64 protein-coding genes, 1 tRNA gene and 11 pseudogenes are annotated in these 84,271 nt (G+C 67.6%); 33 read left to right on the forward strand and 43 right to left on the reverse strand.

What is annotated here, in order from left to right; translation table 11 throughout:
- Window positions 1-55: 55 nt before the first annotated feature.
- The 11 genes from IF61_RS37625 to IF61_RS0126130 form a co-directional block, all read right to left on the reverse strand.
- A complete protein-coding gene (locus tag IF61_RS37625) occupies window positions 56-397 on the reverse strand; it encodes an FAD-dependent oxidoreductase (RefSeq protein ID WP_030368975.1) in 342 nt (113 codons plus the stop codon).
- 81 nt (window positions 398-478) lie between these two features.
- The gene (locus IF61_RS36385; RefSeq protein ID WP_169748848.1) at window positions 479-643 is read right to left on the reverse strand and encodes a hypothetical protein; all 165 of its coding nucleotides are present in this window, start codon (window positions 641-643) and stop codon (window positions 479-481) included.
- 13 nt (window positions 644-656) lie between these two features.
- Window positions 657-1,025 (reverse strand): hypothetical protein, encoded by a 369-nt coding sequence (locus IF61_RS37630; protein WP_157848674.1) that lies wholly within the window; start codon window positions 1,023-1,025, stop codon window positions 657-659.
- Between the two features lie 179 nt (window positions 1,026-1,204).
- Complete coding sequence (locus IF61_RS0126095) at window positions 1,205-1,600, reverse strand: VOC family protein (RefSeq protein WP_030368976.1); 396 nt, start codon at window positions 1,598-1,600, stop codon at window positions 1,205-1,207.
- Window positions 1,601-1,669: 69 nt separating this feature from the next.
- Window positions 1,670-2,785 carry an Ldh family oxidoreductase gene (locus tag IF61_RS0126100; RefSeq protein WP_052393045.1) on the reverse strand — a complete coding sequence of 372 codons (1,116 nt, stop codon included), beginning with the start codon at window positions 2,783-2,785 and terminating at the stop codon, window positions 1,670-1,672.
- 223 nt (window positions 2,786-3,008) lie between these two features.
- The gene (locus IF61_RS0126105) at window positions 3,009-4,379 is read right to left on the reverse strand and encodes an ATP-grasp domain-containing protein (RefSeq protein ID WP_052393046.1); all 1,371 of its coding nucleotides are present in this window, start codon (window positions 4,377-4,379) and stop codon (window positions 3,009-3,011) included.
- A 27-nt stretch (window positions 4,380-4,406) separates the two neighbouring features.
- Window positions 4,407-5,765, reverse strand: coding sequence for an aminotransferase class III-fold pyridoxal phosphate-dependent enzyme (locus tag IF61_RS0126110; protein WP_052393047.1), 1,359 nt, complete (start codon window positions 5,763-5,765; stop codon window positions 4,407-4,409).
- 1 nt (window position 5,766) lies between these two features.
- Window positions 5,767-6,198: a cupin domain-containing protein gene (locus tag IF61_RS0126115; protein ID WP_030368980.1), complete on the reverse strand. Its 432-nt coding sequence runs from the start codon at window positions 6,196-6,198 to the stop codon at window positions 5,767-5,769.
- Between the two features lie 66 nt (window positions 6,199-6,264).
- The gene (locus tag IF61_RS0126120) at window positions 6,265-6,720 is read right to left on the reverse strand and encodes a discoidin/SUN/FTP domain-containing protein (protein ID WP_052393048.1); all 456 of its coding nucleotides are present in this window, start codon (window positions 6,718-6,720) and stop codon (window positions 6,265-6,267) included.
- Window positions 6,721-6,734: 14 nt separating this feature from the next.
- On the reverse strand, window positions 6,735-7,442 hold the full coding sequence (locus IF61_RS0126125; RefSeq protein ID WP_030368982.1) for an HAD family hydrolase: 708 nt from the start codon (window positions 7,440-7,442) through the stop codon (window positions 6,735-6,737).
- A gap of 51 nt (window positions 7,443-7,493) precedes the next feature.
- The gene (locus IF61_RS0126130; protein ID WP_169748849.1) at window positions 7,494-8,804 is read right to left on the reverse strand and encodes a 3-keto-5-aminohexanoate cleavage protein; all 1,311 of its coding nucleotides are present in this window, start codon (window positions 8,802-8,804) and stop codon (window positions 7,494-7,496) included.
- A gap of 641 nt (window positions 8,805-9,445) precedes the next feature.
- On the opposite strand from IF61_RS0126130, the gene IF61_RS0126135 reads away from it, so the two are divergent.
- The 3 genes from IF61_RS0126135 (at window position 9,446) to IF61_RS0126150 (ending at window position 13,560) form a co-directional block, all read left to right on the forward strand.
- Complete coding sequence (locus IF61_RS0126135) at window positions 9,446-9,871, forward strand: helix-turn-helix domain-containing protein (RefSeq protein WP_030368984.1); 426 nt, start codon at window positions 9,446-9,448, stop codon at window positions 9,869-9,871.
- 1,347 nt (window positions 9,872-11,218) lie between these two features.
- Complete coding sequence (locus tag IF61_RS36025; RefSeq protein ID WP_342668024.1) at window positions 11,219-12,337, forward strand: MAB_1171c family putative transporter; 1,119 nt, start codon at window positions 11,219-11,221, stop codon at window positions 12,335-12,337.
- Between the two features lie 20 nt (window positions 12,338-12,357).
- The gene (locus IF61_RS0126150; protein ID WP_078660500.1) at window positions 12,358-13,560 is read left to right on the forward strand and encodes a serine hydrolase domain-containing protein; all 1,203 of its coding nucleotides are present in this window, start codon (window positions 12,358-12,360) and stop codon (window positions 13,558-13,560) included.
- On the opposite strand, the gene recD2 is transcribed toward IF61_RS0126150, so the two are convergent.
- The 4 genes from recD2 to IF61_RS0126170 form a co-directional block, all read right to left on the reverse strand.
- Entirely contained in the window at window positions 13,505-15,820 is a 2,316-nt protein-coding gene (recD2, locus tag IF61_RS0126155; protein WP_052393050.1) for an SF1B family DNA helicase RecD2, read from the reverse strand. The genes IF61_RS0126150 and recD2 overlap by 56 nt on opposite strands.
- Window positions 15,817-16,476 carry an SLOG family protein gene (locus IF61_RS37505; protein ID WP_157848676.1) on the reverse strand — a complete coding sequence of 220 codons (660 nt, stop codon included), beginning with the start codon at window positions 16,474-16,476 and terminating at the stop codon, window positions 15,817-15,819. Before IF61_RS37505 ends, recD2 begins: the two co-directional genes overlap by 4 nt.
- A gap of 2 nt (window positions 16,477-16,478) precedes the next feature.
- Window positions 16,479-17,342: a DUF6083 domain-containing protein gene (locus tag IF61_RS0126165; RefSeq protein ID WP_030368989.1), complete on the reverse strand. Its 864-nt coding sequence runs from the start codon at window positions 17,340-17,342 to the stop codon at window positions 16,479-16,481.
- A gap of 177 nt (window positions 17,343-17,519) precedes the next feature.
- Window positions 17,520-17,783 carry a helix-turn-helix transcriptional regulator gene (locus tag IF61_RS0126170; protein WP_030368990.1) on the reverse strand — a complete coding sequence of 88 codons (264 nt, stop codon included), beginning with the start codon at window positions 17,781-17,783 and terminating at the stop codon, window positions 17,520-17,522.
- A 182-nt stretch (window positions 17,784-17,965) separates the two neighbouring features.
- Here IF61_RS0126170 and IF61_RS0126175 point away from each other — a divergent pair, with 182 nt between their 5' ends.
- Window positions 17,966-18,505, forward strand: coding sequence for a hypothetical protein (locus IF61_RS0126175; RefSeq protein ID WP_052393051.1), 540 nt, complete (start codon window positions 17,966-17,968; stop codon window positions 18,503-18,505).
- Between the two features lie 145 nt (window positions 18,506-18,650).
- On the opposite strand, the gene IF61_RS36635 is transcribed toward IF61_RS0126175, so the two are convergent.
- Window positions 18,651-19,520: a MarR family transcriptional regulator gene (locus tag IF61_RS36635; protein WP_211264940.1), complete on the reverse strand. Its 870-nt coding sequence runs from the start codon at window positions 19,518-19,520 to the stop codon at window positions 18,651-18,653.
- Between the two features lie 70 nt (window positions 19,521-19,590).
- Here IF61_RS36635 and IF61_RS37200 point away from each other — a divergent pair.
- Window positions 19,591-19,808: pseudogene (locus IF61_RS37200) on the forward strand (sensor histidine kinase); the annotation flags it as partial.
- 119 nt (window positions 19,809-19,927) lie between these two features.
- On the opposite strand, the gene IF61_RS37205 reads toward IF61_RS37200, so the two are convergent.
- Genes IF61_RS37205 through IF61_RS0126200 form a run of 3 tightly spaced genes read right to left on the reverse strand, consistent with a single transcriptional unit; the run spans window position 19,928 to window position 24,730 of the window.
- The gene (locus tag IF61_RS37205) at window positions 19,928-22,729 is read right to left on the reverse strand and encodes an AAA family ATPase (protein WP_245684621.1); all 2,802 of its coding nucleotides are present in this window, start codon (window positions 22,727-22,729) and stop codon (window positions 19,928-19,930) included.
- Window positions 22,726-23,865, reverse strand: a complete 1,140-nt coding sequence (locus IF61_RS0126195; protein WP_030368994.1) for a hypothetical protein — start codon at window positions 23,863-23,865, stop codon at window positions 22,726-22,728. The genes IF61_RS37205 and IF61_RS0126195 overlap by 4 nt, the downstream gene beginning before the upstream one ends.
- Window positions 23,866-23,911: 46 nt before the next feature.
- Window positions 23,912-24,730, reverse strand: coding sequence for a hypothetical protein (locus tag IF61_RS0126200; protein ID WP_030368995.1), 819 nt, complete (start codon window positions 24,728-24,730; stop codon window positions 23,912-23,914).
- 136 nt (window positions 24,731-24,866) lie between these two features.
- On the opposite strand from IF61_RS0126200, the gene IF61_RS0126205 reads away from it, so the two are divergent.
- The 7 genes from IF61_RS0126205 to IF61_RS0126235 all read left to right on the forward strand — a co-directional run bounded on the left by IF61_RS0126205 (window position 24,867) and on the right by IF61_RS0126235 (window position 37,408).
- A complete protein-coding gene (locus tag IF61_RS0126205; protein ID WP_052393052.1) occupies window positions 24,867-26,120 on the forward strand; it encodes a metallophosphoesterase family protein in 1,254 nt (417 codons plus the stop codon).
- Window positions 26,117-29,317 (forward strand): AAA family ATPase, encoded by a 3,201-nt coding sequence (locus IF61_RS32715; protein WP_043190786.1) that lies wholly within the window; start codon window positions 26,117-26,119, stop codon window positions 29,315-29,317. The genes IF61_RS0126205 and IF61_RS32715 overlap by 4 nt, the downstream gene beginning before the upstream one ends.
- A 436-nt stretch (window positions 29,318-29,753) precedes the next feature.
- Complete coding sequence (locus tag IF61_RS32720; protein WP_052393053.1) at window positions 29,754-31,262, forward strand: Mu transposase C-terminal domain-containing protein; 1,509 nt, start codon at window positions 29,754-29,756, stop codon at window positions 31,260-31,262.
- Entirely contained in the window at window positions 31,259-32,032 is a 774-nt protein-coding gene (locus tag IF61_RS0126220; RefSeq protein WP_030368998.1) for an AAA family ATPase, read from the forward strand. Before IF61_RS32720 ends, IF61_RS0126220 begins: the two co-directional genes overlap by 4 nt.
- A gap of 129 nt (window positions 32,033-32,161) precedes the next feature.
- Complete coding sequence (locus IF61_RS33575; RefSeq protein WP_030368999.1) at window positions 32,162-33,181, forward strand: hypothetical protein; 1,020 nt, start codon at window positions 32,162-32,164, stop codon at window positions 33,179-33,181.
- 553 nt (window positions 33,182-33,734) lie between these two features.
- The gene (locus IF61_RS0126230; RefSeq protein ID WP_245684622.1) at window positions 33,735-36,200 is read left to right on the forward strand and encodes a preprotein translocase subunit SecA; all 2,466 of its coding nucleotides are present in this window, start codon (window positions 33,735-33,737) and stop codon (window positions 36,198-36,200) included.
- Window positions 36,201-37,048: 848 nt separating this feature from the next.
- On the forward strand, window positions 37,049-37,408 hold the full coding sequence (locus tag IF61_RS0126235) for a helicase associated domain-containing protein (RefSeq protein ID WP_052393054.1): 360 nt from the start codon (window positions 37,049-37,051) through the stop codon (window positions 37,406-37,408).
- A gap of 686 nt (window positions 37,409-38,094) precedes the next feature.
- On the opposite strand, the pseudogene IF61_RS37210 reads toward IF61_RS0126235, so the two are convergent.
- Window positions 38,095-38,307 (reverse strand): annotated as a pseudogene (locus IF61_RS37210) (hypothetical protein); the annotation flags it as partial.
- Window positions 38,308-39,649: 1,342 nt separating this feature from the next.
- On the opposite strand from IF61_RS37210, the gene IF61_RS33580 reads away from it, so the two are divergent.
- Both IF61_RS33580 and IF61_RS0126250 read left to right on the forward strand, forming a co-directional pair.
- A complete protein-coding gene (locus tag IF61_RS33580; RefSeq protein WP_245684623.1) occupies window positions 39,650-40,201 on the forward strand; it encodes a helicase associated domain-containing protein in 552 nt (183 codons plus the stop codon).
- A gap of 269 nt (window positions 40,202-40,470) precedes the next feature.
- Window positions 40,471-40,956, forward strand: coding sequence for an SUKH-3 domain-containing protein (locus IF61_RS0126250; RefSeq protein WP_078660503.1), 486 nt, complete (start codon window positions 40,471-40,473; stop codon window positions 40,954-40,956).
- On the opposite strand, the gene IF61_RS32730 is transcribed toward IF61_RS0126250, so the two are convergent.
- A complete protein-coding gene (locus IF61_RS32730; protein WP_043190790.1) occupies window positions 40,947-42,548 on the reverse strand; it encodes an ISL3 family transposase in 1,602 nt (533 codons plus the stop codon). The two genes, IF61_RS0126250 and IF61_RS32730, sit on opposite strands and share 10 nt — an antisense overlap.
- Before the next feature lie 319 nt (window positions 42,549-42,867).
- Here IF61_RS32730 and IF61_RS33585 point away from each other — a divergent pair, with 319 nt between their 5' ends.
- Window positions 42,868-43,854 carry a hypothetical protein gene (locus IF61_RS33585; protein ID WP_157848677.1) on the forward strand — a complete coding sequence of 329 codons (987 nt, stop codon included), beginning with the start codon at window positions 42,868-42,870 and terminating at the stop codon, window positions 43,852-43,854.
- Between the two features lie 83 nt (window positions 43,855-43,937).
- On the opposite strand, the gene IF61_RS37215 is transcribed toward IF61_RS33585, so the two are convergent.
- The 3 genes and pseudogenes from IF61_RS37215 to IF61_RS37775 all read right to left on the reverse strand — a co-directional run.
- Window positions 43,938-44,342, reverse strand: a complete 405-nt coding sequence (locus IF61_RS37215) for a ubiquitination-like system serine protease family protein (protein ID WP_245684624.1) — start codon at window positions 44,340-44,342, stop codon at window positions 43,938-43,940.
- Window positions 44,339-44,758, reverse strand: coding sequence for a hypothetical protein (locus tag IF61_RS37220; protein ID WP_052393057.1), 420 nt, complete (start codon window positions 44,756-44,758; stop codon window positions 44,339-44,341). The genes IF61_RS37215 and IF61_RS37220 overlap by 4 nt, the downstream gene beginning before the upstream one ends.
- Before the next feature lie 55 nt (window positions 44,759-44,813).
- Window positions 44,814-45,251, reverse strand: a pseudogene (locus IF61_RS37775) (DUF6791 domain-containing protein); the annotation flags it as partial.
- A 21-nt stretch (window positions 45,252-45,272) separates the two neighbouring features.
- On the opposite strand from IF61_RS37775, the pseudogene IF61_RS34605 reads away from it, so the two are divergent.
- Window positions 45,273-45,464, forward strand: a pseudogene (locus IF61_RS34605) (LysR family transcriptional regulator); the annotation flags it as partial.
- Between the two features lie 292 nt (window positions 45,465-45,756).
- Here IF61_RS34605 and IF61_RS37225 read toward each other — a convergent pair.
- A pseudogene (locus IF61_RS37225) lies at window positions 45,757-45,980 on the reverse strand (class I SAM-dependent methyltransferase); the annotation flags it as partial.
- Between the two features lie 5 nt (window positions 45,981-45,985).
- Here IF61_RS37225 and IF61_RS36640 point away from each other — a divergent pair.
- Together IF61_RS36640 and IF61_RS34620 are read left to right on the forward strand one after the other, a co-directional pair.
- Window positions 45,986-46,129: pseudogene (locus tag IF61_RS36640) on the forward strand (ATP-binding protein); the annotation flags it as partial.
- Window positions 46,130-46,214: 85 nt separating this feature from the next.
- On the forward strand, window positions 46,215-46,838 hold the full coding sequence (locus IF61_RS34620; protein WP_078660504.1) for a histidine phosphatase family protein: 624 nt from the start codon (window positions 46,215-46,217) through the stop codon (window positions 46,836-46,838).
- A 59-nt stretch (window positions 46,839-46,897) separates the two neighbouring features.
- Here the strand turns inward: IF61_RS34620 and IF61_RS33600 are convergent, their stop codons facing one another.
- The 3 genes from IF61_RS33600 to IF61_RS0126305 form a co-directional block, all read right to left on the reverse strand.
- Window positions 46,898-47,704 carry a transposase gene (locus tag IF61_RS33600; protein WP_052393058.1) on the reverse strand — a complete coding sequence of 269 codons (807 nt, stop codon included), beginning with the start codon at window positions 47,702-47,704 and terminating at the stop codon, window positions 46,898-46,900.
- Entirely contained in the window at window positions 47,668-48,159 is a 492-nt protein-coding gene (locus IF61_RS0126300; protein ID WP_030369010.1) for a winged helix-turn-helix domain-containing protein, read from the reverse strand. The genes IF61_RS33600 and IF61_RS0126300 overlap by 37 nt, the downstream gene beginning before the upstream one ends.
- Window positions 48,160-48,282: 123 nt before the next feature.
- Window positions 48,283-48,672 (reverse strand): GerW family sporulation protein, encoded by a 390-nt coding sequence (locus IF61_RS0126305; protein ID WP_052393059.1) that lies wholly within the window; start codon window positions 48,670-48,672, stop codon window positions 48,283-48,285.
- A gap of 276 nt (window positions 48,673-48,948) precedes the next feature.
- Here IF61_RS0126305 and IF61_RS0126310 point away from each other — a divergent pair, with 276 nt between their 5' ends.
- Together IF61_RS0126310 and IF61_RS0126315 are read left to right on the forward strand one after the other, a co-directional pair.
- Window positions 48,949-49,461, forward strand: coding sequence for a hypothetical protein (locus IF61_RS0126310; RefSeq protein ID WP_157848679.1), 513 nt, complete (start codon window positions 48,949-48,951; stop codon window positions 49,459-49,461).
- Window positions 49,462-49,915: 454 nt separating this feature from the next.
- On the forward strand, window positions 49,916-50,671 hold the full coding sequence (locus tag IF61_RS0126315; protein WP_157848680.1) for a hypothetical protein: 756 nt from the start codon (window positions 49,916-49,918) through the stop codon (window positions 50,669-50,671).
- 393 nt (window positions 50,672-51,064) lie between these two features.
- Here the strand turns inward: IF61_RS0126315 and IF61_RS0126325 are convergent, their stop codons facing one another.
- Together IF61_RS0126325 and IF61_RS0126330 are read right to left on the reverse strand one after the other, a co-directional pair.
- Window positions 51,065-51,883 carry an ankyrin repeat domain-containing protein gene (locus tag IF61_RS0126325; protein ID WP_245684625.1) on the reverse strand — a complete coding sequence of 273 codons (819 nt, stop codon included), beginning with the start codon at window positions 51,881-51,883 and terminating at the stop codon, window positions 51,065-51,067.
- A 68-nt stretch (window positions 51,884-51,951) separates the two neighbouring features.
- Window positions 51,952-52,251, reverse strand: a complete 300-nt coding sequence (locus IF61_RS0126330) for a hypothetical protein (protein WP_030369015.1) — start codon at window positions 52,249-52,251, stop codon at window positions 51,952-51,954.
- A gap of 842 nt (window positions 52,252-53,093) precedes the next feature.
- Between IF61_RS0126330 and IF61_RS0126335 the strand changes: the two genes are divergently transcribed.
- On the forward strand, window positions 53,094-53,687 hold the full coding sequence (locus IF61_RS0126335) for an NAD(P)H-dependent oxidoreductase (protein ID WP_078660514.1): 594 nt from the start codon (window positions 53,094-53,096) through the stop codon (window positions 53,685-53,687).
- A 410-nt stretch (window positions 53,688-54,097) separates the two neighbouring features.
- On the opposite strand, the pseudogene IF61_RS37230 reads toward IF61_RS0126335, so the two are convergent.
- Window positions 54,098-54,562, reverse strand: a pseudogene (locus IF61_RS37230) (recombinase family protein); the annotation flags it as partial.
- Between the two features lie 138 nt (window positions 54,563-54,700).
- On the opposite strand from IF61_RS37230, the pseudogene IF61_RS37235 reads away from it, so the two are divergent.
- Window positions 54,701-55,072 (forward strand): annotated as a pseudogene (locus tag IF61_RS37235) (NF041680 family putative transposase); the annotation flags it as partial.
- Window positions 55,073-55,276: 204 nt separating this feature from the next.
- On the opposite strand, the gene IF61_RS0126345 reads toward IF61_RS37235, so the two are convergent.
- Entirely contained in the window at window positions 55,277-56,479 is a 1,203-nt protein-coding gene (locus IF61_RS0126345) for an IS110 family RNA-guided transposase (protein WP_030369017.1), read from the reverse strand.
- A gap of 821 nt (window positions 56,480-57,300) precedes the next feature.
- Here IF61_RS0126345 and IF61_RS36035 point away from each other — a divergent pair.
- Window positions 57,301-57,465, forward strand: a complete 165-nt coding sequence (locus tag IF61_RS36035; protein ID WP_157848682.1) for a hypothetical protein — start codon at window positions 57,301-57,303, stop codon at window positions 57,463-57,465.
- Between the two features lie 343 nt (window positions 57,466-57,808).
- A complete protein-coding gene (locus IF61_RS0126365; protein WP_030369019.1) occupies window positions 57,809-58,753 on the forward strand; it encodes an alpha/beta hydrolase in 945 nt (314 codons plus the stop codon).
- A gap of 168 nt (window positions 58,754-58,921) precedes the next feature.
- Here the strand turns inward: IF61_RS0126365 and IF61_RS32760 are convergent, their stop codons facing one another.
- The 3 genes from IF61_RS32760 to IF61_RS0126380 form a co-directional block, all read right to left on the reverse strand.
- Window positions 58,922-59,179 (reverse strand): hypothetical protein, encoded by a 258-nt coding sequence (locus IF61_RS32760; RefSeq protein WP_245684626.1) that lies wholly within the window; start codon window positions 59,177-59,179, stop codon window positions 58,922-58,924.
- A gap of 47 nt (window positions 59,180-59,226) precedes the next feature.
- Entirely contained in the window at window positions 59,227-59,535 is a 309-nt protein-coding gene (locus tag IF61_RS0126375; protein WP_030369020.1) for a hypothetical protein, read from the reverse strand.
- Between the two features lie 493 nt (window positions 59,536-60,028).
- Window positions 60,029-60,658, reverse strand: coding sequence for a hypothetical protein (locus IF61_RS0126380; protein WP_043190798.1), 630 nt, complete (start codon window positions 60,656-60,658; stop codon window positions 60,029-60,031).
- Window positions 60,659-62,011: 1,353 nt separating this feature from the next.
- Here IF61_RS0126380 and IF61_RS37780 point away from each other — a divergent pair.
- From IF61_RS37780 to IF61_RS36040, 3 genes and pseudogenes are all read left to right on the forward strand, one after another.
- A pseudogene (locus IF61_RS37780) lies at window positions 62,012-62,332 on the forward strand (delta-60 repeat domain-containing protein); the annotation flags it as partial.
- A gap of 172 nt (window positions 62,333-62,504) precedes the next feature.
- Complete coding sequence (locus tag IF61_RS37245) at window positions 62,505-62,969, forward strand: MarR family winged helix-turn-helix transcriptional regulator (protein WP_245684628.1); 465 nt, start codon at window positions 62,505-62,507, stop codon at window positions 62,967-62,969.
- Between the two features lie 903 nt (window positions 62,970-63,872).
- Window positions 63,873-64,952 carry a hypothetical protein gene (locus IF61_RS36040; protein WP_052393063.1) on the forward strand — a complete coding sequence of 360 codons (1,080 nt, stop codon included), beginning with the start codon at window positions 63,873-63,875 and terminating at the stop codon, window positions 64,950-64,952.
- Window positions 64,953-65,009: 57 nt separating this feature from the next.
- Here IF61_RS36040 and IF61_RS0126405 read toward each other — a convergent pair whose 3' ends face one another.
- A complete protein-coding gene (locus IF61_RS0126405; RefSeq protein WP_030369025.1) occupies window positions 65,010-65,891 on the reverse strand; it encodes an IS5 family transposase in 882 nt (293 codons plus the stop codon).
- Between the two features lie 93 nt (window positions 65,892-65,984).
- Window positions 65,985-66,677 carry a hypothetical protein gene (locus IF61_RS0126410; protein ID WP_030369026.1) on the reverse strand — a complete coding sequence of 231 codons (693 nt, stop codon included), beginning with the start codon at window positions 66,675-66,677 and terminating at the stop codon, window positions 65,985-65,987.
- A gap of 143 nt (window positions 66,678-66,820) precedes the next feature.
- On the opposite strand from IF61_RS0126410, the gene IF61_RS0126415 reads away from it, so the two are divergent.
- A complete protein-coding gene (locus tag IF61_RS0126415) occupies window positions 66,821-67,741 on the forward strand; it encodes an NsdA family TPR-like regulatory protein (RefSeq protein WP_052393064.1) in 921 nt (306 codons plus the stop codon).
- A 627-nt stretch (window positions 67,742-68,368) separates the two neighbouring features.
- Here IF61_RS0126415 and IF61_RS34660 read toward each other — a convergent pair.
- The 4 genes and pseudogenes from IF61_RS34660 to IF61_RS0126440 all read right to left on the reverse strand — a co-directional run.
- Window positions 68,369-68,782, reverse strand: a complete 414-nt coding sequence (locus tag IF61_RS34660; protein ID WP_078660508.1) for a transposase family protein — start codon at window positions 68,780-68,782, stop codon at window positions 68,369-68,371.
- Window positions 68,783-68,978: 196 nt separating this feature from the next.
- Window positions 68,979-69,434, reverse strand: a complete 456-nt coding sequence (locus IF61_RS0126430; protein ID WP_030369030.1) for a hypothetical protein — start codon at window positions 69,432-69,434, stop codon at window positions 68,979-68,981.
- A gap of 23 nt (window positions 69,435-69,457) precedes the next feature.
- Window positions 69,458-71,302, reverse strand: a complete 1,845-nt coding sequence (locus tag IF61_RS0126435; protein WP_157848683.1) for a midas domain-containing protein — start codon at window positions 71,300-71,302, stop codon at window positions 69,458-69,460.
- A 714-nt stretch (window positions 71,303-72,016) separates the two neighbouring features.
- Window positions 72,017-72,214, reverse strand: a pseudogene (locus IF61_RS0126440) (transposase); the annotation flags it as partial.
- A gap of 340 nt (window positions 72,215-72,554) precedes the next feature.
- Between IF61_RS0126440 and IF61_RS0126445 the strand changes: the two are divergent.
- Window positions 72,555-72,628: transfer RNA gene (locus IF61_RS0126445), tRNA-Met, on the forward strand.
- Between the two features lie 127 nt (window positions 72,629-72,755).
- Here the strand turns inward: IF61_RS0126445 and IF61_RS0126450 are convergent.
- The gene (locus IF61_RS0126450; RefSeq protein WP_030369033.1) at window positions 72,756-73,775 is read right to left on the reverse strand and encodes an NsdA family TPR-like regulatory protein; all 1,020 of its coding nucleotides are present in this window, start codon (window positions 73,773-73,775) and stop codon (window positions 72,756-72,758) included.
- Window positions 73,776-74,867: 1,092 nt separating this feature from the next.
- Between IF61_RS0126450 and IF61_RS0126455 the strand changes: the two genes are divergently transcribed.
- The 3 genes from IF61_RS0126455 to IF61_RS0126465 all read left to right on the forward strand — a co-directional run bounded on the left by IF61_RS0126455 (window position 74,868) and on the right by IF61_RS0126465 (window position 82,072).
- On the forward strand, window positions 74,868-77,741 hold the full coding sequence (locus IF61_RS0126455) for a peroxidase family protein (protein ID WP_030369034.1): 2,874 nt from the start codon (window positions 74,868-74,870) through the stop codon (window positions 77,739-77,741).
- Between the two features lie 162 nt (window positions 77,742-77,903).
- A complete protein-coding gene (locus IF61_RS36045; RefSeq protein WP_052393065.1) occupies window positions 77,904-80,912 on the forward strand; it encodes a LodA/GoxA family CTQ-dependent oxidase in 3,009 nt (1,002 codons plus the stop codon).
- Complete coding sequence (locus IF61_RS0126465; RefSeq protein WP_043190801.1) at window positions 80,909-82,072, forward strand: FAD-dependent monooxygenase; 1,164 nt, start codon at window positions 80,909-80,911, stop codon at window positions 82,070-82,072. The genes IF61_RS36045 and IF61_RS0126465 overlap by 4 nt, the downstream gene beginning before the upstream one ends.
- A 49-nt stretch (window positions 82,073-82,121) precedes the next feature.
- Here IF61_RS0126465 and IF61_RS0126470 read toward each other — a convergent pair whose 3' ends face one another.
- A complete protein-coding gene (locus IF61_RS0126470) occupies window positions 82,122-83,009 on the reverse strand; it encodes a helix-turn-helix transcriptional regulator (RefSeq protein ID WP_052393066.1) in 888 nt (295 codons plus the stop codon).
- 251 nt (window positions 83,010-83,260) lie between these two features.
- Between IF61_RS0126470 and IF61_RS0126475 the strand changes: the two are divergent.
- Window positions 83,261-83,812 (forward strand): annotated as a pseudogene (locus IF61_RS0126475) (SDR family oxidoreductase); the annotation flags it as partial.
- Window positions 83,813-84,271: the final 459 nt, after the last annotated feature.

Here is an 84,271-nt window from a genome sequence, read left to right on the forward strand (position 1 = left end):
CACAGCTGTTGCACTGACTACGCTCTTCCACACCGGCGTTGAGCTGCACCGATGCCTAACTGGCTGTCAGGGCAACAGGACGCAGCCCCAGAGAAGCGGCGATGGACCGGTTGCCCGCGACCGTCAGACGCGCCTTCCCCGAACCAGGGCGGTAGTAGACGCCAGCGTGCGCGACCTGCGAGTTACGGCCGGTCTGATGCGCACCCCAGCGGTCCTCCTTCTCACAGAGCGTGACGTGTGAGCCGCGAGCGATCAGCTCGCGTGCGACGGCGAGCCCGACGATGCCGCCCCCGACGACCACCGCATGCGCTCGCGGCCGGAGCAGCCCCTGGGAGGAGTGGCTGCCTTCCTCGGGCGACGGTGGTCCGGCGCCTATGTCCATGGTCAGGTTCCACATCTGCTCTCCATGAGGGGTTCCGCCGTGCGGCAATGGCGAAGTGATCGTTGGTTTCGGCCGGATGCAGTCAGCGCTGGCCCGTCACAGCAGCAGGTCGCACAGATGCACAGCCAGAGCGGAGAGCACCGCGAGGACGAAGAGAGCCCTCAGCAGCCTCAGCAACACCGCCCGCGGGCGCCGACCGCGTGACGGCGCCCGGCCCACCCCGGAGCCCGGCGCGCGACGGCGGCGTGGTGCAGGATCCATGGGCCAGCTCTCCTTAGCCGTGCGTCATGTGCGTCGTACGTCGCGTATTCCGGCAAGATCTGCCTATGCGCAGACCTCCCGCGCAGCCGGTGTCCGGCCCTCGCGTGGCTGCGCCGGACGGCACCACCGCCTTGCGGCGCAGTCGTCCGGACGTCGCTGGTGACCGATCGGCGTCCAGACCGCGGGCCGCAGCCTCGCGGCGGGCGCGGGCGACGGCGCGTTCGCTGGGATCCGGTCCGGTGATCTGGTAGCCCTTGACGGTCAGCGGCAGGGCTTGGGTGCCGATGCCGCAGATGACGTCCAGGGCTCCGGCCAGCGGCGCGATGTCTTCCGAGGCCACCAGATCGGCCAGGGCCTCGGCGTGCTGGGGGCAAACGCCCACCGGTCGTCGTCCATCCGGTGGTAGGAGTCGACGGGGCCGTCATAGAACGCGACGTTCGGGTGATGGGGTGGCATGCCGGGCCTCCGTGGAGTCCCGGTCACCATGCCGGGATGAAGGGCGGGCCAGCGCGCGGTGTGCAATGAGCCTCGCGCGCCGGGAATGCGGTGTCCGCCGGCGTGTCAACGCTCGATGTGGTTGCTGAGTTCGAGCAGATTCCCATCCGGGTCACGGACGTAGACGCTGTTGATCGGGCCCAGCACTCCGACCCGCTCGACGGGGCCGGACTCGACCACAGCACCCTCTGACTGCAGGTGTGCGATGACCTCCTCGATGGAGTCCGCAACGATGAAGCACAAGTGCTCGGTACCCGGGCCGGGGTTCTGGGCGTGCGGGGCGATCTCCTTGCCGACCTCATGCAGGTTGATCTTGGTGTTGCCGAATCGGAGGGCTTTGCGGTCGTTGACGAGCATGCTGAACGTGACGATCTCCATGCCCAGCACTCGACTGTAGAAGTCGACGGTGGCATCGATGTCGTTGACGGTCAGAACAGTGTGGTCAAGCCGCTCGTAATTCATGGAGTGTCCTCCTAAGGGGGATGGGTGGACGCGCTGCAGTGGTGCGTGGTCACCGCTCCTGCTGCGGCGTCATATGTCGCAGGTCATGGCGGAGACAGGGGTGACGCCGATGAACTCGGCGATGGCGTCAAGATCGGCCACCACGGATTCCAAGACCGGGATTCCCTCGGCATTGCGCTGCTCACTGAGCCGGTGGCGCCTGTCACCGGGAATGCGGACCGGCGCCTCAGGGTCAACGGGGTTGCCATCCCTCACCTCGTGGGCCAGCTGGCCGACTCCGGCGCGGATGATGTCGGGATCGCCGAGCGCCTCCAAACTGAGGCAGAACACGAAGTGGCCCAGTCCGCCTTCGCCGCCCTGGTACGTATGGCGGCTCCACTGTGCGCCGGCCAGCGGCCCGCAGAGCAGCTCGATGAAGAGGGAAAGTGCCGATCCCTTGTGTCCGCCGTGGTCTTTGTCGCCGCCGCCAAGCGGAAGCAGTGCATAGCCTTTGCGATGGATGAGGCCCTGGACGGTTTCCGGGACGCCGGTGGTGGGCCGGCCGTCAGGCCCGAGCGCCCAGCCGGTCAGCATCGGCTCTCCGAGGCGGTCCAGTTGTTCCAGCTTGCCGCGGGAGACGGTGCTGGTGGCGCCGTCGAAGCAGAGGGTGCCCTGAGGGGTGGGCACGGCGTAGCAGAACGGGTTGGTGCCGAACATGGGCTCGTTGGTGCCCATCGGGGCCACCTGAGGAACGGCGTTGGTGGAGACCATCGCCAGCGTTCCGGCCCGGGCCGCGCGTTCGGCGAACCACCCGGCGATGCCCATGTGGTTGGAGCGGCGGACCATCACCGCGGAGGTGCCGAACTGGCGTGCCCGATCGGCGGCGAGGTCCACGGCCGTGCACAGCGCCGGCTGCCCCAGCCCGTTCTGGGCGTCCAGGACGCACACACTGCCGTTGTCGGCAACGATCTCGGGCACGGCGTGCCGGTTGATGCTACCGCTGTGCAATCCTTCGACATAGCGCCGCAGGCGGGCGACACCGTGGCTCTCGACCCCGCCCAGGTCCGCGGCGACCAGGACCTGCGCCGTCACCTCGGCCTCGCGTCGTCCCGCGCCCGCGGCACGCAGTGCCTCGACAGTGAATCTCGTCAGTTCGGCAGCATCGATCAACCACTGCCATCCGTAGAGGTCTTTGGCATGTGTCATAACGGTATTCCTGTCTCCCTCAGAAGTGCCGCCCGTTGCCCGGGGGGGTATCGGGGTCACGCGGCCTCCGGGATAACGTGGGGGCGGGCACTGTGCCCGCCCCCGATCCCGAGGTGCTGGGGCGGCGTGCCGAGGCACAGCGCGTCAGGGCCCCCACAAGCGCAGTCACAAAGCGTGGTGGCACAGGGTGCAACCCTGGCACGCCGGCCCCCGGGCGGGATGGTCAGCCGACAGTCGGCTCGGTCTCGATCGTGACGGCCTTGCGAACCCGCGCTTCCTCGGCACCGATGTCACCGTCAATCGGCACATCGAAGATGGCCGTGACGGCCCGGTTCGAGGACTCGGTGATGCACTCGAGCTCGAAGCCGCGGGGCTTGATCACGAACACCTCGTGCACCGTCGCCGGCGCGTCCGCGTCGACTGCGGCCAGCTCGGGCCAGATGCCGGTGGTGTCCGCCAGCCATCGCGGTGTGATCCCCTCCAAGCCGTCGACCTGGACGTCCCGCAAGATGCCTGGCGTGTGCTCGAAGTAGACCTGCCGGCCACGGCGCTGGAACACCGGCGGGTACTCGGTGGGCAGGCCCAGGGCGATGTCGATGATCACCGGCTCGATCGGCCTGCCGGTCGACAGGTGGAACAGGTGAAGACATCCGTCGCCGGGGGCACGTGCGGCGATCTCCATCAGCACCACCCGGCCATCGTCGGTGATGCGGTACTCCGAGTGCGCGTACCCGTTCTCGAAAGCGAGCCGACCCACCACGCCCAGCTGCGCCTGGACGATCAGCTCTGTCTCACGCTCATCCAGATTGTCCGGCGGCGTGGTGTGAATCAACTCAACGAAATACTCGGTCGAATCCTCGTTGGTGCCCTTCTGCGTGAGGAGCGTGACGATCGGCTTCCCGTTGCTGATGAGGGTGTCGACGTTGTACTCGCGTCCCTTCACCCGCTCCTCGACCAGCAGACGGCTGCCGGGATCAAGGGCGGCGACGACGTCGACGAGCGCCGGTACATCCTCCACCACGCGCACCCCGATGCTGGACTCACGGTCCAAAGGCTTGACCGCCACCGGGAAGGGGCCGTCGTACTCTTTGGCCAGCTGTGCTGCCCGTTCGCGGCCCCCGAAGCCCTCCGAGGGGGCGGTGACGAGCACCGAGGTGGGGCTCCATTGCCTGAGATAGCGGCGCTGAAGGAGCTTATTGCGGCAAACCTTGGAAGCTCGCCAGCCCGGACCGGGCAGACCGAGCATGTCGGAGACCACCTGGCCGGCGTCCACATAGACCTCTGCGTTGACGAGTACACCGTGCACGTCGTACTCCTGGGCCCAGCGCGATGCCTGGTCGGCGATGCCGCTGAGGTCAGTGGCGTCGCGCAGGCTGACCTCGGCAAGGGCGGCGAACGGGTGGCCCGGCGTGCCCAGAAGCTCAATGCCCCTCTGCACCATGGCCGAGCCTTGCCGCTGCGAGATGGCCAGGACCGCCAGCCCACGCTTGCGCAGCTCGTTCAAGGACGGGCCGATCTTGGACAGGTCACTGAAGATGATGAAAGCTGGCTGCTTGGCAGTTGCACCCACGGGATCGCACATCCCTTTCGTCATGGAGTCTCAGTGGAATAGAGGGTTGCATCAGCTGAGTTGGACGGCGTCGGCGGCCGCGTTGAAGTGGACCAATGCCTCGGCGAGCTCGGCCTCGGTCGTGGTGACCGGCGGCATGATCTTGAGCATGGCGCCGCCGAGTGTGGACGGGACGCACACCAGCAGACCGCGGGCGACACATTCGGCGGCCATGCGTTTGGACGTCTCCGAATCGAGCGAACCGTCCTCGCTGGTGCAGGCGACACCGGCGATCATGCCCATCGTGCCAATGATCCGGCGTTGTTGCGGGAGGCGGGCGACCCAGTTGGCGAGGCCATCAGCCAGCTGCCGGCCGCGTTGTGCCGCCTCGGCGACGAGCTTTCCGTCGGCGAAGAGCGCCAGGTTAGCCTCCGCGGCGGCGAGAGAGAGCGGGTTGCCGCTGTGGGTGCTGGTCAGCTCACCTGGACGTACGTCCTTGGTGAAGCGCTCATCGCCGATCAGCACTGCCGAGATCGGCAGGGAGCCGGACAGGCCTTTGGCGACCAGCAGCAGGTCAGGGCGGACATCGACGTGCTCATAGGCGAAGAGCGCACCAGTGCGGCCGAAGCCGGACTGGATCTCGTCGAAGATCAGTAGAGCCCCGTGCTCGCTACACCACTGGCGCAGCGTGGCCGCTGATTCCGGGTCGATCCGGCGGAGGGTGGAGCCCTGATAGATCTCGCCCATCACACAGGACACGTCCTCAGGGTGGGCGCCGGTCTCCCGCACCGCGGCCTCGATGATTTCCACGCTCCATGCCTCGCCGAGCGCCGGATAGGGGACGCGGACAAAGACCTCGTCCAGCTCCGGTGCCCAGTCGCGCTGGGCCGACAGCCCGCCGGAGAGCTGGGCGCCCAGAGTGCGCCCGTGGAAAGCGCCCTCGAAAGTGACGATGACGGGCCTACGGTCGCGCGGCTGCCCGGGACGGCGGGCGGCCGCATAGCGACTGGAGATTTTCAGAGCGCCCTCGACCGCCTCAGCACCCGTGGTGTAGAGGACCGATTGCGGGAAGCCGGAGAGTTCCGACAGGGCACGTACGGTGCGGGCCCTCGCCCGTGTCGGGAACATATATGCGTGGAGCAGCCCCTGTCGGGCCTGCCCGATGATCGCGTCAACGACCTCGGGGCGCGCGTGGCCGGCGTTCGCCGTGAGGATCCCGCTTGTCCAATCCAGCCACGCGCGGCCTTCCCGGTTGTAGACGTGACTGCCGCTGGCTCGGTCCCACACCACTGGATGCTGGGTGTGCATGGTGGCCGGTTCATAACGTCGCAGCGTCTCTATCACCCAGGCATCGTCCTCGGTCCCGTCCTGGAGGAGGGCGGTGTCGGCCGTGGTGAGGTTGAGGCTGTCCATCCCGTTCATGCTGTTCATGTCAGCGGACCGTCCAGGCCGTACCGCTGGTGTCCGAGGCAGTCACGGCAACGGCCACCAGTTGCTCGTCGCCGGTGTTGACCAGCCCGTAGAACACCCCAGCCGGGGCCATGCAGACCATGCCCGGCTCGACGCGGGAGCGGCTCGGCTCGGGCAGCAGCCGCTTCGGGGGCGCGTCCAAGGGGTAGTGCGAGGATGGCACGTAAGCTCCCGCTGCCTCGGGGTCCTGCTTGTCAAACACCTGGAACTCGCCTCTGCCCTGGAGGATGAGGAACATCCCGTCGGCCTGCGGGTGCATGCGTGCGGAGATGTCCTGGCCCGGGCTGAGTCGCCACGCGGCCGCCTGCATCCGCTCGCTGGCCCACAGGCCCAACTTGCGGGGCACAGCGTCGGAGACCGGCTCCGTAGGCACCGCGAAAGCTCGAATAGCCATCAACTTCCCTTTCTCACAGGGGGACTGTTCCCGATGTGACTGCAGGTTCTGGATGAGCTCGCCGGGTTACGCTTCGAGGAATTGCATCTGCATGATCTGGGTGAAGTACTTGCCGCTTGGGCGGATGGCCACCCCTCCGGTCACCACGCGGATACGCTTGGTCTCCAGCGGCTCGAGGTCGCCTTCGAACCACTCGCCGGCCTCCACGTCGATGTTCTCCGCGATCAGCACGGTCTTCTCACCGCCGCCCTCGGGATAGGCAATGACGCGCAGAGCCACCGGAAACCCTGTCTTGATCACAGGAACGGGACGTCGCTGCAGGCGAATCCTCACCGGTACATGCACGTCACCGAGATCGATTTCGAGGTACTCGGGGCGGGACTCATTCCGGCTCGGCGAGCCCCAGCCGGTGTAGGGGCTTCCATCGAAGAGGAACTGCTCGTTCCAGAAGTCGTACCGATGGCAGCCGGAGGAATCGGCTACATAGCATCCTTCAATGAGGCGAAGCTGGTCAACGGCCATTTCGGGTTTCCTTTCTAGAGCTGCTTCCGGATCGGTGTACGCGTACCATTCAGTGCTTCAAGGGCATCCGGGACTCCGGCCAGGTCATCAAGGACCAAGTCCGCCTCCGCCCGGGCCGATTCGGAGTGGGGCAGGTTCCGGTCGATGAGGATGGTCGCCATCCCAACGCCTCGCGCACCTGCCAGCTCGTGGTGCTGACCGTCGCCGACAAAGGCACAGGAACGCGCGGAGACTCCAAGCTGATCGCTCGCGTGCAGGTAGATCCCGGGTTGTGGCTTAAGCATCCTCACCCGGTGCGAGAAGACGCTGACGTCGAAGTACTCCCGCAGACCGAGACAGTCGAAAATCCACTCAGCGTGGTCGGACGCGTTGGACACCAGTGCCACGCCCAGCCCCTGTTCACGGATCTGATACAGCAGGGGAATGGTCTGAGGGTCGATCTCGAAGCTCGCCACCATGCCGGCGAAGTGGCGGTTGACCGCGGCCGCCACCGTCTCCCGGGAACACTCGACCCCAGTGGCCTTGGCCGACAGCAGGATACGCGCCACGATGCCCGGAACTACCGCTGCCATCGTCTCGTCATGGAGTTTGTCGTAGGCCGGCTTCCAGACTTCCAGATCCAGGCCAAGATCGTCGGCGACGTCACGAAAGAATGGATTGCCCGGCGCCCTGTGCACCAATGTCGAAAAAAGGTCGAAACAGACCCCTTGAATGATGCGCATTGTTCTCTCCTCCCGATGATGCCGGTCCGGACCGGCGGGATTGATGAGACATCACACCGACTGCAGCTCCCTTTCCTCCCACAGCTCCACAGGCTGGCCGAGCGGACGCTGGCGCTGCTCGAAGAAGAGATTCTGCTTGACCCAGTTGAGCCCCATGCGCTCAAAGATCACATCGTGATCGGTCTCGATCCTCGCGCCGTTTGCAGCCAGTTCGTCGAGCACCATCTCGGCAAGCTCGAGGTTGCCGGCCAGGCGCAGCCGACCGCCAGGCCCGTCGTGGGTGTCGACCGCGTATGGGGTGTCTTCCATCCCGAACCGGAACACGTCCACTCCGCTGCCGGGCTGAGCCGCATAGGCCGCCAGCCGACGAAGTGCACAGGCCTTCTGCTCACGCCGGCTTCCCACATCCAGCAGCGCGACATGGTCGTCGGCCTGCTCCGGCAGTACCGCAGCGCCTACCGATACGGTCACATGACGCTTCTTCACCCCCGGATCGGCCAGGTCGTACTCTAACGTTCGCGCGGCATCCACCACCTGCTTGAACTCCGCGTAGCTCTTCGGAAAGGGAAGGCGCGGGGAAAACCCGAACAGCAGCGTGATGTTCAGCTGACCGCTGCCGCCGAGCCGGATCTGCGGATGCTCAACCGCATACCGGGTCAACGCGTAGCTTCGCGGGAACTGGACCCATTCCACCTCATGGAAGAGGCCAAGTCGCTGCCGAGCCTGGATCGTATTCCGGTAGACCTCGAACTGTATGAGAGGCGAAGTCCTTCCGTAGTCGGCGCCATTGCGGGTCGAGTAGGTTTCCAGGCTGGTTTCGGTGAGGCGGTCAGAGGGCTGGTACTCCGCGACGATCCCACTGAAACCCTCACTGCCGATGAAGTCAGGGCTCAGATCGCCGTACTGACGTTCCACCTCACACATCAGCTGAAGCTCAACGGCAGCCTGGGCAGTGACAAAGTGCGCACCACCGAGGTGCAGCGGAATGCTGCTCTGGCTGATGCGTTCCCACTCACCGAAACGCCTGATACTTTCCCTCACTTCAGGGCCGTTTCGGCTCGCGCCGAAGCTGATCAGCATCTCGTTGCAGCGTTGTTGCAGGGAACGGCTTATCTGCTGGTAAATCTCATTGCTGGTGGACTGCTCGTGCGTCTTTGGATTCCTCGCATGGTAGTGATAGTAACGGCATCCCATGCCGTAGAGAGCTTCCGCTTCGGCAATCAGTGACAGCGGTGAATTCTTGATGGTAGCGCCGGCACTGATCTGGTCCAGCAAAACGTCTCCGGTCGCACGGTGATTCCCTGGCGTGAACTTGGCGCCGGTCGATGCGCAGCCAAGTATGAGGCTCTTCCTATCTGTCACGGCTTTCATTCTTCTCCCAAGGGCATAGCACATGGACCAGTGGTGTTCAGCCGACAGAAGAGACCCGTGCTGCGTCGGCCACGAACACGGCCCGGCATCATTCGAAAATGTGCGAAACACTGCGAAACATCTCTAGAAACCGATCGCGCACATCTTTCGCGGCAGCAAGGCCAATCCACTCGAAGCGGCATACCCCGTGGCCAAAGGACAGTGAGGCCGCACTTCTCGGGGCACATTCAGGGCAAGCACTTAGCAGGTCTTATCTCATGCCCTACGCGTTCCATGAGCGAAGCACTCTCGCGTAGCGCCATACTCGGACACGGATCCCCAACTTCAGCCTGCTGGCCATGGGGTGGCGATGCTCTGCCATCCCCACGGCCGCCTTGAAAAGTGCCGCTCAGCCAGGAAAGCCAGAGTCCCATCGCAGGCTCCTTTGCCTCCAGGCCGGCAACTTCAAGGAAGCGTTCAGCCTCACGCCTCCATCAACTCAACTGTCAGTTGATGTGTGCGATTTGGCTCGTCTGCGAGTTGATGCTTCCATGTCGGCACGGGATCGTCAACCAGTAGTCGAGATGTCGTAGTAGACTTCAACTGTCCGTCAAACGGAGGCAGATGGGGCAGATCCAGCCACAGGAGGACGCATGACCGGTGCGCCGGAGGAGTTGACGCTTGCCAAGCGGCTGGAAGCCTTGTTCGTCGGCAGTCACCCCGAGGGACGACGGTGGACCAACAGCGAGGTTGCCGACAAGGTCAAGGAGAAGCACCCTCACGTACGCGTCAGCGGCGCCTACCTGTCCGCGCTGCGAAACGGCTCTCGCGCCCGCCCCTCACAAGAACTACTGGCAGCGCTTGCAGAGTTCTTCGGCGTCTCACCTGCCTACTTCGTGGACCCCGACCATGCAGATCGAGTCAACGCCCAGCTCGCGGGGCTGGAGGCGCTGAGCCAAGCAGGTGTCCGCGGGGTCGCCCTGCGAGCTGTGGGTCTGCAGCAGGACAGCCTTGACGCCATTACAGCCATGCTCGATCAGGTGAGGAAGCTGCAGGGTCTACCCCCTGTACAGGAGTGAAGATGCGTGCGCCCTCCGTAACCTGTCTGGCCGTCGTCACACAAAGACTCACAGGCTCATGCGGCGACAACAGAGGAACCGCTCATCTGACAAGACCTGCCGGGCGATTGCTAGGCCCGTCCGGAGCAATCACCCCAACCAGCGCTGCCGGGGGCAACTCCCCCAGACCCACCATCAAGGCCGGCAAGGCGCCCGTAGGCCGATCGCAGGCAGTCAGTAGGCGAGCAGCCGACCAGACCAGCCCGAGCTGGCAATACGTCCTGTCCTGGCTGGACTGATACATGCCCACTTGCCAGATCGCAACCACGGCCTCGTCGGCAGCGACTTCGGCAAGCGCGCTCTCAAAGTCCTTCTGCCAGCACCGGATCATGCGGCAGGCTAACTCCCTTCGGCCGACTGTTACCCCGCTCCCCGCCAGGCCGTCACGGACCCCGCCGGCCTCGTCAGCGTTCACGAGAGCAGGCCGGATGCGGGCCGACTTCCTCCGATGGGGGCGAAGAAGCTCAGTTCAGCAGGGCATTTATCATTTCTTGATCGGCACTCGTTACGATCCACGCACGCAACCTGTACCACGGCTAACCAACTTGCTCAAAACAACAGAAAAGGGGAACCGATTACTGAACAAGCACGGCATGATCCGCCTTCAGGGTCGCACCACCCAGGTACGGAAGTCCGCTTGGTCAGCAGAGAGATTGACGTTCCTCACTGTCGCAATCCTTGGACTTCCCTCGCTGAGGAGTCGCATCCAGTGTCGCTGCGCATGAGAGACGGCCAACACCGCCGCCTTGCACGCCTACGCCGCAGCTGTGAAGATCGCCTGACGGCATTGAAGCTCACTGCATCGTCCGACGTTGCAGGGCTGTGCGCTCGCCTAAGCGAGCTGCGCGGCCGCCCTCTCCACCTGATTCCCATCGCTATGAGGGCCGCACAACCATGCGGCCTTTGGGTTACATCAGACGCTGCCGACTTCGTCATCTTCGAAGCCAACACTACGCGGCCCCATCAGGAACACATCATCGCGCATGAGCTCGCTCACATCATCTGTGACCACCGAAGCGGTTCACCTCTAGACGACACGACCGCTCGATTACTTTTCCCGGACCTGAGTCCTGATCTCGTCCGAGACATGTTGCAGCGCACGAACTACTCCGACACCCAGGAGCAAGAAGCCGAGGTGATGGCAAGCCTGATCCTCACCACACTATACGAGGGAACGACTGCACCCCCAACTCCAACTCTCGGGGCTTTCGGTGGGGCTCTGGGAATAACCCAAAGGCGGCACCGACTGTGACATTCAGCGAAATCCGAAGTTTCGGAGTCGCCTTGGAGACGGTTGGCATCACCTATATGTGGTTGGCGGTGATACTGCGAGCGCCGGCCGCTATGCGATCAAGCGAGCAACGCCCCCTATGGTTAGCAGTTCTGGGCGCCGCAGCGGCAGTATCGTTCCACCTGCAGTGGGTAAACAATCTCATATACCAAGCCACTGGGCCTACCCACCTGACCGCCTTGGCACGCAATCTGTTTGGCGTTGTTACCTCGGCCGCCGTGCTGGACTTCGTGCTCCGGGCGGTTCGCGGTCGTTACACATACCAATTGTACGGTCTGGCTGTTCTCATAATGGCCGCACTCACCTGGCTTGACCTATCCGCACCACCGCACCTGCCACACGCGGTCCCTGCCGTTGGCGATCCCGCACCCTCCACGGCATATTGGGTGGTTCTGATCATTGTCAACCTCGGCACAAACACGGTGTGCGCAACCGCCTGCTGGTGGTACAGCCGTGGGAGCCTGGACCTCGCCCTACGTGTCGGATTGCGGCTCTTCGGTCTTGGCGCTGTCTTCGCCGGGCTCTACTGGCTATTCAACACCACATACATCGCGGTTCGGCTTTCGTGGATTCCTTCAGTCACTCCTCTTCTGATGGGCTGCTATGCCTTCTCGAGAGCGAGCGCGATCTGCGTTCCCCTCGGGACGGCGGCGACTCTGGCACTCAGGCGCGTGCGCATCCTGTGGCAGCTGTGGCCACTTTGGCGCGACTTAGTCGAATCAGTACCCGACGTCCGCTTGATGCAGACTCACCAAAGCGGCCTCGGCCTCCTGAGGTTTTCTGACCCGCTCGACTTGCGCCTCTACCGGACAGTGATCGAGATCCGTGATGCCATTCTTGACTTGCGCGCCTATATCCCTCAAGCCGTTTTGGACGATGTTCAGGACCATATGGAATTCGATAACTCTCCTCCTGACGAGATGGACCCCCGCATCACTGCCTGCTGGTTGCGTATAGCACGCTACGCCAAGGCAGGCGGTGCACCTCCACTCCGCGGGGATCTGACCGTCCCGGTTCTCGGAGGCACGGACCTGCCTGGGGAGATCGACTTCCTGCGAAAGGTCGCAAAAGCGGATGCCTCAGCTCGAGTCCGTGAGCTTGCGTCCCTACTTACCCGACCCACAGCAACACATTGAGATCGGAGAATTAATCCAGCATGGAGATTCACGGCAGCTGCAGCACCCAGTTCAGCACAGTGCGGGAGGCCTTCGCCGACTCCCTGCGCAACGGAGCGGACGTCGGCGCCTCGGTGGCGGTCTATCTCGACGGCGAACCCGTCGTCGACCTGTGGGGAGGGTACACCGATCAGGCTCGTACCCGGCTGTGGCAGCGTGACACCATTACCAACGTGTGGTCCACGACGAAGACGATGACCGCGTTGTGTGCCCTCGTCCTGGCCGATCGTGGCGAACTCGACCTGTCCGCTCCGGTCGCAAAGTACTGGCCCGAGTTCGGCATCGGAGGAAAGGAGCGCGTCGAGATCCGGCATCTTCTCAGCCACACCGCTGGTCTCCCCGACTGGGACCAGCCGATGTCACTCGACGACCTCTGCGACTGGGAGAAGGCCACCAGTCTCCTGGCGCGCCAAACGCCGCGCTGGGAACCCGGCACGAAGTCCGGTTACCACCGCTTCACCTATGGCTTTTTGATCGGCGAAGTCGTGCGTCGCGTCTGCCGGCAGTCGATCGGCGCGTTCTTCGCCGACCAGATAGCTGGCCCCCTGGGCGCCGATTTCCACATCGGCCTCGCAGCCGAAGATGACCACCGCGTCTCCGACTGCATCCCCGCACCTGACCCCGCCCCCGCGCCCAATCCACGGGTGACCATCCCGGTCGGCGCCTACGTCACCGCCGAGGACACCTGGAGCACCCAGTGGCGCCGCGCCGAAATCCCCGCCGCAGCAGGCTACGGTAACGCACGCTCCGTTGCCGCAATCCAATCCGTACTCGTCTCCGCAAGCCAGGCGACCTCTGCGCCCCTTCTATCCGAAACCACCTGCCGAGCGGTGTTCGGCGAACAGTCCCACGGCATCGATCTCGTGCTCGGCATCCCTCTGCGCTTCGGTATCGGCTATGCCCTCACCGCCGATGACGCGCCGGTCAGCACGACGAACCTCCGTACAGGCTACTGGGGTGGAAGGGGCGGATCGCTCGTCGTCAACGACCTCGACACCCGGATGACCTTCGCTTACGTCATGAACCAGATGTCCCACAAGGGCCTCACCGACCCGCGGGGCCAGATACTCCTCCAAGCCACCTGCCAAGCGCTGACAGCCTGGCCTAAAGCCACACTGCCCAACCGTCCTACCCCCACGCGAGCTGGCCTGACGACCCGGCGTCGCGGCGGTGAGGCACCGTGACGGCTTGACTGGTGATGCGGTGGTCGAGGGCTGTGTGCCGTCGGCTGGTGTGGGTATTGGCCAGGGCCCGATGGAGGGCGTCGGGTTGGCCGATGAGTATGACGCCGCGGCGGGCCCGGGTGACGGCGGTGTAGAGCAGGTTGCGCTGGAGGAGCTGGGTGGCCGAGGTGGTCAGAGGGATGACGACGTAGGGGTATTCGCTGCCTTGGGAGCGGTGGACGGTCAGGGCGTAGGCGTGGAGGAGGTCGTCGAGGTCGGTGAAGGGGTAGAGGACGGGTTCGCCATCGTGGAGGGTGACGGTGAGGTGGTGGTTGTCGGGGTCGAGGTCGGTGATGGTGCCAGTGACGCCGTTGAAGACCCCGTTAGCACCGCGGTCGGGCCGGTTACGGATCTGCAGGACCCGGTCACCCAAACGGAAGACGTGCCCTTCGTGACGGTGTTCGGGCTTTCCCAAGGCTGGCGGGTTGAGGCGCTGCTGCAGGCGGATGTTGAGGTCGAGAGTGCCGGCGGCGTGGCGGCGCGAGGGGCACAGGACCTGGACGTCTTCGGATGTGGTGGCGAAATGGTGTGGGATGTGTGAGGCGACGAGCTCCACGACGTGATCGGTAATCTCGTCAGAGGCATAGAGGGGGCGGCAGCCGAAGACTCCGGGGGCGGGCTGGGGCATGAGGCCGCGCAGGATGCGGTGGGCGTTGTCGACGATCGCGCTGCTGCCGTCGTCCTGGCGGAAGACTTCGGTGAGGCGGGTGCGGGGGATCTCGGGGACGGACAGGAGGTCGCGCAGGACGCGGCCGGGGCCGACGCTGGGCAGTTGGTCGGTGTCGCCGACGAGGAGCAGGTGGCATCCGCTGGGGATGGCTGCGGTGAGCAGGTCAGCGAGCTGGACGTCGAGCATGGATGCTTCGTCGATGACGATCAGGTCCGCGGTGGCGAGCGGGCTGTCGTGGTCGAAGAGCGAGTCACCGGTGTGGGGGCGGATCAGGCGGTGCACAGTCATGGCGGTCTGGCCGGTGGTTTCCTCCAGACGGTGGGCGGCTTTGCCGGTGGGTGCGGCCAGTGCGACCGTGGCTCCGGCTGCGGTGGCCAGGTCGACGAGGGTGCGCAGGGTGTGGGTCTTGCCGCAGCCCGGTCCGCCGGTCAGTACCGACAGCGTGTGTGTGAGAGCGGTCAGGACAGCCTGTCTCTGGCATGAGGTGAGCGTGCCGGCCGTATCGCGTGTGAGCGCGGCGGTCCAGTCTGTGTGGCCGGCCAGGCGGGATGAGGCGTGGTGCAGGCGGAGGATGTCCTGGGCGAGGCCTGCTTCGGCCCGGTGCATCGCGGTGAGGCTGACCGCGGTGACGGAGTGGAGGGCCTCGCCGTCCTCGGTGGCGGGAACGGGCAGTTCCTCCACGATCGTCTCGCTGCGGGAGCGGAGCGTATCGAGGGCCTGGCGCAGGACGGTGTCGTCGAGGATGTCGGCGGTGGCGGGGTCGTGGTCGGTCAGCAGGTGGCGGGTGCGGGCGAGCAGGACGCGCTCGGGCAGGTGGCAGTCGCCTCGGGTGCGGGCTTGGGTGAGGGTGTGCAGGAGGCCGGCCTGCAGGCGTTGGTCGCTGTGTTTGGGGATTCCGGTGGCGAGGGCGATGCGGTCGGCGGTTTCGAAGCCGATGCCGTGGATGTCCCGGCACAGTTGGTAGGGGGCGTCGCGTACGGCTTGCATCGGGTCCTGGTCGGTGCCGGCGTAGGCCTGGTAGATCTTCACGGCGAGGTGGGCGGAGAGGTTCAGGCCCTGGAGGAAGACCATGATGTCGGCGATGGACTTCTGGGTTCTCCAGGCTTCGGTGATGCGTTCCAGGCGGGTGGGGCCGATGCCGTGGATGCCGAGCAGGCGCTGGGGGTCGGTGTCGATGATGTGCAGGGTCTGTTCACCGAAGGCGTCGGTGATTGCGGTGGCCAGGATGTTGCCGATGCCGTGGATCATTCCGGAGGCGAGGTAGCGGCGGATGGCGCGGACGGTGGCGGGCCAGGTCCGCTCACACGCGTGGGTCTTGAACTGTGCGTCGTAGCGGGGGTGTTTGGTCCAGGTGCCGGTCAGGCGCAGGCTCTCCCCGGGCTGGGCACCGAAGAGTGCCTTGCCAACTGCGGTGACGGTCTGCTCGCTGGATGCGGGGCCGGTAGTGGTCAGGCGCAGCACGGTGTGGTGGTCGTAGGTGACCAGGACGAGGTGGTCGACGACGCCCTCGATGTGTTCGGTGTGTGGTGCGGGCTGGCGGGTGGTGGTCATCGGGGCTCTTCCGTGGCGGGTGGTGCGGGGTCGTGGGAAGAGGCGGAGGTGGCGGCCTCCGAGGTGGCCGGTGGGACAGGTTCCGGGTCTCGGCTGAGCAGCTCGGGAAGGTGGCTGTGCTCAGTAGGGCAAGGCAAGGTTCGCGGAACGGATGGTTCGGGGAGAGGCTGCGGATCGCTGGTGATGGCGTGTGGGTCGTTGTCCTGGTGGTGCTGTGGGGGTGCGAGCCAGCGGCCCTGGTCGGGATCAGCGGTGGGGATCAGCCAGATGGGGATGCCGGCGTTCATGGCCTGGTGGCAGAGGTTTGCGGTGCTGCCGCTGCCGGGGGTGAGGTGGTGGTGGAAGACGAGGGCGAGGCGGGGGCCTTCGTCGCGGAGGATGCGCTGGTGGTGTTCGGCTTCCCTCCAGTGACGGCGGGCTCGGGGTGCGGTGCTGGTGTGGGTGAGGGGGTGGCAGCGGTGGCGCCAGTGGGGCAGGTCGTGGTCCAGGCACCAGTGGTGTGCGGCGCGGGTGGCTCCGGTGGGGGCGCCTTCGATGATGACAAGGTCGTCGCCGTATCGGGTGGCGGCGCGGTCGAGGAGTGCGGTGACTGTGTCGGGCCAGGGCCATTGGCGGCTGCCGCAGATCAGCAGGCGTGATGCTGCGTTCGTGTTCACTGCTACGGCCTGCCTTCCTTTACGTGGGTGGCGGGTGGCAGGTCGTGGTGGATGTGGGTGCTGTGGGTGTGGGGGTTGAAGGGTTCCCAGCCGGCTAGGGCGATGTCGGCTGCTGCTGGTGTGGCGGCATGGGTGGTGCAGCGTTGGGCGCGCCAGCGCAGCTGCTCGGAGTACGGCAGCCGGGTCAGGTCGTAGACGGCCATGTTCAGGTCGTCGGTCAGGGCTGCCTGGGCGTCCGCGGCGTGGGGGTAGAGGGGCTGGAGTGTCCAGACTCCGGGAAGGGTGTCGAGGACGGGGTGGGGGCAGCGGTGCCGGGCGCGGGTCTGGGCTACGCAGAGGATCTGTGGCAGGGGTGCGGGGGCGAGGTAGCGGGTGTAGAGGAACAGCACGACCGGCCGGCTCGGCTCGGAGGGCTCCGGGGGTGGCGGGGGCGCGGGGTTGGTGGTGTTGGGGAGGGTTGCGGTGTCGGTCAGGCGGCGGGTGTTGATGGCCAGGGCCCGGTGGAGTCGTCCCAGGAGACCGGGAGGGGCTTCGGAGACGGTGGCGGGGCAGATGGCGTGGTGGCGTACACGGCACCAGGGGGAGCCGTCGCCGGCGGGGTGGGCGAGGCCGTTGCTGACATGCCAGTGCTGGCCGGCGGGCACGGCTGCGGCGGGGAGTTCACGGGGGTGCAGGGGGACGGTGCGGTTGCCCGGCCGGCAGTACCACTCGATGCGGTTGCCGCACGTTGTACAGCGGCTGGCCTGTGCTGTACGCAGGAGGCGGGTCGCGCTGTCGGGGGCGACGCGCAGGGTACGGGGGGTGCGGTAGTCCTTGTAGCTGCCGTCCCAGGCGCGGGCGGCCGCGGGGGCTGGTGTGGTGCGCATGGGCGGAAGCTGGCAGGCGACAGGCCGTCAGGGACGCGTCATCGCCGTGGGTGTCCACCGCCCGGCCTCATTTGCCGCACTGGAGTTCCCATACTCGATGAGCCGTTTGATTACGGGTGCTGATTCGGGTGAGGTTTCACGGCCACCGCGGCTGCCGGAAAGGGGTACTACCGGGTGTCAGCGGGTGGGTGGCAGCGGCGGGGTGTGGCCCTCACAGAGGGCCCCCAGGAGCCGGTCGATGGGAACCCCGAAGGCGTGGGCGAGAGCATGCCAGGTAGCCAGGCTTCCGGTGGTGCGGCCCTGCTCGAGTTCGATCAGCGTACGGCGAGACAGGCCACTGCGGGCAGCGAGTTCGTCATAGCTCCATCCGCGCTCCGCCCGCAGCCGTGACAGCTCCAGGCGGAGCGCGCCGAGATTGGGGTCGGGCGGGAAGATCGTCACCCACCCATCGCACGGTGCAGACCCCTGCCCTGACAGTGCAGACCTCTGCCCTATTTACGCGACACGCCCTTCTGGGCAGGGCAGAGGTCTGCACTACCGTGTCCCGCCGCCAGCCCACTCCCCCACCCCGCCGCACCCGGCACGCGGCCGGCCATCACAGATCCCGCGGAGGACGACGACCGATGAGGTCCGGCACGACCACACCCCCGGCACAGCGCATCTGGACCGTCGAGGTCCGCCCCGGACCGGGCGGAGCGGTCGTGGTCTGCCCGGACTGCGGCCAGACCACGTCCGGCGCCGCGCTGCGCAAGGCGGTGGTGGCCCACCTCGCGCAGCACGCCCGCGTCGAGGCGCTCGCGCAGCACTGGCGCATCTGCCAGTGCGGGGAACACGGCTGCCGGTGGCATCCCCGGCACCGCGGCTGTGACGGGCAGGTCCGCCTGCTCCTCACACGTGAGCACGCAGGCCGGATGTGGCGCCTGGCCGATGTCTGCCACGCTTGTGCCACCGTCACCGAACACGCCGCCGAGGTACAGGAGCCCCTCTGCACCAGTCAGCCCATGCCGCCGCGCTCCCGGCCTTCCTCACTGCCGCGGCGCAGAGGCGGGCTCACCACCACCAGCCCCGGTCACACCGTGCCCGGCGATCGTGAGCGCGCCGACTACCAGTGGTCGGACCCGTTGGAAGGGCTGCTCTGGGCCGACGACCTCGCGCAGGGCTGAAACAGCCCTCGAACCGTGGTGGTCGTCGCGGAGATGACATGGGAACTCGTCGCTCATGTCAGTTCGACTCTTCATCAGATGTCAGTGCGAAACACGAGTTCAGCCGTAGATCAGGAATGGACTACGCCCAGGAAACGCGACAAGTTCAGCCGTCGTCTTTGCTGTCTGGCCGTGCGTGGGGAGCGCGCTGTGTTCTGCGCCGGAGGTCGCTGCTCTGCATGATGATGGACCGCACGAGCTTTTCGTACTGCAGTGCGTGGGCCGATTCGGCAGCGGCCTGGGCGAAGACGTCCCTGGTGAGGCTTCGGTTGACGTCGTTCAGTGTGGTGAGCGCTTCTGTGAGCGCAGTCAGGTGCTCGGGGACGTCGTGGGCTTCCCGGACAGGTGTATCGGCTCCAGCATGTGCCGTCAGCTGGTCTTCAGTGGGGGCTTCTGGCAAAGGGGCCATCGCGGGGCGGCGCAGTGTGTCGGGGGACGGGAAGCGGATCGGCCAGTGACCCGCCATCTTGGGCGCGGGCTGCGCTGGAAGCGTGGCGGACTCCGGAGTGGTGTGCTGCGTACCGGGCGCGGGCTGTGCGGCCTGCTCAATCATCGCCCCAGGATTGCCGGCCCTGTCCCGCATGGGCCCAGCCGACTGCTGTGAAGGGGGCATTGACGCCTCGGTCGTGACCGGACTGCCGGCCCGGCCCTGGCCGCGTGCATCCCGCGCGGCCAGCGCCGCCTCGGCCTGGCGACGCCCCTCTGGCGACATCGTGTGGAACACCCGCGCCGGGCGGCCCGGATGCGGCCCCTCCTCCTCGCGAAGCGTGACCCAGCCCAGCACAGTAAGCCGGGCCAGAATCTGCGAAACCGTGCTCTTCCCCAGATCAGCCAGCTCACTGATCCTCGCTCCCCACAGCGGATCATCCGCCGGCACCGACAACAGCAAGCGCAGCACGTCAACCGTCGGGCGGGTCATGCGGGTTACGGCAGTCCTCACATCAACAAGCACATCACCCCAACCGCCATAGGTCAAGAATGAACTATGACCTCGAAGCGGCCAGCCAGTCTGGAGGCGCAAATCAAATTGCTGGTGAGGCAGGCGAGGTTGGGGCATGTTCGTACGCTCCCGCCGCCAGCTGCCGCTCTGCCTCCGCGACCGCGCCGACCATGCGGAGACCGAGAGGCGTTCCTGCACGCCGAGAAGGCCCAGCAGCTGGCCCGCGAAGAGATCGCCCGTGAGATACGCGGCATACCCGTGCGCAGACTGACCCTGTTCAGCCTGCGCACGGGCGTCCTGGAGTTCAGGCCTGGCGCCCCGAAGGGGGCCGCAGGCCTGCGGGAGGAGGAACCGACGTGATCTGGGGCTTCTCACCGCAGTCTCGGGAGCGCGCCCGAGGTGGATAACCCTGGCGCGCAGGGCGAGCAGGGGGCTCTTTGTTTCTAGGCCCGGATGGCGTGCTGGGCGAGGTGGGCGAGGACCGCGTGATGGGCTTCCCAGCCGTCGGGCGTCTTCGAGGTGACTCCGAGGTGGATGGGGTCGTTGGAGGGGTGGGCGTCCAGGAGTGGGGCGATACCGGCGCGGGTGATGGCGATGCAGGCGTGACGGTGGCGCGATGCGAGGACGCACAGGCGGCCGGCTTCCAAGTGGAAGGCGGAGGCGTCCCAGCGGCCGGAGAGCGGGTGCAGCACGATGGAGACGCTGAATTCGCGGCCTTGGAGCCGGTTGGCGGTGTCGACGGTGACGCCGTGCAGTCGCGGGTAGTGGCGTGCCAGGAGCGCGTTGATGTGGTGGGCCTGGCTGCGGTGGGCGACGCCGATGGCCAGGTCGCGGGGTTCCAGGATGCGTCCTTGAGGGTGGTTGTCGCAGGATGCCGTGGTCTGCCGGTGAAGCAGCCCGGCGGCTGTCTCCAGGGCGGTGTGGAAGGCTTCGGTGTCGATGCGGTGGGTGGTGCGGGCGGGCAGTTCCAGCAGGGCCCATCCGGTCCGGGCGGCAGTCTCGAGGGCCTTGTCGACGGGGGTGCGCCTGCCCATCGCTGTGAAGGTGAGGGTCCGCTCCGTCTGGTGGCTCGCGGCTTCGAAGGGGGTGAAGGGGTAGAAGGCGTCGCGGATCAGGGGGACAGCGGTGGGCGGCAGGCGCCAGGACGTGGTCAAGGTATGTACGGGCAGATCGCGGTTTTGGGCGAGGAGGACAGTGACCGCACTGTTCATGGGGTCGTGGGGCAGGCCGGCCCAGCGGTGGGTCCTGATCGTGGAGAACGGGTCGAGCTGTCCGGGGTCGCCCACGAAGAGGGCTTGGTCGAAGAGGTGGCCGGTGCGCAACAGTGCGTCGGAGCGCATCTGGTAGGCCTCGTCGATGATGGCCCATGGCCACCGGCGATCGCGGACGGTGGCCCATTTCATGGCGGTACCCACGATGACGTGGGCCGTCTTCAGGTCCTCGATGCGGTGGCCGACGTGTACGCCAGGCCGCGCCAGCACGTCGGGAGGGACGGTGCGTTCCGCTGCGATGAGCCGGGCGGTCGGCAGGTGGCGGCGGGCCAGGCGTCGTACGAGGTCATCGGCCTGGGTGTTGGTCTGGGTGATGACGATGCAGGGGGCGCCGCAGTGCGCGAGGGTCTGTGCGGCGTGGATGACCAGGGTGGTTTTACCGGCACCGGGCGGTGCGTCGACCACCAGTCCGGGGTGGGTGAGCGTGTGCAACTGCTCCACGATGGCGCGTTGCGCGTGGTCTTCCCGGTGGTGCGGCGATGGCGGGGGCGAGTGGGGTGCCGCTTTTACTCGCTGTCGCTCTGGGAGTGGGTGCGGAGGGCCTGCGTGGGTCCATGGAATCTGGTCGGGCAGCGGGAATTGCGGCATCCGGTGGTAGTGGTCGGGGGCGAGGGTGCACACCAGGAAGGCACCGGTGTCGGGGAGGACGGTGTGGCGGGGGCGGGCCGGGGTGCCCATGCCCTTGGTGACCTCGAGGTCGACGAGGGTGTCGCTGTCGCGGGGAGTGATCGCCCGGATCGTGTAGCGGGCGTCGCGGTGGGTGTGGCAGGCCAGGATCCGGCCGGGTTCCAGGCGCAGTGGGTCAGTGGTCGAGACGGTGAAGCGGGGGCGCCATTGGGCTCGTTTACTGCTTCCGTACGCGAGGTGATCGGCGTCGACGCTGGTGACGGTGCCGCCGAAGGCTTCGCCGGTGGTGCGCAGTTCTGCGCGGGTGAAGGGGTCGTCGAGGGCGCGTTCGGCGTCGAAGGCCGCGGCGGCGTGCTCTCTGCGAGTCAGGCCGATGGCGGCGGCGACGGCATTGTCGCGGGCAGGCTGGGGGCGCCCGTCTTGGACAAAGTAGGCGGTTATGTCGGTGAACTCGGTGCGTTCCCGTTTCCATCGGCGCCGGGTGCCGTCGGCCTCGGGCAGAGCCTGCAGGAGCGTGTAGGCCTGCCACATACGTTCCCAGGTCGGTTGCATGTAGTGAGCCAGGAGGACGCGGAGGTCGTTCAGGCAGCGGGCCTGCTCGCGCGGACCGGCACGGTAGGCGCGGAAAAGAGGAGCCAGGTAGTCGGTGTCGAAAGCCGGATCGGTGGCCGGGCCGGCCGAGCGGTGGGTGGCGGGGTCTTCCGCTGCGAGGGCGGCCTGGTGGCCGCTGACGGTGTGGCGGGGTGGATCGATCCACGCCAGCAGGGTGGCCATGTCCTCGTCTTCCAGGGGGCTTTGGCCGGTAACCCAGTGCATGGCGAGAAAACCGGTCAGGGGGATGAGGGCGGATGTGCCGGGGAGTTCGGCGCGGCCGGCGAAGAAGGTCAGCCACTGGCCCAGGCGCCGCACCGAGCAGGATTCGACGGAGCCGCCGTCAACCGGACGCAGTCGCAGGTCGCGTCCGAGAGTATTCAAGTAGGCCACGGCATAGGGGTTGGGCACCAGGAGTTGCGGGGCGTCGAGAAAGCGCTGCCGTGCTGGCTTGGTAGATGTAGCGGGCAGGTGTTCGCTGCGCCGCTGGTGTTCTTCGATGTAGGCAGTGACGCTTGAGGCGAGGGCGGTGAGCATGGGGGTGGTACTGCCCATCGGCGGCGCGAGGAGGAGTTCGGGGCGGGCGGGGTCGGTGCCGAGCATGACGGCCAGGGGTCTGTCCGCGGTGCCCGATTGCTTCAGGGGCAGCAGCATCAGAGGCCGGTCGCTCAGATGCAGATGGCGAAGCCGGCTGGTGGGCAGGGCGTTGCCGGTGGCAGCGGCGCGCATCCGCAGCAGGGTGGTGAGCAGGCTCATGTCATGCCTGCCAGGAAGTCGGCATGGACACGTTGTGAGTGGCGGAGCGCCTGGGTGATGTCGGACCGGTCCCGTGAGGGGTGCTGGTGGCCGTCGGTAAGGGCCAGTGCCAGGGCGATGTTGTCGATGCCTGCGACGTCGTCGCGGACCGTGGTGCCCAGGACTTCGGTCCGGCCTTGGTGGCGTGCTGCGTTGCGGCAGAAGTGGGCCAGCTCGCAGTGGTGCAGGCAGCCGGGGCTGTAGTGCGCACGGGGGGCGGACAGCGCTGCGGCGAGTTCCTCGCGCGGCCGCGTCGGGTTCGCCTCGCAGTCCGGGGCCAGGTCGAAGGTGGTGCTGGGGGGCAGCTGGTCGAGCAGGTCAGGCAGGCGGCGGAGCCGGCCGAGATGCCGGCTGAGCGATTTGATCTTCTGGGCCGCGTCGGCGAGGGTCGCGATGGGGCGGTGGGAGAAGTCGCGGGGGTTGACCAGGACCACACGGTTGGAGACGCGCTCGGGTGGGAGGCCGCCCTCGGTCAGGAGCTCGCGCAGGGCCAGGACGTAGGCCGCGGCCTGGGTCAGCGCCGCGGCGGCTTTGGCGGGGTCGGCTTGGCCGTCGATGACCGGGAAGGATTTGATCTCCACGATGTGGAAGGTCTCGTGGTGCTGGAAGGCGACGATGTCGGGTTCCAGGTAGGCGGGGTGGCCGGCGACGGTCAGGCGCAGCACGGGGTGGTTGAGCAGAGTGCGGGCGCGGGTTTTGTCACGGGCCGCGCCGAGGACGAGATTGCAGGTGTGGGTGTGGCGCAGTGACAGCGATGACGGCTCACGGCCGCCCACGGCGTTCACGTCCTCGTAGGACACCTCAGGCAGCGTGAGGTCGAGGGTCTCGCGGAGCAATCGCACCAGTTCGGCGCCATCCTGGGCGGTGACCCGGCGTTCGAAGGCGGCGCCATGGTCAAGGGCGATCGCGGATGTGCGCAGCGGCCGCGGCAGGTTCAGGTGCGCGGCGAGGGCATCCTTGTCGACGCCGGCCGCATCGAGCAGGGCGCGCCGATCACATTCGGGGTTGGCGGTCAGCGCGGCCAGGGTTTTGGCGGTGTGCGGGACAGGGGGGCTGGATCCTCTCAGGGCGTCCAGTCGCGCGGCGAGCGAGTTCACGGTTCTTCCTTGGATCAAGGTGCGGTGGTGCGGTCGCGGCGCGCGGTCAGGACGTGCGACGCAGGCGGGTGACGTTGCGCAGGGTGTGACCGAAGAGCTGCTCCACGTCGGTGAGCTGCTGTGCGCGGCGGGCGGCCTCGGTGCGGGTGTCGGCGTCGTCGTCGACGTGGATTGCCAGTTCGGCTGCGGCGGCGCGGCGCAGCGCGTCCAGGTCGAGCGGCCCCTGGATGGGGCAACCGGGAATGTTGCGGTTGTAGTGCAGCAGGAGTCGGCGGATGGGCCCCTGCTGCAAGGCGTCGTCGGCGCGGGTCTGGACGGCTTCCGCAAGTCGCAGAGCCGAGGTGAGGAAGTGGACACGGTGGGTGAGCGGGCCCACCACGCGTTGCTCCAACGGCCAGGTGCTGAGGGCGAGGAGAGCACGGGCCGGGGCGAGCAGGTCGGATGTCAGGGCCGAGCAGATGTAGTAGGCGCGTGCATAGGGCGAGGAGCGGAAGGAGCGTTCCTCATCCCGGCGCACGGCGGCCAGTCGCGCGGTGTTCAACGGGCCGGAGAAGAAGGCCTCGTGAACCAGGCTGACCAGCTTGGGCGCGGCGGGAACAGTGAGGAGCATCAGCACCTGGTGGACCTGCTCCCGGGCGGGCAGCCCCACCCCACCCGGCCCGGCCGTGGACTGCAGCTGCGGCTGCGGTGGGGGCGGCACGGGCGCGTCATCGGAGCCGAACAGGGCGTTGTAGGCGTTCTGGGTGCGCTTGAGTTCCTCGCTGAGCACGCGGACTTGAGCGTTGTCGTGCTGCATGTGCGCCTGCCGCATGTCCTGTTGCAGCTGTTGCATGCGCGCTTCGAGAGCGTCCAGGTGCTCATGCATGGGCGCATGGTAGCAGCACCTCAGGGTTACACATGTTCGCACAACTTTACGCATGTTTGTTGATGTACAGTCCCGGCCTCAAGGGCAGTCAACTGCCCATCCTCTCCCATGCTTTGCACCGAGAAAGGCGCGCCGTATGAGCAGGCTGCTGCATACCTCCGACTGGCATCTGGGCCGGACGTTGTACCGGCATTCCCGGGACGAGGACTTCGACGCCGTGCTGGCCGAGATCGTGGCGATCGCCCGGGAGAGCAGGCCGGACCTGATCGTGCACAGCGGCGATCTGTTCGACTCCTCCCGCCCTTCTTGGCAGGAGTTGATGCGCGCTATGCGTGCGCTGGACCAGCTTGCGACGGTGGCCCCCACCGTGGTCCTGGCCGGCAACCACGACTCTCCCGGCTACTTCAAGGTGCTCAGCTATCTCAGCGGGCCCTCGCGAGGCCGGGGGCTGTTCTTCGTCGACCGGCTCCGTCCGCCGCACGAAGGCGGCGTTCTCACCTTCGACGCCTGCGGTGGTGAGCAGCGCATCCGGCTGGCCGTCATGCCGTTCGTGCATCCCAACCGGTTCTGGGAGCGCTCCTCGGTGTTCGGCACGACATACGCCGACTACGCCGCGGTGATGCGCGGACTGCAGGCGCAGCTGGTGGCCGGCCTGCACGAGGGGCACGATCCCGATCGGGATGTACTGGTGTTCGCGGCCCACGTGCTCATCGCTGGCGCCCGGCCCTCCAGCAGCGAGCGCAAGGCGGACCTCGAGGTGCACTACGCGATTCCTGCGGAAGATCTCCCGGCGGTCGCCTACGCCGCTCTCGGGCACATCCACGCCCCTCAGCCCGTGGCCGGTGTGCCAGCCGATGCCGCCCGCTACGCCGGCAGCCCGCTCCAACTCGACTTCGGCGAAGCCGGCGAGGCCAAGAGCGTCGTGATTGTCGACGCCGACCCCGGGCGTCCGGTCCGGGTCATGCCGCGCCCGCTGTCCAGCGGGCGGCCGCTGGCCACCTTCACCGGCACTCTCGATGAGCTGCGGTCCATGGCCGGCGAGTATGCGGGGGCATTCCTCAAAGCGGTGATCACCGGCGAGGAGGCCGACGCGCAGCTCGGACGCAAGGTCGCCGAGATCGTGCCCGACGCGATCCTGATCAGCGCAGCCCTGGCCTGGGAAGCCTCCCCCGACACGGTGCTGGACACCGAGCCCGGCGACGAGCCGGACCTTCCGGACGCCTTCCGTGCCTACCTGGCCGAACAAGGGCTACCCGGCAGCGGCGCGCAGGACACCGTCACCACCTTCGTCCGTCTGCTTGGCGAACTCGACGAGGAGGACCCGGCACCGGCCCCCGCGGAGGAACTGCTCCGCGCCGCGGTGGCCAAGACCTGGACGGAGGCGTCATGAGGCCCGAACGTCTGACGTTCACCGACGTGCGCAGCTATCGCGGCACCCACACGATCGACTTCGCCGACAAGCGCCTGATCGGGATCCTCGGGCACACCGGTGCCGGTAAGACCACCGTGCTGGAGGCAATCCTGTTCGCCCTGTACGGGAGGTCTTCGTGGGCGTCGGACGGCTACGAGTTGATCAGCCACGGCTGCGGCTGCATGAGTGTGGAGTTGGAGTTCTCAGCGGGCGGGCAGCGGTGGCGTGTCTCCCGTGCCCTGACCTCGAACCGCAAGCACCCCAAGGCCGTGCTGGAGCCGCTGCCCGGTGGGGGTGCGGACAAGCGGGTCGACAATATGGGCGAGGTGACGAAGGCGATCACCGGAATCGTCGGACTGGGCTTCGACGGCTTCGTCCGCACGGTGCTGCTGCGCCAAGGAGAGTGCGATGCTCTGCTGAAGGCCACCAAGACCGAGCGCGCCGGCATTCTGCGCAGCGTCTTCGGCATCGATGAACTGGATCGGGTACGCAAGTATGCGCTGACGCGGATTGAGCGCATCAACGCCATCCTCGTTCAGGCTACCCGGGCCCGGGCACGTCTGCTGGACGATCCCCGCGCCAGCGCCGCCCAGTGCGAGCGGGAGGTGGAGCGCACCCGTCGCATGGCCCGTCAGCGACGTGAACGGCTTCAGCTCCTGCGCGAGGCCCAGACCCGGGCGGCAGGCCAGCACCGTACGAAGGACTTGGACAAGGCGGCACGATCACTGCGTCAGCGCGCCGTGGGCGACGCGGCTCTGACGATCGCCACGACTGCCGCCAAGCAGAAGGAGCTCGACGCCGAGGCCGCGCTTCTGCAGGAGAGTGCCCGGGGTCTGACGACCAGGCTGGAGGCAGCGCAGGCGGCGCTGGATGAGGCCGCTGAGGCCGGCGACACGGTTATGTCCCTGTCCGGTGCCTCGGCGGTGCTGTCGCTCCTGCCCGCCCGGCTCAGTGATCTGAACATCCGGGCCGAACGGCTGGTACAGGAGCAGCGCGCGCACCTCGAGCAGGACCAGGAGGATGCGCAAGCCCGTCAGGAGCTGCATGAGCGCGAACAGCAGCAAGCAGCCCTCGAAGAGGCGGCTGCCAGAGCCGAGCAGGCCACCGCCGAGGTACGCGGGAGCAGCGAGCGCATCCAGGACGCTGTGCGCCAAGCGCTGCAGGATGCCTCCGCCGTGGCCGCGCACCGGCACGCGGAACCTGTATTGCTGGAGGCAGTGCAGGACCTGCGCTCGCGCAGGGCCGCCTTGGACAAGAGGCTCGACCGACTGCGCGGCGCCCACGAGGCGGCGGCCAACCAGTTCGAGACGCTGCAGCACGACGATGCCGCCCACACCGCCGGGGCCCACCTCGCTTCCGGCGAGGCCTGCCCGGTGTGCAGCCAGCCGCTCCCGCAGGACTTCACTCCCCCACCCCCATTGGATGCCAAGGCTCTGGAGCGGGCCAAGCGCACGGTCGGCATGCGTGGTACCGCCTTCAACAAGGGGGTGACCGCCCTGGCGGAGGCCGTATCTGCGTTGAGTGCCGCGGAGAAGGCGCTCACGGAGCACCGGCGCGAGCGCCGGGCCGCCGGCGAGCGCATGGAAGTATCCTTGCGGCAGGTCCACGAACTCATCGAGGCGCTGCGGTCCTCATCGCCTACGGCCGCGTCCGCCGCCTTGGAGGCGATGGGCCAGGAGACCCTCGTACGCGCACATACCGTCAGCGAGCAGGCTCCCGTCAGCCGTGCCCAGCTCACCCGCATCGTCCGGGAGCTGGTAAAGCCGCTGCGCATGGTGGTGGAAGGCGAGGCCATCGCAGTCTTCACCCGGGCGAAGGAGAAGGCAGCAGCAGTACGGGCCGAAATCGATGCGGCCCGCGCCGATCTCAAGCGCCGCCGCAGCCGCCTGCAGCGTGACCGCAAACGCCTGGACAAGGCCGTGGCGCAACGCGAGAGCGACCTGCAGACCCTGGTGCAGCAGATCGCCGGACTCCCGACCTCCGTGCGCCCCGCCCAGCCCTCGCCCCAGGAACTCCCGGGCACCTCGGATATCACCCGCGCGCAGGAGAAGGTCACGCAGCGCCTTGCCCAGCTCCAGGAGATCTCCGGCGCCCACGAGCAGGCCCGCGAGGCCCTGGTGGACAACAGCGAGGAGCACCGGGCCCTGGAGGAACGCCGCCAGCGCACGGTTCACACGCCTGCCCGCAAGCTCGCCCATCAGCTGGAGCGGTGGGCGGACGCGGCCGCCGACGCTTCCGACATCCTCGGCAAGGATCTCCCCACCGAGCTGCCCCCTGCGCCGGACGGAGCCGACCTGGCCGCCACCGACGCCTACGCCTGCGCGTTGACGTCGCTGAGCCGCCAGCTGTCCGAGGACCTGAAGCAGGCCAGACGGCAGGCCGCCGAGGTATCCCAGGCGTTCAAAGAGGAGCTCCTGCGCCAGGCCGACGCCGACGCCACCGACACCGACCCGGACCCCGGCTTCCCGCTGCGGGCGGACGGCGATCTGCTCGCGCCCGCCGTCCTCGATCCGCTCAGCCGCAAGACCAGCGACGCGGAGGCCGCCCACGACAAGGCCGCGGCAGACCTGCGCACCGCCCGGTCCCAAATCCCCTATGCCAACGCGCTGAGCCATGCCGCGGAGGCGGCCGAGAAGCAGATCACCGTCTGGAAGACGGTCAGCGACCATCTCACGGACCGCAAGTTCCTGACCTATCTCACCAATCGGCGCACCCACGCACTACTCGTCCACGGCAGCAGCATCCTGAAAGAACTCTCGGGCGGGAACTACGCGTTCACCGAGAACTTCCAGATCTTGGATCTACCCACGAACCTCGCACGCGGCCCGGAAACCCTCTCCGGCGGGGAAACCTTCCAGGCTTCCCTGGCCCTGGCCCTCGCGCTCGTCGAGGTTCACAGTCGCGGGCACAAGCGGTTGGAGAGCCTGTTCCTGGACGAGGGCTTCGCATCGCTGGACTCCGAGCGCCTGGACGACACCCTGTCCGTCCTGTGCAGCAGCGTCGCCCGGGATCAACTCGTCGCCGTCATCAGCCACCTGTATCCGGTAGCCGAGGCGGTCGACGAGGTCCTGCAGGTCACCAAGACCGCCCAGGGATCCACCAGCACCTGGCTCACCGAGGAGCAGCAAGTCACCTTCATCCGCGACGGGGTCCGGCAACTGGTGGAACACGCCTGAGCGGAGAATCCTGCGCCCGGCCGGGCCGAAACCTGGCGCTAGGCCCGGTCCGGAAAGACCCGCCCTCTTCCGTCTGAGGCGCTACCGAATAGCCGGGCCGTTGTGGAGCTACCTGCACCGAGTGCGGTCCCTGGTGCGCGCATCCGGCGCAGGCCGGCGCGAAGGGGACCGAGCCGGGGAGCGACTTCAGGCTCCGCCTCGCGGGCTCCCCTCGTACGACAGTGCCCCAAGGCCCGGCGCTAGGCGGGGGATCGCCCGTGCCACCCGCTCTCGGGGACACCGAAGCTTGTGGGACGCACGGTGCTTCTGACTACTTCCAAAATTCGTCCACAGGTAAGGAGCAGGTCGTATGAGCGATCCCTCTGCCGACACAAACGGCACCGGCAAACCGGCCTTCACTGCCCACTCGGGACGGTTGGCCGCAGTGCCACGATTGATGACGCTGGACCAGCACGGCGAGCTGACCAGCGCGCACGTACGGCTGGTCGCCCAGGCTCTGGGCCGGTCGGAACGAGCGGTGTGGCGGTGGATCGCCGAGGCGCGCGCCACCGGGCACGTCGGCGCGGCGTCCCGGGCGCGGTTCAGCGTCACACCGGAGATCCGCCGCCTGCTGGTGCTGTGGGGAGGCAATGCCTCCGCCGTGCACCGCGAGCTGCGACAGCGGGCCCTGACCGGCCCCCAGCCGTCTGCGGTCCCGTCGCTGGCGACTATCCACCGGGCGCTGCGGCGGGACCTGACTCCTGGGGACCGGGCCGGTCTCGCCCATGGGGAGGCCGCCCGGCGGGCATTCGACGTGTTCGGGAAGCGCCCGGCAGAGCACCGCAACGCCGCCTGGGAAGGCGACCACAAGTGTGTACCCGTGCGGGTGTGGGTCGAGGATGACCTGGTACAGCCCTGGGTGACGTGGTTTATCGACTGCGCCACCAAGGTCATCATGGGCGTGGCCGTGACACCCCACGCACCCAGCGCAGATGCGGTCCTGGCGGCTCTGCGGATGGCCTTGGACCGCGCCGAGCCTTTCGGGCCGGCCGGTGGGCTGCCTGGTCTGGTTCGTGTGGACCGTGGCAAAGAGTTCTTGTGCACCGCCGTGGCCTCGGCTTTGGGTGCCTTCGCGGTACCCGTTGTCGACCTCCCTGCCTACAGCCCGCATCTGAAAGGCACCATTGAGGCGCTCAACGGCGCCGCCGAGAAGATGCTGTTCGTCTCCATGCCGCGCTACGTCCACCGGCAGAGGCTCACCGGCGGGCGCACCGCGGATCCAGACGAGCCCGCACTCACCTTCGAGGCGTTCGTGGAACTGCTGATGAAGTGGGTGCACTGGTGGAACACCGAGCACCAGCCCAAAGCCCTGGGTGGCCGCACCCCAATGGAGGCCTGGCGGTCGGACCCCACTCCCCTGCACGACGTCCCTACCGGACGGCTGGCCTCTTTCGGGCTTGAGGACGATGGGCGTGCCCGCACCATCACCACGCAGGGAGTGCGGTGGCGCAACCGCCACTACATCGCTCCCTGGATGGTCGGCCAGGCCGGTGTCCGTGTCGCGGTACGCCACCTGCCTCACCACGACACGACCATCGAGGTCTTCGATCTTGATGGCGTGTACCTGGGCACTGCGGTCCTCGCCGAGGCGGCCAGCGAGGAGCAGATCCGCGAGGTCCGCAAAGCCCGCACGGCCAAGGCACGGCGGCTTCGCGCGGATATGAAGGCTGCCGCGCGGCTGCGCCGCGAGCGCTTCAAAGCTGTCACCACGCCATCCCCGCCCCAGCGCCTGGGAGCGCTGACCGAGGCGGAAGCCGAGGCAGAGCTCTCCGAATCGGCTGCCACGGATCTGCGGCGGGCCAATCCCGGCTACATCCCGCACCAGCCTGTCCCGGACGGGTGGGCATGCCCGATCCCACCAGGCGCGGCCCCGCCAGAAGCCAACATCTCCGAGGAGAACGTGTGAGCGACGACATGGACTACGGCAAGCTCCCCCCGGAGGGCGACGACCACTTCCACCACCTGGACGCGCACCTGGTGGCCACCGACACGCTCATGACGACGCTGGACAACATCCAGGCGACGATCGAGGCCAAGGCCATGATGGTCACCCACGGTGCCGCCGGTTACGGCAAGACGATGTCGGTGAACTCGGCGCTGCGCAAGGTCGCCCCTGACATCACCTACCGCCTGGAGCTGCGCTCGGGCCCGACGCCCCGCGACATCCGCCACGGCCTCTTCCGCGCTCTGGGGCTGCCCGGGGAACCGCCGACCCGACCGATCGAGTTCGACACCCTCTTGAAGGAGACACTGTCGCAGACGTTCCGAGTTCTGGTGTGCGACGAGGCCCAGTGGATGGGCCGCAGTTCGTTCGAGTACTGGCGCCATCTGTGGGACGACCGCAACACTGACATCGCGGTGATCTTCGCCGGCGGCGACAACTGCTACAGAATCCTCAAGCGCGAGCCGATGCTGGCGTCGCGGATCTTCATCTGGCAGAAATTCAAGCGCATGCCCGAGGACGAGGTCGTCGCCACGCTGCCGGCGTTCCACTCCCTGTGGGCCGGGGTCGACCCGCAGATGATCCGCAGCATCGACCGGGCCGCGGCGCACGGCAACTTCCGCAACTGGGCCACCATCACCAAGCACATGCTCAACGGCATGGAGAAGAAAGGGCTGACCGAGGTCAACGACGACCTTGTCAGGTGGGTCTACAGCAAGCTCGGCGGCATGTAGCAACGGCCGTAGCCCGCGGCGGCCCGGAGAGCTCGGACCGCCGCGAACAACCATGCGTGACTGACCGCCTGGCGCTTCCGCGTCCAGGGGGCCGCCGGCGCGTAGCAGAGACATGACGGGGTGGTGGCAGTGGCGTACGGCGAGGTGATGATCGTGGTGGACGAGCAGGACGACCTGTTCTACACGCGGGCTGCGCTGCAGGCACACCGGCCTGGGGAAGGCCGCATCACCGTGCAGCCGACGCCGGCCAGCGGCAGCCCGGCCGCGCTGGCGCACGACATGCTGTATGCGCTGGGCAAGCGGCTGGCCCCCGGGCCAAACTCCCCCGATGTGCGGTTGGACTCGGTGAACGCGGCGTGGCTCGCCGCGGCTGACTGGGGTGTCGCGACCGGGGTACGGCACGTTGTCGTCCCCCGCGCCCATCTGCTGACCATCCGGCGGATCAACCAGCTCCTCGCCTGGCGCTCGTTGACGGGAGCGCAGTTGACACTGCTGTGGCACAAGGCCCCGCGGGAGCTTCCTGCGGTGCTGGACCGGGTACGGTGTGTCCGCGACCCGGGCCAGTTCGCGTCGGTAGTCACCGAGCCAGGCCCCACCCCCGTGCGCCCCTGCTTCCCCTCGGCACCGACCGGCGCGACCGGGCCGACGCCCACTATGCCGGGGCTGTCTCCTGTCCGACCGGGGTATGCGCAGTCCGTGTCGAGGGTGCCGCGACCGGGTCACATGTGTGCCGGAGCCGCTGCAACAGCCCAGCTGGCCCCGGCCACCCCTGCGAACGCGGTCGCTCCGGAGGTCACTGCCGCACTCGCAGTCCTCGCTCACCCGCTCATCGCAGGGGCGCTGAGCGTGGCGGCGTTCACCGGTGGCAGCCTGGGCAGCCTGCGATGGACGCGAGACCTCGACATCACCGGTGACATCTGCGCCATCAAGACGCACGAGCCCGGCCACCGAAGATGCCGTCTGTCCGCGATCCCGGTGTGGGCACGCCCGCTGCTGGCCGCCGCCCGCGCCTTCCACCGGCTGACACCCCAAGCTCCCGAGAACGTCTTCGGCCCGTTACTGCTCGCAGAGGCACGACATCTGCGCGCGCACGCCGAGCGCCTTCCCCAAGACGCAATGCCCTCGCCCAGCAGCTTCCTGGCCCCTTGAGCCGGCATACTTCGCTCACAACGGGCCATCAGCTTGCGTGCTGTGGGTGAGGCGATAGCACTCGATGCCAGCCGGATGATTGGCCGTTGCGGGTGACGCGGCCGACGGCGGCCACGGAGAGCCCGGAGGACCCTGACAGCCGCCGAGGCCGCCGAGGGCAAGTCGCGGGAAGCGGCCGCTACCGCGGATGGCAGCATAGCCGGATGGGAGCAGGCGCAGGCCGCCCAAGCGCAGGCAGACGCCGAACAGGACGCGTTCCCCTCCCCCGCCCCGGCCGCCACCGCCCAGCAGCGCGAGGACGACGCAACCGAACAGTTGCAGCACTCCACGGGGCGTGTGACCGACGCACAAGAGCGGCATCGCCGGGCCGGCGAGGCCGCGCGCAGCGCTCTGCGGGCATTGAACCGGGCAGCCGACGCGGGCGGCGGAACCCTGCTGCCCGCCGACCCGAACGCGGTGGCCGACTGCGCGCTGCGCGGGGTGGTGGCATCGGATGATCGAAACGAACACATACCGTTACCCGCTCGTTTCCGACATCTGGTGAGATGAGGTCATGCCTTCTCGATCGAAGCGGCGCGACGCGCGCAACAAGAGGAAGCGCCGTGCCGGTTCGACAACGCCAGCGTTCGACCCGCACGCGCAGGTGATGGCGGAGTCCTTTGCCGTCTTGGTGGAGCTGATGGCTACGGTCGCCGGCGATGATCCTGCGGCGAAGGTGGACGCAGCATTCGAGGAGGCGGTCCAGGAGCTCGTCACGAAGCTGCGGCGGTTCGACGCGATCCGGCTCATCGAGGCGGCTCGCCTGGCATTCCTGCCGTTGGCGCCCGCGGGTCAGATGCCCGTCACGACGGAGGCGGGTGCCGCCTATCTGGAACTTCTGGCGCTGGTTGCTCTCGCCGCCCGAGATGAGACGGCGACGGCCGCTGCCCCCTCAGCCGAGTTTCAGCAGATGAGTCACTTCGTCTCGGAGGCGAAGGACGACCTCGACAAGATCCTCCATCTCGCGCAGTTGCGGTCCCTCGCCGCCGTTGACCCGGCCGACAAACTTGCGCTCATGTCCTTGCTTATTCGCGGTGCTGAGGTGTGGATGCGCAACACCTCCTACTCGGAGATGGTCGAGAAAACCAATCTGGCGCTCCTGGACGGCAATCCGAGCGTCCGCGCGGTGCTCAACGACCAGCTCGGCCTCGACGCGACCGACGCCCTGGCCGTCCTCAACGCATGTCACCACCTGCAACACGCCAGCCTGAACGACCGCCTCAATGCCATGGGCGAAGCCATGCAAATCGCGATGGCCGTGACGCACAAGGGTCGGGTGGACGACCGGCTGAAGGAGCGTGCCAGGTCCAGTCTCGTGTCACTGTTCGAGCCCGGTGCCGAGCATGTCACGGTCGCCGTCGACGACATCGTCGCGTACACGGGCATTGCTGTGGAGCGTGTCAGAGCCGTTGTCGAGCGGTTCCGCCTCGACCTTGGTACGGCCGATGCTGCGGACGTCATCGGCGCGTTCACGACCGGCAAGAACCCGATGCGTGCCCGTCCGCTCGTCGTCAGCGACAGCGGGCGCCTCATGCTGCCGCACCATGCGCTGAACGTGTCCGCCGTCCGGGAGAACCTCGAGGAGCAGCTGAAGACGTCTCAGCCTGTATGGGCCCAGTACGCCAAGCACCGCGGAGACCTTCTGGAGTCCCGCACGCGCACCGCGCTGGGCCGCGTGCTTCCTGGGGCCCGATTCCGGGATGCTTTCGAGTACTACCTGCCGGCGAACGATCAGGAAGCCGCGACCGCGGATCCGGCGAAGTACACCAAGCGCGTCGAGGGCGACCACCTCATCGTCCTCGACGATGTTGCCATCATCGTCGAGGACAAGGCCGTCGCGTTGAGCGCCCTCTCTCGTGGGGGAAAGATCAAGCGGCTCCGCACCGACCTGACTGGCATCATCACGAAAGCAGCCGAGCAGTCCGGCCGCATGCGGGAGGCGATCCAGCGGGACGGTGGCCTGCGCATCAAGGATGAAGGCTGGGTCGACCTCAGCCATATCCGCGAGATCCACACCGTCGCCGTCAGTCTCGATGATCTTTCGACCGTCCTGACGGCGACTGCGGAGATGGTGAAGGCCGGCCTACTCGGCCCTGACAACATTCCCTGGACGGTGTCCCTGCACGACCTGGAGTTGATCACTGAGCTCGTCGCGCGCCCGGCCGAGTTCCTCCTCTACGTGCGCCGACGCCGCAACCCCGATGTCACCGTCATGTTCCGCGCCCCGGACGAGCTGGACCTGTTTCTGTACTTCTTCGAGGCGGGGCTATGGGTCGAACCCGACCCGGCGCAAGTACGGGCGGCCTTCCCGTTCCTGTCCGAGCCGACCACGGCGGAGTTGCGTCGCTACCGTGCACAGCAGCCGGTCTACCTGAGCAGCCGGACCGACGCGCTCGACAGGTGGTTCTACGCCAAGCAACGTGACGTTGTGGGGCCTGAGCCCGTGCCCAAGCCGACGATGGTACCGGCGCCACTCGCCCCCTGTATCGACGAACTGCAGTCACGCCAGGTCAACGGGTGGCTCAGTATCGGTGCAACATTGCTGTCCATGGCAGAGGCCGTCCAGCACCAGTTCGCGCGCCACGGTGAGCAGCTTCTCAGCCACCCGGACCCCCACGGCCGCGGCCGCAGCATGACGGTGGCTGTCACGGCCAGCGTCGACCCAGCCGAGGGGTGGCTATTCGTGTGGGCCACCCGCCCCGCCGGACAGGACCCCGACGACGCCGAGAAGAGCCTCCGTGGCTACCTGCGGGCCAAGAAGCACCAGCTCGGCCTGGCGCGAGGCGTCGTCTTCCTCTACGACGAACCAACCCGCGATCTCGTAGGAGTCCTCTACGACGGCCATATCGGGCCCCCCGACGCCGCGTTGACGGCCAGTGTGCAGTCCTTGTGGCCCGTAGCGGACCTGCAACGCGCTATCCATCCGAACGCCAAGCGGCCACCTCGCGGCGCGAAAAGTACTTCCAAGCGAAAGCGGTAACGCTGCCTCCGTCAAAAATGCTGCCCAAAGCCGAGCGTTCACTGACATCACGGTGACGATCACCTACAGGCCGTCTTCCAAAATACGGCGCATCGGGTGCGAGGACGGGCGCACACCGTGGGGCACCAGTGAGGGCTTGACGGGGATGGATCCTGCTCCTTTCGAGTGACTGGCTGAGCTGACGTTTTGCGTGAGCGGGCTGGCGGCGGGGGCTGATCGCTTACCTTCTCGGGTGAGGGGGCGTGTGATGGTGTCCCTGCTGGAGGAACTGGAACGGCGTGAGACGGCGATCCGGGAACGGTTTGCGGAACCGCGGTTTCAGGTACCGGAGTTGAGTGAACAGCCGGAAGCGTTCGAGGAGATGCTCTCGCAGGTAGAGTCGCCCGGATGGCGGTGCGGGAGGTCATCGACGACGCAGCTGCCGATGAGCCAGCTCCACGAGGGGAAGCGAGGCCGCGGTAGGCGGGACCGGTGCCGCAGTGGGAGCCGGGGATCGGCGTGTCGGTGCTGCCGTCGGGATATCAGGACATCCTGGACGCGCTGCGGGCCGCGGGACGGCTGATGGGTCGAAGGCGGTCTCAAAGGCGATCGGATGGAGCGAGGCTCGGCCTGGAACAGCATGACGACCCGCACCATCGAAGGCTGAGCCGACCATGCCATACCGGTCTGCACGAAATTTACAGCGGCTTTCGTCACCCGTGTCACAAGTAATCGGCACACTGTGTCAGTAGCTTTCCCCTGTTCGTGCCGGGTCCTACGCTGACATCTCAGTGACGATCAGCAACTGACAATCTCGTGCAGACCATCAACGATGGGCCCAAGCGTCCCGCCTCAACTGGGACAGCCTCATGCCCGTCCAGCAGTGGCTGCTCGAGAACGTCCTCGGTCTCGCCCCGGCCGGGGAGGACGAGCGGCCCGTGAAGCGCACGCAGGACGACAAATGGGCCCTCAACCTCCGTGCGGCACGCCAGTTCCACGCCCGCGAAGGCCACCTCAACGTACCCAGGAAGCACACCGAACACCTGGAGCCAGAAGACGGACCGGAGGGCCGCCAGGGCGGCGCTGAGGAACTTCTGTCAGTGAAGCTCGGCATGGTGCTCGACAACATCAGGAAGCGGGCCGACAAACTCACCGAACAACGCCGCGCCGACCTCGACGCCCTCGGCATCCGCTGGACCAACACCGCATCCAGCAGGAGCCCCCGGTAGAGACGGCCAGGAACGCGGCAGGGCCCGGACACGGAATGCGGCAGTGCCGACGCGTTGGATGACGCACCGGTTGGGCCTACCAGCGATGAGCGATGCGAACAATTTCGCTGGGTTCCTACGGCTGATCCCATGTCTGCCGGATTGTCAGTCCCTGCTTCTACCGTCGAGGAGGTGGTTCTTCCAGCATCGGAAGGCGGTGCACGTTGGCGAACATCGTCTGGCACGAGAAGTTGCGCATCGAACTGGACCTGACCCGCGAGGATCTCGGATGGGAGAGCAGGCCGGGCCTCTGGGAACTGCTTTACCAGACGGATCGGCTGTACGCCGACAGAGGCGTACCAGTACCCGAGCGGGGTCTGCAGTGCGGCGGGGTGTGCCGGGAAGCGGGTGTGGTCGCGTGGATGTACCTGCGGGAGCGGAACGCCCGTCGGGAGGCAGTGCACAAACGACCGAGGACGAGGCACGGCACCAGGCAGTGCTGTCCGACGAGCACAAGGCGTACCAGGAGCGGATCGTGCACGTGTCCGTGGCGGACGGACATCGTGCGGACAGCGAGGTGCGTACACCGGTGGGCCCGCGGTCGTGGGTCCAGACCGACACGCTGGTCCAGGGCGCGGGCGGTATCCGGATCGGCTGGGAGATCCAGCTCTCGTCCGCCGGCCGTGAAGGGCCGCGAAGCGTGAAGGCACAGGCTGGCCGAGGGTGAGATAGCCGAGGCCGACCTCGTTCAGCAGTCCGATCTTGCGGGTGCGGTCGGTGAAGAAGCCGGCGGCCTCCTCGGCGGTGAGGCCCAGGACGTCGACGATGGTCCTGCCGCCGAGGGTGTGGGCGAGCACGTCGGGGTCGTAGCGGGTGCCGGCGCAGTGCTCGCAGGTGGTGGTGACCGGGTCCATGTCCGCAGCGGCTGACGGCGCAGCCGGACACTGCGTGGAAGAGCTACCACCCAGCGCAGCCAGCTCGCACAGGACACGGCGCTCGGTCAGACCGTGACGATCGTTCTGTCCCCCCAGCCCCAGGATCCGGCAAGGGCGCCGCCCCATGCACCAACCCTGATGTGCACCCGGCGGTCCGCCGACAACACGCCGCCTCCTGCGATTTCAACGCTGTTGGAGCCAGTAGTCCCGCCAAACTGACGCTTGCTACAGGGAGCTGAAACCCTCTTCCAGGGTTCACCACTGCCGCCATACTCCAACCCCATATCTTGCTCCGGGCCCTGGCTCTCGCTGCAGTTGCCCACCAAATACGCGGAGATCGTGTAGCCGTTGTCGCCCACACTCGTGACTCTCACGCCTGCTACTACTTTGTAGTGATTGGCGGCCCCGTCATGGTCGTATCTCAACGGTGGGCTGACTGTGACTGTGGCTGCTGTGGCAGGGGCAGGTGCATATCCGCCCAGTGCCATGACTGCCGCCGTGCCCGCGCACGTGGTGATGCGCAGCCACATTCGGCCACGTCTGGGCCTCGAGCCAGCTGAGTTCTTCGCTGCCGTGGTACCTGACCGCCGCATAATTGACTCCTCCCTTTGCCGCCTGGACGACGGCAATGCGTCAAGGTTGACTCGGATGTGCTGCCGTCACGCTCGGACCGGCAGCAGGTTGTCGAGCCGTCAGATCAGCCCGTTCGGGCCGTCAACGAGGGCACCGACTTCCGGAGAGAGGTTGGCCAGCACTTCGCCAGTACCAGGCAACAGGTTGCTGACGGGGTGGCCGGACAGGACCTGGGGCACCACATCCCCAGGAAAATCTGCGTACGCAGCCCCGGCTGGGGCCATGGCCAGCAGCACACAGGTCACAGCCAGGAAAACGCATCGCTTGAACACACTACCCCCACAGGTTGGCCCCAGCTCCGCCGATGCTCTGAGCCCCCTGAGACTGCCCGTCTTGGCCACCTCACACTCAGGAAGTAGAACCCCAGCACGAAAAGGTGATGACAGGAACTAACGTCTGTACGTAATCCGCGCCATGTGCGCACAGCAGTACTGGGCCCGTTTTCGGCGAGTACTACCAGGAACAGCTCTTCGCCGCCAGGGCTCCGTGTCGGCGACGCGCGAACCGTGGCACCAACTTCATGAAATGGCACACCAGTCATCAGCGCTTGACTTGGTCAGTTGAGCGCCGGACTGAAAGGCTCACCCGTTCGAGGGACAGCGTTCCAGGGACGAATGCGACAGGCTCAACAGGACGCAGGACGAGCGGGACGTGAGAGAGCGGAGTATGTGAAATGTACTAGGACTACGGCCCCGTGGTCGCCTCCTACACGCGGGCTGAGGCGTTCGCGGACGGCATCTTTATTCCAATCTTGCCTGCGGCAGGCTCAGCCGTGGGCATCGAGATGCCGCTGATCATCACCACGAGTGCGTGGCAGGAATTCGTGGCAGGCAACAGCAAAGGCGGGGGAGAGCGCTTGCGTACGGTGCTGTCCGCCGTAGCGAAGGCTGTCGAGCAGGCGCCCGCGAATGAGGCGTGCTTCGTGGTGCCTGCGCAAGAACTTCCCTCCGGTGAGGACGAGCGGCCCGTGAAACGCACCCAGGAAGACAAGTGGGCCCTCAACCTCCGTGCGGCACGCCAGTTCCACGCCCGTGAAGACCACCTCAACGTGCCCAGGAAGCACGTCGAGTACGTGGGCCCGACAGGCCGCCAGGTCGGCGCTGAGGAGCTTCTGGCAGTGAAGCTCGGCATGGTGCTCGACAACATCAGGAAGCGGGCCGACAAGCTCACCGAGCAGCGCCGCGCCGACCTCGACGCCCTCGGCATGCGCTGGGGCAGTGCCGGCTTGAAGAACACCGGCCGCTGAAGCCGAAGCGTCGCAGCGCAGGACAGGGGTCCGGGAGCCTCAAGTGGGGCAGACCTGCGATGCCTGTGTGGAATCCGAGAATGGAGAGGGGCCGTGATGACGAACAGCCAAGGGTTCGGATCGTGGGATGAGGAGACGTATGGCCCGGTTGGCTTTATTCACGAGTCGTGGTTCTGGCTCGCTTTCCGTGAAACGGTCACACGCTGTTCAGTGACGTCGGCCGCTGAGATGATCACTGCTCGCCCATAGCTGAGGAGTCGGGACCCCAGATGAGTAGCTGGTCGCCAGAGGTAGATGAGGTGCTGGAGGCGTCGGGATGGACGCCTGGACGGAAGGTAGACACGGCCCGCTGGCGATCCATGTTCGAAGCAGTCGACCTCGCCATGCACGACGCTGCGGAAGCCTTCCTGCAAGAGTTCGGCGGTTTGACTGTGAACGTCAGCGGACCAGGGATCAGCTGTGCACGCACGCCGTTCGAGCTGGACCCCGAGCTGGCCTGGGGCGAGGATGACCGATTCACGGAGTGGGGCGAAGCGATCGGGCGCCATCTTTACCCGCTCGGCGAGCTGGACCACGGCCGGTTTTTCCTGGGCATCGATGAAGTGGGCGTGATCTATCTCGTCGAAACCTGGGTTGCCAGCTTCGGGCCGATGCCTGACGCCATGGAGAACTTGGTTCTCGGCGTGGCTCCTCGCCGAATCGATGAGGGTACGAGCCAGCGGGACAGCCGTCCTGACGCGTCGGGTCACCTGTAGAGCAGTACTCGCTTTCGGAGGAGCAGGAATCCGGCTCGGCCGAACATCTGCCGTTTGAGCATCTTGATCCGGTTGACGTGCCCCTCTACGACGCCCGAGTTCCAGGGCAGGGTGAGACCGGCGATGACAGCGTCACGGTCGCGGTCGATGCCGGCGGCGAGGGTGTGGAGGCCGAGCAGGTTGTCGTTGCGGACGGCGTCGAGCCACTCGGGCAGCCGCTGGCCTTGCCGCTCGGTGAGGATCTCGGCGAAGGACCGGACGTGTCCGGTGAGTGCATCCAGTTCGGGGCAGTGGACCAGAACGGCCTTGAGGCGGAGCTGTTCCGCCTCGGTGAGGGTGTCGGGGTGGCGGAGGATCCAGCCAGCGACCGTGCGAGGTGAAGGCGGCGGTGCAGTGACCGGATCTGTCGAGAGACGCTTGGCGCGGAAGTAGGCGCGAACTCGCTGGTAGCTGCCCTTGTAGCCGAGCGGCACGATCTCCTCCCATGCCTTCCAGGCGTTGGTGCAGCCTTGGTTCCAACGGTCGTCCAGGTAGGGCTTGTACTCATCGAGTACGGAAGGGCGCCCCTGCCATTGGCCGCGGAAGAGATCCTCGGGCGCGGTGGCGTCGGCGAGGAGCTTGACGGTGCGGTAGGTCATGCCGAGTTGGCGTTGGATCGCGCGGCGGCTGTGACCAGCGGCGAGCAGCGCGTGGACGGCTGCATGGTTGGCCCGAGTCCGGTCGGCGAACCGGTGGCCGGTGGGCCACGGCGAGCCAGAGCTGTCCGTGGGGCCATCGGGCTCTTCAACGGGGCGGGGTGGCTCGGGCGCCGTGCCTCGTAGGCAAGCTCGGTGATCGGCGACGCACCGTTCAGCGGCCTCGCCGAGGTTGTGCCAAAGATGCCACCGGTCAGCAACCTGGACCGCCTGAGGCGCCCCGGCCGTGGCACCTTCCGCGAAGAACGGAGCTCGATCCCGGCAGACGACCTCGATTCCGGGGCGCTTCGCCAGCCACTTGGCCAGGGTGGACGCCTCCCGGTCGGGCAACAGATCAACCGGCCGTCGGGTCTCGACATCGACCAGAACCGTCCCGTAGACGCGGCCCTTGCGCATGGCGTACTCATCGACGCCGACCACCCGCGGGGCCGGCGTCTCCGGGTCAGGCAACGCGTCGAGCAACCGCAACACCGCGCTGCGGCTGACGGACACCCCGAAGACCCGGGCCATCCGGGCGCCGGCCCGGCCAGCGAGGGCGAGACCGACCGCGGCAAGCGTCGAACGCAACCGCTCGGTCCACCTGCTGTGCCTCCGGGTCAGCCCTGACATCTGCTCGGCAAACGTCCGCCGTCCGCATGAATCGTCCGGACAGAAGAACCTGCGGACCCGAAGGCAGAGGATTACCCGCCGTCCCGCACTGAGGACGTCGGCTGGAAACCGCAGGTAGGAGCTGTGTATTCGACTCGATCGACTCCCACAGTCAGGACACGATGCCGCAGCCGCCGTACTTCGGGCCCCGATGTTTATCGCCTCGTCGTTCACGTCCACCGATAGCACCGCCACGTCCGCGACGGACGGGAACAGCAGCTCCTCCAGCCGGGGCAACGTCTCTTCCACGACGCCGAACTGTCGGCCACATCAAGATCGGCACTGGTCATTTTCAGGCAAGTTCCCGAAGGCCGATCCGAGCGTCAGTCGTCACTCAGCGTGCGCGCTTCACGGAAAGCGAGCCAAAACCGTTTCAAGTGAACGAAGCCAGGTGGGTCTACAGCAAGCTCGGCGGCATGTAGGACACCATCTGGGCAGCCCGTCCCGCCGGGCCTCCCCAGGCGCACCAGAACGAGGAATCGCAAGAGCCGGGTGCCCTGTCAAGGGGCGGTTACCGCGGCACGGCCGGAATGGGGTGGCGGCACTGGCACCGGGCGAAGTGACACTCGTGGTCGACGAGCGGGATGACCTGTTCTCCACACGGGCGGCGCTGCACGCCCACCGCCCGCAGGAAGGACGCATCACCGTGCAGCCGACACCCGCCAACGGCAGCCCCGCTGCCCTGGCACACGACGTCCTGTATGCCCTGGGCAAGCGCTTCGCGCCCGGGCCGGACAACCCGGACGTCTGGCTGGATTCAGCGGACCTGGCCTGGCGGGCGGCGGCCGCATGGAGCAAGGCAACCGGAGTCCGGCACGTAGTGGTCACCCGCGCCCACCTGCTGACGGGCCGTAGAGTGGACCAGTTACTCGTCTGGCGCCGGCTGACGGGAGCGCAGATGACGCTGCTGTGGCACAAGGCCCCGCACCGGCTGCCGGCGGGCCTGGCCCAGGTGCGGTGTGTCAGCGACCCAGGCCAGTTCGCGTCAGTGCTCGCCGAGCCCGGCCCCGTTCCCGCGCATCCCTGCTTCCCCTCGGCACCGACCGGCGTGACCGGGCCGGTGACCGCTGCTCCAGGGCCGACTCCTGTCCGACCAGGGTGTGTGCAGTCCGCGTCGAGGGTGGCGCGACCGGGTCGCGTGTGTGCCGGAGCCGCGGCAACAGCCCAGCTGGCTCCGGCCACCCCTGCCAACGCGGTCGCGCCGGTGGCCACCGCCGCGCTCGCGGCCGTCGCTCACCCACTCATCGCAGGGGCGCTGAGTGTGGTGGCGTTCACCGGTGGCAGCCTGCGATGGACGCGAGACCTCGACATCACCGGTGACATCTCGGTCGTCAAGACGCACGAGCCCGGCCACCGAAGCTGCCGCCTGTCCGTGGTCCCAGCATGGGCACGCCCGCTGCTGGCCGCCACCCGCGCCTTCCACCGGCTGACACCCCAAGCCCCCGAGAACGTCTTCGGCCCGTTACTGCTCGCAGAGGCACGACATCTGCGCGCGCACGCCGAGCGCCTTCCCCAAGGCGCAATGCCCTCGCCCAGCAGCTTCCTGGCCCCTTGAGCACGGTGCATCGTGAAGTTCCAGGTCGCGGGCCTGGTGTACGCCAGTGTCGGCGACTCGGCACCGAAGGTACCTTGGCCGGTCTACGGGCGCCGGAACCATAGGCGTCGGTGGAGACTGGCCGCTCGTCCCGGCTGCTGCTCGCCGCTGTCATGGGCGGCCAGCAGGCGGCGGTCCCGGTCCCGGTTCTGATCGAATTCCGACGGCGAGTAGCGGCGGCTCCAGCGGACGCGGCCGTCGCGGATCCAGTAGTGCGAACGACATGGGAGGGACCAGTTGCCGATCGAGGGGGCGAGGGAGACGCTCTCGCCGTTGTAGGTGAGGGACCACTGGGCCGGGGAGAGCGGTGTGACGACTTCGCGGCCGCATCCGCAGCAGCACAGGTGGCCGCAGGTGCGGTAGGGGATCGAGATGTAGAGGATCCCTGCGTCCATGGCCGGGGGAAAGGTCTCGGTGAAGACCGGGCGCAGGGTGTCTGGTGGGGTCATGGGAGGTCCTCGTTGCTGATCAGTGAGTACGTGGTGTGGCTTTCGTCGGTGGCGTCGGCGTAGATGCCGAGGGAGCGTTTCCAGCGGATGACGGCTAGGACGGCGTTGAGCGCGTTGAGGTCGGCGGTCTGTATGTTGCTCGCGTAGGCGTCCCGTTCGAGTGTGGGCGGGGGGATGCGCCTGCGGGCCGCGCCTCGGCGGCCGGGGAGGCTGGTGGTGACGCGGAGCAGTCCGCTGAGGTTGCCGTCGATCTCTTCGATGCCCATGCCGACGTCGATGAATGACACGTCGTGGGCTTCGAGCCAGTTGATGATGGGCGGCTTGCTGGCGGCGGCGTCGGAGGCGAGGAAAACGAACGTCGCCCCGTCCAGGAGGTTGAGGTTGTCTTCGTCGAGGTACTGCGTGCAGCCGGTCACACCGCGGGTGCATGTTGGTGTAGACCGAGGCGAAGTGGGTGGCCTTGGAGGGGCGTTCGCGGAGGGTGTCGAGGGTGGGGGCGCCGGGTGCGCGGAAGGCGTTGTGGTTGTCGAAGGTGTCGCCGTCAATCAGGAGGATCGAGTCGACCTCGGTCTTGGCGACCTGGTCGAGGATGTAGCTTCCGCTGCCGCCGAGGCCGACGATGACGATGCGCTGGCCTCGGAAGCGGCGGTTGATGGCGGTGATGCCGGCGCGGGAGGCGGCGGTGTCGCGGTAGGCAAAGGGGCTGTCGTCGTCGATCTCCTGGTATGCCGCGCCGGGGGTGGGTGTGGCCGAGGGGTCGAGGCCGTGTGCGTGGTCGGCGATGATCCGCGTGTACGCGGTGATCTTCGTGTACTGGTCGGGGTAACCGTCCGGGGGCTTGCTGGACAGCATGAAGTTCGCCTGTATACCCTCGGTGATCACCCTGTTCTCCGGATTGGCAAGGGTCAGGGGGTGGCCGTGCTCGTTGCACGGGGTGGAGTCGCCGAACTGCCGCCGCCACTCCCGCTGGCAGAGGTCCCCCTGTACCTACTGTGGCACCAGCGCTACGACAACGACCACGCCCACACCTGGCTGCGAGACCTGGCCACCGAAACCCTCCAGGCACTCTTCACACCACCAACCACCACTCAACAGCCCCTCACCAACCGGACCAAGCAGTGACGGATACACCCGGGGAAAAGCCCGCGGCAGCTGACCCCCGTTCCCATGAACATCACCTCCTCGTACGAGCGTGCAACTCCCGGTTGCACGCCGAAACGACCTCGCAAGCCGCGTACACAGCCACGAGCGGCGCAGCTGACGGCGATCGCCCCGGACTGGGACTGGCCGTGGCCGCTGGACTGGCAGCGCCAGTAGCGGATGACGTTCAATCCACCCGCCAGGGAAGGCGATCGGCCTGCGTGCGTACACAGACAGGCCGATGAAGAGAAACAGAAGCTCCAGCAGATCGCGTTCAGTCGGAAGCAGCCTGCCAATCTCGACGGAACAGCGCCCGTCCACAAGAACGCCTCGCCGAACAGTGACAACTCAGGTGGCTCGTCGTGCATCCGGCGCAGCTCGGCCTCGGTCAGGTCCGAGAAGATCCAGCGCAGTGACTCCGGCGTGTAGGCAAGGCCGCCCTGCAGGTGGGAGTTCGCGATAGTGGTCCGCGTCGGAGAGTTCCCAGCCCATCGCACCGCACAGGCTGGAGCAGGACCTTCACCGACCCACGGCTCTGCGCGGCGATCGTGGACCGGCTCACCTTCAACGCCACCCTCATCGAGACCGGCACCGAGTCCTACCGCCTCGCCCGCTCCAAAGCCAAGCGGAACAGCGCGCCGAAATAGCCGTCCCCAACGGAACCAGGCAGGACGCAGCGGCGTCCCTCCGGGCAATGCACACGATCAAGGACGCTGACGGGGACGCTCACACATGACTGGGACAGCTACTCGCTACCTCTACCTCGCCCGGCACGGCGAGGCCACACCGGATGAAAGCGGTCTGACCCAGAACGGCCGTCGCCAGGCCGTATTTCTCGGGCAGCGGCTCCGCGGCATCCCCCTGTCGGTGATTCACCACGGGCCGCTGCCCCGGGCCGAACAGACCGCCAAGCTGATCGGAGAGCAGCTCGACAACGTCCCCCTGCACGTTTCAGAACCGGCCGGGGACTACATCCCCTACATGCCCTGGAAAGGAGAACTGCCTCAGGACTCAGCCGACGCCATGCTCCGCCATCTCTCCCAGTTTCCCGCGGAAGAGCGTGAGGGCGGCCCAGCACTGGCCCGTGAGGCTCTCGCACGATTCACTGGCCCGGTGGACAGTGATCAGCCACGACATGAACTGATCGTCACTCACAACTTCCTTATCGGCTGGCTTATCCGGGCCGCCCAGGACGCCCCCTATTGGCGTTGGATGAGCCTCAACCACTGCAACGCAGCCTTGACAGTCATCCGTTACGCGCCAGAGCGGCCAGCTTCTTTGCTCTTCTTCAATGACATGCGCCACCTGCCCACAGAACTCCGCTGGACCGGATTCCCACCCGAGTTCCACATCTAAGAGACCGCTCGACCTTCAACACAAAGAGAGACCGACACAAGCCAACAACCGGAGCCACTTCAGGGCGTCCAAACGACACAGAATCTCCACCGACTGAGGCCGCTGGAAGCCGTCCTGCCGGGGCCGCTGAACAACGTCACAGCCACTCTCAGCAAACTCCGGCGCACCGTCACCGCCCTACACCCTACGCACGACGCGCACCCGTCAGGAAACTGCGACAGGCTCTGACCGCCCTGCCCGTCTAAGCGGCTTGGGTGAAGTTCCTTGCTGATGCTCGGAGCCGGTCTCGTTGCTGGGTCATGGCCTGGTCGACGGCCTTGCCGAGGGAGTCCGGTGCTGGTCTGGGCACGCTGGGGGTAGTCCTCGCACTTCGCCTGCCGCCAGACCAGCTCGATGTCGTTCAACTCCGGGCTGTATGGCGGCAGATAGAACCGTTCCACCCCGATCTTCGCCAGCTGACGGCGGCGGCCCTTGAACACCTTGGCCACATGTGCCGAGGCGTTGTCCAGCACGACCGTGCACGGCCTGCGGCTTTCCCAGACCGGCATCACGTCGATGCCGAGGCCGTCGGCGGCCAGGTCCAGCACGGCCGCTCCACCGCCCAGGCCCGCCAGCCGTACGCAGACGAACTCCAGCAGCGTCCCCGAGTCGATTTCCCCGCCGGTGTGCTGCCGGAGAAGGTCCGCCTCGATGCCGACAATCTGGGCGCCGAGCACGTTGACCCGCCGGTTCCTGGTGTCCTCACGCGGCACCACCGCCCGTCGGCCGATGCGCGACCAGGTGTAGCCGGTGGGCATCGTCGGGGCGAAGCCGGACTCGTCCAGGAAGATCAGGTCGCATTCTCCGGCGTGTGCTGCCTGCCGCAAGGCCGCAAGTCCTCCAGCTGGGCCCGGGCGGCCTGCTGGAGGACGGGGTCGGCCTTGTGCCGCACGCTGTCACGGGTGCGTTTCCAGCGGAATCCCTCGCGGTGCAGCAGCTCGCTCAGCCAGTCCGCAGAGATCTCCACCCCGCGCTCGACTCGCAGCCAGTCGCACAGGGCCGGGGCACTCCACGTGATCCCCGCCTCGGCCGAGACGTCGAGCAGCTCGGCCGGCGCGATCCGGTCGTCCGGTCCCAGAAGCTTTGCCGGACGGCCTGGACGAGGGACATCGGGCAGCGCCTCGACCCCGCCGTCCACGAAGCGGTGGACCGCGGCACGGACCGTGACCGGATGGCACTCCAGCAGGTCGGCGACCTCGGGTACGGACCTGCCGCGGTCCAGGAAACGGATGCACTCGGCACGCTGCCGGGTATAGGCGGTCAGATCGCGGCGAGCCAGCAACGCGTCAACTCGCGTCGCTGATCGTCGGTCAGCTCGACACGGAGGCTTCTGGGCAAGTTGTCCCTCCCAGGGGCACGCCTACCCAACGCAACCAACTTCAGCGGATCCATGAACGCCCCTGCTTCAGCGCCTCCCGCGCCGCGCCAGGTAGCGCAGGATCGCGGCCCCGGCCAGGAGGCCGCCCGTCAGTGGCACGAGGACGTTCACCCAGGGATCACGGATGGGCTTGTACGTGGTCTTGCCCTCTTTGATCTCGATGAAGCCGAGCGGCCTTGCTTCGACCCCGCCGCCGACCACGCCGTCCTCACCGGCCTCCCGGCCGGTGTTGCCGCCGAAGCCGAACCCGATCCGCGCCACGGGGATCACGGTGACGTCCTGGCTCACGATGGGCTCGCCGAACACGACGGTGCCCGGGGCCCGGCCGCCGAGCTTGCCGGCCAGCTGTTCCAGCAGAACGGCAGAGACATGGTCTGCCGTCCTCGCTTCCAGCGGTGCGTTCTCGGAGGCAGTCACCGGGGGCCGCCCTCAGCCGGGCGTTTGGCCAGGCTCAGAAGGTCGATGGCGGCCGGGGAGGAGATTCGAATCTCGGCAAAGGAGAAGCAGTCCACCGCGGTGAGGATACACGCGGCTGCGGTCAGGGCGGGAGGGGGATCGTCGACCAGGCCATGACCCAGCAACGAGACCGACTCCGAGCATCAGCAAGGAACTTCACCCAAGCCGCTTAGACCGGGGATAGGCTCCCCAGATCTGAAGGATCTTCTTTTGGGGGAAGCAATGAAGTACCGGGCTGTGAGTGTCGCTTCTGTCGGGATACTCGCCTTGACCGGGTGCTCCGGATCTGGTAAATCGCTGAAGTTCGGCGAGACGGCGACGGTCACCGGAGACCGGGCCGGCACCGTCGGCGTGACCGTCATACGGATCGACCAGGGCAGCGACGCCGATCTCTCCGCGCTCAAGGACGCATCAAAGTACACCGGTAAAACGCCGTACTACCTGCACTTCAAGCTCACGAAAACCGCTGAAGGAAACGACGACGACGAAACCTCCCGCTTCGACGTATCCGATGGCAAGAGGCAGCTGACGGAACTGCTGGTCCTCCCGTCCTTGGACGCCATAGGCGATCCGTCCGTGGTTACCCGCAGGTTCGAGCGGTGCGAGGGCGCCAGTCACACCGCGTATAAGGAAGCGGCCGAAGGCCAGAGCGTCAACGGCTGTGCGATCTACCTTGCTGACAAGGAGACCGGAGCCCCCTCGACCGTGAAGTGGACGCGCCGCGCCGACACGCTTGCCACCTGGAAATAACCAGCGACCTGGGCCCGGGGACAGGAATCCGGGTGGCGCCACCTGGTGGACATCGCTTCTGCCAGCCGGCCACTGCGCGGTAGTGCCGAAAGGATGCGACCGTAGCTACTGGAGCCCGCCCGGGTCCCTTCGCACGTCGGCCGGCCGGGCGGGGCTCCTGGTGCCCCAGCGCCTTGGGGACAGGAACGTCGAACCCAGGTCGCTGCTATGCACAGGCTGTCCCACCCTCGCCCAGCCGAACCACGGCACGTGCGTGTGCGGCGTGTCAGGACCTGGATTGAGGCGCCCAGCGCGGGTTGAGGTCGAGGAGGGCGGCTCCTCGATGTCTTATTCATGCCGGGATTGCCGTACGGGTGTAGCAATATCGGGCTTTGAAACGTCTCACACAGTGGGTGCCGCTGCCGGTGCTCGCTCTGTATGAGGACTGAGAACAACAAATGTGGAGGGTGTCCCGATGACGAGGACGTTCGGCGTGGTCATGGCTGTGTGTGTGGTGGGGACGATGGGGCTCACGGCCTGCGGTGGCAGCAGGACCGACCGGGCGCTGGCCGACCGGCCTGCCGATCAGGTCCTGGACGCGGCCGTGAAGGAGTTCGAGGTCGCGCACTCGGTGCACTACGACTTCGAGGGCATCCCTAAGGCCGGCGCTGGTACTTCACGTAACACTATGACCATAGACAGCCAGCGCAACTGCCGTGGCACGTTCACCACGGGCAGCGGCACCAGCGAGATCCTCAAGTTCGGCGAGCAGGTGTGGCTCAAGGCCGACCGGAAGAAGTGGACAGCGCTGGGTGGATCCCAGGCGGCCGACCAGCTGGCCGGCCGCTACATTCACGGGACGACCAGCAGCCCCCAGTTCGCAGAAGACATGTCCGACCGCTGCGACTTCGAGAGACTCCAGGACAACGTCCGCTCCGCCGGTGCCGGCGGCAAGCTCACCAAGGGCGCGCCTACGGTGATCGGAGGGAAGAAGACCGTCCCGGTCGTGAACCGGGACGGCCGGGTCACGGTCTATGTGGCCGCCGAAGGAAAGCCTTACCCGGTCCGGATCGTCCACGAGGGTGAGAACGCCGGCACGATGACGCTGACCGACTGGGACCGGCCGGTGTCAACCGCCACCCCGCCGCCGAGCGAAACCCTTGAGGCCGACAAGCTCGCCGGTCTGGCGGGCCAGCCCTCGCAGCACAACGATCCGTCCGTGCACTCGTGACCCGGCACGCCGGGGACCTGCAACGAAGATCCTTCGGAGCTGGCGGTACGGCGGCATTTTGCGGCGGCTCCCCTTACTGCCAGTGCTGCCCCACCTGCCACGCCCCGCACACCGGCACCTGCGTCTGCACGGTCACCGTCACCCTCACGGACAGCACGGTGAAGTCCCTCCCCGCCCCGCACGACGAGCCGGAGCCTGAGTTCGAGCCGGACGACGATCGTGACACGGACCCGGAGCACCCAGCCCTCCGGCGCCAGCATTACCACCAGGTCCTGCCGAGCTCAGGACTTACTGGCCGCTCCCGTCGCCGGCCGCCTCGGCACCCCTGCTCGGTGCGCCGCCGTCAACCGAGTGGGCAGCAAGGGCTGGGCGGATCGTTACGTGGAGGCGCGTTCAGCTGTGCCAGTAGTCGCGATCCGGCAGGTCAACCCAGATGTCGGGTGGCCCGATGACGGCGCGCGGGTCGGCCGGGTGCAGTCCTGCCCAGGCGCAGGCGTAGGCGATGGCGTTGTATCGGTAGAGGTAGTGCTGATGGACTTCTTGGGATGTGGGGGTGTTTTCGGGGTCGAGGTCGCCGCCGGGGGTGAGGTCCCAGTCTTCGATGATGCCGTTGTGGGCGATGCTGCCCTGGTCACCGCTCTTGGCGTTGACGTACAGGCCGTAGCAGGAGGTGCCTGCCGAGAGCAGCTTTTGCACGCCGGGCATCTGTGGTGCATAGCCCCAGGGCTGGGTGATGATGCAGCCGCCGGGGACTGTGGTGACGCCGACGGTGCACAAGTCTTCGTCCCAGGAGGGTGGTTGGAGGGCGTGGAGTCTGCTGCCTTCGACGGGGGCGGCGTCCAGGCGGCGTATCGCTTCCGGGGCGCCGATGCCGGCCACGCACACCAGGCCCAGGCCCTCATGGTGGGTGTCTTTGAGGACGGCGAGTAACTGGTGGGCTTGGTGTGCTGCTGCGCGTTCGGTGTCGCTGAGCTCTTGCTGCCCGTCGGGGAGGGTGAACAGGTTGGGGGTGGGTCCGGCCAGGCTGAGGCGCCCTGGGGACCAGCCGGTGATGAGCGGCCGCCAAAGGTCAGCGCCGGCGGCGACGAGTGCGCGGGCGCTTTCGGGCCAGTCCTCCATGACGGCTTCCCACAGTGCGGTCGTGCCGTCCTGGAGCGCGTCCACGTCCGCCACGCGGGTGGCAGTCTCCGCCAGGTTCTCCTGGAGGAGCACTCGCCCGAACAGCGGCGGGCTAGTCTCGAAGCGCGCCTCGCGCCCGGCTAGTTGTGCCAGCCAGGAGGTCAGTACCGGAAGCGGGCCGTCTCTCCGTTGATCCGGATCAGAAAGTCTGTGATGGGGTCGCCACCTCCGTCGGGGACCAGGATGAGCCCCTCTGCGTGGATCGCCTCATCGGCTGCCAGGGCTGCATCTTCGTCGCCGCGAACCCATGCATCCCGCAAAGCAGCGAAGAGAGGGCGGAGGCCCTCCCAACCAGGAGCAGGATCGAAGCGGCAGTCCGACCAGAACATGTCGATCTCGGCGAGGGTCAACGTCCCCACGAGACGATCTCCCTGCCTGAGCTGCCAGCTCTCATCTGCCATGCCATTCCCTTCCCCGGTGCGAGGGTCACTCTATTACTCCAGACTGTTCACGGGTCGGGCCTGCACCGCGTCGAGCGCCTGGAGATCGCTTCCCGTAGCGGTCGGCAACGGAGCGGGGTTTTCACCGGCCAACGGGCCAGGAGACTCATGCGCTGGCGCAGACTCAAGGTCGGCACGCCTTCGCGAGGGTCGGCAGTGCAGAAGGCGGTGTCCACTGGTGCCAAGCCTTGTCGATACGCGCTGGTGAGCAGGCCAATTTCCATCGCTACGTCGGTGACGTTGACCCTCTGGCGGAGCTTGTTTTCCTATGCCAGCCATTGGCGAATGTCCATGGCGTCTCCACTAGGAGGCTCACGCCCCTACGGGCAAAGGAGCCCGTCGAAGATCCCGGCCTTGGCACCTTCTACCCAGGCACGGGCCGCTCGGGAGTCAACGAAGGCCGGATCACCGACGTGAAGCTCCAGAAGAGGATCAGGGGAGGACGGGCCGGTATCCCCCTACTCCGGCAACGAGTCGTACTCATCGCACACCTCCGCCGCCGCTATCCAGGCTCCAACCCACCTGCACCGTCCTGATCTCCCTCTACGAAATTCTTGCCGGAGCCGTGAAGGTGCCCAGGGACGTACGGGCGAAAGTGCTCAGGTGGCCGTCATCGCAGGAGTGGGGCAGGAGCCAGGGTGACCTGTTCAGACAGTGGTGAGCCGGTGACGGCCCATGGTTTCGCCGTGATCTCGGCCCCGGCTCCCGTGAGAAGGGGCGATAATGACGATCAGCCGTGTATGAGCCTGTGCACAGGCTCATACACGCAGTAGGCGATGATGTCCGTGTCGACTGGGGGAAAGATGCGCATAGGGGTGTATCTCGCACACCCGCGGCCGGGGAGCTTTAACCACGCGGTATTCGATGCCGTTGTGGAGGAGCTGCGCGGGCGAGGATCCGATGTATTGGCGCATGACCTCTACGCTGAAGGGTTCGCACCGCTGCTGTCCGCCGATGAGACGGGGACGGTCGAGTCAGCGGCACGCGCCCACGACGCGCAGGTGGCACTGCACCGAACAGAGGTGGCCACACTGGATGCCATGGTGTTCGTCCACCCGAACTGGTGGGGTATGCCACCCGCTGTCCTTACGGGCTGGGTGCAGCGCGTACTTGCGCCTGGCGTCGCCTACAAGCTGGGCACCGCGGAGGGTGAACCCGCCGGGCTCCTGAAGGCAGGCAGGGCTCTCGTGCTGAACACCTCCGACACCCCCGCCGACCGGGAAGAGGACGAGTTCGGCGACCCACTGCAAAGAATTTGGTCGGCATGTGTCCTGCCGTACGTTGGAGTCTCCGATGTGCGCCGGGTCGTCTTCCGAACCGTCACCGACTCAGCCGATGAAGAACGCGCGGCCTGGCTGGACCACGCACGCCAACAGGCAGCCGCACTCTTGACCTGAAACGCGGCGTACACAGCTCTGTGCACGTTCTCACCTATCAGGCTGCGCACTTCTATGTGAACGCCGGCAATAGACATAGATCCCGACATAGGCGGGGTGGCGGAGCATGTTCTGGATGCCGGTCCGGCTGGGCCGGCGCCAGAGCAGTTCTCCCCGCTCAGATCCCTCCCGCATCCGGACCCGATCTGGATTCGGTTGCCGGCGAGGAAGCTGAGGACCGCGTTGATCGTGGCGAGTTCGTCGAAGAGGTCGAAGACCAGGTGGACGACGGCCCGCACCTGCTCGTCCGGGTCCAGGACGATCTCACCGGCCGGGCGCCGCAGATAGCCCATGGGTAGGGGCGCCGACGGCTCGCCACGGCGGGCCTTGCCGATCCGCCCGTTCCACATCCGCTGCTCGATCAGGTGCAGTTCCGCTTCGCTGATCGTCCCCTTCAGCCCCAGAAACATCCGGTCGTTGTGCTCGGCCGGGCCATAGTCCCCGTCCGGGTCCGCGAGGAGGGCGCGGGAGAGCGCGCACAGCTCGAGCAGTTGGTGCCACTCCCGGCCACTGCGGGCCAGCCGGGACATCTCAATACCGAGCACCAGGCCCACATGGTCGAGGCCGACCTCGGAATCCAGACGCTGAAAACCGGGCCAGGCCTCGCCCGACGCCGAGTGCCCCAGGTCCTCGTCAATGACCATCACCCGGGACGGTGCCCAGCCCAGGCCGGCGGCCCGTTGCGTGAGCCCGTACTGCAGCCGGGTCGACTCGGTGTGATCGAGAACCTGCTGCAGCGTCGGCTGACGGACATACACCACCGCGAGACGATCACGATGCCACGGCTGGACCTTGCCCTCAACCCGATCCCACGGAGCCGACGCCGTCATCGCCATGGAGGTCGCCCCCGTCCCGCGCTGCCGGGTCCCCAGCGATCAGCATCCGGGCGGCCAGCCCGGCCAGCAGGCCATCAATCCCTACAACCGGTGCATGCCCGGCCTTAAACTCATCTACGTCTGCAATGCGGCTCGCTCCTTGAGCACACGTTCCGCATGATCAAACAGACCCTCGGCTGGACCCGGCCGAAGCTCCGGTCACCCGAGGTCGGCGACCGCTGACGTGGCCCGTCATCGCCGCCCATACCCAGCTCCGGCACCGCCGCCGGGCCGCGGTCGACCTGCGGCGGCCTTGGGAGAAACCGGCCGAGCCCGGCCGGCTCATCTCCGCCAGGGTCCGCCGCGGGTTCCGGCACCTCCACCTGCCCGGCCCATGCACCCAAACCCTCACACCCCGGCCCCGGACGGCCACCCGACTCGAAGAACCTACGACCCGCCACCCACTACAGCGTGGGCAAAACCGTGAAACGCCCGGAGAACATCACCGAACGAAACGATCTCAGAGCTTAAAGATCAAGCTGATGCCAGAAGCCGCCTGACCGGAGAATCTTCGCCCTCGTCCCAGTCATCGCCCAAGAGCGGAGGAAGGGACACAGTGTCGTCGGCGGGTCGGCGTCCGTGCTGCTCGAAGCTGTGCGGATACGCGACCAAGGGCGGCTGCTGGTCGTGCCCCACTGTTGGGCGGTTCGTTGCACAGGAGTCTCAATGACGCAGTCAAGCCGTTTGCGTGACCGGCGGGGCGGAGGTGAAGACCCGGTTGTCGCGCAGGAGTGCCCACAGGACGCTGGCGCGTCGGCGGGCCAGGGCGATGACGGCCTGGACGTGCTTGAGCCCTTCGCCGCGCTTTTTGAGGTAGAAGTCCCGGTTGGGCCCCTCGCGCATCATGCTGGTCTGCGCGGACATGTAGAAGACCCGGCGCAGGCGGCGGCTGTAACGCTTGGGCCGGTGCAGGTTTCCGGTGCGACGGCCGGAGTCGCGCGGGACGGGCACCAGCCCGGCCGCGGAGGCGAGGTGGCCGGCGTCCGCGTAAGCGGTCAGGTCGCCCGCGGCGACGACGAACTCCGCACCGAGTATCGGGCCCATTCCGGGCAGGGACTCGATGATCTCGGCCTGAGGGTGGCTTCGGAACGTCTCGCTGATCTGCCGGTCTACACGCTTGAGCCGGTCGTCCAGGGCGAGGATCTGCACGGCCAGGTCGGCGACGATCTGCGCGGCGACGTCCTCGCCGGGCAGCGCGGTCTGCTGGGCCTGGGCCGCCTCCAGCGCGGTCGCGGCCACCGCGTCGGCGCCGCGCACGCCGCGGTTGGCCAGCCAGGCTGTCAGCCGCGTCCGGCCGCAGCGGCGGATGCCGGCGGGAGTCTGGTAGCCCGTCAGCAGGATCAGCGCGCCCTTGTGGCTGCTGTAGTCGAAGGACCGCTCCAGCGCAGGGAAGACGCCGGTCAGCACGTCGCGGAGCCGGTTGATCATCCGCACCCGGTCGGCCACGAGATCGGTGCGGTGGGCGGTCAGCAGCGCGAGGTCGGCGGCCAGCTGCGCGGGTACGTCGATGGCGGCGAAGTCCCGTCGGTGCCGGGCGGTTTCGGCGATGACGTAGGCGTCGCGGGCATCCGTCTTCGCCTCGCCGCGGTAGGCGCCGGACATGCGGTTGACCGTACGGCCGGGCACGTAGACGGCCTGCTGGCCGTGGGCTGCGAGCAGCGCCAGCAGCAGCGCGGAGGACGTGCCCGAGATGTCCACCGCCCAGTGGACCTCGTCCGCCAGGTCCAGGATCTCGCCGAGTGTGGTCAGCATCGTCGACTCGTCGTTGTCAATCTTCTTCGACCACAGGGTCGTACCGGTCTCGTCGACCACGGCAGCCCAGTGATGGGCCTTGCCCGCGTCGATACCGGCCCAGACGTGGGTCTTCCGCTCGCTCACTCGCCCCTCCTCGTTCCGCACGGCATGCCGTCGGCCTAAGGAACACCCCGCTGTCATCTCCGTAATCAGCGACCGCACACGGCGCGCACATCTCAATCAGCAGCCAGGGCGCCCCGGAGAGCCGGACGGCCACTCCTGTGAAGCCACTGAAGACAAGGACACATCAGCCACATCCGGCCCTCCCGGGCCGCCTAACAACTTACGGAGAACACATAGGAGTACTGCCATCGTTCTCACTTCTTCCCCCCCCCCGGCTGGCCGCAGCCGGACCTGACTTCGTGCGCTACGTTGCGTCGCGGGCGATCGCCGGGATCACCAGCATCACCGCGCTGTGCCTCGCACTCATTGGGGCCGGGCCGGCGGACGCCGAGCCCACTCCTCAGACTTTGCAGCCTGGCGTCGTCTATACCGGCGAAGCCCGATACCACGATGTTGCCCTGCCAGCCACGACGTGCGGCTATCCGGATGGCTCCGGGACCCTCTACGCCGCGGTATCTCCCAAGATGTTCGGGAACTCTCGTGCATGTGGTGTCTACCTTGCGGTGACCGGTCCGAAGGGCACGAGTGTGCGGGTCATGATCGTTGACCTGTGTGCTGGCTGCCACTCAGACGACCTCGTCCTGAGTCGCAAAGCGTTCGAGTCAATCGGCCCGTTCCAAGACGGTAGGCTCTCCATCTCCTGGAAGGTCACGGATGCAGACCCGGACAGAGGGCTGACCTACCGATTCGAAAAGGCTCCGGCCCCGACCCCCCTCCGTCTCCAGCCAGGCAACAGCCGGTACCCAGTTCACACCGTCGAGTAGGCCTCGCCGAAGGGGTGGATGGGCATGACGAAGTACGGCCGTGAAACCTTCGGCGGCGTCGGCCTCGCACCCGGGCCAGCCAAGTTCCGTCTCACTGACATCTTCGGCGACGTCGTGATCGAAGACCACGTGCCGGTTGGCATAGGGCAGTACCAAGGCTCACAGCAGTTTCCTCGGCGCTGATTTCCATCGTGCGGCCGCAGGCGGTCCTCCGACGCGTCTGAGTCGACGGCGGCATCGACCCCACCGACGCCGCCCAGCGCCATGCCCTCGACACGCTCGTCGGCGCCCCACATGGTCAAGCGCGGCGAGATCGTCGACCAGTCCCACGACAACGTCGCGTACAGCCTGCGAATGCTCTACGAGCTCCCGCCCACCGACTGACACACCCCATGGCAAACCACTGACATCCAGGGCCAGAACCCACTGACGTGGTCATGGCAACCGACATCGGCCGTCATCAAAAGCCGAGGAAGAGACACAGGATTTCAAGTTCCACCGCCCATTCGCCCGTTACGATCCGGCGATGGACAAGCCCGTACTTGAACCGGTCATCCAGGCCTACCTGGAGAGCATCACCGGTCGTCCTTCCCTCTTCGAACTCGGTGTGGCCGAGGCACGCAAGGCCATGGAGGCTATTCAAAGCCCTCGCATCGAGGTACCGGGCACCACCAAGCAGCACCTTGTGGACGCGCCCATCACCGTCTTCCGCCCGGCCCACGCGCGCGAGCCGCTGCCGGTGATTGTCTACCTCCACGGCGGCGGCTGGGTGACCGGCAGCCATTACACCCACGACCGCCTGGCCCGTGAACTGGCGCGCGAGGCCGACGCGGCTGTGGCCTTCGTCAACTACAGTCTTGCCCCCGAAGTCCGCTACCCCGTACCGCTGGAGGAGACGTACGCCGCAGCCCAATGGATCATCAAGCACGGTGCAGAACACGGATTGGACCCACGTCGGCTGGCCGTGGCGGGAGACTCAGCCGGTGGTAATCTGGCTGCCGCGCTCACTCTGATGGTCAAGGCCGAGGGGAATATGCTCCTAGCCGGGCAGGTCTTGATCTGCCCCGTCACCGACGCCGAATTCGCCACCCCGTCCTACCGGCAGTTCGCCGAGGGGTACTACCTGCGCCGGGACGCTATGCAGTGGTACTGGGACCAGTACGCCCCCGACCCCGCACAGCGCAGCGAGATCACCGTCGCGCCCCTGCGGGCGACCACCGGGCAGCTCGCCGGACTGCCCCCGGCTCTTGTGATCACCGCCGAGGCCGACGTGCTGCGCGACGAGGGCGAGGCATACGCCGCCAAACTCCATCAAGCTGGTGTTCCGACCATCGCCACCCGCTACCGCGGCGTCCTCCACGATTTCACCGTTCGCAACGCCATACGCCCCGCCCACGCCGCCCAGGCAGCCATCGAGCAGGCCGCCGCCTTCCTAAGTGAAGCCCTGGGATCCGGCCGCCCGCACACGTGAGTGCCCAGGAGGCGACGCGGACCTCAGACTCCTGCAGTCACGGCCGGACCATCCTCATCGCATTCGAGTCCGCACTGCTCTGGCCCGCTGAGGAGCAGAACAGCCCCCGTCTGACCTCACTGCTCTCATCACTCGGTGCAGCCGGAGCGCTTGCTGTCCCGCCCCCGGTCACTTCCCCGGGGCGTCGTTTCCGCCAAGCCGGTTCTCGATCCGGTCCAGTTGGTCAGCCGTCGACGCCTGTCCCACCACAAACTGGCCAACAAGCTCGGCGACGCTCTGGAAACGGCTCTGTGCCTCCACGGCCTTGGTGTGAGCGTCCAGCGCCTTGCCCTGCTCGATCTGCGTCTCACGCAGGGCATTGAGCACCTGGGTGTGGCCGCGTATCTCCCCAGCCTCCAGGCGCCGCGCCGGCTCGTCCTCCCTCATGTCGGCCATGCTCTCAGGCCTTACCACCGGAGCGTACCGCTACGCGTTCACTTCGCCGGACCCGTGCCCGGGGCCGTCCGCGCTACGCGGTGTACGGGTTGACGATGGTGTGAGGTCTGCTGCGCGGTCTCCAGCACGTTCCGGGGGAACCGGGGCCCGGCCACGGAGTGGCGACCCTTGGCCTTTCCCACCGTAGTCAGCAGGCCGGCCTTGGTCAGGGCCTGCAGGTCCCGCGTCGCCTGCTGCGTGTTGAGTGCCTCGGCCTTCTCGTAACGCGAGCGCCGTACGCGGCCCACCATCGCCACCTCGTGCAGGGCCGTCAGCTGACGCTCGATGACCCCCTGCGCGACGGACACCGTACGACTGGTCGACAACGTGCTGGCCAGCCGGTCGGCGCGCGAGCAGCAGGCGGCAGAGTGACCCGACGACGCACCTCCAGGACTGCCCGGTGCCCGTCTCCGAGGGCTCCGCCTCGCCGAAGGCACCACGCTGCGCTCACCGCACCAGGCCGACGTGTTACCCGGGAGACGGACACCGGCAGACGTCAGGCTCCGGGGCAATACGAGGCCATCACTTTCACCAGCCGGATGACCGCATCGGACGACGATGCCAGGCGCAAGGCCGAGCGAGGCCCCGCATTACGCGTTGCACAGCGAAAGCGAGGCCTGGTCGTACACGGAGCAGCGGCCACCACACCTGCTGGTCACCGCCGGGCAGCTCGGCATCGAGCCATCGGCAGGTGCTACAGCGGCGCGGGGCGGCGTCGTGCTGCCCGATGGCCCAGGGCGGCACGACGCAGGACGGCACGAACCACGCTTCGACGGGGAAGCGGGCGGGCAGGCTACCTCTTCAGGGGCCTGAGACGGCACTCGGTGCGCGGCCCGCGAGCCAGACAGCGGTCCGCTCCTGCAACTCGCGGTCGGCGTAGGGATCGTCCCAAAGCGCGAACCATTCCAGGGCCCGCAGGATGTTCTCCGAGCGGTCCGGGTGGTGCACCGCGAGCACATCAACACCGGTCTCGCCCGTCGAGGCACTGATGTACACACTGCCGTCGAGAGCCATCATGCCGAAGCCCGGGTGGCCCGCGTGTATGCCGAGGAACGCCGATTCCGCACCCCGGCCCATGATGTCCCAGCAGTCCAGGAGCCGGACCCGGGTCCAGACCACCGGTGCGGGACGGCGACCACTGTGCATGTCCTGCAGGAAGGCCCGGTGCGTGCGGATGCCCTGTGGAAGCTGGACGAGGAACTCGCGCTGGTGATCGAGAAGACCCGATGAGACCGCGAGCTCGTACCAATCCTCGTTGAGACGCTCGACGAGCCGTGGGGTGTCGTACCGGTGGGAGAAGCCGCTGACCTCCTCGGTGCGGTATCCGGAGACGAACGGCATCATGCCGTCCGGCACAGCGTTCGGGATCACCTCGAGGCCGGCCCGCCGCAGCGGCCGGTACACCTTACGTTCACGCTCCTGGGTACCCACCGGTCACTGTTCTACCAGGGCCGGCGCGCCAAGAATCCCCCGGCCCGGTACTTCCTCGTTTCGCGGCTTCCCGGACCGGACCGGTGCTCGGATCAGCCGCATGACCGGCGCGTGTGGGAGTGGGGCGACCTGCCCGGCCTGGTCGTCGCTCTCAAATCGGGGGATCAGAAGCACCCCGCAGTTTCGCCAATACCACCCCTTGGCAATCACCCAGACCGTATCGTCACAACCGGCGGGTGAATTGCGCGCCGCAAGTGAGTCCTCTGGCTGCTGACACATCAACCGATGCGAGCACCTACGGAGGGGTCATGCGCGGCAAACAGCACGCTCCCAAGGAGAAGGGCCCGGTTTGGGTAATGCTCTCGTTCTTGGTCAATCTGACTCGACTCTTAGTCGAACTCTTCCGACCGTCGAACTGAGCAACTCCCCAACCGGACCCCAGCACTCCACATAACGCGTCGCGGCCACGACGCGGGGTCGCGCCCACCGGGCGCGGCCCCAGCTTGCTATCAACGTCCGGGGCCCTCTACAGCACTGCTGGCGAGCGCCCCGACCAGCCATGAGACGTACGTCGAGTCACAACCTTCGCTCTTACCGTAGCCGCTACGCAGAACAACTTCAGGAGAACGCCAACAGCAGTGCTCTTGCAGTGCACCAGCCGACTTGTTGCTACGCCCCTTCTCCAGACGCGTCCGAACAACAACGGGCTGTACTGAGACAACTGGACCACCGGAGAACACTCACCGGTGGTGACCAGATCCCGCGACCCGGTGACCGCCTACTCACCGATTAGGCGGTCCTACTGACGGCAGTAGGACCACATGCCCGGGGTGTTGTCCGCAAGGGCGCGGAGCAGATCACACAGGTGCAAGCTGCGCAGCACCAGAGCCTCGAACGTCACCTGCTGGTAGCCAGTGGTGTCGGTGGCGGTGATGAGCGCGTCCCGCCCGCCTCGCGTCCGAGGCCGGAGGAACCTGGAGCCGATACGCCCCCGGGCACCCACACACGGTCACCAGCAGGCTGGACTCCACGGACAACTGGCGACAGATGATTACGCGAGCTCACCAGTCCCGAGGCCGTAGTGCTTTGACCGCAAGTGTTGGCCGGACCGAGCTTCTTCCGTTGGCCGCTCTTATGCGTTGCCCCGATGCTCAGCGGACTCTGTCGTTCCGCACGGTGGGCGGCGTCCGCCGTCACGTGCGCCGAAGCGCCAAGGTTTGCATATATGCACCCTGGCACGGAGGGGGCCGCCTTATGACATTGGGCGCATGCCGACTTACCAGACCAACGCTCAATTGGCAATGGGAGGTTCAGTCATGCTTACCGCACTCATGACTCGCTGCGAGGTGCGCCATGGCTGCCGGTGACCTGGACACGTCGTTCGGCACTGGCGGCAAGGTCAGTGTCGATTTCGGCTCGATCTCCATCGCGAACGCGGTGGTCGTCCAGGGTAACCAGGATCTGGTGCTGGCCGGCCGCGTCGGCGACGCGAGCACCGGAGACTTCGGCGTCGCCAGGCTCAACTCCAACGGGAGCCTGGACACGACGTTCGGCACCGGCGGCAAGGTGGTCATCCCCTTCACCTCCGAGGAGGACGTCGCCCGCGCCGTCGCCATCCAGACCGACGGGAAAATCGTGGTCGGCGGTTTCGCGGGCTCCGAGGCGGCAGGCGATGTCGCGGTGGCCCGGCTCAACACTGATGGCAGTCTCGACACCACCTTCGCCGACGGGGCCAGGAAGGAGTCCGTACCGATCGGGAACGCGGGCCACGTGTTCAGATCGGTCCGGCCGTCACTGCGGACTGGCCCGTCACCGTGGCCGCCCTGGTCAAGGCAGCGCAGTACTGATGACCCTCGAACCCGGCGAGAGCCCCGGATTCCTGCTCTGGCATGCCACGCTGCGCTGGCAACGCGACGTCGCCGCGGTCCTCGGCCCCCTCGGCCTCACCCACGTCCAGTTCGTCCTGCTCGCCTGCACCTGGTGGCTGAACACGCACGATGAGCAGCCCAACCAGCTGGCCCTGGCCCGCCAGGCCGGCACGGACGTCAAGATGACCTCGCAGGTCCTACGCGCTCTGGAAGCCAAGGGCTTGATCGAGCGCAAGACCGACCCCGCTGACACGCGCGCCAAACGGCTGCACGTGACCAGCACCGGCGCCGAGCTGGCTCCCCGGTGCGATCGCCGCCGTCGAGCAAGTCGACGCACGCTTCTTCGAACCGGTGGTACGCGACGACGCAGTGGCCTTGCTCGGCCGCTTGGCCCGTCCCCCCATCGCAAGAGACACGTGATCATCCTCGGTCCCGGGCCCTGAAACGACGGCAACAGATCCCGGGCAGGCCCGCCAGATCACGCCCTCGTGTCCGACGGGTCCCGTGACCGGCTGCCGTCTACGCCGTTCCGCCGCTCGCGGGCAGGATGATCCATCCGATGCAGAGTGGGCTCAGGTCAAGCAGCAATTCTCTCCCGCCGACAGACTGGCCTCCTAAGGCGTGTCCGATGGGTCGTGGGGCTACTGAGCGGCAGGCCGCATGGACCCGCGTGGCCTTACCCGGCCAAGGCGAGTGCGGCGGGACCAGGTCCTGCCGCACTCGCTCCTCGACTTCGGCCCCACCAACCCTGTGGCCGGGCGGACGGCACCCTCTACCGGTTGGACACCGGCACCCTGCCCGTCCTCGGCACCGAGCACGGACGGTCGGTGATCACCAGCCGGAACGTTCCGCTCTGATCGGGTGTCGATCGTTTGTTGAACGCCGGTTCCTAGGACCTGTCCGAGGGGTCGGGCGACGTACCTACCCGCCGACCCGTCTGCCTCGGTCGGCGGTGCCCGGGTGGCGGCCGAGCCACTCCGTACCCCTTCTCCCGGCCGCTCCACGGCCCTTCGATCCAACGGGGCCGCCGATGCCGGGTCGGCAGGAGCTTTTCTGAAGCGGCGACGGCCCTGCGCGGAGGACCGGTCGGGCGGAGGCCATGCGTGGACAATGCGCATTTCACCCGATGAGCTGACCGGTGGGCCCATGCCGGTATCCGGGACCGTGCCGGTGGCTAGCTTCGGCGGAGACACGTCACCTCACGCTGAAGGAGTGTCATGAGCCTGTTGCCGTTTTCGTCCCGCGCAGATGACCGTTTACGGTCGGAGCCGCCGTCCTTGTCCCGTCGCGGCAGATCAGTCCGTGCGGTGGCCGGGATCCTGTTCCTGACAGGGAGCTTGCTGCCGATGGCCACGGCAGCTCCCGCCCACGCCGCCGGCCGGCAGGAGTGGGGGCACGGGCGCTGGCTGTGGACCGTTCCCGACGGCATCACCTCGATCACCGTCTCCATGTGGGGCGGCGGGGGCGGCGGCGGAGGCGCGGGAGGAGGCGGCGGAAGCGGGGGCGGGGGCGGAGGCGGTAACGGCAACAAGGGCAACTTCGTCGGCGGCGGCAGCAGGGGCGGGGGCGGTGGCGGGGGCGGGGGCGCCTCGGCCGGCGGCAGCGGCGGCGGCGCGGGCAGCGGCGGCCATGTGACCTGTGTGCTGACCGTGTGGCCGGGCGACCAGCTGGAGATGTACGTGGGCGGCGGCGGAGCGGGCGGCCATGGCGGTGCCGGCGGCGAAAGCGGCACGGGCGGCAAGGGCGGCGCCACCTTGTTCGGCGGCGGCAGCGACGGGGGGCAGGGCCGAGCGGGCCACGCCGGAATCAGCGGAGTAGACGGCGGCGGCGGCATCATCTACCGGCGCAGAGGTGGCCGTGGCTCTCCGTCGACCATGGCGACCGTCTCGGGCGGCAAGAGCGGAGCCGCAGGCCAGGCCGGTCATCCGGGCAAGCCCGGCAAGGGCGGGAACAACGGCACCACGGGCGGCGGTACGCCTGGTGTCGGCGGAGAAGGCGCGCACACGCCGGAAGCGGGCGGCGCCGGAGGTGTGGGCGGCGCCACCAGCAACACCTGCGCAGGCACAGACGCCGTCATCACGCCCGGCAGCGCCGGCGCGAAGGGCGGCGACGGCGGGCCCGGCCAGAACGGAACGAACGCAGAAACGGATGTCGGGGGCAGCTCGGGCGGCTGGGGCGGCGCCGGCGGGCTCGCAAGCGCCGGCGGCGCACCGGGATCGCCGGGCTCCGCCCACGGCGCGGGCGGCGCAGGCGGGGCCGGCGGTAACGCCGGCAGCTCCGGCGGCAACGGCGGGTGGGGCGGCTCCGACCACTGGGGATCAGACCGCGAGTTGCAACGCGGGCAGAACGCCGGATCCGGAGTCGCCGGCAATACGGGCACGGCCGGCGCCGGCGGCGGTGACGGAGCGGTGACCATCACCTGGTGACCCCACACACGTTCCTGTTCGCCAGGTGGACACCGGCACTAAGGACTGTCCGGTGGGTCACGGGCGGAGCCAGAGGCGGATGGCAGCGACGGCCACGGTGCCGTGGAAGATGTACGCCCTCTTGTCGAATCGGGTGGCTACGGCACGGAAGCCCTTGAGGGCGTTGATCGTTCGCTCGACTTCGTTGCGACGCCTGTAGATCGTTTTGTCGAAACCGGTGGGCCTGCCGCCCGCGCTGCCGCGGCGCCGGCGGTTGGCCCGCTGGTCCTTGCGTTCAGGGATGGTGTGCTTGATCTGCCGACGCCGCAGGTATCGGCTGTTCCGGCGGGACGAGTACGCTTTGTCGCCGCCCAGGTGATCGGGGCGTGTGCGCGGATGACCGCCGCCGGGCCGTGGGACGCGGATACGTTCGAGGACCGGGATCAGTTGCGGAGCGTCGCCCCACTGGCCTGGTGTGATGACGAACGCGAGCGGCCGCCGGCCGCCCTCACCGGCCAGATGGATCTTGCAGGTCAGCCCGCCACGGGAGCGGCCCAGGGCCTCATCCGGACGATGCTGAACAGGCTGGCCGCGTCGTCCAGGGGTACGCGGCGCGTCGGTGCGGGCGCCCGCGGCGTGCTGATGGACGCGGCAGGAGGTCGAGTCCACACTGACCATGCTCCAGTCGATCCGGCCTTCCGCATCGGCAACGGCCTGGACGGCCCGCAGGATCCTCTCCCACGTGCCGTCCGCCGACCACCTGCGATGCCTGTCGTGCACGGTCTTCCACTTCCCGAACCGTGTCGGCAGATCACGCCACGGAACACCCGTCCGCTGCCGGAAGAGAATGCCGTTGATCACCCTGCGATGGCTCTTCCAACGCCCGCCTCGTCCCACGTTCTTCGGCAAGTGCGGCTCCAGACGGGCCCACTCCTGATCCGATAGATCGCCCCGCCCCACACCGAGCGGAACGACGCGAACGCCAGCCGGTCTCACGACCTATCGGACAGTGCCTAAGGCAGGAGCAGTCCCGCCCCTGCGAAGAAGGATTCGCTAAGCGAGTCCTCCACATGTCACGGTTCTTCCCTGACCGAGCTCGCGGGCGGTGCGTTCGGCCAGTTCCTGACCCCGCTTATCCAGCTTCCGCCGTCTGGCGTCGTCTTTGTCCATGTCACGCTCTTTCAGGTATAGATCCATGCTGGCGTCGATGTCCTTCGACCACTGATATAGGTCGGTTACGAGGTCGTCGGACAGGCCGAGGCCGGCGGCGGGGTCGTCCGGAGCGAAGTCTCCGAAGCCCTCTGCACGGAGCGGATACCACTTGTATTCGCCCTCGACGGTGATGTGGACGGAGTGTGATGCACTGCTGTGTGCGTCGAGATTCCAGTGCAGTCGTTGGCATCCCCAGCACACGAACTTCGCCGTGCCGTGCTGTTCGTCCCAGTAGCGTACGACCCACGTGGGTCCCAGGTGCTTCGCCAGCGTCTGAGCAAGCTGCAAGCCCTTCTTGGCATGCTTGCGCAGCTCGGTCCGGGAAGCAAATCCTTCTGGCGGGCGGGCTGCAGTCCAGACAGCCAGGCCATGTGCCAGCATCTTGGGAAGGCCCAGGTCGGGCTCGTCGATTGGGACAACACTGGTGAAGTCGCCGAGGTCCGCGTGAGGTCCTGCATCCGACGTGTACAGGAGCGAACGGTCTGCTCCGTCGGCGCGCACGAGGAGGTGCTGAGGTTCGTCCAGATGGCTCATACGGGGTTCGCTCCTACTATGAAGCCGTTGTCGCCTACCGTGATGGCAACTTGGTGGGCTTCCCAGCTTAGGAACTGCGGCGGTACACAATGAAACGGACGGCGGATACTTCCCCGGCAAGCGATGCCCCGCTGCTGCCCCTCATGGTGCCGGACGTCGCTGCCTTGACACGCCGCATCATCGATCTGGACATCACCGTCGGAGCGCGCCGTGCCGCCCGCACCGCGATGCGGATCCTCAGGGAAATCGAAGACCGCCCGCGCCCTGAAGGCGGCGAAGCGTCCGCCGCACTGGCTGAGTTGCTCCAGGTCGCCGCGTGGACACTGTTCGACGCCGAACACCACGCCCAGGCCCGCCTGCTGCACCGGCAGGCACTCGCTCTGTCCCGCCGGCACACCGACCGCACCTCCGTCGAGTCGGTCGAGCTACTGATCCTCTCCGTGATGAGCATGCAGGAGGAGCATCTCGGCCGACCCGACGAGGCCCTGCGCATCTCGTCGTCCGTGCTGGCCCGTACCGACCTCCCACCGTGTGTGCGAGCGATCTTCCACGTACGCGAGGCACGGGCGCACGCTCGGCTCCACCAGCGCTCGCCCGCGCTGCGCTCACTGCGCCAGGCCGAGGAACTACTCCAGGACGGTCCCAGCACCCGAGACCCGCAGTGGGCCTGGTGGTTCGACCGCGCGGAGCTGCTCGGCCATCACGGCCTGACGCTCGCCGCTCTGGGCGATCTCGAGGACGCAGCGGCCTTCCTGCACGAGGCGGCGCTCCCCGGGCCGGGCCCCGCCTACCGCGTACTCTTCGCCACCGAACTGGCCCGTGTCCTCGCGCAGGCCGGCGCCTGGCAGGAAACCGAAGCCAGTCTGTTCGGCCTGGCCGACTCCATCCCGTCCATCGGCTCCGCGAGAGCCACCGGATCGCTGGCAATCGCCCTACGGCACCTGGAACGCGGCCGGCATGTCCCCCGAAGGCTCCGCGACACCGCCTGGCACATCACCGCGCTCCTCGAACAGACCATGGATACCATCCCCGCAGGCACGGGAAGCACTTGCCCCATGGCGTGAGAAGGCGTGCTGCGCGGGGAGCGCTCTCCCATGGTCGGCCTGACCCTGCCGAAGTGGGGACCATCCCCGCGGGCGCGGGGAGCACTCGACGACCAGGGGTTTTAGCAACTGAGCGGGCACGGGACCGCTCCCCCACACGGAACAAGATCAGCTCGCCCGCTACGGCTCCCACCTCGACCACAGGCGGGTAAGTCCGGTCTGAGCGGCCAGCCGGTCGCCCTTGCCGAGGCCCTGGAGAAGCAGGCCGCTTCCGAGGCTCTCCCCGTTCCACTCGCCGACCGCTTCCGCCGCCGGGCCGCGCGCCACGGCCGATGCGCACTCCCGCAACCGCATCACCACCCAGGAGAACGCTTCATAAGCCCCGCCCCCGACGAACGCGAACGCGTCCAGACGGCGATGGAACGCATCCTGGCCGACACCCCCAGCACTCCAACGGCGCCCTGACCATCGTGGCTCTCGCGCAGGAAGCCGAAGTGCCGCGCAACGCGCTCACCCAGCGCCACCTCGATCTGAAGAACCTCTTCTATGACAAGCTCCGTGCCCGGGGAGCCGTCCCCGACAGCGAGAAGCGGCTCCGCCAGCAGGTGGCCAAACTCAAGGAACTGCGGGCCGCGGACACCGAGGAGCTCAAACAACTGCGGGCCGGCGTCCAAAGCCTGGTCGGCGCCTTGCACCAGGCACAGATGGAGAACCGGCAACTGGGTTTTCAGCGGCGAGCCAGGATCCGATCGCCGCATCGAGGGCGTCGCCGTCGACGCGCTGCAGGCCCCTGCGCACGGTGGCCTCGCCTGGGGCGATGGGACCGGAGAGTGAGTGGTTCGGGCCGCCGAGAGCAGTGAGCACGACCGAAGGTGCATAGGTTGCCCACTCCGCGATTGCGGTCAGGGGCTTCGCGCCGGCCAGCACTGCGCACGCGGCGAGTGCGAGGAGGGGGAAGGGGTGATGGCGGCGACCCTTGGCCCGGCGCGGAGCGGGCACTGTCGGCAGGCCGGGCGGCGGCGAGCTCGCCCGAGCTGGCAGGGATGATGAGTGGGCAGGCACGGTCTTTCGTTGCGGCGATCAGGAACTCAGCACCTCGTGATCATCTCCGAGGCCGTGGCTGCCTCCGTTCCAAGCCGATCCACAAACTTCACCGTAATGTCGGCTGCTTGAACCGGCGTCAAGACGCGGGCACTTCACATGAGCACCGCCGCCCTGCGTCCCAGGCCCCGAGGCCAGGCGAGGGCGGCAGGATGCGTCATTCGCCGTCGTCGAACTGCGCCGCCAAACGCAGGGTGAGTTCCGCACTAGCCAGCATCCGGGGAATCTCGATCGGGAGAGTGGAAAATTCCTTCCTTACTACATCGGCAGGGTCGATTCGACGAGTGACACCGTCCCGCCCCGTCGCCTCGATCACAAAACGGTATCCGCGGGGGACATTGGGATCGTCCGCCACCTTCCACTGTGCTCCGTGCTTCTGAATCAGGTAATCGGCGACGTAGGACATCAGATCACTGTGCAGCGTGATCCAGTCCGACTGCTCGAATTCACTCAGCGGAGCACGTGAGACATAGTTCTGGAGGGCGGGAATGAGACTCATCGGGTCACGGGTGTAGATTTCGGGTGCTACCCCGAGCATGTCAGCGACGTCAACGATGTTCCGGCGCCCCTCCTCGATCCATCCCTGGAGATCCGGTTCGCTTGCCTTAGTCACGCCTTGAGCCTTCCGTTGGCTTTCTACTTCTTAGGTGCGGGCCCGTACTCGACGAAGATAACGCGAGCTTGGGTGAGGTAGTTCCTCAGGGCTTGCGATGGGGGTGCATGTAGGAAGACCCAGCGCGGATCGAATTTCGAATCCGCGCGGCGCAGCGCTAGATCCTTGTTGATCTGTTGCTTGATCCCGTCGCTGAGTGGGACTTCCCCCTGCACGGTCCGCGTGGAACCATCCTTGAGCGTGATCGTTCGCCACTCAAGATAGTGCTTGACCTCCACAGCCAGTGTGCGGCCGTCCGGCATGTGAACCGGGACATCGACGTGGCGCCCACCCGGCGTCTCCACAGGGTGGTAGGGGTGGTCGTTCTTCGGCACAGGATAGTGCTGCTCGGGTGCCCCGCCCATCATCTCGCGAAGGTAGTTCTCAGCACCCTTGTACCGCGCCCGCCCATGGCGCATGGCCCGCATCTCGCGCAGAGTGCGCTCCGCTGTACCGGGCATGAGCTCGCGGGTCTTATGCTCCTTGACGTTCGGCAGGTCGTCCTTGTGCGGCTCCCTGACGGGTTCGGTGTCGTGAACGACGTTGCCGTACTTGTCCCTGATGTGCCCGTCATTACTGACGACGGGCTTGTTGCCCTCGGGGTCGCCACCCTCCGCCGAGTCCTCCTGCGTCCCCGCGAGGTCCGCAACGTAGTCGGGCGCCTCGGGCGCGCCACACTCCTCCGGATCCTCGGCATCGTCCAGTTCGTCTACCTCGTCCGGGTCATCCGGAGCCTCGACGTCGCTTTCCAAGTGCCACCGCTCCGGCACCCCGTCCGACATCTCCCACGGGTCGGGAGCCGCATCCCCCCAACCGTCACCAGACTCCCGAGTGCCCGACAGATCTTCCGCCCGCTCCGAGAAGACGGAATCCGGAGCCTCAGCCCCCTCCTCTCCCGCCGAGGCCTCCGCAGAGGCATCAGCGCCTTCCGCCTCCCCACCGTCGGAGTCCTCAGCAGCCACCGGTTCCGGAGCGTCATCCGACTGCCCGGCGCCCACGCCATACGCATCCGCGGGGCCCGTTTCGGAATCTGCGTCCGGCGCGTCCACAGATTCCGGCGCGACAGCGCCAGCCTGCTCAGTCTCCGGCTCCGCAATGCCGGATTCTTCTGCATCCGCCGGTTCCGGGGCGTGGTCTGCCTGCTCGGCATCCGCCTCCCGTGCATCCGCCGAGCCAATTTCGAAGTCTGCACCCTCACCAGTCGCCGGTTCCGGGGCGTCAGCATCCAACTGCTCGGCTTCCGACTCCGGAATGTCGCTTTCCTCGGGCGCGCTGTCGGTTTCCTCTACAGCCTCAGCCCCCGGAGCATCGTCCGCTTCCTCGGCACCTGCTTCCTGCGAGTCCTCCGCGTCGATCGGCTTTGGAGCGTCGCCGTCGGGCCGCTCGGCCCCTGGTTCCGGGGTGTTGGTCTTCTCCGGTGCCTCGTCAGCTTCCTCTGCAGTGGTCGGTTCCGGAGCAGCGTCTGCCTGCTCGATGTCCGCGTCGCGTGCGTCCGTCGGTTCCGGAGCGTCGACCGGACTTGCACCGGAGTCCAAACCCTCCGCGCCCTGCGGTTTTGGGGTATCGGTGTCCGGCTGCCCGGCATCCGGTTCCGGGGAGTCACTGTTCTCCGGTGCACTGTCGGCTTCCTCTGTGTTCGTCGGCTCCGGAGCGTCGTCCGCCTGCTCTGCGCCCGTATCGCACGAGCCCACAGGTTCCGGCGCTTCCGTCGGGCCTGTGCCGGGGTCCCCATCCGTATCCGCGGCCTGCGTCGGCTCCGGGGCGTCGACGGGCTCGGGAGGCGGGGCTTCCTGGGGTGGCGAGGGCTGCTCGGGCCGACGGTCGTCCATGATCAACATTCTGACATTGCCACGTCAAAACAACACGCATACACATATGCACGGGGAGACCCAAGCGGCCCGTGATGCCGAAACGCCGTCCAGAAGCCCGTGCAGGAGTCCAGGCCGCCAGAGACCTTCCTCTTGCCCGCTCCGAGGGCCGATCAACGGCACGAACTCAGGCACCTTCGCCAGGCCAGAACCGGACAGGCACAACACCTTGGACGGAGCTTGGCGCTTCATGACGATGACATGCATGTCCCTACCCACGCGGACCACCCCGACCGCCAACACCCGCGTTCCCAGCCGCACCAGACCGCGCACAGCCCGGACACATCCAGGTATCCAGCCGCACCGGACGCCGGCACCGTGCCGACTGCTTCCTGTAGAGCCCTTGCTCAGGGCTCTACAGGAAGCAGTCGGCACGGCCGCGCGAGGCCGCTCGACCACCACCCGGCACGGCCCGAAGAAGTCCACCGCCAGCGGCTCGGAGCAGGCTGGACATCTGCGCCGCGGCGGAGTTCCGCACTGCGCCGACATGGCAGGCGTGCCCGCAGAGCAGTCTCGCCCCGACGCCCCCCCACCCGGCGTCAGGAGCACTCTTCTCGGCGCCTGCACGGCACGCCCGCTCCGGGGTGCTCCAAGTTGGGGCTCCAGTATCGTCACGGAGGAGGATCAGGTGCCTGGCCTTGGGTGGGAAGACTGGACAGTCGCGAGGGTGGACCGCGGCCGGTATCGCCACGGGATGCCGGTGCGGTCGACGTAGAGCACCGCGTTCATCAGGGAGCGCAGGTCGTGCTCGGGCGGGCGGCCGATGTCCAGGCCCCGCCCGCGGCGCTCGGCCCGCCAGGCGGTCAGCACCGGTTCGATCAGCTGCCAGCGGGCATCGGACAGATCGCTGGGATAGCCACGGTGCGGAGTCATGTTTCCGATGTACTGCGCGGCAACCGACCTTGCCAGCAGGTAAACGACTGCTGGCCGGGGCGCCTTGGGATGACACAGGAGAAGCCGGAATGAAACAGCCCCCACATGCCACATCACAGGCTTCCCGGCCCATCAACCTCTCCAGCGTCGAGACTCCATGACCAGAAAAGCACAGCATACAGTCATGAAACAGGACCAAACGCTCAGTTAGAGAGCGAACCTGCGTGAGGTATAGGGCGGACGGCTTTGATAGCCGGGTCAGCACCGGCTGATGTGGCACGCATCCAGAGGATCACGGTTCGGCTCAGCCGAGACACTGCTGTAGTGTCCACCGTACCGACGCGGGGTGGAGCAGCTCGGTAGCTCGCTGGGCTCATAACCCAGAGGTCGCAGGTTCAAATCCTGTCCCCGCTACTCACACGTGAAGGCCCGGCATTGTTTTGCCGGGCCTTCACTGTTTCCCGGCCAGGGCCCCCGTCAGCGGATCCAGGCCAGATCCCTTTCGACCGTCTCGTCGCCGTCGAGGACGCCGCCGACGAGGTCATGGGCTGATGACTGCACGGATGCGTTCGCGGGTCTCGGTGGCCGTCCTGCCTCGGGTGGCGGCGAATTCGGTGTCGAGTTCGCGTAGGCGGTCGGTGACGCGGGTGGAGTTCACCCTGCCCAGTAGGTCGAGTGCGGTGGCTGTGGTGTGGTCGGCCGCTTCGAGCTGTCCGGCCTGGACTTGGGCCCGGGCGAGCGCGATGTGGTCGAAGGCGCGGCTGCGCATCCGTTCGGCGGGGCGCTGCGTGGTGCCGGCCTCGATGAGTTCGATGGCGCGGGTGGCATGGCGGGGGTCGTGGGTGGCCGCGATGGATTCGCACACGCCAGCGGTCACCTGGTATTCGGCGTCGTCGAACCAGGCAGCCCAGCTCGGTACGGGCTCGCTGCGGTCATCGGCCAAGGCGTCGTCGGCGATACCGATGGCCCGAGTAGCCTCGGGGAGTTGACCGAGGACAGCGCGGCGGGAGAGCCCGCCGCCATGTGTGCTGTCGAGGGTGCGAAAAGCGTCGGTGGCCGCTTCGATGGCCTTGACGTCGGTCATGCCGATGCTGCCGGGGCGGATCGGGTTGGGCAGTGGCTCGTCGGGGAGGTGGAGCCAGGGCTGAACAGCACCGATCAGCTGGGAGCCGGTCAGCAGGGGAACGGTGGGCGGGGCACTGTCGTCGGTCAAGGTGTCGCTCCGGGCGGTATCGATGATGACTGCGACGACGGCGTCGGCCTTCCAAGACGCGGCGGGACCGATGGCCGGCGTTCCGCGCAGCCCGATGTCGGCCAGGGTCAGGGGCCGGGTCAGGTGGCATAGGCGTTTGAGGGCTTCGGCCAGGAATTCGGGGACGGGGCCCCTGGGATGCTCGCCTTTGGTGATCCACCTGCGGACGCGGGAACGGTCCGGCCGGACGTTGTGATAGCCGTGTGCGCGGGCCACTTTGATGACCTCGGCGGCCACCGGCTCGTAGGTGGCGCCGGAGACGCGCGCCCAGTGCTCCAGGGAGACGTTGCGGCGTTCCGGTCCGGTCACCAGGGGCCCCTTCGGTCAAGGGTGCGTGGCTTTCACGGGACGATGGCGCACCCGCAAGAGTACCGCCGGGCTCACGGGCAGCCCGAGGCTTGCTGGCCCTTCGCCACTTTTCGCCACAGCGCGCCCCATGCGGTGGCGCCTGGGATTCGCCCGCATCCGCTCCACAACCGGCTATCCCTTCGCCACGGCAATCGGGTGTGTCCTCTCCACGGGCACGCCATCGGTCCGCTCCCATGGCCCGCCTGCCGCTCCCGGAGCGGCAGGCGCCCGAAAGTCTGGAGGGTCCATGTCAGTTTCGATCTTCGCTCCGCACCCCGCTGGACAACTGCTCGATCTGGCTACCGCCGACGGCAAGGCTGAGTGCAGGCACGGGAGGGGTTCGGCCCACCCGAAACGCGACCCGGCGAGCCGCCCCGTCCGACCCGACTTGACTGACCGGTCCGTCCGAAAATAACGCCTCGCGCTGCCGTCACCTTCCTTGACTCAGCTATTGCCGTGGCAGTGGCGTCGGCCCGGGCTGCAGTGCGCCCCGGACGCGGCAACCATCATCACCAAGGAAGAGCCAGGTGGGCAGCCCTAACGGCAGCACCAGCTACTCGAACTGCAGTTCTGACATCATTGACGCCTTCGCCGCCGGGCGAGGCGCCGCGGCAGCCGAGGCAGCCAGTTACGCCGGCCCAGCTCTCGGACCAGGTCCAGCTCCATGGGGCCAGCGGGGACGCCAGTAGAGCGGTCGTTGCCGACTACTGGTCATGGAGATCGCTCTCTGAACGTTGCGGGCCGGGCGGGCAGCACCCAGCAATTCGGCTCGGTGACTCCGTGGCGATGGAACGCCGCGCGCACCTCGGACTGGGAGGCGTTCAGGCCAGCGGGACTGCACCGGCCGTCCCACCCGTGCCCGTCATGCACCCGTCTGCCGCGCAACGCTCGGCATCACCTACCACTGGAGTACAAAATCATCATAGGTAGAACAGATTGCGCACATAGACCTATAGCGCACCTTTCTACAGGCAGAGCAGCCGCGCCGTGATCGTGACCGCCCTCTCCCTCTCCCCCGTCATCAGAGGGCGTCATGTTCGGAAAGAAGCAACGATGCATGATGCCGGGCAGTACGAACGCTACGCCGGTGGGTCTCCCGAGGCCGAGCGCATCCTCGTCGAGCGGCTCGTCCACGACCTGATGCGGGTGCAGGTCAAGGTCAAGAAGCGCAGTGGAGCCGCCGGCATCGCGCGGACCTTCCACGCGAAGGCGGTTCTCGGTGTCGAGAACGCCCGGCTGGCGATCCGCGACGACCTCCCCGGCGATCTGCGGGCCGGCTTCGTACAGCCCGGAGCGGAGTACCCCGTCACCGTCCGGCTGTCCAACGCGAGCGGGGCACGGCAACCCGACTACGCCCCCGATCTGCGAGGGGCGGCGCTGCGGATCCGGAGCGGGCCGGACGAGTCCCACGACCTCCTGATGACCAGTTTCCCGGTCTCCCACGCCCGCAACGCACACGAGTTCGTGGCGTTCGCGAAGGCCATGGCCGGGGCCGACTCAATGCCCCGCAAGGCATTCGCCCTGTTCGTCAAGCTGCCCCTGGCCGTGGGCAGGCCCACGGCCAGGCGCATGCGCCGCAACGTACGCGCCGGAACCCGGCACACAGTGCGCAGCCTCGCACACGAGACGTACTGGAGCCGTGGAGCCGTCCTCTGGGGCGACGCCGGGCCCGTGCGCTATCAGCTCCGCCCCGCCCCGGACGCGCCCTCAGCAGCCGCGCCTCCCCCTTCCCGTACCGACCCCGACCACCTGCAGCACGAGCTCGCCCAGCGCCTGCGCACGGCGGACATCGTCTTCGAGCTGTGCGTGCAACGCTACGTGGACAGCAGGCTCACGCCCATCGAGGACGGCGCAGCCGAGTGGAAGGAATCCGCAACGCCGGTGATCCCCGTGGCGACACTGACCGTGCCGCGCCAGGACCTGGACGCTTCCCCGGCGCGTGCCACCGCCACCCGGGTCGAGCAGCTCGCCTTCAACCCGTGGAACACCACGGAGGACTTCCGCCCCTTGGGCAACCTCAACCGGGCCCGCAAAGCCGCCTACGAGGCCAGCAGTGCCCTGCGCCTGGGGTATCGCTTCGTCACCGAGGAACCCCGTCGCAACGCCGTACTCGGCGTCCCGCTGCGCGCCGGCTTCCGCGCCCTCAACCGGTTCGTCCCCTGGTACCGGTTGCCGACCCGGCTCGGCCTGCTCAACCTCGTCGCGCTCCGCCAGACCCTGCGCCGCGAGAACCTGATCGACACGGAGGTCTACCAGGCTCCGCCGAAGCCGCAGCCGGTGCCTCCGCCCGTCGAGGAACAGCTACGGGTGGAGCGCAGCTACGACGGTACGTACAACGACCTGTCCGCTCCGAGGATGGGCGCCGTCGGCGCCACGTTCGGCCGCAACCTCGCACCGGTCTACCGTCCCGACCTGTTCGACAGCCCCAATCCCGTCACCGTCAGCAGACAGCTGCTCCACCGTGACGCCTTCATCCCCGCCCGGTCGCTGAACATCCTGGCCGCTGCGTGGATCCAGTTCCAAGTGCACGACTGGGTCAACCACCAGCGCCACCCCGCCGGCACGCGGAGCGTGGAAGTGCCGCTCCCGCCCGGAATGACCTGGCGCAACTCCCCCGGCGGACCACCCGAGAACGTCATGCGGTTCGCTGAGAACGAGGCGGTGCAGCCGCCCGGCGGCCTCGCGCCGCCGGTTCTCTTCGGCAATGTCGCATCCCACTGGTGGGACGGTTCGGAGGTCTACGGCGGTGACCAGCAGACTGCGATGTCGCTGCGCGAGCCGGGCGGTGGCGCGGCACTGCGCCTGGAGGACGGGCACCTGCCGCTCGACCCCGACGGCATCCCGCTGACCGGGTTCAGGGAGAGCTGGTGGCTCGGCCTCAGTGCCATGCACACCGTCTTCGCGCGCGAACACAACGCCGTGTGCGAAGCGCTGCGGCGGGAATACCCGCGCATGAACCAGAACCGGGTGTATCACACGGCGCGCATCATCGTCTCCGCCCTCATCGCCAAGATCCACACCGTGGAATGGACCCCCGCGATCCTGGCGACGGAGACGATCGAGATCTCCCTGCGGACCAACTGGCAGGGCCCTCCGAAGAACTGGCTCACCCAGCTGGGTCTGTGGATGTTCGAGGCGCACTCGCTCACCGGCATCCCCAAGACCCTGCCCGACCACCATGCCGCGCCGTACTCCCTCACCGAGGACTTCGTCACCGTCTACCGGATGCACCCGCTGATTCCGGACGACTTCGAGATCGTCGACCACAGGTTCGGTCACCGGATCGACACCTTGGACTTCAACGCCGTGCAGGGTGCCGCCTCGGAGCCCCTCATCCGCAAGACCGGACTGGCGAACGCGCTGTACTCACTGGGTATCGCACACCCCGGGGCGATCACCCTGCACAACTTCCCTCGCGCGCTGCAGGCCTTCGAACGGGACGGTGAGGTGATCGACCTGTCCGTGGTCGATCTGGTGCGCACCCGGCGCCGCGGCGTTCCTCGCTACAACGACTTCCGCAGCGGCCTGCACAAGCCGCGCATCAAGCGGTTCGAGGAGCTGTCCACCGAGCCGGATACCCTCGCACGGCTGAAGGACGTCTACCGCACCGTCGACGACATCGACACCATGGTCGGCCTCTTCGCCGAGAACCCGCCCCAGGGCTTCGGCTTCAGCGACACGGCCTTCCGCATCTTCATCGTGATGGCCAGCAGGCGGCTGCAGAGCGACCGTTTCCTCACCGTCGACTTCCGTCCCGAGGTGTACACGCCGCTCGGCATGGACTGGATCGAGCGCAACGGCATGACGAGCGTCCTGTTGCGGCACTGCCCCGAGCTGGCGAGCCTCCTGCCCCGCTCGGCCAACGCCTTCGCGCCGTGGCGCCCGGTCGAGCCCGCCCGGAACAACTCCGGGCCCGGCAACGGCTGAGGGCGGCACGTGCCCTGCCGCCGACGGCGGCAGGGCACGGCCAATTGCGGCGGACACGCAACGGGCAATGATGTGCCAGCCGTGCGGGCGAAGGGTCCATCCTCCACTCCGTCCCGTCCCATTCCATTCCACACTCCACTCCGCCGACAGGAGGGTCACACCATGAGCGGGACATCCGCCGCCCCCGGGGATTCCCCGGAGGCGCTCCCCGACTGTGCCACCGATCCCGTCACCTCCCTGGTGGCCGAGTTCGTGGACAAGCGGATGGGAGGCAAGATCGCCCAGGGGCAGGACCCGGTCCTGCGGCCGGTCTTCGTCAAGTTCCACGGTGTCGCCCGCGGCGTGCTCACCGTCGACCCCGTTCTCCCACCCGATCTGTGCATCGGATTCCTCCGGGCCGCGAAGGAGCAGAAGGGCCTCACGGCCTGGGTGCGCTTTTCCAGTGACGTCCTCCCGGACCGGCCGGACCTGCGTAGGACCGCCGGCGTCGGCATCAAACTGTTCGGTGTGCCCGGCCCGAAGCTGATGGAGCAGGAGAGCCGGGCGGACACCCAGGACCTGGTCCTGCAGAACCACGACGTCTTCTTCGTCGACACTGCCCGGGACATGTGCGAGTTCCAGCAGGACCCCGTGGCCTACCGGCGCGACCATCCGGTCACCGACCGGATCCTGCGGGAGATGCGCAAGCCCGAGGAGAGCGTCCTGACCGCCACGTACTGGGGTGTGCTCCCGTACGCCTTCGGCGCGGACCGGCACGTGAAGTACAAGCTCGTACCGGCCGGCTGCGCGCAGGGCGACCCGCACGCGACTCCGGCGGACGAGAACCCCTCCTTCCTCCGCGGTGATCTGCAGTACCGGCTGGCCGCCGGCGAGGCCGCCTTCGATCTGCTGCTGCAGTTCCGTACGGATCCGGACAGCATGCCGCTGGACCGCGCGACCGTGCGCTGGGAGGAATCGCTGAGCGCCCCGGTGAAGGTGGCGAGGCTGACCCTGCACCGGCAGGACGTCACGGCCCGCGGTCAGGAGGCCTACGGGGACAACTTCGCCTGCAACCCCTGGCACAGCCTGCCCGAGCACCAGCCGGTCGGCAGCCTCGGCGAGGCCCGCAAGATCGTCTACGCCGCTTCTTCCGCCCGCCGCCGCGACGCGAACGGGGTTCCGGTGGTGGAGCCCGGCCCGGCGCGGCCGGCGTCCACCGAAGCGCCCGGCCACGACACCCGGATCGTCCGGGCCGCGATCCACCCCGCGATCGGGGTGGCCCGGATCGGCGACAGCGCCGAGGAGTTCTTCCTCGGCCCTGAGGTGGAGGACGCTCCTCCGCTGCCGACCGGCAGCTACAAGGACGCGACCGGCGCCCTCAAACGCCAGGCGGCCCGCTTTCGCGTGTACGGCTACAACGCCGCCGGCGACGTGGTCGCCGAGCTCACCTCGGACAGCGCCGACCTCAAGTGGACCGTGCACGTGGCCAACAAGAAGGCCGCCTGGTACCAGTTCCAGCTGGCACTGGACATCCCGGAAGCGGCCCAGGCCCCCGCCACCGCGCTGCGCAACGCCAACGTCCCGCAAACCCAGCGGCACCGCCTCGTCATCGACCCCGGGCCCCGGTCCATCCGCGGCAGCAACCGCTCGGGCAGGCCCGAGTACGTCTTCGACACCGGCACCTTCATGGACAGGCCCGTCTACCTGGGCGAGCTGCGCACGGATGCCGCCGGCCGGCTGCTCTTCCTCGGTGGCCGCGGGGTCTCGGCTTCCATTACCAACACCCCGGCGGGGCACTTCGCCAACAACGACACCTGGCACGACGACATCTCCGACGGCCCCGTGACAGCCGAGGTCCGCATCGACGGGCGCCCCGTACCGGTCGACCCCGCCTGGGTCGTGGTCGCTCCCCCGAACTACGCGCCGGAGCTCAAGTCGGTACGCACGATGTACGACCTGCTGCGCGACCTCTTCGTGTCCGCGGGCACCCTCGCGCCTCCGAAGGAGGTCTCCTTCACCCGCGAGGTGCTGCCGCTGCTGCGGCGCCTGTGCGACCTCCAGTGGGTCAACCACGGCTTCGCAGCCCACTTCGGGCACGCCGGACGCGAGCACCTCCTCGCACCCGAGCGGCTCGCTCGACTGGCCGCCCCCAGCGACCACCCCGGCGACCTGGGCGACCGCAACGCCGAACTGCGCCATCAGATCTGGGCGGCGATGCGGGACATGGACCGCGACGCCGCCTCTCCCGTTCCCTGGCCCGCGATCTACGGGGACGCGATGGGCACGCGTCCTCCCTCGCCGCGGCAGCACCTGGCGCTCACCCCGCTGCAGTACCGGCTGCTCGACCGCTGGGCCGCAGGTGACTTCCACGCCGACTACGACCCGGCCGCCACGTCGCCCACGTCCCTCGACGACCTTCCCCTGGCCGAGCGGCCCCGGGCGCTGGACCGGGCCGTCCTGTCCTTCTGCCTGGCCGACGCCTTCCACCCGGGCTGCGAGTTCACCTGGCCGATGCGCCACCTGACCATGTACTCAGCCCCCTTCCGGCTGCGGCACCGTGACCCCGCCGAACTCGAACCCTCGTACGGGCCGACCCTCACGCCCCAGCAGGCAGTCGCGGACGACGGCCCGCTGCACGCACAGGGACCGGGAGATCTGACCCGGTGGATGGCCGTTCCCTGGCAGACCGACACCGCCCGATGCCGGTCCGGCTACAACCACCGCTACGACCTCTACCTGCCGACCTTCTGGCCGGCGCGGGTTCCCAACCACGTCCTCACGGAAGCGGACTACAAGACCGCCGTCGACACCACGCGCACCCCCGAGGAACGCCGGACCGCCTTCGAGAACCGCGCCGTGTGGGACAGGTGGCTGCCCGCCACCAGCCCCGCCGCCCAGATGAACGCCATGGTCAAGGACTTCGGCAAGCTCGGCCTCGTCGAACGGCGCGAGGGACCGGCCGACGATCCGGAGCTGCCCCGGGCCATGCTGGTGGAGTCCGAAGTGAGCTTCACCCCGAGCACGCCTCCGCCCGACCGGCGCAACCTGGTGTTCCTGCACGTGCCCGAGGCCGCCGACCCCGCCCGCCGGGACGAAGCGGTGGACGCCGCCCTGCGCACGGTGGACCGCCCCGACGAGGAGGTGCTGGCGGGCTACTTCGAGAAGACCGTCCGTTACCCGGACCGGCGGTGAACACCCGCACCGCGCCCTCGACAGGCGGGCGCTTCGAGGTGGTCGTGGCCGGCGGCGGCCCCGCCGGCGCCGTGGCAGCCCTGGTCCTGGCCCGGACCGGCCGCCGCGTTCTCCTCGTCGACGATCACGCCGACCCGTCCGGGACCACCGCACGGTTCACCATCGGGGAGACGCTGCCGCCCGCCGCCCGGCCACTCCTGTACGACCTGGGCCTGTGGCCGCACGTCACGGCCGACCGGCACCTGCGGTCCACCGGAATCCTCGCCTCCTGGGGGTCGCCCGAGCTCTACGACCGCAGCGACGTCCTCGACCCGAACGGCCACGGCCGCCATCTCGACCGGGCCCGCTTCGACGCCTCGCTGCGCAGTGCCGCCCTCGCAGCGGGCGCCGAGTTCCGCCGGGCCACCGTCGTACGCCACCACACCCGGGGATCCGAACAGCAGATCCTGCTACGCCGGGAGGGCACCGTCGAGGAACTGCTCTGCGACTGGGTCGTCGACGCGACCGGTCGCCGCTGCAACATCGGCCGCCGCCGGGCCGCCCGGCACCGCCAAGACCGGCTCGTCGCCGCCTACGCCCTCCTCGACCGCCGCATGCCGCACGACCGGGGCACGGACGAGGACCTGCGCACGCTCGTCGAAGCGGTGCCCGGCGGCTGGTGGTACACCGTCAGAATCCCCACCGGCCGGCTCGTAGCGCATCTGACCGACACCGACCTCGCCCCTCCCGCACTGCGCACGCCCACCGGATTCCTGGCCCACGCCGCACGCACCCTGCACCTGCGGACCCGGCTGGAGGGCTACGCCCCTCCCCCGGCCGCTCCGCGCTGGACCGCCGCTCACGGCCTGCGCCTCTCGCCGCCGGCGGGGGCGGGGTGGCTCGCCACCGGGGACGCCGCCCTCGCCTTCGACCCACTCTCCTCCCAGGGCATCCTCACCGCCCTGCACACCGGGGCCCACGCGGGCCGCACCGTCGACCTGTGCCTGCGCGGCACCGTCACCGAGGCCCTCACCGAATACACCGCGTTCCTCGACGGCATCGCCGACGCCTACCTCGGCCACCACGCGTACTACTACGCCCAGGAACGACGCTGGCCGACACATCATTTCTGGAAGCGCCGCGCCAACTCCTCCACGGCTCCCGGGCAACGCCCGGCATGACCGTCGGAGGCTGCCCGGATCCGCCTGCCCGGCCGATACTGCATCTCCACTACGTGACCGCCGGCCCGGGCGACGCGGCACCGCGCGTCCCACAAGGAGGGCCGTATGCCTCGTCCCATCGGCGCGTGGCGTCGAGGCTGCCGAGCAGGGAAAGCGCCCGGGAGCTGGGGCTTGCCGGTTCTGCGTGGTAGATCACGACCTGCTGACCAGGCGCTCCGCGGACATCGAAGGAATGGTAGGTGAGGGAGAGACTTCCGACCTCGGGGTGGATGAGTTCTTTGGCACCGTTGGTTTTCCCGTAGACGGTGTGCGAATTCCAGAGCCTGGCGAATTCCTCGCTCGTTTCGGTGAGGGCACGCACCAGGGCGTGCAGACGTGGGTAGTGCGGTTGGAGACCGGTGGCCTGGCGCAGGCTGGAGACGACCGCCTCGGCCGCACGGTGCCACTGTGCGTAGAAGCTGCGGCCTGCCGGGTCGAGGAAGGTCATGCGGGCCAGGTTGTCCGCTCTCTCGAACGGAGAGAAGAGCGCGTCGGCCAGGCTGTTCGCGGCCAGGAAGTCCAGGGCCGGGTTAAGGACGAATGCGGGGGTGTTCGCGTACCCGCTCAGCAATTGGTTCAGCATCGGGCTGACCGTCTCTCTCGGCTGTGTCCGGTGACCGTCCGGCAGGGTGTCCGCCAGTCGGTACAGATGGTCACGTGCCTGCTGATCCATGCGCAGGGCGTCGCTGATCGCGTCGAGGATCTGTGGTGAGGGGTTCTGCTCGCGGCCTTGTTCCAGGCGGGCGTAGTAGTCGCTGTTCATGCCGGCCAGCACGGCCACCTCCTCCCGCCGCAGGCCTGCCACCCGGCGTCGGCCGTAGGAGGGCAGTCCTACGTCGCCGGGCCGCAGGCGTGCACGGTGTGCGCGAAGGAAGTCGCCGAGAGAGTTGCTGGTCACTTCGTCAGACTAGACCGCTCCCCGGCTGTGTTCCTGGGTGCGCCGTACCCAGGAACAACCTGCCCTGGCCGGCCCTTCCGGCGAAGCCCAGACTCCGGAGAACGAGCTGGACGAAGGTGCGGAAGGGCGCGGCGAGTGAACGGCCGAGCCCTCTGCCCGACGGCACCGGTCTCGGCGCCACGGGCGAGGTCCGTGGCGTGTGCGCGTGTGCTCCGCCGCGAGCACCCCGTTCCCTGCAAGGAGGAAAAAGCATGACGCAGACCACCAAGGTGGTGGCCATCACTGGTGCGAGCAGCGGTATCGGTGAGGCGACCGCACGCCGTCTGGCCGCCGGCGGGCACCGGGTGTTTCTCGGCGCTCGCCGTACCGGCCGACTGGAGCGGCTGGTCGAAGAGGTCACCCGGGAGGGCGGCACCGCCGCCTTCCGCAAGCTGGACGTCACCGACGCGGCGGACACGCGCGCGTTCGTCGATGCGGCGCTTGCCGAGTACGGACGGGTCGACGCCGTCGTGAACAACGCGGGTCTGATGCCCCTCTCCCCACTGGCAGCACTCAAGACCGAGGAATGGAACCGCATGATCGACGTGAATGTGCGGGGAGTCCTGCACGGAATCGCCGCTGCCCTGCCCGCGATGCGCGCACAGGGCGGCGGGCACTTTGTGAACATCGCCTCCGTCGGCGCGTACGAGGTCTCGCCCACCGCTGCCGTCTACTGCGCCACCAAGTTCGCCGTCCGCGCGATCTCCGAGGGGCTGCGCCAGGAGTCCGCCGGGGACATCCGGGTCACGCTCGTGGTCGGTGGTCCGGATGCCCGGCCATCGCGGTGTCGGGCGGTCGGGGTTCAAGGGCTCGTCCGCGGGCTGCTCCACGGTCTTCCAACCGCGGCGCTCCCATGCGGCGCGGAGCCTGCCCAGGTCGGCCCGGTAGTCGGCCTCGCCGGAGTAGTGGAGGCTCCACGTGTAGTGGGGCTGCTTCCTGGTCACCCCGTCAGCGTCGCCGCCCAGAAGACCGCCGTGGCTGCTGCCAGGCCGATGAGCCAACGCCGCACCACCACCTTGCGGCTTACCCCTGCGGTCGGGGTCGGGGTGTCCACGGAAGCAGATCGTCGCCCACCTCACCAGGCCAGGCAACGAATGGGCTAGCATCGCGCTGCGTGATCACGATAGCCACTTGGAACGTTCTCCACCGCGTCCACGCCGAGAACTGGGGCGAGGACGTCCTGAACTCCTGGCCGGACGAGTCGGAGCGGATCGCCGCCGTCA

Source organism: Streptomyces roseoverticillatus, from assembly GCF_000719265.1.
GTDB classification, from domain to species: Bacteria; Actinomycetota; Actinomycetes; order Streptomycetales; family Streptomycetaceae; genus Streptomyces; species Streptomyces roseoverticillatus.

Coding starts and splice junctions, on each gene's coding strand:
- IF61_RS37625 (WP_030368975.1), bottom strand. CDS start 397: ATGTGGAACCTGACCATGGACATAGGCGCCGGACCACCGTCGCCCGAG.
- IF61_RS36385 (WP_169748848.1), bottom strand. CDS start 643: ATGGATCCTGCACCACGCCGCCGTCGCGCGCCGGGCTCCGGGGTGGGC.
- IF61_RS0126095 (WP_030368976.1), bottom strand. CDS start 1,600: ATGAATTACGAGCGGCTTGACCACACTGTTCTGACCGTCAACGACATC.
- IF61_RS0126100 (WP_052393045.1), bottom strand. CDS start 2,785: ATGACACATGCCAAAGACCTCTACGGATGGCAGTGGTTGATCGATGCT.
- IF61_RS0126105 (WP_052393046.1), bottom strand. CDS start 4,379: ATGACGAAAGGGATGTGCGATCCCGTGGGTGCAACTGCCAAGCAGCCA.
- IF61_RS0126110 (WP_052393047.1), bottom strand. CDS start 5,765: ATGAACAGCATGAACGGGATGGACAGCCTCAACCTCACCACGGCCGAC.
- IF61_RS0126115 (WP_030368980.1), bottom strand. CDS start 6,198: ATGGCTATTCGAGCTTTCGCGGTGCCTACGGAGCCGGTCTCCGACGCT.
- IF61_RS0126120 (WP_052393048.1), bottom strand. CDS start 6,720: ATGGCCGTTGACCAGCTTCGCCTCATTGAAGGATGCTATGTAGCCGAT.
- IF61_RS0126125 (WP_030368982.1), bottom strand. CDS start 7,442: ATGCGCATCATTCAAGGGGTCTGTTTCGACCTTTTTTCGACATTGGTG.
- IF61_RS0126135 (WP_030368984.1), top strand. CDS start 9,446: ATGACCGGTGCGCCGGAGGAGTTGACGCTTGCCAAGCGGCTGGAAGCC.
- IF61_RS36025 (WP_342668024.1), top strand. CDS start 11,219: ATGTGGTTGGCGGTGATACTGCGAGCGCCGGCCGCTATGCGATCAAGC.
- IF61_RS0126150 (WP_078660500.1), top strand. CDS start 12,358: ATGGAGATTCACGGCAGCTGCAGCACCCAGTTCAGCACAGTGCGGGAG.
- recD2 (WP_052393050.1), bottom strand. CDS start 15,820: ATGACCACCACCCGCCAGCCCGCACCACACACCGAACACATCGAGGGC.
- IF61_RS0126165 (WP_030368989.1), bottom strand. CDS start 17,342: ATGCGCACCACACCAGCCCCCGCGGCCGCCCGCGCCTGGGACGGCAGC.
- IF61_RS0126175 (WP_052393051.1), top strand. CDS start 17,966: ATGAGGTCCGGCACGACCACACCCCCGGCACAGCGCATCTGGACCGTC.
- IF61_RS37205 (WP_245684621.1), bottom strand. CDS start 22,729: ATGAGCCTGCTCACCACCCTGCTGCGGATGCGCGCCGCTGCCACCGGC.
- IF61_RS0126200 (WP_030368995.1), bottom strand. CDS start 24,730: ATGCATGAGCACCTGGACGCTCTCGAAGCGCGCATGCAACAGCTGCAA.
- IF61_RS0126205 (WP_052393052.1), top strand. CDS start 24,867: ATGAGCAGGCTGCTGCATACCTCCGACTGGCATCTGGGCCGGACGTTG.
- IF61_RS32715 (WP_043190786.1), top strand. CDS start 26,117: ATGAGGCCCGAACGTCTGACGTTCACCGACGTGCGCAGCTATCGCGGC.
- IF61_RS32720 (WP_052393053.1), top strand. CDS start 29,754: ATGACGCTGGACCAGCACGGCGAGCTGACCAGCGCGCACGTACGGCTG.
- IF61_RS0126230 (WP_245684622.1), top strand. CDS start 33,735: ATGCCTTCTCGATCGAAGCGGCGCGACGCGCGCAACAAGAGGAAGCGC.
- IF61_RS0126235 (WP_052393054.1), top strand. CDS start 37,049: ATGCCCGTCCAGCAGTGGCTGCTCGAGAACGTCCTCGGTCTCGCCCCG.
- IF61_RS0126250 (WP_078660503.1), top strand. CDS start 40,471: ATGAGTAGCTGGTCGCCAGAGGTAGATGAGGTGCTGGAGGCGTCGGGA.
- IF61_RS37215 (WP_245684624.1), bottom strand. CDS start 44,342: ATGACCCCACCAGACACCCTGCGCCCGGTCTTCACCGAGACCTTTCCC.
- IF61_RS34620 (WP_078660504.1), top strand. CDS start 46,215: ATGACTGGGACAGCTACTCGCTACCTCTACCTCGCCCGGCACGGCGAG.
- IF61_RS0126315 (WP_157848680.1), top strand. CDS start 49,916: ATGACGAGGACGTTCGGCGTGGTCATGGCTGTGTGTGTGGTGGGGACG.
- IF61_RS0126330 (WP_030369015.1), bottom strand. CDS start 52,251: ATGGCAGATGAGAGCTGGCAGCTCAGGCAGGGAGATCGTCTCGTGGGG.
- IF61_RS0126335 (WP_078660514.1), top strand. CDS start 53,094: ATGCGCATAGGGGTGTATCTCGCACACCCGCGGCCGGGGAGCTTTAAC.
- IF61_RS36035 (WP_157848682.1), top strand. CDS start 57,301: ATGGGCATGACGAAGTACGGCCGTGAAACCTTCGGCGGCGTCGGCCTC.
- IF61_RS0126365 (WP_030369019.1), top strand. CDS start 57,809: ATGGACAAGCCCGTACTTGAACCGGTCATCCAGGCCTACCTGGAGAGC.
- IF61_RS32760 (WP_245684626.1), bottom strand. CDS start 59,179: ATGAGGGAGGACGAGCCGGCGCGGCGCCTGGAGGCTGGGGAGATACGC.
- IF61_RS37245 (WP_245684628.1), top strand. CDS start 62,505: ATGACCCTCGAACCCGGCGAGAGCCCCGGATTCCTGCTCTGGCATGCC.
- IF61_RS36040 (WP_052393063.1), top strand. CDS start 63,873: ATGGCCACGGCAGCTCCCGCCCACGCCGCCGGCCGGCAGGAGTGGGGG.
- IF61_RS0126410 (WP_030369026.1), bottom strand. CDS start 66,677: ATGAGCCATCTGGACGAACCTCAGCACCTCCTCGTGCGCGCCGACGGA.
- IF61_RS0126415 (WP_052393064.1), top strand. CDS start 66,821: ATGGTGCCGGACGTCGCTGCCTTGACACGCCGCATCATCGATCTGGAC.
- IF61_RS0126435 (WP_157848683.1), bottom strand. CDS start 71,302: ATGGACGACCGTCGGCCCGAGCAGCCCTCGCCACCCCAGGAAGCCCCG.
- IF61_RS0126455 (WP_030369034.1), top strand. CDS start 74,868: ATGCATGATGCCGGGCAGTACGAACGCTACGCCGGTGGGTCTCCCGAG.
- IF61_RS36045 (WP_052393065.1), top strand. CDS start 77,904: ATGAGCGGGACATCCGCCGCCCCCGGGGATTCCCCGGAGGCGCTCCCC.